This is a genomic window from Streptomyces sp. SCPE 10, from assembly GCF_051980735.1.
Lineage (GTDB): Bacteria > Actinomycetota > Actinomycetes > Streptomycetales > Streptomycetaceae > Streptomyces > Streptomyces misionensis.
Genome location: NZ_CP197069.1, coordinates 4,662,975 through 4,775,096, shown reverse-complemented (window position 1 = coordinate 4,775,096; position 112,122 = coordinate 4,662,975). Strand labels below are relative to the sequence as shown.

Here is a 112,122-nt window from a genome sequence, read left to right as displayed (position 1 = left end):
GGGCAGTCCGAAGGCCTCTCCGGCGTGGATGGTGAAGTGGTTGTTCTCGCGCTTGAGGTACTCGAAGGCGTCCAGGTGCCGGGTGGGCGGGTGGCCGGCCTCGGCGCCGGCGATGTCGAAGCCGACGACGCCGGAGTCCCGGTAGTGGTTGGCGAGTTCGGCGATCTCCAGCGAGCGGGCCGCGTGCCGCATGGCGGTCAGCAGGGCGCCGACCCGGATCCGGTGCCCGTTCTCGCGGGCCAGCCGCTCCCCCTCGCGGAAGCCCTCGTTGACGGCCTCCACGACCTCTTCCAGGGTCAGCCCCCGCTCCAGGTGCTGCTCGGGCGCGTACCGTACCTCGGCGTAGACGACGCCGTCCTCGGCGAGGTCCTCGGCGCACTCCCGGGCGACCCGGACCAGGGCGTCGCGGGTCTGCATCACGCCGACGGTGTGCCGGAAGGTCTCCAGGTACCGCTCCAGCGAACCGGAGTCGGCCGCCTCGCGGAACCAGCTGCCCAGCTTGTCGGGGTCGGTCTCGGGCAGCTCGGCGTACCCGGACTCGTGGGCGAGTGCGACGACGGTGCCCGGCCGGAGCCCGCCGTCGAGATGATCGTGCAGCAGAACCTTGGGCGCCCGGCGGATCTGGTCCGGCGTCGGAACCGGCGCCGGGAGGTTGGCCGGGACGGTCCCCTTCGGTGCAGTCTGGCTCGTCATTTGCGCACTGTAACGCCTACGCGCGTAGAAGGCGCCCGGTCCACACCCGGACGAGGCCGGACGTTTTCCGTCGCCTTTACGCCGATACGCAAAGGTGACCGCACGTACGGGTTTTGTACACCGCGCCTTCTGACACTGTTCTGTCATGGGACAGCAAGCGACTCGGGTCCGAACGGCCGGGCTGGGCAGGGTGGTCGGGGCGGAGCCGGCCTCGGTGTGCGGGGCGGTGCTGCTGCTGCCCGGTGGGGAAGAGGTCTCCACGCGCCGGCGGTCCCCGGTGTGGGCGGCGGCGTTCGTCCGGTCGTTGGGGCGCCGGTTCGCCCGGGAGGGGCGGGCGGAGGGGGTGGCCGTGCACGCCGTCCGCTACCGCTGCCGGGGCTGGAACGGCAGCGAGGCCCAGCCCGCCGCCGACGCGGAGTGGGCCGCGGACGAGGTCGTGCGGCGGTACGGGGACGTCCCCGTGTGCCTGGTCGGCGTCGACATGGGCGGCCGGGCGGCGCTGCGGGCGGGGGGCCACGAGGCGGTCAACTCGGTGGTGGCGCTGGCGCCCTGGCTTCCCGCGGAGGACGTGGCCGCGCCCCCCGAACCGGTGAAGCAGCTGGTGGGGCGGCGGGTGCTGATCGTGCACGGCACCAACGACCGGCGTACCGACCCGGAGTTGTCGCTCCGGCTGGCGGCGCGGGCGAAGAAGGTGAACCGGGAGGTGTGCCGGTTCGAGGTGCACTCCGACGGGCACCGGTTGCTCGGTCACCGGGACGAAGTCGTGTCGCTGGCGGCCGACTTCGTGCGCGGCGCGCTGTTCGGGCATCCGGTCTCCCGGCCGGTCGAGGACGCGCTGGCCGCGCCGCCGCCGATCGGGCTGCGGATGCCGCTGGCCGCCGGGTTCGGCAGGTCGCTCAGGCGCTGAGGCGGGCCGGTTCAGGGCAGCAGGTTGCCCCGCCTCGACAGCAGGAACGTCTTGAAGGCGGCCACCGGCGGGGTGTCCGGGCGGCCGGCCGGCCAGGCGACGCCGATCTCGCGGACGGCCCGGGGCGCGGTGACCGTCAGTTCCACCACCCCCGGTCTCGGCACCGTGGGCGGCGGCAGCAGGGCGACCCCGAGGCCGGCCGCGACCAGGCCCCGGATGGTCTCCGCCTCCTCCCCCTCGAAGGCGATCCGGGGCGCGAACCCGGCCTCGCGGCACAGGTCGTCGGTGATGCGGCGCAGGCCGTAACCGGGTTCCAGGGTGACGAAGTTCTCCTCGGCCGCCTCGGCCAGCCGGATCCGGCGGCGGCCCGCCAGCGGGTGGTCGGCGGGCACGACCAGGCGGAGCTTCTGCTCGTCCAGGCGGCGGGCGACCAGGTCGGGGGCGTCCGGGACGGGGGAGGTCAGGCACAGGTCGAGGCGGCCGGCGCGCAGGCCCTCCAGCATGGCCTCGCCGTGGTTCTGGACCAGGCCGAAGCGGATGCGGGGGTGCTCGGCACGGAAGGCGTGCAGCAGTCCGGGCACGGTCTCGGCGCCCATGGTGTGCAGGAAGCCGAAGGCGACCTTGCCGGTGGCCGGGTCGGCGTCCGCGCGGACCTCCTCGGCGGCGCGTTCCACCTCGGCGAGGGCGCGTTCGACGGAGGCGAGGAAGGCGCGGCCCGCGGTGGTGAGGACGAGGGTGCGGCCGCGGCGGGCGAACAGGTCGACGCCCAGGTCCTCCTCCAGCCGGGCGATGGCGCGCGAGAGGGTGGACTGGGGGACGTTCATCTCCTGGGCGGCGCGGGTGACGTGCTCGGTGCGGGCCACGCCGGCGAAGTAGGCGAGGCGGGGCGCGAGCAACAGCGCCATGTCTTCTGTGTCACCGGACGGTGACAGGCGGGGCTGTGACCTCTGCTGATGCTCCATGGGATCGATTATGGCGATTCCATGCATTGGACGGATGTAAGGAGTGTCCCTACGGTCGAGGTATGTCTCCCGCCAGTACCGGGGCGTCCACCACCGTGGACGCCGACGCGCCCGTCACCGCCACCGAGCCCCCCGCCGCCGCAGAGACCCCCGACACCCGGATGACACCGGGCGGCCCCGGCTACCGCCGGATGAGCCTCGCCCTCTTCCTCGCCGGGGTCGCGACCTTCGCCCTGCTGTACTCCACCCAGGCCCTGCTGCCGCTGATCTCCGACGACCTCGGGGTCGCGGCGGGCGAGGCGAGCTGGACCGTGGCGGCCGCGACCGGCGGTCTCGCCCTGTTCGTGCTGCCGATGAGCGCGCTGTCGGAACGTTTCGGCCGCCGTACGCTCATGACGGCGTCGCTGTCGGTCGCGGTGGCCGTCGGCCTGCTGGTGCCCTTCGCGCCGTCGATCGGCGCGCTGGTGGCGCTGCGCGCGGTGCAGGGCGCGGCGCTGGCCGGGCTGCCCGCGTCGGCGCAGGCGTACCTGGCCGAGGAGGTGCGGCCGCGGGCGCTGGTCACGGCGATCGGGCTGTTCGTGGCCGGCAACAGCGTCGGTGGCATGAGCGGCCGGCTGATCACCGGCTGGGTGGCGCAGATGTGGGGCTGGCGGGTCTCGGTCGGCGTGATCGGGGTGGTCGCGGTCGGGTGCGCGGTGGCGTTCCGGCTGCTGCTGCCCGCGCCGCGGCACTTCACGGCGGGCTCGCTGCGCCCCCGCGTCCTGCTCGGCACGGTCCGCGACCACCTGCGCGACCCGCTGCTGCGCCGCCTGTACGCGATCGGCGCGCTGTTCATGACGGTGTTCGGCGGCGTGTACACGGTGATCGGCTACCGGCTGACGGGCGCGCCGTTCGGGCTGCCGCAGGGCATCATCGGCTCGATCTTCCTGGTCTACCTGGTGGGCACGGTCTCGGCGTCCACCGCGGGCCGGCTGGTGCGCCGGGTCGGCCGCCGGGGCGCGCTCTACCTGGCGGGCGGCACGACCGCGGCGGGTCTGCTCCTCTCCCTGGCCGGGTCGCTGCCTCTGGTGCTGCTCGGTCTGGTGCTGATCACGGCGGGTTTCTTCGCCGGGCACGCGGTCGCCTCCTCGGCGGTGAGCAGGACCGCCACCCACGGCCGTGCCCAGGCCTCGGCGCTCTACCAGTCGGCCTACTACATCGGCTCCAGCGTCGGCAGCACGGTCGGGGCCGTGGCCTTCCACTCCGACGGCTGGTCCGGCACGGTGGGCGTCGGCCTCCTCGCGATCCTCGGGGTCGTCGCCATCACGGTCCTCGGCTCGCGGGCGGCACGGCGGGAGCCGGCCCCGGCGTAACCCGCGAGGTCTCGCGTTCCCCCTGGTCGGGGCCGGTTGTCAGGGGGCGCGGATAGCGTCCGCGGGGCAACTGGGCCGTCGACGCAGGGGGTTTGCCGTATGGAGTTCCGGATCGCGCGCGGGGAGCTGGCGGAGGCGGTGGCCGGGGCGGCGCGGGCGCTGCCGGGGCGTACGCCGGTGCCCGTGCTGGGCGGGCTGCTGCTGACGGCTCAGGCGGGGCGGCTGACGGTGTCCGGGTCCGACTTCGAGACCTCGGCCCGGGTGGAGACCGGGGCGGAGGTGGGCGCGGCGGGCCGGGTGCTGGTGCTCGGGCGCCGGCTGCTGGACGTCTGCCGGGTGGTGCCGGAGGGGCCGGTGAGCTGCGCGCTGGAGGGGACGCGGTTCACCGTGGAGGCGGGCGGCACCCGGTTCGGGCTGTCGACGCTGCCGTACGAGGAGTATCCGGCGCTCCCGGCGGCGCCGGCGGAGTACGGGGTGGTGGACGCGGAGGCGTTCGCGACGGCCGTCGGTCAGGTGGCGGTGGCCGCGGGGCGGGACGACACGCTGCCGGTGCTCACCGGGGTCCAGCTCCGGCTGGCGGGCGCGGAGCTGACGCTGTCGGCGTCCGACCGGTACCGCTATGCGGTGCGGCGGCTGGAGTGGCGGCCGGGGGATGCGGCCGGGGAGCCGGTGGAGGTGCTGCTGCCCGCGCGGCGGCTGCTGGAGACGGCGCGGGGGCTGGCGCGGTGCGGGTCCGTGCGGGTGCTGCTGGCGCCGGGGGACGGGACGGCCGGGGTCGTGGGGTTCGTGGGCGGGGGCGCGCGGACGTTGCTGCGGCGTCTCGACGGCCGGCTGCCGGGGTACGGCACGCTGTTCGAGCTGACCGGTGCCGCGGTCGCCGAGGTGGACACCGAGGCGCTGGCGGAGGCGGTGCGGCGGGTGGCGGTGGTGGCCGAGGCGAGCAGCCCGGTGCGGCTGGATTTCGCCGCGGACGGGGGCACGCTGCTGGTGCGGGCGGGTTACGGGGACGACGTGGCGGCGCAGCGGCTGCCGGCCGTGCTGCGCGGCGCGAAAGAGGCGACGGTGGCGTTCAACCCGGCGTATCTGCTGGACGCGCTGAACTCCTTCACGTGCCCGGGGCTGCGGATCGAGCTGCTCGGGGCGGGTCAGCGGGGGCTGCTCGGTGGCACTGGGGAGGCGGACGGCCATCGGCATCTGCTCATGTCCGTAAAGCAATTGGTCTGATCCGGTCGCTTTACGACTCCGGCGGTCATTGTCAGTGGGCTGCGGTAGCTTCGCGAGTGGTGGGGCGCGAAGACGCGTACGAACGGTCACAGGACGGGTGGGCGATGGGTGACGGTACGGCGACGGCGGGGATCGACGCCGCCCTGGAGAGGCACCGGACCGAGCTGACCGGGTACTGCTACCGGATGCTCGGGTCCTCCTTCGAGGCGGAGGACGCGGTGCAGGACACACTGGTGCGCGCCTGGCGCGGGCAGGACGGGTTCGAGGGCCGGTCGTCGCTGCGCTCGTGGCTGTACCGGATCGCGACGAACGTGTGCCTGGACATGCTGTCGGCGGGCAACAGACGGGCCCGGCCGATGGATCTGACCGACGCGACGCCGCTGGCGCAGGCGGCGCTGTCCCCGCGCCCCGACCACACCTGGCTGGAGCCGGTGCCGGACGCGCGGGTGCTGCCGGCGGTGGGCGACCCGGCGGAGGCCGCGGTCGCCAAGGAGTCGGTCCGGCTGGCGTTCATGGCGGCGTTGCAGCAACTGCCGCCCAAGCAGCGGGCGGTGCTGATCCTGCGCGAGGTGCTGGCGTGGAAGGCGAGCGAGGTCGCCGAGCTGCTGGACACCTCGGTCGCCTCGGTCAACAGCGCGTTGCAGCGGGCGCGCGCCACGCTCGCCGAGCGCTCGGCGGCCGGTGCCGAGGGCGAGGTGTCCGACCCGCTGGACGAGGAGCAGCAGAAGCTGCTGGAGCGCTATGTCAAGGCGTTCGAGGGGTACGACATGGCGGCGCTGACAGCGCTGCTGCACGAGGACGCGGTCATGACGATGCCGCCGTTCGACCTGTGGCTGCGCGGTCCGGCGGACATCACCGGTTTCATGTCCACCATCGGCGCCTCCTGTGCCGGCTCGCGGCTGGTGCCGGTGCGGGCCAACGGGCTGCCGGGGTTCGCGCACTACAAGCCGGACCCGGACAACGGCGGCTTCAGCCCGTGGGCGGTGCAGGTGCTGGAGCTGTCAGGGGGCCGGATCACCGGTTTCCACTGCTTCCTCGACACCGCGCGCTGGTTCCCGCTCTTCGGTCTGCCCCTCCATCTGGAAGCGGAGGCCGGCGAGGGCGAGGAGGGCGCGTAGCGCGGGAGCGGGGGCGCGCAGCCGGATCCGCCCGCCGGCCCGGCGGGCGGTCAGCTCCAGCCGGGCCAGCAGGTCCACCTGGGTGATGCCCGGCGGCCCGAGCGCGCCCACGTCGCACACGACGGTCCGGGCGCCGGTGCGCTCCAGTGCGGCCCGTACGGCGGCACAGAGCGCCGGCACCTCGTCCCGCCCCGCGGTCGCGGGCAGCACGAGCACGGGGGGTTCCTCGGTGTCCACGGGGAGGTAGACGGCCGGGCGGGGCGTAACTCATCGCGGCGCCGGGGCCGACCGGAATCACATTGACCGACCGCGCGTGCCCGCTGGAGGGTTGGGGCCGTGACGGGGGTACTCAGCGGTTTCGCGGTGATCGCGATCGTGATCGGGGCGGGCTATGTGCTCGGGCGGCGCGGGACGCTCGGGACGCAGGGCGTGGAGGTGCTGACGCGGCTGGCGTTCACGGTGGCCGGTCCCGCGCTGCTGTTCACCACCCTGGCCAAGGCGGATCTGTCCGTGCTCTTCTCCGCCCGCCTGCTGGTGACCACGCTGAGCACGGCGGCGGTCTGCGCGGTGTTCGTCGCGGTCGGGGCGGCGCGGCGGTGGGGGACGGGCCGTACGACGATCGGCGCGCTGTGCTCGGGGTACGTCAACTCGGGCAACCTCGGCATCCCCATCGCCGCGTACGTCCTCGGCGACGCGTCACTGGTGGCGCCGGTGCTGCTCTTCCAGGTCGTCCTCGTCACGCCGGTCGCGCTCACCGTGCTGGACCTGTCGGGCACGGGCGACAAGGGCACGCTCGCGCAGCGCCTGCTGACGCCGCTGCGCAACCCGATCGCGGTGGGGTCGCTGTCCGGGGTCGTGGTGTCGGCCGCGGGCTGGAGGCTCCCCGGCCCGGTGATGGAGCCGCTCACCCTGATCGGCAACATGTCCGTCCCCGCGGCCCTGCTGGCCTTCGGCATGTCCCTGCACGGCAGCGCGGCGCCCTGGCGCGGCCCGGACCGCCGACTGGTCTTCCTCTCCGTGGCGTTGAAGTCCCTGGGCCAGCCACTGGCCGCCTGGGCCCTGGCCACGTCCCTCTTCCACCTCCACGGCGCCCCCCTGCTCGACGTGGTCGTCACCTCCGCCCTCCCGGCGGCCCAGAACCTCTTCACCTACGCCACCCGCTACCACGTCGCCCCGTCCCTGGCCCGCGACTCGATCCTCCTGTCGACGGTGGTCTCGGTACCGGTACTGGTGGGGGTGGCGACGGTTTTGGGGTGAGCGTCAGCCGACGGGGAACTCGCCGGTGTCGATGGTCACGCCGAACGGCTCCGGCAGCGTGATCGGGTCCCCGAACCTCACGGCGCGCAGCACCCGGTACACGTCACCCTGCGGCTCGCCGTACAACGTGATGGTGGGTCCTCCGGGAGCCCAGTTGTCGATGAGTAGATAGAGAGCCACCCCGGCCTGCGCGTAGCCGGCCGCCTTCTTGATCCGGTCGTGCCCAGCGTTCGCTCTGGAAGTGATCTCCACAACGAGTTCGGCAGCAGCTGCGGGAATGTAGTTCCCTTTTCTGACGCGCAAGGCCTCCCTCGGGGCTACGGCAAGGTCCGGAATGTACAGCCCTGCCCGGAAGGGCACAGCCGTGCCCAGCGTCTGGTAGATGCCCCAGTCCTTGGGGATCACCTCATAAAGACTGCGCTGCACGAGGTCGGCAATGTCGTTGTGATCGTTGGACGGCGGTGGTGACACGGTGACGATCCCCTCGATGATCTCCACCTTGCAGCCCTCGGGCGCGTCCGTCTCCTGCCAGATCCGGACGAGGTCTTCCCATTCACGGCCGTCGGCCGCCGAGTGGTCGACGGTGAGTGCGCTCATGGCGATCTCCTATCGGGGCGTCACCGATCCCAGCATGCCGAACGGGACCCGTGGGGGTCCACCGGTCCCGTTCATCCGTATGAGGAAGCCGCAGGTCAGCCGATGCGTTCCAGCACCACCGGGTCGGGCGTGAAGTCCGTGCCGGGGTCGGCGATGTCGTAGGAACCCCGCACCGCCTGGAGGGCGTAGTCGAAGCGGTCCGGGGTGTCGGTGTGCAGGGTCAGCAGGGGCTGGCCCTCGGTCACCGTGTCGCCGGGCTTGGCGTGCAGCTCGACGCCGGCGGCGGCCTGCACCGGGTCCTCCTTGCGGGCGCGGCCGGCGCCCAGCCGCCAGGCGGCGATGCCGATGTCGTACGCATCCAGACGGGTGAGAACGCCGGAGGACGGGGCGGTCACCACGTGCTGCTCGCGGGAGGTGGGCAGCGGGGCGTCCGGGTCGCCGCCCTGGGCCGCGATCATGCGGCGCCAGACGTCCATCGCCGAGCCGTCGGCCAGCGCCTTGGCCGGGTCGGCGTCCTTCAGGCCGGCCGCGTCCAGCATCTCGCGGGCCAGGGCGAGGGTCAGCTCGACCACGTCCGCCGGGCCGCCGCCCGCCAGGACCTCCACCGACTCGCGGACCTCCAGCGCGTTGCCCGCCGTCAGACCGAGCGGGGTGGACATGTCCGTCAGCAGCGCGACCGTGCGCACGCCGTGGTCCGTGCCCAGGCCCACCATGGTGGAGGCCAGCTCACGGGCGTCGGCCAGGGTCTTCATGAAGGCGCCGGAGCCGACCTTCACGTCCAGCACCAGGGAGCCCGTGCCCTCGGCGATCTTCTTGGACATGATGGAGGAGGCGATCAGCGGGATCGCCTCGACCGTGCCGGTGACGTCGCGCAGCGCGTACAGCTTCTTGTCCGCGGGGGCCAGGCCGTCGCCCGCCGCGCAGATCACCGCGCCGACCGAGTCCAGCACGTCCAGCATCTCCTCGTTGGAGAGCAGGGCGCGCCAGCCGGGGATGGACTCCAGCTTGTCGAGGGTGCCGCCGGTGTGGCCGAGGCCCCGGCCGGACAGCTGCGGGACGGCCGCGCCGCAGGCCGCGACCAGCGGGGCCAGCGGCAGGGTGATCTTGTCGCCGACGCCGCCGGTGGAGTGCTTGTCGGCGGTCGGGCGGGACAGCATGGAGAAGTCCATGCGCTCGCCGGAGGCGATCATGGCCGCCGTCCAGCGGGCGATCTCGCCCCGGTTCATGCCGTTGAGCAGGATCGCCATGGCGAGCGCGGACATCTGCTCGTCGGCGACCTCGCCCCGGGTGTACGCGTCGATGACCCAGTCGATCTGCTCGTCGGTCAGCTCGCCGCGGTCCCGCTTGGTGCGGATGACGGAGATGGCGTCCATGGCCATGGCTGATGGGTTCCTTCCGGGAGGTGCGAAGGTGTACGGCCCCCCTGAGGTGGTCAGGGGGGCCGTACGGGAGTTACTTGGTGAGATGGTCCGGGCCGAAGGCCTGCGGGAGCATCCGGGACAGCGGCAGGACGCCCTCGGGGGTGTCCAGGAGCAGCTCCGGGCCGCCGAACTCGTACAGCAGCTGGCGGCAGCGGCCGCACGGGACGAGCAGCTCGCCCTCACCGTTCACGCAGGTGAAGTGGGTGAGGCGGCCGCCGCCCGTGCGCTGCAGCTCGGAGACCAGGCCGCACTCGGCGCACAGGCCGAGGCCGTAGGAGGCGTTCTCGACGTTGCAGCCGGTGACGGTGCGGCCGTCGTCGACCAGGGCCGCCACCCCGACGGGGTAGCCCGAGTAGGGGGCGTAGGCGTGCACCATCGCCTCCCGGGCCGCGGCGCGCAGCGCCTCCCAGTCGAATCCGCCGTCTTCCTGACTCACTTGCCCTGACCCTTCCGGTACCGCATGCCGTCCGCCTTCGGCATCCGCAGGCGCTGCGCGGACAGCGACAGCACCAGCAGCGTGACGACGTACGGCGTGGCACCCACGAAGTCGCTCGGCACCTCGTCGGTGAACAGGTACCAGACCAGCACGGCCGCGGCCACGACCAGGCTGACCACGCCCTGCCACATCGCCTTGCGGTACAGCTTCCACCCGGCGAGGGCGACGAGCAGCACGACCAGCAGGAGCAGCAGCGCGTGCACGGTCGTACCGCCGTTGCGCAGCTGGAGGGCGTCGGAGTAGCCGAACAGGCCCGCGCCCATGGCCAGGCCGCCCGGCCGCCAGTTGCCGAAGATCATCGCGGCGAGACCGATGTAGCCGCGGCCGCCGGTCTGGCCCTCCAGGTAGGTGTGCGAGGTGACCAGCGCGAGGAAGGCGCCGCCGAGGCCGGCGAGACCGCCGGAGACGGCGACGGCCGCGTACTTGTAGCTGTACACGTTGACGCCCAGGGACTCCGCGGCGACCGGGTTCTCGCCGCAGGAGCGCAGCCGCAGTCCGAACGGGGTGCGCCACAGCAGCCACCAGCTGCCCACGAAGAGCACCACGGCGAGGATGGTCACCACGGAAAGGTGGGTGACCACGCCGCCGAGGATGCCGGCGAGGTCGGAGACCAGGAACCAGTGGTGGCCCTCGATCGACTGGAGGCCGTCGGACAGGCCGGGGACGGTGACGTCCGGCAGGGCGTCGACGGGCGGGGACTGCTTGGGGTTGCCGCCCGCGTTGGCCGCCGCGCCGTCGGTGAAGCAGAGCTTGGCGAGGTACTGGGTCGCGCCGAGCGCGAGCAGGTTGAGCGCGACACCGGAGACGATGTGGTCGACGCCGAAGGTGATGGTGGCGACCGCGTGCACCAGGCCGCCCAGGACGCCGAAGCCGATGCCGCACAGCAGGCCGAGCCAGGGGCTGGACTGCCAGCCGGCCCAGCCGGCGCCGAAGGTGCCGAGGATCATCATGCCTTCGAGGCCGATGTTGACCACACCGGCCCGCTCCGACCACAGGCCGGCGAGACCGGCGAGGCCGATCGGCACGGCGAGCCCGAGGGCGGCGCCGACCTGGCCCGCGGAGTCGAGGTCCTGCGAGCCGGTGATCACCCGGACCGCGGCCAGGAGCAGCAGCGCGCCCGCGACGAGCACCAGGATCTGGCCGAGCGAGCGGCCCGAACTGCGCGGCGCGGCGTCCGCGGCCTTGGGCGCCGCGGGCGGCGGCGCGTCGGTCATCGTGGCAGTCATCACGCCACCTCCTGCTTCTTCATCGGGGCGGCGGCGACCTGGGCGGCGAGTTCCGCGCCGACCCGCTGCTGCTGGCGCTTGAGGCCGTACCGGCGTACGACCTCGTAGGCGATCACGACGCACAGGACGATGACGCCCTGGATCACGCCGAGGATCTCCTTGTCGTAGCCCTGGAACTCCAGGTGGTTGGTGGTGCGCTCCAGGAAGCCCCACAGCAGGGCGCCGAGCGCGATGCCGATCGGGTTGTTGCGGCCGAGCAGCGCGATGGCGATGCCGGTGAAGCCGATGCCGGTCGGGAAGTCGCTGCTGAACTGGTAGCTGTCGTTGAGCAGGGTCGGCATGCCGATCAGACCGGCCACCGCACCCGAGATGATCATGCTGGTGGCGACCATCTTCTTCACCGACACACCGCTCGCGGCGGCCGCGCTCTCGGACTGGCCGACGGTGCGCAGGTCGTAGCCGAACCGGGTGCGGCCGAGGACGAACCAGTACGCGATGCCGACCAGGGCGGCGATCACGATGAAGCCCCACAGCTCGCCGGCCGGGCCGGTGTCGATGTTGAAGAAGTGCGACGACGACGGCAGCGGCTTGGTGGCGACGACGGTGCCACCCTGCTGGAGCTGGGCGAGCTTGCCGGGCTGGAGCAGATAGGCGATGACCGCGGTGGCGATCGAGTTCAGCATGATGGTCGAGATGACCTCGCTGACGCCGCGGGTCACCTTGAGGACACCGGCGATGGCCGCCCACACCGCGCCGGTTCCCATGGCGCAGATCAGGATGAGCAGCACGGAGAGCCAGCCGGGCAGGGTCAGCGCCCCGCCGAGCACGGCGGCGAAGAACGCGGCGAGCCGGTACTGGCCGTCGACACCGATGTTGAACAGGTTCATCCGGAAGCCGATGGCCACCGAGACGCCCGCGAGGTAGTACGTGGTCGCCTTGTTGAGGATGTAGACCTGGCTGTCGCTGGCGAAGCCGTAGGTCAGCATGTCGCTGAAGGCGGGGCCGGGGTTCTTGCCGGTCGCGAGGATCACCAGGGCGGTGATGACGAGCGCGGCGACGATCGCGAGCAGCGGTGCCGCGATCCCGAGGAGCAGCCGCTCCTTGTCGATCCGTGAGGTCAGCTTGTTCATCGCGCGTCGTCCTCCGCGTGCTCCAGGTGGCCGGTGGCCGCACCCGTCATGGCGGAGCCCAGCTCCTCGGGGGTGATGGTGGCGGGGTCGGCGTCGGCGACCAGGCGGCCGCGGTACATCACCCGCAGGGTGTCGGACAGTCCGATCAGCTCGTCCAGGTCGGCGGAGATCAGCAGCACGGCCAGGCCCTCGCGGCGGGCCTCGCGGATGTGGTCCCAGATGGCCGCCTGCGCGCCGACGTCCACACCGCGGGTGGGGTGGGCGGCGATGAGCAGCTTGGGGGCGTGGCTCATCTCGCGGCCGACGATCAGCTTCTGCTGGTTGCCGCCGGACAGCGAGGCGGCGGTGACGTCGATACCGGGGGTGCGGACGTCGTACGACCGCACGATCCGCTCGGTGTCGGCGCGGGCGCCCTTGGTGTCGAGCAGCGCGCCGCGGGAGTTGGGCTTCTCGGTGACGTGGCCGAGGATGCGGTTCTCCCACAGCGGGGCTTCGAGGAGCAGGCCGTGGCGGTGGCGGTCCTCGGGGATGTAGCCGATGCCGGCCTCGCGGCGGTCGCGGGTGGCGCGCTGCGAGATGTCGGTGCCGTCGAGGGTGATGGTCCCGGCGTCCGGGTGGCGCATGCCCATGATCGCCTCGACCAGTTCGGACTGGCCGTTGCCCTCCACCCCGGCGATGCCGAGGACCTCGCCCTTGTGGATGGTGAAGGAGATCTGGTCGAGGATGACGCGCTCGATGCCGTCCAGGTCGGTCTGGCCGAGGTGCAGGCCCTCGACCGTGAGCATCGGGACGTCGGTGACCGTGGACTCCTCGGTCTCCGGGGTGGGCAGTTCGCTGCCGACCATCATCTCGGCGAGCTGCCGGGGGGTGGTGGAGGCCGGCTCGGCGGTGCCGACGGTCGTGCCGCGCCGGATGACGGTGATCTCGTCGGCGACGGAGAGGACCTCGCCCAGCTTGTGCGAGATGAAGATGACGGTGAGGCCCTCGGCCTTGAGCTCGCGCAGGTTGTCGAAGAGTGCGTCGACCTCCTGCGGCACGAGGACGGCGGTGGGCTCGTCCAGGATGAGCGTCCTGGCGCCGCGGTAGAGGACCTTGAGGATCTCCACGCGCTGGCGGTCGGCGACGCCCAGCTCCTCGACGAGGACGTCGGGGCGCACGTTCAGGCCGTACGCGTCCGAGATCTCCTTGATCCGCGTGCGGGCCTTGCCGCCGATGCCGTGCAGCTTCTCCGCGCCGAGGACGACGTTCTCCAGCACGGTGAGGTTGTCGGCGAGCATGAAGTGCTGGTGCACCATGCCGATGCCGCGGGCGATGGCGTCGGCGGGGTTGTTCAGGACCGCCTGTTCGCCGTCGATGGTGATGGTGCCCTCGTCCGGCTGCTGCATGCCGTAGAGGATCTTCATCAGGGTGGACTTGCCGGCGCCGTTCTCACCGCACAGGGCATGGACGGTGCCCTTGGACACGGTGATGTCGATGTCGCGGTTGGCGACGACGCCGGGGAAACGCTTGGTGATGCCGCGCAGTTCGACGGCAGCGGGAGGGCTGGACGCGTTGATGGCGCACTCTCCTCGGGGAAAGGGGCTGCGTAGGGGAGGGAGGGCAGGCGTCGGCGACGCTAGCGCGGCAACTCCTAGCTACACGCGTAGAGTTGACACATTGTTATGGCTCGGCGAGGGGGCCGCGAACGACTCACCCGCGCCGAGCCGGGGTCCGGTGGACGGACCGGACCCTTGTGGGCCGACGGGTCCGGTGGACGGCCGGACCCCTACAGGTCGGTCGGGTCAGCTCAAGGGGTGGTCTTGACCTTGATCTTGCCGTCGACGATCTGCTGCTTGGCGGCGTCCAGCTTGGGCTGGATGTCCTTGATGAAGCCACCGCTGGTGGACAGGGAGACACCGCCCTTGGCCAGCGAGTAGACGTTGTTGCCGGCGAGCGGCTTGCCGTCCTTGACGGACTGGATGAAGTCGAAGACGCCGACGTCGACGTTCTTGACCACCGAGGTCAGGATGGAGTTCTTGTACTTCTCCATGCCCGGGATGCTGTACTGGTCGGAGTCCACGCCGATCGCCCAGGCGCCCTTGACGCCGTTGACGGCCTCGATGGCGCCGGTGCCGGAGGAGCCGGCCGCCGTGTAGATGACGTCCGCGCCGTTGTCGAGCATGCCCTGCGCGGCCTGCTGGCCCTTGTCCGGGCTGGAGAAGCCGGAGGTGTCCTGGCCGTGGGACAGGTACTGGACGTCGACCTTCACCTTGGGGTTGGTGTCGTGCACACCCTGCACGTAACCGGCCTCGAACTTCTTGATCAGCGGGTTGTCGACACCGCCGATGAAGCCGATGTGGTTCTTCTTGGTCTTCAGCGCGGCGGCGACACCGGCCAGGTAGGAGCCCTGCTCCTCGGTGAAGGTGATGCTGTTGACGTTCTTGCCGTCCACGACCGAGTCGACGATGCCGAAGCTGGTCTTGGGGTACTTGGCGGCGATCTTCTGCACCGACGGGGCGTAGGCGTAACCCACGGCGACGATCGGGTTGTAGCCGGCGTCCGCCAGGTCCTGGAGGCGCTGCTCGCGGTCGGCCTCGGTGTCCGAGGTCTTGGCGGTCAGCTCCTTGATGGAACCGCCGAACTGCTTCTCGGCCTTGTCGGCGCCGCGCGCGGCGGAGTCGTTGAAGGACCGGTCGCCGCGACCGCCGACGTCGTAGGCGAGACCGATCTTGACGCCGCCCTTGCCACCGCCCGAAGGGGAGGAACTGGAGTCGTCGGAGGACGTCTTGCCACAGGCAGTGGCGGCAAGGGCGAGGGCTGCGGTGGTGAGACACGCAGCGGAAAGCTTGGCTACCCGGCGCACGGGAAGGCTCCTTCACCTGACCTGAGCGCCATGTCGGCGCTTGAGCCGAACACCCCGGCGGCGACGGCTTCGCGGCATCGTAACGCGCGTAGATGTCGCAAAAAACCCTCTCTCGAAGCCGTTATCGATTCGAGGCAAACAGCATCTGAACTCGAAGTCCGAGCTGTATCGCGGGGGTGTTGCGCACAGCACACGATTGGCTTGCGGATGTGTTGCGCCGGAGCGCGGGGCCCCTTCGGCGGCCGGGGTGCGGCCCCCGAAGGGGCCGCCCGCCTCAGGCCTGCCGGCCGTCGCTGTCGTCCAGGAAAGCGGCCGCGGTGAACATCTCCACGCCGACCGTGATGGCGTGCTCGTCGGCGTCGAAGTCGCCCTGGTGCAGATCGCGCACGGTGCGCTCGCCGGGGCGGCGCACCCCGAGCCGGGCCATGGCGCCGGGCACGTGCTCCAGGTACCAGGAGAAGTCCTCGCCGCCCAGGCTCTGCTCGGTGCTCTCGACGGAGTCCCGGCCCCGGCGCGCGGCCATCGCCCGGCGCAGCAGATCGGCGGCGTCGCGGTCGTTGACGACGGGCGGCACCCCGCGCACGTAGTTGATCTCGGACTTGGCCCGGTGCATGGTGGCGACCTCGTCGATGGCCGCGTGCACGATGTCGGGGGCCTGCCGCCACGCCTCCAGGTCCAGGCAGCGGACGGTGCCGGACAGCTCGGCGTGCTGCGGTACGACGTTCGGCGCGTGCCCCGACTCGATCCGGCCCCAGGTGAGGGCGAGTCCGACGCGGGTGTCCACACGGCGGGCGATCAGCGCGGGCACGTCCACCGCGACCCGGGCGGCGGCGGTGACCAGGTCGGTGGTCAGGTGGGGGCGCGCGGTGTGTCCGCCGGGGCCGTCCAGGGCGATCTCCAGCCGGTCACAGGCGCTGGTGATCGGACCGTGCCGCAGCCCGATCCGGCCGGCGTCGACGCGCGGGTCGCAGTGCACGGCGAGGATCCGCCCGACCCCGTTGAGCGCGCCGTCCTCGATGGCCGCCAGGGCGCCGCCGGGCAGCACCTCCTCGGCGGGCTGGAAGATCAGCCGTACGGGCCGGCCGAGCAGGCCCTTGGCGTGCAGGTCGGCGAGGACGAGACCGGTGCCCAGCACCACGGTCGTGTGCACGTCGTGCCCGCACGCGTGCGCCCGGTCGGGGACGGTGGAGCGGTACGGGCAGTCACTCTTCGTGTCCGGGATCGGCAGCGCGTCGATGTCGGCGCGCAGCGCGAGCAGCGGTACGGCGGGGCGCTCGCCCTCCTTCAACCCGATGTCGCACACGAGTCCGGTTCCGGTGGCGAGGACGCGGGGGCGCAGCCCGGCCTTCTCCAAGCGCTCTTTGATCGCGGCGGTGGTGCGGAACTCCTGGTTGCCGAGTTCCGGGTGCATGTGCAAGTCGCGGCGGAAGGCGACGAGTTCGGCGTGCAGGGACTCGCTCAGCGCGCCGGGGAGCACATCCCCCGAAAGGCCGGCCTCGGACTCTAGGGACATCAATTGCTTCACCCTCTGAAGGGTAGGACGCCCCGCCGGTCAACTACCCCTGGATCAACAAAAGTTCAGCCCGATAGGGGAAGAAAATCTGACCGCCGGACGCATGGGTGCGGACTCTGCTGGGTAAAACCCTCTGTTTTCCTCCTTCCACGGATACCACGGCTCGCCGGGATCACGCTCGCCATGTCCACGAACCGGACCTCCGGTCGGCCCGCGCCCACTAGAGTCCGCAGCCGTGACCGAGGCGACCGAGGACTTCCTGCAGACGACCCGTACCTCCTACGACACGATCGCCGGGGACTACGCGGCCCGCTACCCCTCCGGCCTGGTGCATCCCCTGGACCGGAGCGTCGTCATGGCGTTCGCCGAGCTGGCGCGGGGCACGGCCCCGGTGGCCGACCTGGGCAGCGGGCCGGGCCATGTCACCGCGCTGCTCCACGGGCAGGGGGTCCCGGCGTTCGGCGTCGACCTCTCGCCCGCGATGGTGACGCTGGCCCGCCAGGCCCATCCGGGGCTCCGCTTCCGCACCGGTTCGATGACCTCGCTGGACGTCCCGGACGGGTCCCTGGGCGGCCTCCTCGCCCTCTACTCCACGATCCATGTGCCGGACAGCCACCTGCCGGGGGTCTTCGCCGGGTTCCACCGCGTGCTCGCCCCGGGCGCCCCGGCGCTCCTCGCCTTCCAGACCCCGAAACCCGGCGAACCGCTCCCCCGTCTCCGCCTCGCGGAACGCTTCACCCACAAAATCACCCTGGACTGCTACTGGCGTACCCCCGAACAGATCACGTCCCTGCTGGCCGAGGCGGGTCTCGCCCTGGTGGCGACGGTGCGCCGGGAGCCGTCCGAGGAGGAGACCCGGCCCCGGGCGTTCGTGCTGGCCAGAAAGGCGTAGGGGCGGGAGCCCGGCGCCCTCAGCCGGTGGGCACCCCCACCTGCCCCCGCTCCAGCGCGGCCCGCAGCTCCCCCATCGCCCGGGCCGCGACGGCCAGCCGCTCGCCCTCGAACGTGCCGCCCATCAGCTCGGCCAGGCACTCGCCGAAGGTCCGGGCCGCCGCCTCGGCCAGTTCCGCCCCCGCCTCCGTCAGCTCCAGCAGCGACGACCGGCGGTCGGCGGGGTTGGGGCGCCGCACGACCCACCCCCGCTTCTCCAGCCGGTCGATGCCCTTGCTCGTCGCGCCGATGCCGATCGCGAACTCGGTGGCGAGGTCGGCGACCCGGGCGCCGGGGTGGTCGCGGAGCCGGCGCAGGAACTCGTACTGGGACGTGACGATGCCGTGCCGCTCGCGGAGGCGGTCGTTGAGGGCGTTGTACAGGCGCGTCTCGCAGCGCACGAGGTCGTCGAAGAACCCCACGAGGGCCGGGGAGCCGTCACCACTTGATTTATATTCCACGGCATATAGTGTAGCGGCAGCTATCGGAGATCGGAGATGCAGGCATGAGCAAGGAACAACGAGCGGCACTGCGCGCGGAACTGCGCCGCGCGCCGCAGCCCGAGGGCCCCCGGTCGATCGAGGCACTCCGGGCCGGTTTCCGGGCGCTGATGGCGCAGATGCGCATCCCGGACGGAATCCGCACGAAGACCACCGAGCTGGGCCCCCGCCCGGCCCTCCTGGTCGAGCCCGCCGGCCCGGACCCCGCGCCGCGTCCCGGGACGATCCTGTACTTCCACGGCGGCTCCTTCCTTCTCGGCTCGCCCGAGACCGCCCTCTGCCTGACCGCGAACCTCGTGGTCAGGACCAAGATCAGGGCGCTGTCCCTCGACTACCGCCTCGCCCCCGAGCACCCCTTCCCGGCCGCGGTCGAGGACTGCCTGGCCGCCTACCGGGCGCTGCTGGACGCCGGCGAGGATCCGGGCCGGATCGTGTTCGCCGGGGACTCGGCCGGGGGCGGCCTGACCGTGACCACGTGCCTCGCCGCGCGGGACGCGGGGCTGCCGCTGCCCGCGGCGATCGTGGCGTTCTCGCCGGGCCTCGACGCCACGCGGACCGGTGAGAGCGTGGACTCCAAGGCCGGGGACGACCCCTTCTTCACCCGCGATGGCCTGGAGCGCAGCGGAGCGCTCTACCTCGCGGGGCAGGATCCGCGCCATCCCCTGCTCAGCCCGGCCGTGCACGCCGACCCGGCGGGCCTTCCGCCGATGCTGCTCCAGGTGGGCACGGACGAACTCCTGCTGGACGACTCCACCCGGATGGCCGAGCGCGCGCGGGCGGCGGGCGTGGACGTCGTACTCGACGTCACCGCGGACGTGCCGCACGTCTTCCAGGCCTACTCCGGCTCGCTGGACGAGGCCGACCAGGCGCTGGACCGGGCCGCGCTCTTCCTCACGCAGCACGTCCGCTGATCCCTAGAAGTGCTCCACCTTCTGCCCCTCGGGAACCCGGTAGCAGCCGGAGACGACCATGAGGCTCAGCTTGGGCGGGTTCCTCTTCTTCATCTGGGTGATGTGGACGCCGGCCTTCTGCTCGTCGTTGTCCGCCACCAGGGTGAGGTTCTTGTTCCGGCTGGTGTCGGGCCCGTACTCGACGATCTTCCAGCCGTGCTCCGGCATCCCGTCCTTGAGGTGCCGCATCGCGGCGTCCAGATCGCTCGCCGACGCCGGGTAGAAGCTCCACTTGTGGAAGATCCGGAAGTACGTGTCCCGGTCCTTGCCGGAGCACTCCTGAACACCGGGGCCGCTGTCGGAGGCCTTTCCCTTGACGCCGATCAGACCGCCGATGCCGCCGGACAGCGCCTCGGTCGCGTCGGCGGCGTGCCGCGACGTGCTCCTCGGCTCGTTCGTGACCGTCGTACCGCACCCGGTGAGGGTGGCGAGTACGACGAACGCGGCGAGTGCGAGGGGCGTCAGGCCCGTCTTCACGACCGGCTTCGGAAGCAGTCGGAGACGACCGTGACCTCGATCATGGAGGAGCGCTTGGCGTCCGCGGGCTCCAGCCAGAGGCGGAGGTCGGCGGAGAGGTGACCGTCGGCCGAGTTGGCCACGATCTGCGGGAGCTTGGCGCGGCTTTTGTCCGGGCCGTCCTTGACGATTTTCCAGCCCTTGGCCGGCAGTTGCGCACGCACCCGGTCCATGGCCTGTTCGAGGTCGGCACCCGGCACGTCGTAGACGCTCCACGGGTGCCGCATACGGTGCACCGCGTCCTCCTCGGGGTACGCCGTGCAGGGCGTGGGCACGGCCCCCGACTGGGTGACTTTGCCTTTCACCGCCAAAATGTCGAGGATCTCGCTGGACGCCCGCTCGACACTCTGTTTGACGGCTCGCTCGTCGCGGACGTCGGCCTTCTTCTCGTCGTTCTCGTTGCTCACCTGAGAGCAGCCTCCCAAGAGGACGGCGGCCAGTGCCGCGCTCGCAGCGGTCGCACATGTCTTATTCAAGGGTCACCTTGTCGTACTGGCCCGCGATAACGAGCGCTTGATTGCGCAGGCTCGTCGAGCCCTCGTCCCAGAAGGCGCCGTGGTCCTCGGCATCCGATTCCATGATGTTGGCACCGAACTCCGGGTCCGTCGGAATCGTCCAGTCGTCACCGAGGCCGGCGAGGTACTTCCCGCCGATCCTTACCGCCGCGTCGTTGCCGCCACCTTTCTCGGCCCACATGTGCCCCTGCGGAATGCCGAGGTCCGCGGCGTGCTTCGCCTGCATGCCGGGGCTGCCCACCGCGATGACATCGTCGACCGGCAGCGCCCCCTCGGGCCATACACGTGACTTTGCCGCGTCACCGATCAGGGTGGTGCCGTAGCTGTGTCCCGTCAAAGTGATGTGGCCCAAGTCGGTGTTCCCGGACACGCTCCGCCGGGCTTCGAGGTTGCCGTCGAGGTAGTGGGACAGGCCCGGCCCGCCCTTCTCCGCGTACTTGTCGAACATCGCCTCCGGGAAGAGACCACCGCCCTTCTCGAAGGGCTGCGCCTGCAACGGTGCGTCGTAGTCGAACCAGGTGATGGTGGAGACCGTCTGGCCCTGTGCGAACCGGTTGCTCTCGTGCCACAGGGTTTCACCGCGGCCGATGTCCTTGCCGATGTCCTGCAGGAGAGTGCCCGTGCCGGGAACGTAAATGCCGGTGTGGTCGGCGGTGTCCGGGTTCCCGTTGGCGATGATGACCTTGCCGTCGTGGCCCTTGCCCTCGGGAGAAAAGCCGATCAAGTATGCCTCGGGCAGTCCGTCGGTTCCCGTCCTGTCGAAACGGTCCTGGATCACGTCCATGCCGTTGATACGCCCTTCCAGGTCCTTTCTCTTCTTGTTCCACTCCTTCCATTCCTCGGTCTCGACCACGGCGCCCTTCACTTCAAGACCGGTGATCGGGCTGATGTAGGGGCGGTAGTGCTCGGGTTCCTTCTTCATCCAGGCATCCAGCTTGTCCTGGTACTCAGCCCTGCTCTCGGCGAGCACGACACGGTTGGCCTCGTCTCGCACGGCCGCCGGAAGCCCGTCCATGGCCCCGATGGAGTCGGGATGCAGGGAGATGTACGCCGCCTTCTGCTCGTCCAGGAGGTTGGACCACCATTCGGCGACCTCCGCGGGGTCGCCGTCCTTCGGTGGCTTCGGAAGGGAGCGGGCATAGGCGTCGGCGCCCTTCGCGACCTCGCCGGCATCGCTCTTGACGTCCGACCAGTCCCGGTTGGACACCACCAGGTCGTCGTCCGCCTTCAGCGCCCGTAGTTTCGGGGCCCACTTGGCGTCCGCGTCCGTGGCTTCCTTCAGGGCGTCGCCGATGCGGTCGGCGAACGCCACGGCCTTGCCGAAGTTCGGGTTCGGGTGCATGTTCACGGCCTGGCGCTCCAGCGCGGAGGCCGTCGGGTCCTTCGGGCCCGTTCCCGGCCGCACGGTGCCGCCCTCGGGCACCTTGCCGTCGACCTCCTTGCCGCCCGCGGGGAAGGTGACCGAGCCGTCCGCGCCGACCTTGCAGCCCGCCGCCTCGGCGTCCGCCAGGGCCGCCTCCAGCTTCCGCTTGGCCGCGGCCATGTCGAAGGCGAACGCGTTCAACGCGGTGCCGGCCAGCGCGCACTCGGTCTGCACGTAGTGGAGGTTCTTGCCCAGTTCCTTCAGCTCGCGCAGGGCCGCCTGCGCCGCCTTGCCTTCGAGCTTGTTGCGTATCGCCGCGCTGATCCCGTTCTCGACGGTGTCCTTGGCCGCGCTCGCCGTGTCGCTGGTGGCCTGGTAGCCGTCCGCGGCCTCCTGGTACTCGGACGGCTTCAGGGCCTTCAGCGTCGCCAGGTCCACCGCCCCGTCACCGGCCCTTCGCCTGGCCGCCGACGGCCTCGGTGTCCTGGTACCTGGTCTTCAGCTCGTCCAGGGCGGCCCGCACGTCGCCGTCGGTCATCGACAGGTCGTGTCCCGCGCGCTCCAGCAGTCCGCCGAGTTCGCCGCAGCGGCCGTGCACGTCGTCGACGTACTTCTTCCAGGAGTCGTGCAACTCCTTCTGCGCGGCGGCGGACTGGCAACCGGCCGTGTCCCCCAGCCCCGACTGGCCGTCCGCCAGCTTCCCGAGCGCCTTGCCGAGGTCGTCCTGGAGGGCCTTGGTGTCCTCGCCGGCCTTCGTCCAGACCTTCTTGTCCGACTTCAGACGGCCGGCGTCGGCGCCGCCGCCCGCGCCGCCGGGATCCAGCTGGTTCAGCCGCATTCCGGTGCCGCCGCGGGTCGCGGCGTCCGCTTTCAGTTGCTCCCACTCGTCCCAGGACACGCCTGCAGCCTCCCCGTTGTCCCCGTTGCCGGCAGGCCGCGCCGGCGACGCCATGCTCCCTGTGGGGCAGGTAAGAAATCAAGTCGAACTCTTACCTGGGGCGAGCGGGGGCGAGAGGGTTACGCGGGGCTCACCCTCGTCAGTCGGTGCACGTCGCGGGCCGTTCCCGTGACCCCCGACAGGAAGCCCTGGGCCCGGGGGGAGGCGTGGTCGGTGAGCCAGGCCGGGTCGATGTCGCAGACGGCGACGCGGACTCCGGTGCCGGCGAGGGCCAGGGGGAGGGTGTGCACCACGGTGGAGGGGAAGCTGAGGATCGTACGGCCGATCGGGCCGCGGCGGGCGATGAGTTCGAGGGGCAGGTCGGGGCGGACGATCTCCAGGCCGGTCTCGGTGGCCAGCCGGTGCAGTTTCTCCGTGCTTTCGCGGCGGTGGGCGAAGTAGCGGGTGGCGCCGTGGGCCTTGGCCAGGGTGCGGACGGCGTCGAGGTAGCGCTCGCCGTCCACCACGCCGGTCTCCACCAGGGAGGTGCCCACCATGTCCGCGCCCTTGGTGATGCGCGGCGGCCCGAATCGGGCGCGGGTCCAGGCGAAGTCGTTCGCGGTGACCGTGACGCCGTCCGGGACCTCGGTCACCGGCATCGAGGAGAACACCTCGACCCGGCGGCGGTCGCCGGGGGTCAGCCTGCGGCGGGCCGAGGAGGACACCGGGGCGAACAGCAGGTCGCGGGGGCCCGGGCGGCCGCCCTTGCGGTGCCAGCGGACCAGGCGTTCGCCGCGGGCGAGTTGGGCGACGAACTCCATCGTCGCGGTGCCGTCGTCCACCACGACCAGGTCGCGGGCGCGGGTGATGGTCAGCAGCAGCTGGACGTAGCGGGAGAAGGGATCGCCCATGACGACACGGTCGGCCCGGCGGAGCAGTCCCGCGAGGCCCCCGATGGTGGCGAAGGGCGCGGTGGCTCCGCCGCGCGCCTCCTCCCAGCGCACCCGGTGCCCCTCGTCGCGGGCCAGGTCCGCCATGCGGCGCAGCTGGCCGCGGGTCATGGGGTCGGTCGGGGACAGCACGACGACCGTGAGGCCGGCGTCGGCCGGCGTCGGGCCGCCGGCCGCGGTCCGCCGCACCTGCGCGGGCACGGAGGGCAGCGGTTCCGCGACGGGCGGGCGGTCCGGGGCCGACGGCCGGTGCGGGTCCGGCACCGCGGCGGCGTCCGCCGCCGAAGCCGGTCCGGGCCCGGCGCCGGTCCCCGCCCCGGCCCGCTCGTCCGGTTCCCCGCCGCGCAAGCCGTGCGGACGCGCCCACTCCAGCACGTTCAGCAGCTGGACCGGGCTCTCCACGAAGGCGAGCGTGCGGGAAGGGGGGCCGGGGTGGCCGGCGCGGGGGCTCATCGGGGGGTGACCGTCCCGTCGTAAGGGGGGATTCACACCGTGACCGGCTCGCCGGCGGCCGCCGCGATCTCGGCCTCGGCGACGACACCGGTGACGCGGCGCAGCTTCTTCATCGGGCCCAGCTCGGAGTCGTAGACCTTCTTGACGCCGTCGCCCAGGGAGGCCTCGATGGTGCGGATGTCGCGGACGAGCCGGGTCAGGCCCTGCGGCTCGACGGAGGCGGCCTGGTCGGAGCCCCACATGGCGCGGTCCAGGGTGATGTGGCGCTCGACGAAGGTGGCGCCCAGGGCGACGGCGGCCAGGGTGGTCTGCAGGCCGGTCTCGTGGCCGGAGTAGCCGATCGGGACGTTCGGGAACTCCTTCTCCAGCGTGTTGATCACGCGGAGGTTCAGCTCCTCGGCCTTCGCCGGGTAGGTCGAGGTGGCGTGGCACATCAGGATGTTGTCCGAGCCGAGGACCTCCACCGCGTGGCGGATCTGCTTCGGGGTGGACATGCCGGTGGAGAGGATGACCGTGCGGCCCGTGGCGCGCAGGGCGCGCAGCAGCTCGTCGTCGGTGAGGGACGCGCTCGCCACCTTGTGGGCCGGCAGGTCGAACTTCTCCAGGAAGGCGACGGCCTCGGTGTCCCACGGGGAGGCGAACCAGTCGATGCCCTTCTCCTTGCAGTACGCGTCGATCCGGCGGTACTCGTCCTCGCCGAACTCCACGCGGTGGCGGTAGTCGATGTAGGTCATCCGGCCCCAGGGGGTGTCGCGCTCGATGTCCCACTGGTCGCGCGGGGTGCAGATCTCCGGGGTGCGCTTCTGGAACTTGACGGCGTCGCAGCCGGCCTCGGCGGCCACGTCGATCAGCTTGAACGCGTTCTCCAGCTCACCGTTGTGGTTGATGCCGATCTCGCCGCAGATGTAGACGGGACGGCCGGGGCCGACCTCGCGCGAACCGAACGTACGCAGACGGGAGTTGGTGCTCATCAGGGGATGTCCTTACTTGGGGAGGGAATCGAGAGAGGGGCCGAGGATCCAGCTGGCGATCTCTCGGATCGCGCCGTCACCGCCGGGGACGGTGGTGACCGCGCGTGCGGCGCCGCGTACGACGTCGTGGGCGCTCGCGACCGCCACGGGCCAGCCGACGAGGGCGAAGCACGGGAGGTCGTTGACGTCGTTGCCGACGTAGAGCACGCGCTCCGGCGCGATGCCCTGCTCCTCGCACCACTGCTTGAGGGCGAGGTCCTTGCGGTCGATGCCGTGCAGCACGGGAAGCCGCAGCTTCCGGGCGCGGGCGGCGACCACGGGGTTCTCTTCCGTGGACAGGATCAGCATCCGCAGCCCGCTTCTGCGCAGGGCCGCGATGCCGAGTCCGTCGCCGCGGTGTACGGAGACGAACTCCCGTCCCTCGGAGTCGATCAGCACCCGGTCGTCGGTCTGGGTGCCGTCGAAGTCCAGTACGACCGCGTCGATGTCGTCGGCGGTCGGCAGCGCACCGTCCGGGGTCCCGCTCGGGCGGTGCCGCGAGTGGGGGAGGTCCGCGTCGAAGAGGGGTGCCAGCGCGCGGGCCCGGGCCAGATCGTGCGGGTCGTCGATCTCCAGTACCCGCGCCGGGTCGGTGCGCACGAGTTCGGTACGGCCGAAAAAGCGGTGCAGGTGCTTGCGGAAACCGGCCGCGTCCATGGCGTAGGCCGCGCCGGTCTCCAGGAAGTCCTGGGGACGGTCCTGGCGGCGGGGCCGGTACGACTTGTCGTGGTTGACCCCGGCCCCGCCGCCGGTGCCGGTCTCGTCGTCCCGCCAGACGAAGCCGTGGAAGGGGGCCACGGTCACCGCGGTGTCCGCGCCGTCCTCGACCACCGCGCCGGCCACCCCGTCGATGTCCTCGCGGACGAGGAAGGGGCTGGTGCACTGCACGAGCAGGACCGTGTCGACGACCGCGCCGTGCAGGGCCTCGTGGGCGTCCATGGCGTGCAGGACGGCGGCCTCGGAGGTGGCGGTGTCCCCGGCGATGGCGGCCGGGCGGAGCACCACCTCGGCGCCGGCCGCGCGGGCGGCGGCGGCGATGGCCTGGTCGTCGGTGGAGACCACGACGTCGGTGACCAGCCGGGTGGCGCGGCACTCGCGCACCGCGCGGGCCACCAGCGGGACGCCGCCGACCGGGGCGAGGTTCTTCGCGGGCACGCCCTTGGAGCCGCCGCGGGCGGGGATCACCGCGAGCACCCGGCGCACCGAGGCGCCCTGGCCCGCTTGCGGGTCGGACATGGGGTCTACTCCTTGGGTAGAGGTCACAGCTCCCCCATCCGCCGGATCACCGGGGCGACGCGCTGGACGCCGTGCCGGTAGGCGCCGCGCGCGGCCCGGCGCACGATCTGGCGGACGGGGCCGGGCGCCTTGTCGGCGGTGGGGGCGCCGGGCAGCGGGGCGCCGTCGGGGCCGAGGTGGTGGCGGGCGAGGATGCCGGGCAGATAGCCGGGCGCGGTCTCGGAGGTGTAGTAGGGGGTGAGGGGCGGCAGTCCGCCGGGGCGGTCGAGCAGCCCGGCGATGCGCTCGCGGGCCGCGGAGAAGCAGGCTTCGTACGAGCTTTCGCCGGCGGCGACCCCCTGCCGGGCCACCCACTCCTGGTCGGGGACGGGGCGGTGCCCGGCGTCGAGCTGGTCCCAGGAGGCGAGGCAGCCCGAGCCGGTGAAGTGGTGGTTGCCGAGCGCCTCGCGCACCCCGAGGTCGGTCAGGACGACGGTGGGCACGCGCCGGTGCAGGGCCTCCAGGGCGGCGGTGGAGCTGACCGTGACCAGCAGGTCGGTGCGGTCCAGCACCTCGCCCATGTGCCCGTACACCAGCCGGAAGTTGGCGGGTACGTCCTTGCCCTGGACCAGCTTCTGGTAGGGCAGCTCCTCGATGTGGGTGGTGTGTTCGCCGGGCTTGGAGCGCAGCTTGAGCAGCACCTCCCGCTCGGGGTGCCGGCGGGCGTGCCCGATGAGCCGGTCCAGCAGGTAGGTGCGGTCGCGGCGGTTGTCCGGGACGGACGGCTGGGCCGCGAACACCACGGTGTAGGGCTCGTGTCCGCCGGTGTACGGCTTCCCGCCGAGGAAGGGCAGCGCAACCTCGGTGACCGAGGAGGCGTCCGCGCCGACCCCTTCGTACACGGCCCGGAACCGGTCCGCGTCGTGGCGGGAGTTGGCGAGGACCAGGTCCGCGCCGTGCCGCAGCAGCAGGCCGTCGGTGAGCTTCTCGTAGACGACGCCGACGTAGCCGGTGACGACGACGGGCCGCCGGCCGGTGCCCCAGACGTGGCGCAGGCCGTGCAGCATCGCCTGGACGCCGCCGCCGACCAGCGCCAGCACCAGCACGTCGTAGGGCTCGTGGCCCATGGCGTGCAGGAACTCGACGCCGGTGACCTCGCGGAGGGAGTCGGCGCGTACCCCCACCTCGCTCAGCTGACGGGCGGTCGGGGTGGCGCGGCCGCGCAGGAGGTAGCCGTCGAGCCGGACCTCGGCATCCGCCGGAGTGAGCCGCCGCGCGGTGAGCGCGCCCCACTTCCAGCGGGTGTCGGAGTCCGCGAGGACGGCGACCCGCAGGGACTTCGTTGCACTTGCTGGCACGCCGAAGACGCTAGGAAGGCATTCCGCCGTTCCGCCCAACCCGAAAGCAACAAACGGTTAACAGCACATCGCCGGACGGCGAATCGGCTCGCGGGAAGGCCGCAATAAAGCCCGGTTCACGGCTTCGCCACATGCCATTCACCCAGTATCAAGCAAGGCGTCAAGACGAATGACGGGCGTCCGCCTAACGTCCCTGACGTGGTCAAGCTCTCCGTCATCGTGCCGTTCTACAACGTGCAGCAATACGCGCCCGACACGCTCAGGAGCCTGAAGGCGAATGCGCGTGAGGACTTCGAATTCATTCTCGTCGACGACTGTTCCCGCGACGGGACACCCGGGATTCTCGCGCGTGCGGAGCGCGAGCTGCCCGGGGCGGTCCTCGTCCGGCACGAACAGAACGGGGGTCTGGCGACCGCGCGCAACACCGGCATCGACCGGGCGCGCGGCGAGTATCTGACGTTCCTGGACGGCGACGACTGGCTCGCCCCGGGCTACTTCGGCCAACTGGTCGCCGCCATGGAGGAGTTGGGCGTCGATTTCCTGCGCACCGACCATGTGCAGTGCACCGCGCGGGCCCGCCAGGTGCACCGGGTGCCGGTCGGGCGGCGCAACCAGGTGCTGAACCCGCGGGAGGCGATACTGCCCGCGGACCGCTCCACCTCGGTGGACTACGCGTTCGCCTGGGCGGGCGTCTACCACCGCCGGCTGGTCGACAAGGGCCTGCTGCACTTCACCGACGGGCTGCGCACGGCCGAGGACCGGCCGTGGATCTGGAAGCTGCACCGGGAGGCGGAATCCTTCGCCGCGGTGAGCCTGCTCGGGGTGTTCTACCGGCGCGGGGTGGCATCCTCGCTCACCCAGATCGGCGATGTCCGCCAGCTCGATTTCATCCGGGCATTCGATCAGGTGATCGCGGAGACCGCCGCGGACCGGGATGCGGACGCGCTGCTGCCGAAGGCGGTCCGTACGTATTGCGCCATCATTTCCCATCATCTGGGATCCATCGAAAGGTTCGAGCCCGCGGTGGCGAAGAAACTGAAATCCCTGAGCGCCGCCGCACTGCGCCGCATGCCGCAGGACGTGCTGGACGAGGCGCTGGACTCCATGGACGTGCAGCGCGCCACCAAGCTGCGCCGGCTGCGCCGCCGTCCCGCCGCCGCGGGAGCCGCCGCGTGAGCACCCAGATCTTCCAGGCGTCCACGCTCTACGGCATCGCCACCCTCGCCGCCGCCCTGGACTCCGGCTGCTTCGACTCCGCCGACCGGCGGATCCTGCTGGTCTGCAACAACGCGGCGACGCCCGAGACCACGCCGGGTCCCGACGAGATGCCGGGGTTCGAGCGGCTGCGCGACCGGTTCGACGACGTGATCTCGTACAACGAGACGATCTTCCCGTTCCATCCGGGCGGCTGGGCCCCCCGCGTGGACGACATGCCGCTGTGGGAACGGTTCCTGCGGCACGAGTGGCGGCTGGGCGACGAGAACGTCGAGTTGGCCGTGGAGTCGATCCAGGTCAATCCGGCGCTCGCGCTCGCGCAGATCTTCAACGGCGCCCCGGTCACGGTCTACGCGGACGGCCTGATGTCCTACGGGCCGACCCGCAACAAGATCGACCCGCTGGTCGGCACGCGCGTCGACCGGGTGCTCCACCTGGATCTGGTGCCGGGCCTGGCGCCGCTGCTGCTGACCGAGTTCCAGGTGCCCGGCGAGCTGGTCCCCACCCAGGCCTTCACGAAGGTGCTCGCGGAACTCGCGCAGACCGCCACCGGCTCCCCGGACGTCGAGGAGCCCGCGCTGCTGCTCGGGCAGTACCTGTCGGCGCTGGACATCCTCACCGCCGAGCAGGAGGAGAACCTGCACGTGCGGATGCTGAAGGGCGCGGCCGCCCTGGGCCACACCGCGATCGTGTTCAAGCCGCACCCGACCGCCCCGGCGCGCTACACCCGCTCGCTGGAGCGGGAGGCGGAGCGGCTCGGCGTCGAGCTGACCGTCGTGGACACACCGGTCCTGGCCGAGGTGCTGTACCAGCGGATGCGTCCCGCGCTGGTCGTCGGCTGCTTCTCCACGGCCCTGCTCACCGCCTCCGCGCTCTACGGCCTGCCGGTCGCCCGGGTGGGCACCGAGCTGCTGCTGGAGCGGCTGACGCCGTACGAGAACAGCAACCGGATCCCGGTCACCATCGTGGACGCCCTGCTGCCGGAGCTGACCGATGCGGCCGCGGTCACCGAGCGGCGCCAGGGCATGGACGTGGAGCGGCTGGGCGCGCTGGTGCGCGCGGTGGGCTTCGCGATGCAGTCGAAGATCCTGCCGGGGCTGCGCGCGGAGACGGAGACCTGGCTCGCGGCCAACTTCGGTCCCGAGACGTCCCGTTACTTCAAGCGCCGCCGGCTCACCTCGCTCGCCCTGCCCGGTGGGATCCCGTCCCAGCTGGCGTTCATCCCGCGCAACGGGACCGTGCGCCGGGTCGCGAAGAAGGCACGCAGCCTGCGCAGGACGGTACGGAGCTGAGCCCGGGCGGACCCGTCCCGCACCCGGGCCCGCCCGGCCCCGCGGCGCTACGACGCCAGCGACAGCTTCACCGCGAAGCCGAGGAAGAGGACGCCGGCCGCCGACGTCGCCGTCGCCGACAGGCGCTTGCGGCGGCGGAAGGCGGCGGCGAGGCGGGTGCCGCCGAATATGAGGGCGCTCAGGTAGAGCACGCTGGCCACCTGGGCGAAGGCGCCCAGCACGACGAAGGAGAGGGCCGGGTAGGCATAGCCCGGGTCCACGAACTGCACGAAGAAGGCGACGAAGAACAAAATGGCCTTCGGGTTGAAGAGGCTCACCACGAGGGCGCGGCGATAGGGGCGTTCCTCGGCGGCGGCCGGCTCCGCCGCCGTCTCCTCCCTCTGCCGCTCGCGCCGGGTGCGCCACATCTGCCGGGCCGCCCGCATCATGCCGATCGCCAGCCAGGTCAGGTATCCGGCGCCCGCGTACTTCACGATCCCGAAGAGCACGGCGTTGGCCTGGAGCAGCGAGGCGACTCCGGCGGCGGACAGGGTCATGAGCACCGTGTCCCCGCAGAACACCCCGGCGGCCGCGGTGTATCCGGCGCGCACTCCGCGGCGGGCGGCGACGGACAGCACATAGAGGGAGTTGGGCCCGGGCAGCAGCACGATCAGGGCCACGCCCGCGAGGTACGTGGGGAGATGGACGACACCGAACATGGCAAGGAGTGTCGCACGGGGGTACGACAACGGGACCCGGGCGGTGGCCCCTCACCGGCCGTGGCTCAGAACGCGTCGCTCGGCACGTGACTGCCCCACACCTCGCGCAGTGCCCCGCACACCTCGCCCAGCGTGGCCCGCGCCCGCAGCGCCTCCCTCATCGGGTACAGGACGTTGTCCTCGCCCTCGGCCGCCTTCGCGAGCCGGGTGAGGGCCGAGCCGACCGCGCCCCGGTCGCGTCCGGCGCGCAGCCGGGCGAGGCGTTCGCACTGGCGGGCCTCGATGGCGGGGTCCACGCGCAGCGGCTCGTAGGGCTCCTCCTCGTCCAGCCGGAAGCGGTTGACGCCGACCACCACCCGCTCACCGGAGTCGGTCTCCCGCGCGATGCGGTAGGCGTTGCGCTCGATCTCGGCCTTCTGGAAGCCCCGTTCGATCGCGGCCTCCGCGCCGCCCAGCTCCTCGACCGTGCGCATCAACTCGACGGCCGCCTCCTCCACGTCGTCGGTCATCCGCTCCACCGCGTAGGACCCGGCGAACGGGTCGACCGTCGCCGTCACGTCCGTCTCGTGGGCCAGCACCTGCTGCGTGCGCAGGGCGAGCCGCGCGGAGGTGGCGGTGGGCAGCGCGATCGCCTCGTCGAAGGCGTTGGTGTGCAGGGACTGGGTGCCGCCGAGGACCGCGCCAAGGGCCTGGACCGCGACCCGCACCAGGTTCACCTCCGGCTGCTGCGCGGTCAGCTGCACCCCGGCGGTCTGGGTGTGGAAGCGCAGCATCTGCGACTTGGGGTCGCGCGCCCCGAACTCCTCCCGCATCACCCGTGCCCAGATCCGGCGCGCGGCACGGAACTTGGCGACCTCCTCCAGGAACGTGGTGCGGGCGACGAAGAAGAAGGACAGGCGCGGGGCGAAGTCGTCCACGTCCATCCCGGCCGCGACCGCGGTGCGCACGTACTCGATGCCGTCGGCCAGGGTGAAGGCGATCTCCTGCACGGGGGACGCGCCCGCCTCGGCCATGTGGTAGCCGGAGATGGAGATGGTGTTCCACCTCGGGATCTCGGCCGCGCAGTACCGGAAGATGTCCGCCGTCAGCCGCAGCGAGGGCCTGGGCGGGAAGATGTAGGTGCCGCGGGCGATGTACTCCTTGAGCACGTCGTTCTGGACCGTGCCGGTCAGCCGGCCGGCCGGCACCCCCTGCTCCTCCGCCACCAGCTGGTACAGCAGGAGCAGCAGCGCGGCCGGGGCGTTGATCGTCATCGAGGTGGACACCCGGTCCAGCGGGATGCCGTCGAACAGGACCCGCATGTCCTCGATCGAGTCGATGGCCACGCCGACCCTGCCGACCTCGCCGTGGGCGAGGGGCGCGTCGGAGTCGTGGCCCATCTGGGTGGGCAGGTCGAAGGCGACGGACAGCCCGGTGGTGCCGTGGGCGATCAGCTCCCGGTAGCGGGCGTTGGACTCCGCGGCCGTGCCGAAACCGGCGTACTGGCGCATCGTCCAGGGGCGGCCGGTGTACATGGTCGGGTAGACCCCGCGGGTGAAGGGGTACGACCCCGGCGCCCCGAGCCGGTCCGCGGGGTCCCACCCGGTCAGGGCGTCCGGCCCGTACACCGGCTCGATCGGCAGGCCGGACTCCGACTCACGCGCCATGACCGCCTCCGCTGACGTTCCGTACCTCCCCACCATGCCCCGTGGTCCGTCGGTGGTCACGCGGAGAGGCACCCGGAGCGTGAGGCCCCTGGGTGATCCCGCCGCGGTGCTCGCCGGTGGGGGCGCGGGGCGGGGTGCGTCGGCGTCCGGGAGGAGGGATGGTCGTACGGCTGTCCGCCGGGGGCGGGGCGGGCGACGAGCCGACGCGCGGCGGGGAGCGAGGAGTATGGGGCGCGGGCGGAACCGGGGGAACATGTCCCGCCCGCGCCGGGTGCACGAGCCGTGGGTACGGGGGGAACCCCGGCTCGGTGCAACGGCCGATGACCAGTCGGCTCACTTGGTACTGCGTCCAGGGGCCGAAAAGTGTCACACCCTGGGCGGAAAATTTTTCCCGGCCGGGTGAAGCAGCAGGTCAGGAGGGTGACGGGGACGGTGAGTCGCTGGGTGCGCCGGCGGCGGCGCGAGGGCGCCGGGGGCCGTGGGCGGAGGGTGCCGGGGCGGGCGTGGCGCCACCGCTCTGCCGGACGCGGACCTGGCCCGGACCGGAGCCCTGGCCGCCGCCCTTGCCGAGTCCGTTCCCCTTGCCGGTGCCGGGGTGGCTGTCGTCGTCACCGCCCTGGCCGTTGCCGTTCTGGTCGCCGCCCCCGCCCTGCTCGGAGCCATGACCCCGGCCACGGCCCTCGCCCTGGCCGCGGCCGTCGTTGTCGCCGCCCCGGCCCGGGGTGGGGCTGACGGCGGTGTGCTCGCCGGCGGCCAGGACCAGCTTGCAGTACTGGGCCACCCGGGCGGAGCCGCCCGCCAGGTCCTCCAGCGCGCGTCTGCGGTCCGCGCCGAGGCCGGTGCCGGCGCGCAGGTCCCGGCAGGCCGTGACGGCGCCGCCCCACCGGCCGCCGGGGGCGCCGGAGCCGGGGTGCGTGCCCGTGCCGGTGCGGCCGTCCGGGCCGGTGGCACGGTCGGAGCCGTCGGCACGGGCGGTGCCCGGGGTGCCGCCGGGAGCGGCGGTGCCGGTGGGTGCCTGCGGGGTGGCCGGGGCGAGCGGCCGTCCGGAGGAGGTGGCGCTGGCCGCGGGGGCCGGGCGCTCCTCGTCGAACGGTGTGGGCAGCACCCCGCTGCCGGCGGCCACGGCGACCCCGCCGAGGGTGCCGGCCGCCACCACCGCGGCCAGCGCGAGGCGCACCGGGCGGCGCCAGGCCGGGCGGCGGGCGGGGGTGCGGGCGCCGATGCGGACCAGGCCCGCGTCGTGTCCGCGGGCGCTCGCGCCCAGGCGGACGCCGGGCGCGGCGGCGCGCTCGTCCGCGGCGGCGTCGCGGGCCTTGCGGAACGCGGCCAGGGCGGCCTGCTCGCCGGGGAGTTCGGAGGTGGCCGGGGCCGCCTGCGCGGACAGCGCGCCGAGCAGCTCGAAGAGGCGTTCCGCGCGGTCGGCGGCCAACGCGTCGACGGCCTCCGCCGACTCCCCGCGCAACAGGCGCTCCGCCGTCTCCCGGTTCAGCCACTTGTCCTGCTCGTCGGCCATCACATGTCCTTCTGCGTCCGCGCTCGCGTATGCGTCACAGTGCCGGACGTCACCGCGCGGCGGCGCGGTTCTCGCTGGATGGCCCGCTCGGCCGCCCGGGGAGGCGGCAGCGCGTCGAGCACGCCCGCGGCCTCCGGGTCGTCGCCCAGCAGTTCCGCGAGCCGTTTGAGGCCGCGGTGCGCCGCGGTGCGGACGGCCCCGGCGCGTTTGCCGAGGGTCTCGGCCGCGGTCTTGGCGTCCAGGCCGACCACCACGCGCAGGACGACCGCCTCGGCCTGGTCCTGCGGGAGCCGCGCGATGAGGGAGAGGGTGTTGCCGGTGGTGAGCGCCTCGATGGCCTCGCCCGCGGTGTCGGACTCGGCCGCCCGGCCGGTCAGTTCGGTCTCGTCGCCGCCGATCGCCGGGCGGCGGCCGCGCATCCGGATGTGGTCCAGGGCGCGGTTGCGGGCGATCCGGGCGGCCCAGCCGCGGAAGCGGTCGGCGTCGCCGCTGAACCGGCCGAGGTCCCGGGCGATCTGCAACCAGGCTTCGGAGGCCACGTCCTCGGCGTCCGGATCGCCGACCAGTGTGCGCACGTAGCCGAGCAGGCGCGGGTGCACCGCGCGGTAGACCGTGCGGAAGGCGTTCTCGTCACCGTCCTGTGCCGCACGCACCGCGGTGGTCAGCTCCGCGTCGTCCCCCAGCACCGCACTCCCTTTACGCCTGTCTCCGGTCGGCGCGAATGGCACGTTACGGCGTGAAACCTTTCTTCGTCCATGTCCGTAGAAGATGCAACTAACTCGTGACCGGGTGCGGGTGTGCGCAGGGTGAGCATCCGGTGCGGACCGGATGCGGCCGGGGTGTGACAGAAAACGCACGCGCGGCGCTGTAGGGAGTACGGGTCGCCGCGCGGCCCTCAGCGCGACGGCCGGGGCCTCTCCTGTGGGGGGTGGCGGCCCCGGCCGTCGCCCTGTCCGGCGTCGTGCCGCTCGCCTCTTACCCTTCGGTACTCACTTCTTACCGTCGTTCACTTTCGAACTGCCGTCGCTTTTGCCTGGTTTGCCTGATTTTCGGGTCGTGCCGTACCGCAGGACCGCCCGCACGGCCTCCAGCGCGCGGCGCCGTCGCGCCGTGGGCCGCCAGTCGTCGCGGGGCCGGGTCCGGGAGGGGCGCGGCCCGGCGGCGCGGGCGTCACGGAAGGCGGCGACGGCCCGGCGCTCGGCCTCGGGGTCCGCGTCGTACACCCGCAGCGCCGCGCCGAACCGCTCCTCGAACCCGCCGACGCCGAGGCCCGCGGCACCGCGCCCGGACAAGAGGAGGCCCGCGCCCACGCGTCGCCGTCCGGACACCCGGCCGCCGTCCTTCCGCTCGTCCATGCCCGTTCCCGTCCTCGTCCCCCGCTCCCCGCGGGCCGCACGCACCGCGCGCGGCACCGCTCCCGTCGGTGCCGCGGAGCCCGTACGGCCCGGCAGCACCCGGCCCGCGCCCCTCATACCGGCTCCCCCGGCGTTCCGGGGGCCTCGTCCGCCGCGCCCCGGCCGGGCAGTTGACGGGCGAGGCGTTTGAGGCCGCGGTAGGTGGCGGTGCGCACGGCTCCGGGGCGCTTGCCGAGCACGCGGGCGGCGGCGGGGCCGTCGAGGCCGACGACCACCCGGAGCAGCACGGCCTCGGCCTGGTCCCGGGGCAGGGCGCGCACCAGCTCCAGGGCCCGCGCGGTGGACAGGGACTCCAGGGCCTGGTCGTGGGTGCTGTGCGGTCCGGGCAGTTCCAGCGCGTCCTGTTCGAGCGCGGTGGTACGGGGCCGGGTCCGGCGACGGCGCAGATGGTCCAGGGCACGGTGGCGGGCTATCGTCGCGGTCCAGCCCCGGAAACCGGCGCCGTCCCCGCTGAACCGGCCCAGGTCCCGGGCGATCTCCAGCCAGGCGTCGGCGGCCACGTCCTCCGCGTCCTCGCCGACCAGGCCGCGCAGATAGCCGAGCAGGCCGGGCTGCACGATCCGGTAGGCCACGGCGAACGCCGTCTCGTCGCCGTCCTTCGCCCGTGCGACGGCCGCGCCCAGTTCCGCGTCCCGCGGCCACCGGCGGCGGGGGTCCCCTCCCTGGCCCAAGACCGTCCTCGTCGTGCCGAGTTCAGGCCACCGCGGGGCGTCCCGCACGGTGTGACACGCTCCGGCCGTGTCTGTCGCCCTCCATGGTCATCAGCGTCCGCCCGCACGGAAGTGTCACAGCGAGCCGACGGCCCGTCAGGCGCCGGCGGTCGCGTCTCGGCACAGCAGGCGCAGCGAGCCGTGGCCGGTGTAGCAGCGGCGGGCCTCCTCGATGGGGTCCCAGAGCCGGCCGTCGGGCGTGCGCACCCAGTGCTCGCCACCGGTCGCCCACCACTCGGCGCCGGTGTGCCGGACGACCACCTCCCCGGCGTAGGCGCCGAAGCCGCGCAGCACGCCGTCCACGGCCTGCATCGGCGCCCCCTCGCGTCGTATCTCCTCGATCACCCGGTCCACCCGCCACAGGCTCTGCGCCGAGTAGTCCAGGCGCAGCCGGGCGCCCTCGCGCAGGGCCGCGACCGCGTCCGCCGCCCAGCGCACGGGCTTCACGGCGGCCTGGGGCCTGGTCCGCTGCGGCGCGGTCCCGTCCGGGGCGGTCACACCGGCCGACGCGTCGGCCGGCGCACCGGCGGTCGCGTCGGCCGGCACACGGGCTGTCACATGGGCTGTCACATGGGCGTTCACATAGAGAAGAGCGAGCGCGGCCCGGCTTCCGTCACGCCTGGCGGCCGCCTCCCGACAACCGGCGCAGGACCGCCCCACCTCCACCGCACGACCGGCACAGGACGCGCGCACCCGGGGGCCGTCCCGCGCGGGGGGGTCAGCCGACGGTCCCGGCGGTGTTCCGGGCCCGCCGGGAGACCACCGCGCGCAGCACCCGCCGCCCCTCCCCCGACAGCTCCAGGGCGTGGCGCAGACCGTGCCCGCCGTGCCCGGCGAGGAGTTCGAGGACGGCGATCTGCCGGCGCAGCTCGGCGGCGACCAGCGGGGACGGCTCCTCGGCCCCGCCGGCCCGTGCGGCCTGCGGGTCGGCATCGTCCGGGGCGTCCTCGGCGGCCGGGTCGAGCAGGCGGTGGATGCGCAGGGAGGCGAGGGAGCAGGCGTCCGCCCAGGGGCGCAGGGCCTCGGCGGTGCGCTCCGCGGGGGCCGTGTCCAGCATGTGCCGGGCGAGCCGGACGGTCTCCGCGCCGAACGCGCCGGACGCGCCGGTCGCGTGGGACACGCCGGACGCGCCGGAGGCACCGGACCCGCCGGCCTCCCCGCCCGTCCCGCACACGGCCCGCGCCCGCTCCAGGTGGCCGCTCCAGTCGGAGCCGTCGGCGAGGCTCCCCCACAGCGGGCGCAGCAGCTCGTCGTCCTCGCCGAGCAGCGGCAGGCACCGATCCAAACAAGCCAGTCCGCCCGCGGCCAGTCCCCGCTCGTCGGCCCGTGCGATCAGTTCCACCAGGCTCATGAAGTCTCCCCGTTCTGGGTTCCGACCGGTACGGGACCCGTGACTCCCCTTACTGCGTGCGCGGGGGCGGGAGTGTCACAGCCGTTCGGTTTCAGCCAAACGCGGGGGCGGCGAGCAGCCGGTGCCGCTGCATCCGGCTCAGATGGAGGACGACCACGACGGCGAGGATCCCGGCCGCGGCGTCGAGCCCGTCGGAGACGAGCATCAGCCGGGCGGCGGAGGCCAGTTGCGCCGGGGTGTCGGCATCGCCGAACCGCGTGGCCGCGGGCCGGCCGAGCAGGAGGCCGAGGATCCACAGCGTCCACCATGCGTTGACCGGGGCGCGCCGGACCCGGGCGCCCGGCGGGAAGCTGGCCGTCCAGCTGTCCAGCACGACCCGGCGCGGGAACCACAGGTTCACGATCGGGCAGAACCAGCCGCCGATCACCCAGCCCCGCTTCAGCTGGTGCCCGTACGGCTGGAACGCCTCGGCGTTCACCCGCACCCGCCACAGCCAGCACAGGTAGACGACCATCGTGGCCACCAGGGTGACGCCCTGGGCGATGCCGGCGGAGCCGTAGAGGGTGTCGGCGCGGTCGGCACGGTGGACGACGTCCGCGCCGGCGGCGCCGCCCATCAGGTCCTGGGCGACGTTCATCTCTCCCAGGTCCGCGACGCAGGCGAACAGGTCGGCGGCGACGGCCACCCCCAGCAGCACCGCGGTGGCCAGGCCGAGCCCGGCGGGCGAGCGCAGCCGGGTGAGGGGCGGGGCGCCGAGGGGACCGGCGGGCATGGGTGGGACGGGCATGGGCGTGGCCATGGGCTGAGCTTCCCCCGAGGTGATGACGGTGACCGGCGGGCGGCGTGCGGCCGGCCGGCAAGGCGAACACCGGAAGATACGGCCGAAGATCATTCCGTGTCCACGGGTTTCGCCGGTTCCGCCCGGTTCCCGGCCGGGAGCGGCAGACAGCGGCCGGGGCGCTCCACCCGCCCCGCGCCCCGGCCGCTCGCCGTCCTCGTTCCTCAGCCCAGCCGGTTCGCCAGTGCCTTGAACTGCGTCCAGGACAAAGCGGGCGTGCGCGGGTCCCACAGTTTCTGCACGGTGGCCCGCAGCGGCATCCGGATCCCGGCCGCGACCTGGTCCGGCGTCTGCGCGTTGGGGAAGTCGCCCCAGACCGCGAAGGTGCCGCCGAGGATCTGCCCGTCGTACCGCGCCGGGACGGCGGCGGTGCCGCGCACCACCCGCGGGGTCCACTGCTCGTAGATCCGCTGGCCGGTCGGGTACACGAAGGTCTGCGGCTGGCCGAGGACGTAGTAGAGGAACTCGTCGTTGTAGTTGATCAGCTTGCGGCCGGCGCTCAGGTATTCCTCCGGCTGCCGGGCGCCGATCTCCTTGCCGGTCCAGTAGGCGACCTGGAGATCGCCCGCGGGCTGTACGGCGGTGGCGCTGCGGTAGAAGCCGTCGTTCCAGGCGCGCAGCGTCTTGCCGTGGGCGCGGACGGTGGCGGCGCGGTCGTTCAGCCAGCCGGTGGTGAGGTCGGCGACGTTGCCGTTCGCGCCGAACTTCGCCCGCGCGGCCGCGGCCAGCTGCGGATAGGCGGTCTGCGGGTCGCTCGCCATGAGCGCGGTGTACTCGTCGCCGCCCATGTGCCACTGGTCGCCGGTGAACAGGCCCGCGTACTCGTTCAGCAGGTCGTCGACCAGCTTGGCCGAGCCGGGCTTGGAGATGTCGATCGCGCCCTTGGTCACCACCCCGTTGCGGTTGCGCAGCTGGAGGTCGGGGTGGGCGGCGAGGACGGCGCCGAGGTGCCCCGGCGAGTCGAGCTCGGGCACGACGGTGATGTGCCGGCTGTCGGCCAGGTCCACGATTCGTCTGACCTGCGCCTTGGTGAGGTGGTCCGCGGAGACGATCTCCGGGTGGCTGCTGGACTCGATCCGGAAGGCCTGGTCGTCGGAGAAGTGCAGCCCCAGTTCGTTGAACTTCAGGTCCCCCAGCTCCCGTATCCGGTCCTCTATCCAGGACTCGGAGTACGGCTTGCGCGCGATGTCCAGCATGAACCCGCGCACCGGCTTGGCCGGCTCGTCGCGCACGACGCCCTCCGGCGCCGTGCCACCGCCGTGGACCTCCTGCTTCAGGGTCCGGGTGCCGTAGAAGACGCCCGCCTGGCCGGGGCCGGTGATGTCGACCCGCCCGCCGTGGACGTTCATCGTGTACGACTCCTGGTTGCCGCCGCCGGCCAGGGCCAGGCGCACGTCCCCCGCCTTGGTGTCGTTCTTCTGGCCCGCGTAGGTCATGCCGAGCTCACCGGCTATCAGCCGGCCCTCGTCGGCCAGCGACGCGTCGCCGATCACCACGCGGTCGCTCTTGCGCGGCTGCCACCCGGGCCCGCGGGCCGGGGTGTGGGAGCGCACCGCCGGGATGGTCTGCGGTGCCCTGGACATCGGATACGAGCGGGTGGGCGAGGGATTCGCCGGGGAGCCGGTGTCCGCGACGGTCGCCCGCCCGGAGCCCTGTCCCGCGCCGCCACCGGACGAGGCCCACACCCCGACACCCGTGCCGAGCGCGACGGTCCCGACCACCGCGGCGGCCACCGCCATCCGCTTCCGCTTCACCTGTTGCGCCGTCGCCCGGCGCCTGTGCTGGGTCACTCTGCCAACGTACGGCCCTTCGCCACTCGAACAGCCACTTGAACGTTCGCAAACTCTCCCGTCCGGGTGAATTTCAGGCATCGCGAGGACACAGAGTGACCACTCTCGATAACCTGACGACACATCTTTCACAGCATTCCCCTGCCACACCCCCTGTGACGCGAGGACTCACGCTGCCCGGACACCGCCTTCCGCATCTGCCCCGCCCCCTCGACGCGTTCAACGCGGCCCCCGCCGGCGAGGCCCGCGCCCTCCTGCTGCGCTGTCTGCACAGCCCCCGCTGGTCGCACCGCGTCGCGGCCCACCGTCCCTACCCGGACCTGGACGCCCTCCTGGCCGCGGCGGACGAGGCGGCGTACGACCTGGCCCCGGCGGACATCGCAAAGGCCCTGGCGCACGAGCCCCTGCCCACCCTCCCGGCGGACACCTATGCGGCCGCCCACATGGCACTGGACGCGCAGCACGCCGCCTACGAGGCCAGATTCGGACACGTGTTCGTCATCTACCTGGGCGACATCCCGCCGGCCGAGACCGCCGACCGCATCCTGGAGGCCATCCGGTCACGATCGGCGAACGATCCGGACGAGGAGCGCGCGATAGCCGCGGACGAGCTCCGCCGCCTCGCGAGGGGCCGGCTGGGCACCTTCCTCAAGGGCTCGGGACCGCACTCACCAGCGGCTCCGGCACTGGGCGCGACCAGCCCCAACGCGCCCGCACCGGGCAGATGACCGGCCCCCGGCTCCCCCATCCGGTGCCAGTTTGATCACACCGGTAGGCCCCCCGTAAGCGTCACCCCGCGGCATGGATACCATGTCGGGGGCCGGTGGACCGTACCCGGCCGGGCCCGACCGACAGTGAAGCCGGCGCGGCCCTAGTCCCCGCTCCCGGAGGGTTCTTCCGTGCCGGCTGGAACGCTGTACCGCGGCCGGGAAGGAATGTGGTCCTGGGTGGCTCACCGAGTCACCGGCGTCCTCATCTTCTTCTTCCTGTTCGTTCACGTGCTGGACACCGCTCTCGTGCGTGTCTCCCCCGAGGCCTACGACAAGGTCGTGGCCACGTACAAGACGCCGATCGTCGCGCTGCTGGAGTACGGCCTCGTCGCCGCCATCCTCTTCCACGCGCTCAACGGTCTGCGCGTCATCGCCGTCGACTTCTGGTCGAAGGGCCCGCGCTACCAGAAGCAGATGTTCTGGACCGTGATGGGTGTCTGGGTCGTCCTCATGCTCGGCGCGATCTACCCCGTGCTCGGCCACGCCGCTCGTGTTCTGTTCGGGAGCTGACGCCGATGTCCACCACTGAAACCACCGCTTCCGGGGTCGGCCCCGTCGAGGGTGCCGCCGTCTACAACGTCGACAACCCGGCCCCGCTGATCGAGGCGCCGCGCCAGCGGACCAAGAAGACCCCGAAGTCCACCCGCGGCAACTTCGAGCTGGCGGCGTGGCTGTTCATGCGCCTGTCCGGCATCGTGCTGGTCGTCCTCGTCATCGGCCACCTGGTCATCCAGCTGGTCCTGGACGGCGGCGTCTCCAAGGTCGGCTTCGCCTTCGTCGCCGGCCGCTGGGCGTCCCCGTGGTGGCAGGTCTGGGACCTGGCCATGCTGTGGCTCGCGATGCTGCACGGCGCCAACGGCCTGCGCACGGTCATCAACGACTACGCCGAGCGGCCTGCGTCCCGCATGTGGCTCAAGGCCCTGCTGTACACCGCCACGGTGTGGACCATCCTGCTGGGCACGCTGGTGATCTTCACCTTCGACCCGAACATCCGCTAGGCACGGGGCTGCGAGAATCATGAAGATCCACAAGTACGACACCGTCATCGTCGGCGCCGGCGGCGCGGGCATGCGCGCCGCCATCGAGGCGACGAAGCGCAGCCGCACCGCGGTGCTGACCAAGCTCTACCCCACCCGCTCCCACACGGGCGCCGCGCAGGGCGGCATGGCCGCCGCGCTGGCCAACGTGGAGGAGGACAACTGGGAGTGGCACACCTTCGACACGATCAAGGGCGGTGACTACCTGGTCGACCAGGACGCCGCCGAGATCCTGGCGAAGGAGGCCATCGACGCCGTCCTCGACCTGGAGAAGATGGGCCTGCCGTTCAACCGGACGCCCAACGGCACCATCGACCAGCGGCGCTTCGGCGGCCACTCCCGCAACCACGGCGAGGCCCCGGTCCGCCGTGCCTGCTACGCGGCCGACCGCACCGGCCACATGATCCTCCAGACGCTGTACCAGAACTGCGTCAAGGAGGGCGTGGAGTTCTTCAACGAGTTCTACGTCCTGGACCAGCTGATCCGCGAGGTCGACGGCGTCAAGACGTCGGCCGGTGTCGTCGCCTACGAGCTGGCGACCGGCGAGATCCACATCTTCCAGGCGAAGTCGGTCATCTACGCCTCCGGCGGCACCGGCAAGTTCTTCAAGGTGACCTCCAACGCGCACACCCTGACCGGTGACGGCCAGGCCGCGTGCTACCGCCGGGGCCTGCCGCTGGAGGACATGGAGTTCTTCCAGTTCCACCCGACCGGCATCTGGCGCATGGGCATCCTGCTCACTGAGGGCGCCCGCGGTGAGGGCGGCATCCTGCGCAACAAGGACGGCGAGCGCTTCATGGAGAAGTACGCTCCCGTCATGAAGGACCTGGCGTCCCGTGACGTCGTGTCCCGCTCCATCTACACGGAGATCCGCGAAGGCCGCGGCTGCGGTCCCGAGGGCGACCACGTGTACCTGGACCTCACCCACCTGCCGCCGGAGCAGCTGGACGCGAAGCTCCCGGACATCACCGAGTTCGCGCGCACCTACCTCGGCATCGAGCCCTACACGGACCCGATCCCGATCCAGCCCACCGCGCACTACGCGATGGGCGGCATCCCGACCAACGTCGAGGGTGAGGTCCTGGCGGACAACACCACCGTCGTGCCGGGTCTGTACGCCGCCGGCGAGGTCGCCTGCGTGTCGGTGCACGGCGCCAACCGCCTGGGCACCAACTCGCTGCTGGACATCAACGTCTTCGGCCGCCGCGCGGGCATCGCCGCCGCGGAGTACGCCCACAAGGCGGACTTCGTCGAGCTGCCGGAGAACCCGGAGTCGTTCGTCGTCGAGCAGATCGAGCGGCTGCGCAACTCCACCGGCAACGAGCGGGTGGCCACGCTGCGCCGCGAGCTGCAGGAGACCATGGACGCCAACGTCATGGTGTTCCGCACCGAGCAGACGATCAAGACGGCGGTCGAGAAGATCGCCGAGCTGCGCGAGCGCTACAAGAACGTGTCCATCCAGGACAAGGGCAAGCGGTTCAACACGGATCTGCTGGAGGCCATCGAGCTGGGCAACCTGCTCGACCTGGCCGAGGTCATGGCCACCTCGGCCCTGGCCCGCAAGGAGTCCCGCGGCGGTCACTACCGCGAGGACTACCCGAACCGCGACGACGTCAACTTCATGCGCCACACCATGGCGTACCGCGAGGTCGGCGACGACGGCACCGAGTCCATCCGTCTCGACTACAAGCCGGTCGTCCAGACCCGCTACCAGCCGATGGAGCGTAAGTACTGATGGCTACCCCTGTTCTGGACAAGGCGGACGCGGCCGGCCGGCCCGAGCCCGGATTCGCCGACTCCCCCTACATCACGGTCACCTTCCGGGTCCGCCGGTTCAACCCGGAGGTCTCGGCGGAGGCCACCTGGGAAGACTTCCAGCTGGAGATCGACCCCAAGGAGCGTGTCCTCGACGGTCTCCACAAGATCAAGTGGGACATCGACGGCACCCTCACCTTCCGCCGCTCGTGCGCGCACGGCATCTGCGGCTCGGACGCGATGCGGATCAACGGCAAGAACCGTCTTGCCTGCAAGACGCTGATCAAGGACATCAACCCCGAGAAGCCGATCACGATCGAGCCCATCAAGGGCCTGACGGTCCTCAAGGACCTGGTCGTGGACATGGAGCCGTTCTTCCAGGCGTACCGGGACGTGATGCCGTTCCTGATCACCAAGGAGACGAACGAGCCCACGCGTGAGCGCCTCCAGTCCGCGGAGGACCGGGCCCGCTTCGACGACACCACCAAGTGCATCCTGTGCGCCGCGTGCACGTCGTCCTGCCCGGTGTTCTGGAACGACGGCCAGTACTTCGGTCCGGCCGCGATCGTCAACGCCCACCGCTTCATCTTCGACTCGCGTGACGAGGCCGGGGAGCAGCGCCTGGAGGTGCTGAACGACCGCGACGGCGTGTGGCGCTGCCGTACGACCTTCAACTGCACGGACGCCTGCCCCCGTGGTATCGAGGTCACCAAGGCGATCCAGGAAGTCAAGCGTGCGCTGATCACGCGCCGCTACTGACCCGGCCGCCTGGCGCCATGCGAGGGGCCGTTCACCGCGATGGCGGAGAACGGCCCCTCGCCGCAACCCGCTCCAAGCCCGGCGCCCCGGCGCCCGGTCCGAAGACGTTCCCGGCGATCACGGGCCAGGTCGACTACGCCCGTTCGCCGAGCAGGTGAGCCGCCGGCCCGGAAATCACGGAATCCGACCGGGCGGCGCTCTAATGTGACGACATGTCAGACGATGAGTCGTACGAGCTGCTCGGGTTCGACAACGTGCTGCTCCCCGTCGGCGACCTCGCGGAGGCCGTCGGGTTCTACGAGCGGGCCGGCTTCGGCCTGGGCTTCCGGTTCGACGAGGCCGGGATCGCGCTGCTGACGGCGGGCGCCGAGACACCCGGGGTGCTGCTGCGGGTGGAGGAGGCGCTGGGCCACCGCAGCCCGCCCTGGCCCTCGCCGCGGCTGTGGCTGGAGGTGCCGGACGCGCGGGTGGCGGCCCGGCGGCTGTCCGACGCGGGGATCCGGCCGCTGGACGAGGTGTTCCAGACGGCCACCGGGTGGACGGTGGAGATCGCCGACCCGTGGGGCAACGTGCTCGGCCTGACGGACTACACCAGGCGTCCCGAGCTGGGCCGCAGAGGCTGAACCGGGGGGCGCTCGGACACTCGTTAGGCTCTGGGGCGTGCCCGTGAAGAACGACGGTCCCGAGGCGGCCGGTACCCCCAGCAAGTCCGAGCAGACCCGTGCGCTGATCCTGGAGACGGCCCTGCGGCTGTTCCGGGAGCGGGGGTACGACAAGACCACCATGCGGGCCATCGCCCAGGAGGCCGGGGTCTCCGTCGGCAACGCGTACTACTACTTCGAGGGCAAGGAACACCTGATCCAGGGGTTCTACGACCGGATCGCGGCGGAGCACCAGCAGGCGGTGCGGGGGATCCTGGCCCGGGAGACGGACCTGGAGGCGCGGCTCGCGGGGGTGCTCACCGCGTGGCTGGACATCGCGCGGCCGTACCACGAGTTCGCGGTGCAGTTCTTCAAGAACGCCGCCGATCCGGACAGCCCGCTGAGCCCCTTCTCCCAGGAGAGCGAGCACGCCCGGGAGCAGGCGATCCGGGTGCACCGGGAGGTCCTGGCCGGCTCCCGGGCCAAGGTGCCCGACGAACTGCGGGACGTGCTGCCCGAGTTGCTGTGGCTGTCCCAGATGGGCCTGGTCCTCTACTGGATCTTCGACCGCACCGAGGGCCGCGAACGCAGCTACCGCCTGGCCCGGCGCGGCGCCCGGCTGACCGCCCGCGGCGTCACCCTGGCCCGCTTCCGCGTCCTGCGCCCCCTGGTCCTGGAGGTCCACGAGCTGTTCACGGACTTCCTGCCGGGCATGACGAGGGTCCTGCCGGATCCGGGGCGCAAACCGGCCGAGTGATCACTTTCGGGTGAAGGCCCGAGGAAGAGGCGTCCGGCCCCGCCCTGCCTACGACGATGCTCTCGACACCGGCCCTTGGGAGGCACCTGATGTCCGGTGACGGCCCGCACGGCGTGACCCTGACCGACTTGATGGTGCCTTTCCTTGCAGCCGGTCTCGATGACGGCGACTCGAACCGGGAGCGAGTACGCGAGTCATCGTGTCCACGCACCCGGCGAGACCGTCGCCCTCCCCGACTCGCTCGGCGCCAAGGTCACCCTGGACGTCGAGCAGATCATCAGGGCCGGGCAGAAGCAGGACGGCTGATCAGATCCAGTCCAGCCGCCACAGGCGGTACACGCCCGTGCCGTCGGCGAGGTACTGGCCGCCGCCCACGTCCTCCGTGCTGACCGTGTACTCCTTGCGCTGCCACAGCGGGATCAGGGGGACGTCGGCGGCGACGTCGGACTGGATGCGCTGGAAGTCGGCGGCGGCGCGGCTGCGGTCGGCGAAGCGCTGGCTGTCGCGGATGTACTGGTCGACGTCCTTGTTGCTGTAGCCGGTGCTCATGGTGGAGCCGGTGCCCACGAGGGGCTGGCCGAAGGTGTCCGCGTCCGGGTAGTCGGCGACCCAGCCGACCGACCACGCGTCCAGCTTCCCGGCGGCCATGCGCTCCTGGAAGTCCGTCCACTCGTAGCCCTTGACGTCCACCTTGAACAGGCCGCCCGCCTCCAGCTGCTTCTTCAGCGCCGCGGCCTCCTCCGCGCCCGGCCCCTGTCCCACGCCGTAGGCGAAGGTGAAGCGCAGCGGCAGGCTCACCCCGGCCTGGGTGAGCAGCGCCCGCGCCTTGCTGGTGCTCTGGGTCGGGTACGCGTCGAAGAAGGACGTGGTGTGGCCGGTGATGCCGGTGGGGATCAGCGAGTACAGCGGGTCGACGGTGCCCTGGTAGACCGTGGCGGCCAGCTGCTCCCGGTTGACCAGCCACGCGATCGCCTGTCGCACCCGTACGTCGTGCAGCGGGGAGGCCGCGCGGGTGTTGAGGTACAGGTTGCGGGTCTCGGAGGTGTCGGACTCGTTGACGCGTTCGTCGGGGTCGCTCGGCGTCATCCGGGACAGCACATCCGGCGACAGCGTCCGGGACGCCACGTCGACCTTCTTGTCCTTCCACGCCTGGTCGAGCTTGGCCGAGTCGCTGTAGTAGCGCAGGTCGATCGGGCGCCCGGTGCCGCTCAGGTACCCCTTGTAGTGCGGGTTCGGCGTGAGCTCGGCCAGCTTGCCCTTGGTGTAGGAGACCAGCCGGTACGGGCCGGTGCCGTCGACCGCGGCGTCCTTGCGCAGCGCGTCGGCGGGGTAGCTGTCCTTGTCCACGATCGCTCCGGCGCCGGTGGCGACCTTCAGCGGGAAGGTGGCGTCCGGGGCCTTCAGGTGGAAGGTGACCGTGCGGGCGTTGTCCGCGGTGACCGAGTCGAGCAGGTCGAACAGGGACGACGGGCCGACGTCGGAGTGGATCTTCTTGACCCGGTCGAAGGAGAACTTGACGTCCGCGGCGGTCATCGCGCGGCCGCTGGGGAAGGTGATGCCGTCGCGCAGGGTGCAGCGGTAGGTCTTCAGGTCGCCGGGCGCGAAGCCGCAGCTCTTGGCCGCGTCCGGAACCGGCTGCACACCGTCCGGCTCGAAGGTCAGCAGGCTCTGGAAGACGTTGCTGAACAGGGCCCAGGATCCCGCGTCGTAGGCGCCGGCCGGGTCGAGCCCGGTGACCGCGTCCGTCGTGCCGACCGTGATGGTCCTGTCCTTGTTCTCCTGCGACGGCAGCAGTTGCCAGCCGCCGATTCCCACGACCGCCAGCACGAGCAGTGTCACGAGAATCCGCATGCGAACCGATCGCACGGTGGTGCCCTCCCAGACCTGTGCAGGCCCTACCCCTGGCTCAGCACAAAATGCGCCACTCCCCTGAAGTGACGCGGCTCACCTAATCACACGTGTTTCAGCGGGGGAAGGGCTTTCTGACCGGTTGTGGAAGAACTCACCAAACCATTGTCTCCGCCGGGCCTTCACAGGGTCTTCACGGGCGGGGGAGCGATTCCGGTCACATACCGCTAGGTCGTGTCCGTAAAGTCAGGGCAGCCAGAGCAGTAGGCAGGCGATGGTGACCATGGCCTGGTAGTGGCGGGCGCGTTTGTCGTAGCGGGTGGCCAGGGCCTTGTGGTGTTTGAGCTTGTTGAAGCAGCGCTCGACGACGTTGCGGCGCCGGTAGGCGGCCCGGTCGAGTCGGCAGAGGCTCTCGCCGCGGCGGAGGCGGCCGTTGATCTGGTCGATCCGTTCGGGGATCACGGCCTTGATGCCTCGGCGGCGGAGGTAGGAGCGGATCTTCGCGGACGAGTAGCCCTTGTCGGCGGCGACCCGCTCGGGTCGGGTCCTGGGCCGGCCGGGACCGCACCGCTGGACGCGGATGCGGGCCATGACCTGCTCGAACTGGGTGCAGTCGTTGACGTTCCCGGCCGTGATCGTGAAGGCGAGGGGCCGGCCCTGGCCGTCGCAGGCGAGGTGGATCTTCGTGGTCAGCCCGCCGCGGGACCGGCCGATCGCCTCGCCCGGCCAGGGCCCCCTTTTCGGGCCCCGGCCGCGTGCTGGTGGGCCCGCACGGTGGTGGAGTCGACGCACGCGATGGTCCAGTCGACCGTGCCGACGGCATCCGAGTGCTGCTGGACGTGGGCCAGGAGCCGGTCCCAGGTTCCGTCGGCCGACCAGCGGCGGAAGCGCTCGTAGACCGTCTTCCACGGCCCGTACCGCTCGGGCAGGTCCCGCCAGGCCGCACCCGTGGACAGCTTCCACAGAATCCCGTTCACCACCTGACGGCGGTCCCGCACCGGCCTGCCCATCCGCGACGGAGCCAGCAACGGCTCGATCACCGCCCACGACTCATCAGTCAACTCATGACGACGCACCACGAACCAACCAACGAGCAACCGACTTTGCGGACACGGCCTAGGACGTGCGGCGCAGGGCGCGCACACCGCGCAACCCGATGACCCCGATGACCGTCCCCAATACGAACGAGACGATCGCCAGCAGCAGGTGCACCCAGAAGTAGGCGGTCGGGTGACCGTCGTCGAAGGCGAGCCCGCTGCCGTCCTTGACCAGGTTCTTTACGAAAGTGATCCAGATGAACCAGCTCCACACCCCGAAGGCGAGCAGGAACCAGGAGACCGGGCGGCTGAGTTTCATACCTCCAGTATCCGGGGTGCGGTTTCGTGGCCGGGGCTGGGTCGGGACTTACCCGGCGGGTGCGAGTACGTTCTCGGTCGTGCCCGCACCCAAGAAGACCGTACGGCGATCACTGCTGGTCGGTGCCGCGACCCTGCTCTCCCTCGCCGCCACCGCGCCCGCCGCGCTCGCCGCCCCCGGTGCCCCGAAGACCCCCGCGCCCCCGGCCCGCATGTCGACCCTCGGCGGCGCCCGGCTCGGCCTGCCGGGCACCCAGGTGAATCTGGCACCGGGTGTCCCCGTGCTCCCCGAGGGGCTGACCGCCCGCTCCTGGATCGTCTCCGACGCCCAGTCCGGCGAGGTGCTCGCCGCGCACAACGCGCACTGGCCGCTGCCCCCGGCGTCCACCCTGAAGATGCTGTTCGCGGACACCCTGCTGCCCCGCTTCCCGAAGACGATGGAGCACCGGGTGGCGGCCCGGGACCTCGACGGCATGGGCGAGGGCTCCAGCGTGGTCGGGATAAAGACGGGCCACACCTACAGCGTCCACGACCTGTGGCTCGGGGTGTTCCTTCGCTCGGGCAACGACGCCGTGCACGTGCTGTCCGCGATGAACGGGTCCGTCGCCGACACCGTGCGGGACATGCGGCAGCACGCCGACGAACTCCAGGCCCGGGACACCCGGGTGATCTCGCCCGACGGCTACGACGAGCCGGGCCAGGTCTCCTCGGCGTACGACCTGTCGCTGATCGCCCGCTCCGGGCTCCAGAAGAAGGACTTCCGGGACTACTGCTCCACCGTGAGCGCCGACTTCGCGGGCTCGGAGATCCGCAACACCAACCGGCTGCTCAGCGGCGACACCGACGTCCCGGTCTACCAGGGCATCGCGGGCGTCAAGAACGGCAACACCACCCACGCGGGCGCCACCTTCACCGGGGTCGCCGAGCGGGGCGGCCGGGTGCTGCTGGTCACCGTGATGAACCCGCAGAAGCCGGAGCACAACGAGGTCTACAAGGAGACGGCGAAGCTGTTCGACTGGGGCTTCCAGGCGGCCGGCAAGGTGACGCCGGTGGGCGAGCTGGTGCCGCCGAAGACGGCCGCGCGGGCCTCCGCGGCGCCGAGCGGTTCGGCCACGGCGCCGGCGACGGCCGGGCAGGCGGGCTCCGCGCCGGTGGCGGGCTCCGCGCCGGTGGCGGCCGCCGCCGGCGGCTCCCGGGGCATGGGCACCGCGCTGGGTGTCGCGGGCGGACTGCTGGTGTTGTTGGCGGGCGGGGTCTTCCTGGTCAACCGCCGGTGGCCACTGCCGGATCTGATGCGCCGTCGGCCTCGCTCCTGACCTCCGCCGCCTCGCTCGGGGTGGCCGTCCAGGCGGCGCAGTACAGGACGAGTTTCGCGGTGAAGTTGATCCACAGCAGCAGCGCCACGGGGACGCCGAACGCGCCGTACATGCTCTTCGCGGCGACCCCCTGGATATAGCCGCTGAGCAGCAGCTTCAGCAGTTCGAAGCCGACCGCGCCGAGCAGTGCGGCGACCACCAGACGGCGGCGCGGCGGCTCCACCCCGGGCAGCAGGGTCAGCACGTAGAGCAGCACCAGGAAGTCGGCGAGCACCGCGACGGCGAAGGCGGCGGCCTGGAGCAGCACGGTGCCCCAGCCGTGCCGGGCGAGGCCCAGCTGATCGGAGACCTTGCCGACGGCGGCCGAGGCGAGGGTGGAGGCGGCGAGGGTGACCAGCAGGGCGCCGCCGAAACCCACCAGGATGCCGGCGTCCTTGGCCTTGGCGACCAGTGGGTTCTGCTCCTGGTCCGGCAGCTCCCAGACCGCGCGCAGGCAGTCGCGCACCTGGCCGACCCAGCCGATGCCGGTGAACAGCAGCGCGGCACCGGCGATCACACCGACGGTGCCGGCGTTCTGGACCAGCGAGGTGATGTCCAGCTGGCTGGAGACGACGCCCGGGAACTGCTCGGCGATCTTGTGCTCGACGGTCTGCTGCTGGGCGGTGCCGAGGGTGGCGGCGGCGACGGCGGCGGCCACGGTGAGCAGGGGGAACAGCGCCACGAAGCTGACGAAGGTCATCGCCGCCGCCAGCCGGGACCACTTCACCCGGTCCAGCCGCTCGAACGCCCGCCATGCGTGGGTCGCCGTCAGCCAGGTCACCAGCGGCCCGATGACGGGCAGTCTCTTGAGCCAGTCCATGATCCTGTCCCTGCCCTCCGCGCGGCGTCCCATGTGCGGGTACCCCGCGACCGCGCGCCCCGACGGAGCCCCGGCGTCCCACCATCGGGTGATCTTGGCCCCGGCAAGGTGACGAGGGACGAACAGCCCACTTATGGACGATACGGTCACGGACATGTCTGTGAAGGACGCCCACGCCCTGCCCAAGTCCCTGCTGGTCCTCGGCGGCACCTCCGAGATCGGCCTCGCCACCGCCCGCCGGCTGGTCGCCCGCGGCGCCCGCACCGTGTGGCTGGCCGGCCGCCCCTCCCCCGCCCTGGACCGGGCCGCCGAGGACCTGCGCGCCCTCGGCACCGACGTCCGCACGATCGGCTTCGACGCCCTCGATCCCGCGGCTCACGAGGCCGCCCTCGGCAAGGTGTTCGCCGAGGGCCCCGTCGACCTGGTGCTGCTCGCCTTCGGCGTCCTCGGCGACCAGGCGCACGACGAGCGCGAACCGCTGCGCGCCGTGCGGGTCGCCCAGACCAACTACACCGGGGCGGTCTCCGCGGGCCTGATCGCCGCGAGCGCCCTCCAGTCCCAGGGCCACGGCACCCTCGTCGTCCTCTCCGCCACCGCCGGCGAGCGCGCCCGCCGCGCCGACTTCATCTACGGCTCCAGCAAGGCGGGCCTGGACACCTTCGCCCAGGGGCTCGGCGACGCCCTGTACGGAACGGGGGTGCGGGTGATGGTCGTACGCCCCGGGTTCGTGCGCACGCGGATGACGGCGGGCCGGCCGCGGGAGCCGTTCGCCACCACCCCGCAGGCGGTCGCCACCGCGATCGAACTGGGGCTGCGCCGGGGCTCGGAGACGGTGTGGGTGCCGGGTGCGCTGCGGCTGGTGATGGCCGCGCTGCGGCACGCGCCGCGCGCGCTGCTGCGCAGGCTCCCGCTGTGAGCGGCGGTCAGCGGCTGGCGATGGTGCCGCGGCCGATGCCGGCCGGACCGGCCTGGGGCGGCACCACGGAGCCGCCGAAGGTGAACTCGCGCAGCTTGCGCCACACTCCGTCCGCGCCCTGCTCGTACAGCGCGAACCCGGTGCACGGCCACTCGGCCTCGAAGCCGGCCAGTTCCGCGAAGGCGCGGTCCATCGCCGCCTCCGCGATGCCGTGCGCCACGGTGACATGGGGGTGGTACGGGAACTGGAGTTCACGGGCGCAGGGACCGGAGCCCTCGCGGATCCGCTGCTGGAGCAGGGCGCACTCCTCGGCGCCCTGGACCACCCGGACGTAGACCACCGGGGACAACGGGCGGAAGGTGCCCGTGCCGTGCAGCCGCATCGGGAACGGACGGCCGCCCGCGGCGACCCGCAGCAGGTGGGCCTCGACGGCGGGCAGCGCGTCCTCGGGGACCTCGGTGGGCGGCAGCAGGGTGACGTGCGTGGGAATGCCGTAGGCCGCGGCGTCGCCGAAGCCCGCGCGCCGCTCCTGGAGCAGGCTGCCGTGAGGCTCCGGGACCGCGATCGACACGCCGATCGTTACGGTCCCCACGTCGTCTCCTGTCGTCGCGTCCGTCGTACCGTCCGGCCGGGTCGCCCGGGCCCTCGGCTTCGACTGTACGGCTATGGATGTCCTGTGGGCAGGCGCAACGGAAGTGATGTGCAGCGCTCTGCCCCCACGGGCGTGCGAACGGCCGTGCTCCTCAGCGCCGGTCCGTGCCTCGCGGCGCGGTCCGTGCTCCTCGGCGCGGCCGTGCGCGCTCAGTGCTTGGCCGGCAGGAAGCCGACGCGGTCGTACGCCTGCGCCAGCGTCTCCGCGGCGACGGCGCGCGCCTTCTCCGCGCCCTTGGCCAGGATCGAGTCCAGCGTCTCGGCGTCGTCCAGGTACTGCTGGGTGCGCTCCTTGAACGGCGTCACGAACTCCACCATCACCTCGGCGAGGTCGGTCTTGAGGGCGCCGTACATCTTGCCCTCGTACTCCCGCTCCAGCTCGGCGATGGACTTGCCGGTGAGGGTGGAGTAGATGGTGAGCAGGTTGGACACGCCCGGCTTCGCCTCCGCGTCGTAGCGGATCACCGTGTCGGTGTCGGTGACGGCGCTCTTGACCTTCTTGGCGGTGGTCTTCGGGTCGTCCAGCAGGTTGATGAGGCCCTTCGGCGTGGACGCCGACTTGCTCATCTTGATCGACGGGTCCTGGAGGTCGTAGATCTTCGCCGTCTCCTTGAGGATGTACGGCGACGGGATCGTGAACGTCTGCCCGAAGCGGCCGTTGAACCGCTCGGCCAGGTCCCGGGTCAGCTCGATGTGCTGGCGCTGGTCCTCGCCGACCGGCACCTCGTTGGCCTGGTACAGCAGGATGTCCGCGACCTGGAGGATCGGATAGGTGAACAGGCCCACGGAGGCCCGCTCGGCGCCCTGCTTGGCGGACTTGTCCTTGAACTGGGTCATCCGGCTCGCCTCGCCGAAGCCGGTGAGGCAGTTCATCACCCAGGCCAGCTCGGCGTGCTCCGGGACGTGGCTCTGCACGAACAGGGTGCAGCGGTCCGGGTCCAGGCCGGCGGCGAGCAGCTGGGCGGCGGCCAGGCGGGTGTTGGCCCGCAGTTCCTTCGGGTCCTGCGGGACCGTGATCGCGTGCAGGTCGACGACCATGTAGAAGGCGTCGTGACTCTCCTGGAGCGACACCCACTGGCGGACGGCGCCGAGGTAGTTGCCGAGGTGGAACGAGCCGGCGGTGGGCTGGATACCGGAGAGCACGCGAGGCTTTTCAGCAGAGGCCATGTCCCCCATTGTCTCATCGGCCGAGGGTGGCACCGGCCCCTGAGGTGGGGCGCGGTCTCCCCCGCCCCACCGGCGCGGCTCAGCCCAGGTCGACTTCCGGGTAGAGCGGGAAGCCCGACACCAGGTCCGTCGCCCGCTGGGCGATCTCCTGCGCGACCTTCTCGTCCAGCACGTGGGCGGCCTTGCTCGGGGCGCCCGACTTGGTGGTGCCCGGCTCGGTGGTGGTCAGCACGCGGTCGATCAGGCCCGCCACCTCGTCCATCTCCGCCGTGCCGAGGCCGCGGGTGGTCAGGGCGGGGGTGCCGATGCGGATGCCGGAGGTGTACCAGGCGCCGTTGGGGTCGGCCGGGATGGCGTTGCGGTTGGTGACGATGCCGGAGTCGAGGAGCGCGGCCTCGGCCTGACGGCCGGTGAGGCCGTAGGAGCCGGCGACGTCGATCAGGTTGAGGTGGTTGTCGGTGCCGCCGGTGACGAGGGTGGCGCCCCGCCGCATCAGGCCCTCGGCGAGCGCGCGGGAGTTGTCCACGATCCGCCGGGCGTAGTCCTGGAAGGAGGGCTGCCGGGCCTCGGCCAGGGCGACCGCCTTGGCGGCCATGACGTGCGGCAGCGGGCCGCCGAGGACCATCGGGCAGCCGCGGTCGACCTGGTCCTTGAGGGAGTCGTCGCACAGCACCATGCCGCCGCGCGGGCCGCGCAGCGACTTGTGGGTGGTGGTGGTGACGATCTGGGCGTGCGGGACCGGGTCGAAGTCGCCGGTGAGGACCTTGCCGGCGACGAGGCCGGCGAAGTGGGCCATGTCGACCATGAGGGTCGCGCCGACCTCGTCGGCGATCTCGCGCATGATCCGGAAGTTCACCAGGCGGGGGTAGGCCGAGTAGCCCGCGACGATGATCAGCGGCTTGAACTCGCGGGCCTGGGCGCGCAGGGCCTCGTAGTCGATGAGGCCGGTGGCCGGGTCGGTGCCGTAGGAGCGCTGGTCGAACATCTTGCCGGAGATGTTGGGGCGGAAGCCGTGGGTGAGGTGGCCGCCGGCGTCCAGGGACATGCCGAGCATCCGCTGGTTGCCGAAGGCCTGGCGCAGCTCGGCCCAGTCGGCGTCGGTGAGGTCGTTGACCTGGCGGGCGCCGGCCTTCTCCAGGAAGGGGACCTCGACGCGGTCGGCGAGCACGGCCCAGAAGGCGACGAGGTTGGCGTCGATGCCGGAGTGCGGCTGGACGTAGGCGTGCCGGGCGCCGAAGAGTTCCCGGGCGTGCTCGGCGGCCACGGACTCGACGGTGTCGACGTTGCGGCAGCCGGCGTAGAAGCGGCGGCCGACGGTGCCCTCGGCGTACTTGTCGCTGAACCAGTTGCCCATCGCGAGGAGGGTGGCCGGCGAGGCGTAGTTCTCCGAGGCGATCAGCTTGAGCATCGCGCGCTGGTCGGTGACCTCCTGGCCGATGGCGTCGGCGACCCGCGGCTCCACGGCGCGGACCACGTCGAGGGCGGCGCGGAAGGCGGTGGACTCGGTGGACAGGGGCTCTGGCATGGGGACCTCCGGACGGTGTGCGTTCAGCGTTCACGTTCGGCCCAGGCGCACGGCACTGTTTTCCCGCGAGGCCGCTCCCCGATGGTCCGTCCCATCCCAGCGCGCCAGTCACGGCCCGTGCTCAGCGTACCGGGCGGGCGCGGGGCGCAAGATCCGACGTCCACCATGCGGGCGAGGGCGGCCGGAAAACCGCTTGCCGGTCCGGCGTCCCGCCTCCAAGATCATCCGGTTCGGAAATCAAACTCACTTCTGAAGCTTGGATGAAGATGCGAAGACTCTGTCTGCTGCTCGTGGCGGTCCTGGCCGCGGTCACCGGGGTGGTGGCCCTGCCGGTGTCGTCCGCGTTCGCGGCGTCGGCACCGCCGTCCTCCACCGGCCAGCGCTGGGCCCTCAAGGTGAACGGTCTCTACATCGCCGCCGAGGTGAACGACTCCGGCGACCAGAACGGCAAGCTGCGGGCCCGCTCGACCTCCGTCGGCAGCTGGGAGACCTTCAGCCTGCACACCGACAACATCTCCGGCGTGGGCTACGGCACGACCATCACGCTGCGCAACGAGGAGAACGGCCTCTACGTCACCTCGGAGATCGGCACCACCGGCAGCCAGGCGGGCATGCTGCGCGCCCGGGGCACCAACACCGGCTCCTGGGAGCGCTTCTACGTCGTCCCGCAGAGCGACGGCACGTACGCGCTGAAGTCCGCCGCCAACGGCCTCTACGTCACGGCCGAGTTCAACTACACCGGCGGCGACCAGGGTCTGCTGCGCGCCCGTTCCAGCACGGTCGGCAGCTGGGAGCGGTTCACCTTCGAGAAGGTCGGCGGCACCGGCGACACGACGGCGCCGCCCGCATCGGCCGTGAAGGCCTCGGGACGGCACGACATCGCCTCGTGGAACCTGTGCGCGAACAACAACACGAGCGCGGCGTGCAAGCTCCAGTACGCCGACGCGGACACGGTCGCCTCCGGTGTCGCCGGTGACCTGGCCGGTTCGCTCGGCCACCGGCCGGAGGCGGTCTTCTTCCAGGAGATCTGCGAGAAGGCGGTCAAGCCGCTGGAACTCCAGCTGGAGAGCCGGCTCGGCGGCGGCTGGGACGTGCGGTTCGCGCCCACGTACTACAAGGTCGTCGACGCGGACGGGTCGACCGATCCGACGCTCATGGCCCAGAAGACCTGCATGGACAGCACCAGCGGCACCGACCGCGGCTCCTTCGGCATCGCCCTCGCGGTCAAGGACACCAACACCTGGTACCGCGGGTACACGCTGCCCTCCCCCGCCGGCAAGGAACAGCGGCCCGCGCTGTGCGCCACCGTCCCCGAGGACGGCACGGTCTACTGCGACGCGCACCTCAGCAGCGGCCACTACCTCGACGCCAACGGCAAGGAGGCCGGCGACGACCCCGACGGCAGCAAGCGCAAGGAGCAGGCCGCCGCGCTGCGGTCCATCGTGGACGGCCTGCAGGGCGCCGGGTACACGGCCTTCTACGGCGGCGACCTGAACACGACCACGGCGGACGTGTCCTACCTCGACACCCTGTACTCCGGTCACCAGGAGTGCGGTCAGGCGACCCCGGACGCGGCGCACACCGGTGCGCCCACCGACGGCAACAACAAGATCGACTACATCTTCGGTCCGGTCGGCCCGTCGTACGGCTGCGAGGTCGTGGACCCGGGGCTCTCCGACCACCGAGTGATCCACGCGACCGTCACCTTCTGAGCCGGCTCCGCCCGCCGGCCCCTCCGTCCACCGGAGGGGCCGGTTCCTCAGAGGATCACGTGCGGCAGGAAGCGGGCGTACTCGTCGGTGACGGGACCCGCCGACTCGCGGATGCCGAGGCCCGCCGGTTCGCCGTCGACGACCCAGGCGCCGAGGACGACGTGGTTGCCGTCGAAGACGGGCAGCGGGGCGAGTTGCTGGTAGCAGCAGGCATCGGGGCGCGTCGCGGACGCGCTGCCCGGCGGGTGCAGGGTGATGCCCTCGCCCTCGCGGCCCAGCAGGGGTTTGGCCACGTAGCCGGTGGCGGCGAGGTCGCGCGGGCCGTCGAGGTGGGCGGGGAGCAGGTTGGGGTGGCCGGGGTACAGCTCCCAGAGGACGGCCAGCAGGGCCTTGTTGCTCAGGAGCATTTTCCAGGCCGGCTCGATCCACAGGGTGCTGCCGCTGCCGCCGCCGTTGTCGAGGGTGTCCAGCACATGCCCGCCGAAGGCGTCGGTGGTGAGCCACTCCCACGGGTAGAGCTTGAAGATGCTGCGGATGAACCGGAGCCGGTTGTCCACGAAACGGCCGGAGAGGGTGTCCCAGCCGATCTCCTCCATGGCGAGCCAGTCGGTCTCCAGGCCCGCCTGCTGCGCGGTCTCCTTCAGATAGGCGACCGTCATCAGGTCCTCGCCCAGCTCGTCGGCCGCGGAGTGCGCGAAGTGCAGCGGGCTGCCGGGCGGGAGCAGCGCGGCCTGCCGGCGCCAGGACTCCACCAGGCGTTCGTGCAGGGAGTTCCACTGGTCGGCGCCGGGGAAGCGGTCCTCCATCCAGAACCACTGCGGGGAGGCGGCCTCCACCAGGGAGGTGGGGGTGTCGGCGTTGTACTCCAGCAGCTTGGCGGGGCCCGTGCCGTCGTAGCGCAGGTCGAAACGGCCGTAGAAGGAGGGGAGTTCGGCCCGCCGGTGCCAGGACTCCGTGACCGCGGCGGCCAACCGCGGGTCGGTGATGCCGAGGTCGGCGAGGCGGCCGTGCGCCACCATGTGGCCGGCCGCGGCCAGGCACATGGTGTGCAGTTCGGCGACCGTCTCCTCCAGCGCCTCGATCTCGGCGAGGGAGAAGACGTAGTACGCGCTCTCGTCCCAGTAGGGGCGCAGGCTCCCGTCGGGGTGGCGGGTGAGCGGGTAGATCAGCCCCTGCTCCTCGACGGTTCGCTGCCAGCCGGGGCGCGGGGTGGTGGTGCGGCGTTCCATCCGATGTCCCGGTCAGCCGCCGGAGCTGTGGGAACCGCCGCCGAAGCCGCCGCGGTGCACTCCGTGGCCGCTGCCGTAGTGGTCCGAGGAGCTTCCGTGTCCGCCGGACGAGCCGGACCCGCGGCTGGGCTTGGTGAAGGAACCGCCGTCCACCCAGGAGCCCTTCTTCTTGCCGCCGTAGTACCAGGCGCCGTCCGCGCCCGCCTTGACGGACTTGCAGTTCTTGTCCGAGACGACCTTGTAGCCCCTGGCGTAGTCGTAGCTGCCGCGGTCCACGCAGCGCTTGTCCGGCTCGGAGGAGCAGGCGGTGAGCGCGGCGGCCAGCAGCCCCACCCCGCCGAGCACCACCGCACCGGAACGCAACCGACGCGTCGTTTCCGCCATCTTCCCTACCCCCGTGTGTGCCGTGAACGCTCCGGGCCAGCCTAGAGACGGGTGTGAAGACCGGCCAAGGGGGGGTGAGCATGTCAGGTCTCCCATAGAGTCCGTTTGTGCTCTTTGGAATGGTGTGTGCCCTCGGGGCGGCGGTCTGCTTCGGCGCCGCGACGGTGTTGCAGGCGGTCGCGGCGCGGCAGGCGGGTCCCGGCGGGGGCGGTGAGGCGGCGCTGCTGCTGCGGGCGTTGCGGCAGTGGCGGTACCTCGTGGGGCTGGGCCTGGACGGGCTGGGCTTCCTGTTCCAGATCGCCGCGCTGCGTACGCTGCCGATCTACGCGGTCGGCGCCGCCCTCGCGGCCAGTCTCGCGGTGACGGCGGTGGTCGCGGCCCGGCTGCTGGCGGTGCGGCTCAGCGGCACGGAGTGGGGCGCGGTGGGCGTGGTCTGCGCGGGGCTCGCGATGCTGGGGCTGGCGTCCGGCCCCGAGGGCGGCGGGGGCGGCTCGGACACCCTGCGCTGGGTGATGCTCGGGGTGGCGGTGGCGCTGCTGGCGCTCGGGTTCGCGGGCGGCCTGCTGTCCGGGCCCGCGCGGGGTCCGGTGCTGGGGCTCGGGGCCGGTCTCGGGTTCGGCGTGGTGGAGGTGTCGGTCCGGCTGATCGACAGCCTCGCGCCGGGTGCCCTGCTGACCAATCCGGCGGCCTACGCGCTGCTGATCGGCGGGGGCGCCGCCTTCATGCTGCTGACCTCGGCCCTGCAACGCGGTTCGGTGACCGCGGCGACGGCCGGAATGGTGATCGGCGAGACGATCGGCCCCGCGGCGATCGGTGTCGTCTGGCTCGGCGACCGCACCCGGGAGGGCCTGGCCTGGCTCGCGGTGCTGGGCTTCGCGGTGGCGGTGGCGGGCGCGCTGGCCCTGGCCCGGTTCGGCGAGGCGCCCGCGGCACCGGCCGCGCAGGAGTGAGGGACCGGCTGCGCCCCCCGCAGCGCAACCGGTCCGCGCACCATCCTGTGCCGTCCGCCCGCCCGTGACCAGGAGCTTCTTTTTCCGGAACCGGTTCTTCAGGAACGTAGACTTCCGGTATTTGCCGGGCGGGGCGGCGAGGTCGCGCGCTCACCGGGAGGGAACGAGGGATGGACAGGCAGGCCCTGCGGTCGCTGCTGCGGCACAAGCGTTCGCTGATCGACCCCACCGAGCTGGGCTGGCCCCGCCGCACCGGGCGCGGCCGGCGCTCCGCCGGGCTTTCGCAGGCCCAGGTGGCGCACGCGCTGTACGTCTCCGAGCGCACCTACGCCCAGCTGGAGCGGGGTGACATGCCCTCCCCCGCGCCGGAGTTCCTCGACGCCGTCGCCGGGGTGCTGCGCATGGCGGAGCCGGAGCGGGCCGCGCTGTACGTCTACGCGCTGGGCCACGAGCCGCCCGTCCCGATGAACCCGGAGGCCGGCACCCGGGTGGACCCGGCCTGGCCGACGGCGGTCCGGAGTGTGTCGGGCCTGCCCTGCTACGTCAACGACGTGGCCTGGAACGTCCTCGGCTGGAACGACGACTTCCTGCGCATGTTCCCCCGGCGCCAGGGCGCCGAACCGGCGTTGCCGGAGCGGAACCTGATGCGCTGGATGCTGCTGTGCGAGGAGGCGCGCGAACACCATCTGGTGGACTGGGAGGAGCGGTGGGCGGCGCCCGTCGCGGCCCAGTTGCGGGCGGCGGTGGCGGCCCATCCGGACAACGCGGATCTGCGGCGGCTGGACGCGGAGGTGAACGACGACCCCGTGGTGGGACCCGTCTACCGCCGGCACGACATCACCTATGTGCAGCAGGACGGGGACACCCGGCCGCTGCGCCACGCGGGGCTCGACTCCGCGGACGCCGACCGGTGTTGCGCCGAGCACGTCCCGTCGGTGCGGGGCGCGGTGACCCTGTGCGCGGCGCAGCCGCTGGGTTCGCCGGGCGCCCGGTTCTTCTTCCTGGTGTTCCGGCCGGCCACCGGCTGAGCCCCCGCCCCTACGGGAGCACCCGGCACAGCGCCTCCAGCGCCGCCGGCCACGCGCTGTCGGAGGGGGTCCCGTACCCCACGACCAGCGCGTCCAGGTGGTCGGCCGTGCTCTTGGGGTGCCGGTAGTAGGACAGGCCGTGCAGCGCGAGGCCCTGCCAGGCGGCGGCCTGGACCACGGCGGGCTCGGTGCCGGGCGGCAGCCGCAGCACCGCGTGCAGCCCGGCGGCGATCCCGGTGACCCGCACCGCGGGCGCCCGGTCGGCGACGGCGGCGGCGAGCGCGTCGCGGCGGCGCCGGTAGCGCAGCCGGGCGGAGCGGACCTGCCGGTCGTAGGCGCCCGAGGTGAGGAACTCGGCGAGGGTGAGCTGCTCCAGCACGCCCACCGTGTCGGAGTGCCCCTTGGCCGCGGTGACCTCCTCCGCCAGGTCCGGCGGCAGCACCATCCAGCCCAGCCGGATGCCGGGTGCCAGCGACTTGCTGGCGGTGCCGAGGTAGGCGACGCGGTCGGGGTCGAGGCCCTGGAGCGCGCCGACGGGCTGCCGGTCGTAGCGGAACTCGCCGTCGTAGTCGTCCTCCAGGACCAGCGCGCCAGTGCGCCGGGCCCAGTCCACGACGGCCGCCCGCCGGTCCGGGTGCAGGGGCAGTCCCATGGGGAACTGGTGGGCGGGGGTGAGGAGTACGGCGCCTTCGGTGCCCAACGGGCTCGGCTCGGTGCCGAGTTCGTCGTACGCCAGCGCGCTGGTCGCCAGGCCGGCGTTCTCCAGCAGCCCCCGGTACAGGTCGAGGCCGTACGGCTCGCTGGCCACCGTGCGCACCCCGCGGGCGCGCAGCACCGGTCCGAGCAGACGCAGGGCGCCCGAGAACCCGGCGGTGATCACCGTGTTCTCCGGGTCGGCGCGCACGCCCCGGGCGCGGGCGAGGTAGCCGGCGAGGGCGGTGCGCAGTTCGGGGCGGCCGCGGGGATCGCCGTAGCCGAGCGCGTCGTTGGGGGCCGCGGCCAGGGCGCGGCGGGCGGCCCTGGTCCATTCGGCGCGCGGGAACGCGGCGAGGTCGGGGGTGCCGGGGACCAGGTTGTGCAGGGGACGGGCGGGGGCGCGGTGGTGGCGTGCGGGGCCGCTGGGCGGCACGACGGCGCGTTCGGCGACCCGGGTGCCGGAGCCCTGCCGGGCGGTGAGCCAGCCCTCGGCCACCAGGTCGGCGTAGGCCTCGGCGACGGTGTTGCGGGCGATGCCGAGGTCGGCGGCGAGGGCCCGGGAGGAGGGCAGCCGGGTGCCGGGGGCGAGCCGGCCGGTGCGCACCGCGTCGCGCAGGGCGTCGGTCAGACCCCGGCGCAGCCCGCCCGGGCCGGCCGGTTCCAGATGGAGGTCGACGCCCAAAGTGGCCCAGGATTCCGCCATGGAAATGGACCATACTCCTGGGCTGCCCGGCTCCTACCGTGGAGGCATGAACACGGACGAGAACACCGAGTACGCGGCGGAGCACGCCCCGCGGCTGAACTGGACCGAGCACGCGCCGGACGTGTACAAGGCGATGGTCCGGCTGGACACCGCCGCCCGGCAGGGGCTGGACCCGAAGCTGCTGGAGCTGGTCAAGATCCGCGCCTCCCAGCTCAACCACTGCGCCTTCTGCCTGGACATGCACACCAAGGACGCGCTGGCGGCCGGGGAGAGCGTGGAGCGGATCGTCCAGCTCGGCGCGTGGGAGGAGTCGCGGCACTTCTACACGGAGAAGGAGCTGGCGGCGATCGAGCTGACCGAGGCGATCACCGTCCTCACCGACGGCTTCGTGCCGGACGAGGTGTACGAGCGGGCCGCCAAGCAGTTCGAGGAGGCCGAGCTGACCCGGCTGATCGCCGCGATCACGGTGATCAACGCCTGGAACCGGTTCGGTGTCACCGCCCGGATGACCCCGGGCCACTACCAGCCGGGCCAGCACCGGTGAGCACGTCCCCGGACAAGGCGCGGGCGTTTCGCGCGCTGCACCTGGGGCGCCCGCAGGACGATCCGCTCGTGCTGCCCGGCCCCTGGGACGCGGCCGCCGCGCGGGCCTTCGCCGAGGCCGGGTTCGCGGCGCTGGCCACGCCGAGCGCGGGGATCGCCGCGGCGCTCGGGTACGAGGACGGGCACACCCCGGCGGACGAGATGTTCGCGGCCGTCGCCCGGATCGCGCGGGCGGTGGACGTGCCGGTCTCGGCGGACATCGAGGGCGGGTACGGGATCGCGCCGAAGGAGCTGGTGGAGCGGCTGCTGGAGGCGGGGGTCGTGGGCTGCAACATCGAGGACTCCGCCGAGGGAGTGCTCAAGGACCCGCGGGAGCACGCCGACTACCTCGCCGAGTTCTGCGCGGCGGCCGCCGGGCGCATCTTCCTCAACGCCCGGGTCGACACCTTCGTGCACGGCGACGGCGACCTCGGACGGACCGTGGAGCGGGCCGCCCTGTACATCGCGGCGGGCGCCGGATGCGTGTACCCGATCATGGCGCCGGTGGCGGCCCTGCCCGTGCTGCGGGCCGGGATCGAGGGCCCGCTGAACGTGCTGGCCCGGCTGGACACGGACGGCCCCGGGCCCGCCGCGCTCGGCGGACTCGGGGCCACCCGGATCACGTTCGGGCCGCAGCTCCAGCGCCGGGCCACGGCGGCGGCCCGGGACCTGGCCGCCAGTCTGCGCTAGTCGGCGCTCAGGGCAGCCACTTCTTCCACACGGCAGGGTGGCTGTCCACCCACTTCTTCGCCGCCTCGTCCGGGGACAGCTTGTCCTGGGCGATCATCAGCGAGACCTCGTTCTGGTCGTCCGTGGTCCACCGGAACCTCTTCAGGAACTCGGCCGCCTTGCCGCCCGACCGGGCGAAGTCGGCGTTGAGGTACTTCTGGAGCGGGGTGCGCGGATAGGCGCAGGCGATCTTCGCCGCGTCCGCGTCGCAGCCCTTCTTGTACGGCGGCAGCTTCACCTCCGTCATCGGGACCTTCTTGAACAGCCACTGCGGCGAGTACCAGTACGTCAGGAAGGGCTTCTTCTCCTTGGCGAACTGCTTCATCTGGGTGATCTGCGCCGCCTCGGAACCGGCGAAGACCACCTGGTAATTCAGCTTCAGGTTCTTCACCAGCGCCTTGTCGTTGGTGACATAGGACGGGGAGCCGTCCATCAGCTGGCCCTTGCCGCCGCTCTCCGCGGTGCGGAAGAGCGAGGCGTACTTGTTCAGGTTCCGCCAGTCGGTGATGTCGGGATGCTGCTTGACCAGGTACGTCGGCACGAACCAGCCGATGTGGCCGGTCACCCCGAGATCGCCGGCGCGTGTGATGGTCTTCTTGTCGTCGACGTAGCGCTTCTCCTGGTCCGGGTGGCCCCAGTCCTCCAGGAGGGCGTCGACCCGGCCCTGGCTGAGCGCGTCCCACGCGGGCACCTCGTCCACCTGCACGGTGTCGACGCGGTAGCCCAGCTCGTGCTCCAGCAGATACTGGGCGACGGCCACGTTGGACTCGGCGCCCACCCAGGACTGCACGGACAGCGTGACGCTCTTGCCGCCGCCGGCGTGGGCGAACGGGCTGGCCTGCTTGGTCATGTCGGCCGCACCGCAGCCGGTGGTCAGCGCCAGCACGGCGAGCCCGACCGGAAGCGTGGTGAGCAGTCGGCGTCGCATCTCAGGCTCCCTTCCCCGCGCGGCGTTCGGTGGGCTGGGTCACCCGGTCCAGCATCAGCCCCAGGCAGACGATGGCGGCGCCGGCCACCAGACCGGTCGCCAGGTCGCCCTGGGCGAGGCCGTAGGCGACGTCGTAGCCGAGGGCGCCGCCGCCGACCAGACCGCCGATGATGACGACGGCCAGGACCAGCACCACGCCCTGGTTGACGGCGAGCAGCAGCGCACGGCGGGCGAGCGGCAGCTGCACCTGCCACAGCTGCTGCCGTCCGGTCGCGCCGAGCGAGCGCGCCGACTCCAGCGCGGCCGGGTCGACCTGGCGCAGCCCCTGCGAGGTGATCCGCACGACGGCGGGCAGCGCGTAGACGACGGCCGCGGCGACGGCGGGGGCGCGGCCGACGCCGAACAGGGCGACGACCGGGATCAGGTACACGAACTGCGGCATCGTCTGGAAGACGTCGAGCACCGGGCGCAGCGCGCGCTCGACGCGGTCGCTGCGGGCGGCGGCGATGCCGGTGGCGATGCCGAGCACGAGGGTGACGGCGACGGCGGCCAGCACCTGGGAGAGGGTGTCGAGGGACGGCTCCCACACGCCGAGCACACCGATCGCGGCCATGGCGAGCACGGCGGTCAGCGCGGTGCGCCAGGTGCCGATCAGCCAGGCCAGCGCGGCGACGATCAGCAGCACCGACCACCAGGGCAGCCATTGCAGGCCGTCGCGGATCGGGTCGAGCACCCAGGTGGTGAAGTGACCCGCCCAGTCCGCGGTGCCGCCGACGACCGGGACGCCGGAGTAGAGGTGGGAGGTCATCCAGTCGACGGCGTGGTTGACCGGCTGGGCGATGTCCAGGCTCCAGCCGTTCGGCCAGTCGAGGGCGCCGAGCAGCCGGGCGGCGAGCGCGGCGACCACGGTGACGGCGAGGGCGTACGCCCAGCCGATGGTCCGGGGGCCCTTGTCGCCCGCGGCGCCGGCCGCGCCGGTCACCCGGTCGAGGACGACCGCGAGCAGCACGATCGGGATGCCCGCGGCCAGGGCCTGGCCGACGTCGACCGTGGACAGCGCCTGGTAGACGCGGTCGCCGAGGCCGCCGGCGCCGATGACGGAGGCGATCACGGCCATGGACAGCGCCATCATGATCGTCTGGTTGAGGCCCAGCAGGAGTTCCTTGCGGGCCAGCGGGACGCGGGCGGTCAGCAGCCGCTGGCGGCGGGTCGCGCCGAGCGACTCCACGGCCTCCAGGACTTCGGGGTCGGCGCCGCGCAGGCCCAGCGCGGTGAGGCGGGCCATGGGCGGGGCGGCGTAGACGACGGTGGCGAGGACGGCCGCGGGGACGCCGATGCCGAAGACCAGGACGACGGGGAGGAGGTAGGCGAAGGCCGGGAGGACCTGCATCGTGTCCAGGACCGGGCGCAGGGCGCGGTCGAGGCGTTCGGAGAGGCCGCCGGCGAGGCCGAGCACCACGCCCACGAGCACGGAGGCGAGGACCGCGACGACCATCAGCGCGAGGGTCTGCATGGTCGGCTCCCACATGCCGAGCACGCCGCAGGCCAGGAAGGCGACGGCGGTGCCGGTGGCGAGGCGGGGACCGGCGACGCGCCAGGCGACGAGGGCGCCGAGCACCGTGACGCCCGGCCAGCCGATGGCCAGCAGGGTGACGTAGACGGCGCGGACGGAGAGGACGACCGCCTCGCTGACGTAGCCGAAGAAGTAGAGGAAGAGCGGGTGGGTGTCGCGGTTGTCGATGATCCAGCCGCTGGCGTCGGTCAGCGGCTTGGTCAGGCTGACCGTGAGGTGGTGCGGCCAGGCGCGGCCGTGCAGCACCGGCAGGAGCACGGCGGTGACGAGGGCGAGCAGCAGGAGCTTGCCGACGGCTCTGTTGCGCAGCACCGCGGGGGCCTTGGTGCGCAGGGCGGGGGCGGTGAGGACAGCCATCAGACCGCCTCCGGGGTGGCCGGCTTCCTGGCGTGCCCGTGTCCGCGGGATGCGCCCGCGCCCGGCCGCGCGGAGGGGGTGGCGCGGCCGGCGGGGGCGGCCGGCTCCGCGGCCACGCCGGCCACCACGTCCAGGAGCTGTTCGCGGTCGACGACGCCCAGGCAGCGGCCCTGGTCCATGACGCGGGCGGGGCTGCCGGTGCGCGCGACGGCCTCGATGGCCTCGGAGACCGTGGCCTCCGGGGCGAGCGCCGGGCCCTCGGTGGTCTCCTCGGAGGTCGCCGGGCGCATGGCCGTACGGCAGGTCACGACCTGCTCGCGCGGCACGTCCCGGACGAACTCGCGGACGTAGTCGTCGGCCGGGGAGCCGACGATCTCCTCGGGGGTGCCGAGCTGGACGATCCGGCCGTCGCGCATCAGGGCGATGCGGTCGCCGAGCTTGAGGGCCTCGCTGAGGTCGTGCGTGATGAAGACCATGGTGCGGCCCTCCTCGCGGTGCAGGCGGGTCACCTCGTCCTGCATGTCGCGCCGGATGAGCGGGTCGAGGGCGCTGAACGGCTCGTCGAACAGGAGGACTTCGGGGTCCACGGCGAGGGCGCGGGCGAGGCCCACGCGCTGGCGCTGGCCGCCGGAGAGCTGGCCGGGGCGGCGGTGCTCCATGCCCGCGAGGCCGACCTTGGCGACGATCTCGGTGGCGCGCTCGCGGCGCTCGGCCTTGCCGACGCCCTGGATCTCCAGGCCGTAGGCCACGTTGTCGAGGACGGTGCGGTGCGGGAGCAGGCCGAAGTGCTGGAAGACCATCGCGGCGCGGTGGCGGCGCAGTTCCCGCAGTCGGGCCTTGTCCATGGCGGTCACGTCCTCGCCGTCGATGGCGATGGTGCCCGAGGTCGGCTCGATCAGCCGGGTCAGGCAGCGCACGAGGGTGGACTTGCCGGAGCCGGACAGGCCCATGACCACGAAGACCTCGCCCTTGCGGACGTCGAAGGAGACGTCGCGGACGGCCGCCGTGCAGCCGGTGCGGGCGCGCAGGTCGGCCGGTTCGAGGGCGGCGAGCTCGGGGTCGGCCGGGACGCGCTCGGGCTTGGCGCCGAAGACCTTCCACAGGTGGGACACCGAGAAGACCGGGGCGTCGGTGGTGGGCGGCTTGCGGGTGGGGACGGTGATGCTCATCGGCGATCGCCTCCGATCAGGTCGACGGCCTTCTCCCCGACCATCAACACCCCGATCATCGGGTTGACGGCGAACAGGGTCGGGAAGACGGACGCGTCGGCGATGCGGATGCCGTCGAGTCCGCGGATCTTCAACTCGGGGTCGACGACGGCGAGTTCGTCGTCGGCGGCGCCCATCCGGCAGGTGCCGGCGGGGTGGTAGACGGTGTGGTGCGCCTTGCGCAGCAGCTCGCTGAGCTGCTCGTCGTCGGTGACGTCGGGGCCGGGGAAGACCTCGCGCTTCAGCCAGCCGGCGAACGGCTCGGTCCGGGCGATCTCACGGGCGATCTTCACGCCGTCGACCAGGGTCCGGGCGTCGTAGCCGTCCTCGTCGGTGAAGTAGCGGAAGTCGAGTGCGGGCTTGACCTCCGGATCCGCGCTCGTGAGGTAAAGGCGGCCGCGAGCGCGGGACTTGGGGATGTTCGGGGTCATCGACACGCCGTGCTCGGGGCGTTCGTAGCCCAGCCGCTCCGGGTTGTCGGTGAAGGGGATCTGGTAGAAGTGGAACATCAGGTCGGGGGCGTCCAGCGACTCGTCCCGGCGCACGAACAGCGCGGCGTCGGAGTCCATCGCGGAGTTCTCCGGCAGCGGCCGGTTCGTCTCCCACACGATCACCGACTCGGGGTGGTCCTGGAGGTTCTCGCCGACCCCCGGCAGGTCGTGCACCACGGGGATGCCGAGTGCTTCGAGGTCCCGCTTCGGGCCGATGCCGGACAGCAGCAGCAGCCGGGGCGTGTCGACGGCGCCGGCGCAGACCACGACCTCCTGGCGGGCGCTGATCAGCCGCTCCGCGCCGTCCTTGGTGCGCACATGGACGCCGGTGGCGCGCTTGCCGTCCAGCTCCAGCCGGTACGCCCAGGTCTCGAGGAGCAGTGTGAGGTTGGGGCGGTCGCCGGCCTCCAGGTGCGGGTGCAGGTAGGCGACGGAGGCGGAGGAGCGCTTGTTGTTCTCCGGGTGGTAGGCGAGGTCGAGGAAGCCGACCCCCTCGTGGAACGGCTTGTCGTTGAAGCCGATCACCTCGGGGACGCCGATCGCGGTCTTCGTCGCGTCGATCCAGTCCTTGGCGACGGGGTTCTGGTCCTTCTCGGCGACGCGCACGATGTTGTTGCGCAGCCGGGCGAAGTACGCCTCCATCGGCACCGCGCCCCAGCCCTTGGCGCCGGCCTCCTCCCACTCGTCCCAGTCGGAGGGCAACGGCTTGAAGGAGATCAGGGTGTTGTGCGAGGAGCAGCCGCCGAGCACCTTGGCGCGGCTGTGCAGGATGTGGGAATTGCCGTTTGGCTGCTCGACGGTGGTGTACTCGTAGTCCAGGTCGCCGCCGAGCAGGCCCAGCCAGCGGCGCAGGGTCAGCACGTCCTCGCGGTCGATGTCGCTGGGGCCGCCCTCGATGACGGCGACGGTGACGTCGGGGTCCTCGACGAGGCGGGAGGCGATGACGGAGCCTGCCGTGCCGCCGCCGATGACGACGTAGTCGTAGACGTGGGGGGTCTCGGGCATGGGGGTGCTACTCCAGGGGGTGTGAGAGGAAGGTCGGGTCGGGCTCAGCCGGCGAACCAGCGCACCGGCGCGGGTGCGAGGTTCTGGTAGACGTGCTTGGTCTCCCGGTACTCGGCGAGTCCGGCGGGGCCCAGCTCGCGGCCGGTGCCGCTCTTGCCGAAGCCGCCCCACTCCGCCTGCGGCAGGTAGGGGTGGAAGTCGTTGATCCAGACGGTGCCGTGGCGCAGCCGGGCCGCGACGCGCCGGGCCTTGCCGGGGTCGGTGGTCCACACGGCACCGGCCAGGCCGTACTCGGTGTCGTTGGCTAGGCGGACGGCCTCGTCCTCGGTGGTGAAGGTCTCGACGGTGAGCACGGGTCCGAAGACCTCCTCCCGGACGACCTTCATCCCACGGTGGCAGGCGTCCAGGACGGTCGGCTCGTAGAAGTAGCCCGACTCGGGCCGCTCCGGGGCGGGTTCGGGCCGCTTGCCGCCGCAGCGCAGCACCGCGCCCTCGGCGAGCGCGGAGGCCACGTACGCCTCGGTCCTGGCGCGCTGCTGCTCGGAGACGAGGGGGCCGACCTCGACGCCGTCCTCGGTGCCGCGGCCGATCCTGATCCGCTGAGCGCGGCGGGCGAGTTCGGCGACGAAGCGTTCGCGCACCGACTCCTCGACGATGAGCCGGCCGCCGGCCGAGCAGACCTGGCCGCTGTGGATGAAGGCCGCGTTGAGGGCCTGGTCCACGGCGGTGTCGAAGCCCTCCTCGGTGGCGCAGGCGTCGGCGAAGACCACGTTGGGGTTCTTGCCGCCCAGTTCGAGGGCGACCTTCTTCACGGTGGGGGCGGCCGCCTGGGCGACCTTGGTGCCGCTGACCAGTCCGCCGGTGAAGGAGACCAGGTCGACGCCGGGGTGCTCGGCGAGCCGGGCGCCGACGGAGTGGCCGGGTCCGGTGACGATGTTGGCGACGCCCGCGGGGAGCCCGGCCTCGGCCAGCAGCTCGATCAGCGCGACGGTGGTCATCGGGGTAATCTCGCTGGGCTTGATCACGAAGGTGTTGCCGGCCGCGAGTGCCGGGGCGATCTTCCAACTGGCCTGGAGCAGCGGGTAGTTCCAGGGGGTGATCAGGGCGCAGACACCGACCGGCTCGTGCACGACCACGCTGTGGACGTCGGGCGACCCGGCGTCCACGACCCGGCCGGGGGCCTCGGCGGCCACCAGGTCGGCGAAGTAGCGGAAGGCGTCGGCGACACAGTCGATGTCGACCCGGCCCTCCTCCACCGTCTTGCCCGCGTCCCGGGCCTCCAGCCGGCCGAGTACTTCGCGGTCGCGTACGAGGAGATCGGCGACGCGGCGCAGCAGGGCGGCGCGTTCGGCGACCGGGGTGCGGGGCCAGGGCCCCTGGTCGAACGCCTGCCGGGCCGCGGCCACGGCGCGCTCGGCGTCCTTCTCGTCGCCCTCCGCGACCACCGCGAACGGCCGGGCGTCCGCCGGGTCGAGGATCTCCCGGGTCGCGCCGGAGATCGCCGCCAGCCATTCGCCGCCCGCGTGGATGGTCTCGTGGGCCTGTCGTGCCGTTCTGTCCGCCATGATCGGTGTTGCCTTCCGTTACCGTTTCACGTCCCTGCGTCACCCGGTGACCGGGGTCAAAGACCGTGGCCGCCTGCCCATGGCTTTCGGTTTGCATGCGGAATCGGCGAGCGAAAGTGCGCGGCGTCACTAAAAAGGCGGTGGAAAACAGACAGAAACGGGTATCGGGGGCGCTGCGTTCGGTCCACGGCCCCGGTACGGCCGGTGAAGACGACGGCGGCCCCGGGCGCGCCTTCGCCGGGACGCGCGTGGGCCCCGCTCCGGAGGAACCGGAGCGGGGCCCACGCGGGAAGAACCCGGGACGGACTACCGTCAGATGAGGCCGAGGGCGCGGACCGCCTCGCGCTCCTCCGACAGCTCCTTCACCGACGCGTCGATGCGCGCACGGGAGAACTCGTTGATGTCCAGGCCCTGGACGATCTCGTACGTGCCGCCCTTGGTGGTGACCGGGAAGGAGGAGATCAGGCCCTCCGGGACGCCGTAGGAGCCGTCCGACGGGATACCCATGGAGGTCCAGTCGCCCTCGGCGGTGCCGTTGACCCAGGTGTACACGTGGTCGATCGCGGCGTTGGCGGCGGAGGCAGCCGACGACGCGCCACGGGCCTCGATGATCGCGGCGCCGCGCTTGGCGACGGTCGGGATGAAGTCCTCGGCCAGCCACTTCTCGTCGTTCACGACCTCGGCGGCGTTCTTGCCGGCGACCGTCGCGTGGAAGATGTCCGGGTACTGGGTGGCGGAGTGGTTGCCCCAGATGGTGAGCCGCTTGATGTCGGCGACCGAGGTGCCCGTCTTCTTCGCCAGCTGCGTCAGCGCCCGGTTGTGGTCCAGACGGGTCATCGCGGTGAACCGCTCGGCCGGTACGTCCGGCGCCGCCGCCTGCGCGATCAGCGCGTTGGTGTTGGCCGGGTTGCCGACGACCAGGACCTTGATGTCGTCCGCGGCGTGGTCGTTGATGGCCTTGCCCTGCGGCTTGAAGATGCCGCCGTTGGCCTCCAGCAGGTCACCGCGCTCCATGCCCTTGGTGCGCGGGCGAGCGCCCACCAGCAGGGCGACGTTGGCGCCGTCGAAGGCGACGTTCGGGTCGTCGGTGATGTCGATGCCCTGGAGCAGCGGGAAGGCGCAGTCGTCCAGCTCCATGGCCGTGCCCTCGGCGGCCTTGAGCGCCGGGGTGATCTCCAGGAGGCGCAGGCGGACCGGAACGTCCGCGCCCAGCAGCTGGCCGGAGGCGATGCGGAAGAGCAGGGCGTAACCGATCTGGCCGGCCGCGCCGGTGACGGTGACGTTCACGGGAGTGCGGGTCATGGCGTTCTCCGTATGACAGCTGGCGGTGGGGCGTCCCTGCCCCGGGCGGATGATCGATCTCTTGGTATCAAGAGAGATCCACCGGTCAGGCTATCGCGCATCCGGCATGCGAGACGTGCCGGGCCGTGTGGCTCACCCCACAGAGGGTCACGAGAGGTACGAAAGGGCGGCCGCCCGTCCGGAGAGGGGGGACGGAGACGGCCGCCGGTGGGGGTACCGGCGCACCGGTCTCCCGTGGGGGGTATCCGAGCGCGTGCCCAGGATCGGGCCGGGCATGCCCCCTGAGCGGAATTCATCCGTTCGGCCCCCGCGGGCGTGCCGGACCGTCACTTCGTGCAGGCCGTACGGCCGAAGGCGCCCGTCACTTCGTGCAGGCCGTACGGCCGGAGGCGAGGGCGGCGCACGCCGTGGCCTCGGCCGGATCACGTACGGCGATCATCGGGGTGTACGCGATGGTCTCGCCGACGGCGGTGATCTCCCCGGTCTGCCGGGCCGTGCCCTTGGCCCCGGTGACCTGGACCTTGTCGCCGGGCACGGCGTTCGTGATGCGGCCCCACGCCGTGCCGCAGACCTTGCTGTAGCGGACCTCCAGGGTGGTGGCGCCGAGCGAGACGCTCTGGGCGGTGGCCACCTGGTCGCCGCTGCACCCCATGGTCTCGGCGTCCTTGCCGACGCAGTCCGAGTCGGCGCACCGGACCCCGGGCGGCAGGCTCTCCTTGGCGCTGATGGTCGGCGCCGGACGCGCGGCGGCCTTCGCGTGCCCGCCGCCGTGCCGCCCGGTGAAGTGGAAGACCCCGAGGATCACCAGCAGCACGGTGACGAACCCGGCGAGGAACATCAGCGCCGGCTGCCGGTACCCGGCGGCACGCGACGTCCCGGCGGGCGATCCGGCGTCGGGGCCCTGGGGGTTCGGCCGGACGGGCGCGGTGTTCGGGCCGAGGCCGCCGGGAGGGGTGGAGGGGCCGACGGCGTTCAGGGGAGCTGTCGTGCCCACGGGAGCGGCCGGGCTCGTGGGGCTCGCGGTGATCGGGCCGCGCGGGGCCTGCACGGGAATCTTCGGCCATCCGCCGCTCGCCGTTCCGGGGCCTTCCGGCCGTCCGCCGTCCCGTCCCGTCCCGAGCCCCGGCCCTTCCGGCCGCGCGACGTCCATCGTTCCGGTCACCTTCGGCCACCCGCCGGACCGCGCCGCGGGACCGGCGCCCGCCCGCGAGGGGCCCCGGCTCCCGGCCGAGGAGTCGCGGGCGCCGGCCTGCGCGGCCGTCGGCTGGGCCGGGATTCCCGGGGAGGTGTCCCGCGGGCCGGCGAGGGCGGCGACTCCCTTGGCGGCACGGGCGGACGGCGCGCCGGAATCGCCGGCGGCCGCGGAGACGCGCAGCGCCTGTGCCGTGTGGTCGAGCCCGGCCTCCGTCCGCCGCCAGGCGCGTTCGGCCAGCTCCCACATGGTGACGAGCGGGACCGGACTGGCCCCGGCGGCCTCGGCGAGCGCGACGGCCGCCCCCTTGGGCGCGAGGAGTTCGCCGGCGAGGTAACTCTCCCAGGACGTCCTGCCGTAGCCGGTGCGGTCGGCCAGGTCCGCGACATGCAGACCGCCGAGGTCCACCAGCCAGCGCAGCTGGTTGACGAACTCCTTGATCTCCGGGTCGAGTTCCTTCGGCAGGGTGTTCCAACGAGGCATCGACTTCCCCCCTCATCCCCACTTTGTCACGTATCCCGAACTGTCCACACATCGGCACCGCGAGGGCACGGAGAGGCAGCGCGCGGTCACCGTAGCGGAACGGTCACTTCCGTGCCACAGCGCGAAGACGGCCGTCGATCAGGCCGTTCGGCGCGGGCGAGGGTGTCTCGGGCGGCGGTTCGTCCCGGCTCGGGGGAGGGGGCGAACCGCCGTTCCGGTGGCCTTACCTGGTCACCGTGGAGTGCAGCGTGTCCTTCAGGAACGGGATCTCCAGCCAGGGTTGCGGCTGGGCCATCAGCGCCAGCAGGACGATCACCAGGCCGAGGACGCCGTAGGTGCTGATGTCGGTGAACCGGGAGCGGACGGCGAGCATGCCCACCCCGGGCAGCATCCAGCGCAGCACCGCGCCGGCCAGCAGCCCGACGCCGATCAGCAGGATGCCGATGCGGAACGCGTCGAGCGCGGTCACCAGCAGGCCGAGCGCGACCGTGCCCAGCACCACCAGCAGCGGCCACTGCCGCGCGGGCGCCGGGGCGGCGCCGGACGCGGCCCGGCCACCGCCCTCGGGCCGTGCGGTGTCCCTGGTGAACAGCGGGAAGCGGCGGGTGACCCGGCGCGGGCGCCCCTGCGCGTCCGGGGCGCTGATCGCGTCGCGGACCGTCTCCTCCACCACACCGTCGTCGTCCGCGCTCACGCGGTCCACGCTCTCGTCGTTCACGCTCGCCTCGCTCGCGGTCGCGGTCGCGTCACCGCCGCGGGTGTCGTCAGCCGGCACTGCGCTCCGCCGCCTCGACCACGTTGACCAGCAGCTGGGCCCGGGTCATCGGACCGACACCACCGGGGTTCGGGGAGATCCAGCCCGCCACCTCGGCCACGTCCGGGTGGACGTCGCCGACGATCTTGCCCTCGGCGTTGCGGGAGACGCCGACGTCGAGGACGGCCGCGCCCGGCTTGACGTCCTCGGCGCGGATCAGGTGCGGGGAGCCGGCCGCCGCGATGACGATGTCGGCCCGCTTGAGGTGGGCGGACAGGTCGCGGGTGCCGGTGTGGCACTGGGTCACGGTGGCGTTCTCGCTGCGGCGGGTGAGCAGCAGCGGCATCGGACGCCCGATGGTGACGCCCCGGCCGACGACGACGACCTCGGCGCCCTTGATCTCCACGCCGTGGCGGCGCAGCAGGGTGAGGATGCCGTTGGGGGTGCAGGGCAGCGGGGCGGGCTCGTTGAGCACCAGGCGGCCCAGGTTCATCGGGTGCAGGCCGTCCGCGTCCTTGGCCGGGTCCATCAGCTCCAGGATGCGGTTCTCGTCGATGCCCTTGGGCAGCGGCAGCTGCACGATGTAGCCGGTGCAGGCCGGGTCCTCGTTCAGCTCGCGGACGACCGCCTCGATCTCCTCCTGGGTGGCCGTGGCCGGCAGCTCCCGCTGGATGGAGGCGAGGCCCACCTGGGCGCAGTCGCGGTGCTTGCCCGCGACGTACTTGCGGCTGCCGGGGTCGTCGCCGACCAGGACGGTGCCGAGTCCGGGCGTGACTCCCTTCTCCCTCAGCGCCGCCACGCGGACGGTCAGATCGGACTTGATCGCGGCTGCGGTGGCCTTGCCATCGAGAATCTGGGCGGTCATACCCCCATCCTCCCGGATGACCGCCCCGGGGTTCCAATCCGGGTCCGTGTCCAGGCCGTTGTGATCACGGATGTTGCACTTGCACAACACCCGGAGATTACGGCTGGACAAGTCACTATCCGGTCAAGAACGATGAACACCACAGTGCAGCGGGCAGCTCATCGGGGGGACGGACCGCATCTGTAGAAACTCTCCTCCGTGCAGTGCCGCGCCTCGTCCCCGCACTCGGAAAGCAACGGAGGAACACCAGCCATGAGCTACGGCGACCCGAACAATCCCTACGGCGCTCCGCAGGGCCAGCCCCAGCAGCCCGGCTACGGCTACCCCGCCGCGCCGCCGGTCCAGCAGCCGTACGGCGCCGCCGCCCCGATGACCGCCATGCCGGGCAAGGTCAGCGCGGCCCGCGCGATGCTGTGGGTCATCGTCGCCCTCCAGGTCATCGGCGTGGCGCTGTTCGCCTTCTCCGCCGTGGCGATCAACAAGGCCAAGAACGACAACTCCCTGCCGGGACTCTCCGACTACCCGGTGGGCGTGATCTGGGCCTTCGCGGTGCTCGCGCTCGCCTGGCTGGTGTGGGCGGCCGTCATGGCCGCGAAGTTCTCCACCGGCGGCAACGGCCTGCGGGTCACGGTCCTGGTCTTCGGCATCCTCAGCGCGGTGCTGGGCGTCTACCCGTTCCTCGTCATCCTGGGCATCGTGCACATCGTGCTCGGCATCCTGATCGCCTGCTTCGTCGGCGGCGCCGACGGCAAGGCCTGGTTCAACCGCGCCCGCTACTGAACCACCCCGGCGCGGAGCACACTTCGCGCCGTTCGACGTCCGGGGCCGTGTCCCACCCTTCCGGGGTGGGACACGGCCCCGGCCGCGTGGACGGTCTGCGGCCCCCTCGTGGCGGGGGCCGCAGACCGTCACGGCTCAGTGGAAGAAGTGGCGCGTGCCCGTGAAGTACATGGTCACGCCCGCCTTCTTGGCGGCCTCCACGACCTGCTCGTCGCGGATGGAACCGCCGGGCTGGACGATCGCGCGGACGCCGGCCCCGATCAGGATCTCCGGGCCGTCGGGGAAGGGGAAGAAGGCGTCGGAGGCGGCGAAGGAGCCGCGGGCGCGCTCTTCACCGGCCCGCTCGACCGCCAGCTTGCAGGAGTCGACGCGGTTGACCTGGCCCATGCCGACGCCGACCGAGGCGCCGTCCTTGGCGAGCAGGATCGCGTTGGACTTCACGGCGCGGCACGCCTTCCAGGCGAACGCCAGCTCCTTCAGCTCCTCGGCGGACAGCGCCTCGCCGCTGGCCAGCGTCCAGTTGGCGGGGTCGTCGCCGGCGGCCTGGAGCCGGTCGGTGACCTGGACCAGCAGACCGCCGTCGATCTGCTTGGCCTCGACCTCGCCCGCGGGCGCGCCGGGGGCCTTCAGCACCCGGATGTTCTTCTTCTTGGTGAGGGCCTCCAGGGCCCCCTCCTCGTAGTCCGGTGCCACGATGACCTCGGTGAAGATGTCCGCGACCTGCTCGGCCATCTCCCGGCTCACCGGACGGTTGACCGCGATCACACCGCCGTACGCGGAGACCGGGTCGCAGGCGTGCGCCTTGCGGTGCGCCTCGGCGACGTCCGCGCCGATCGCGATGCCGCAGGGGTTGGCGTGCTTGATGATCGCGACGCAGGGCTCGTCGTGGTCGTACGCGGCACGGCGGGCGGCGTCCGTGTCCGTGTAGTTGTTGTACGACATCTCCTTGCCGTGCAGCTGCTCCGCCTCGGCCAGCCCGCCCGTGCCGTCCACGTACAGCGCGGCGTCCTGGTGCGGGTTCTCGCCGTAGCGCAGGGTGTTCTGGCGGTCGTAGGCGGCGCCGAGGAAGTCCGGGAAGCGGGACTCGTCGGCCGGGGCGTAGTCGGCGGCGAACCAGGAGGCGACGGCCACGTCGTAGGCGGCGGTGTGGCGGAAGGCCTCGGCGGCCAGCCGCTTGCGGGCCGCCAGGTCGAAGCCGCCGTCCTTGGCGGCCTCCAGCACGTCGGCGTACCGCTCGGGGCTGGTGACCACGGCGACCGAGGGGTGGTTCTTGGCGGCGGCGCGGACCATCGAGGGGCCGCCGATGTCGATCTGCTCCACGCACTCGTCGGCCGAGGCCCCGGAGGCGACGGTCTCGCGGAACGGGTAGAGGTTCACGACGACCAGGTCGAACGGCGCCACGCCCAGCTCGTCGAGCTGCGCGCGGTGGCTGTCCAGCCGCAGGTCGGCGAGGATGCCCGCGTGCACCTTGGGGTGCAGGGTCTTCACCCGGCCGTCCAGGCACTCGGGGAAGCCGGTCAGCTCCTCGACCTTGGTGACGGGGACACCGGCGGCGGCGATGCGGGAGGCGGTGGACCCGGTCGACACCAGCTCGACGCCGGCCTCGTGCAGCCCGCGTGCCAGCTCTTCCAGGCCGGTCTTGTCGTAGACGCTGACGAGCGCCCGGCGAAGGGGCCGCTTGTTGCTCTCGGCGGTCACTGGATAACTACCTTTCGTCCCTCAATGCGATAGCCGTTGCGGGCGAGCCGCCCCACGACCTCGACGAGCAGCCTTCGCTCGACTTCCTTGATGCGCTCGTGCAGCGCGCTCTCGTCGTCCTCGTCCCGGATCTCCACCACGCCCTGCGCGATGATCGGCCCGGTGTCGACGCCGTCGTCGACGAAGTGGACGGTGCAGCCGGTGACCCTGGCGCCGTACGCGAGCGCGTCACGGACGCCGTGGGCGCCGGGAAAACTGGGCAGCAGGGCCGGGTGGGTGTTGACGAACCGCCCGCCGAAGCGCGCGAGGAACTCCTTGCCCACGATCTTCATGAACCCGGCCGAGATCACGAGGTCGGGCTCGTACGCCGCCACGGCCGCGGCGAGGGCGGCGTCCCACTCCTCGCGGCTCGCGTGGTCCCTGACCCGGCACACGAAGGTCGGCAGCCCGGCCCGCTCGGCGCGGGCGAGCCCCTCGATGCCGTCGCGGTCCGCCCCTACGGCGACGATCCGCGCGCCGTACGCCTCCGCGCCGGTGCGCTCGATCTCGTCCAGGAGCGCCTGCAGATTGGTGCCGGATCCGGAGACCAGCACGACGAGGCGCTTGGCCACGGGGTTGGCGGCCACGGTGGGGCCCTTTCTCAAGAAACGATCTGTGCCGTCGGCGGTTTGTACAGTCGTACGAATGCTTCGCGCCCCGGGATACGGGGAAGTCTACGAACCGGCCGACCGCCAGCAACGATACCGGCACCGCGGACGGCCCCCACGGGACGGGTGCGTGGCCGGGAGGTAGCGTTCGCAGGGAATCGCGAGGGGCAGCCTCGGGAACGCGGTCGACATGCGGCGCGTTGACGAGGTGGAAGCTCACGACGACCAGCCGTGTTGATCTAGGGGAAGACGCTCTTTTGATGCCCGTCCGCAGCCTGCGACTCCTCACGTTCCCGCCAGATTCGGTCCCGGGGGGAGCGCGCGCCGGCATGCTGCTGCGCGAGCGGCCGTCGACCCCGCCCGACGCCCCGCGGGGCGGGGCGGGCAACACCGGGGACGGCTCCGGCGAGGGACGGGACCAGGGCCGCGGCCAGGGTCGGCAGGGCGGTGACGGACAGCAGGACGACAACCCGTTCGCGCCGCCGCCGGAGGGCGCCCCGGACCGGCCGTGGCAGCCCCGGCACCCCGGCGGACAGGGCGGACCCGGCGCGGGTCAGGGCGGTCCCGGCGGGCATCAGGGCGGCTCCCCGTGGGGCAGCCAGTGGAGCGACCGCCAGCCGGGGCGTGCGCCCGGCGGCTTCGGCGAGCGTCCCGGCGCCGGCCCGCAGGGCCCCGGCGGCCCCGGTGGTCCGGGCGGGCAGGGCGGTCCGGGCCGCGGCCCCGGCGCGGGCATGCGCTGGGACCCCACGGACCCGGTCCAGCGCCGGGCGCGCTACGCGCTGCTGTCCGGCATGTGGGCCGTCTTCTTCGTGCTGTTCGGCTGGCCGTACGTGGCGCTGCTGCTGGGCGCACTGGCCCTGTACTGGGGGGTCAGCGCGCTGCGCGGCAAGCCGCGCACCCCGGCCCCGGACCAGCACACGCCCGCCCCCGCGCCCGCCGGGCGGCCGCAGACGACGGCGGCCGTCGGCGGCCTGGTCACGGCGGCCCTCGCCCTGGTCCTGGTCGCCTCGACGTTCGCGGTCCAGTTCGTCTACCGCGACTACTTCACCTGTGTCGACGACGCCCTCACCCACGAGGCCAAACAGTCCTGCCAGACCCTGCTGCCGCAGCAGCTGCGGGGCATGCTGAGCGCGGGGAACGAGTAGTCCGGCGCCAGGGGCCCGGTCCGCGTCCCGTCGGGGGACCGCCACGTCAAGGGGCCTTGTCCTGCTGGGCGGTTCCGGCGTCCTCGCCGGTCCCGAGCCGGGGGGTCTCTTCCTCCCGGGGGGTCTCGTCCTTCAGGGGGGTCTCGTCCTTCAGGGGGGCGTCGTCCTTTCGGGGAGCCTCGTCCTTTCGAGGAACGTCGTCCGCCGGGTTCTCGGCCGGTTCGGGTGCGGCCGCCTGGTGGAGGGCGCGGTCCAGATCGTCGCGCAGACCCGGGACGAAGGGTTCGGCGGGCAGGATGTCGTACCCCTCCTCCGCGGCGAGGGTCGGGTCCTGGGCCGGCTTCGGCGGGGTGACCTGCGTGTCCTCGCGCCGGGCCCCCGGGCCGGTCCCGGTCCGGCTCTTCGGCCTCGTCTCCGGGGCACCGGCCGGGAGCCTCGGGGACGCCGTCCCGGCCGGGGCGGTCCCCGCCCGCCCCCGCCACAGCCGCCACGCCCGGACGACCAGGGCCGCCGGCAGCCCGAACAGCGCGGTCCACGCGCCGGCCGCCGGTCCGGTCAGCCACCACGGCGGGCCGAACCGGGACAGTGCGGCGACCCCCATCGGGCCGCCCGCCAGCGCGGCGAGCAGGGTCAGCAGCAGGGCGCAGCCCACCGCCGTCCACAGCGCCACCGCGGCGGTGCGTCCCGTCCGCCAGCGGCGCGGCCCGCGTACCGCCGCCCGGGCCACGAACCACCCCGCCACCATCCCGGCCACCACCGGCAGCAGCCCGGCCGCCCAGTTCAGCCGCGTCCCGGGGCCGGCGTCCGGCACCGCCGCGAGCAGCGGGAACGGCGGCAGCAGCGGCGCCGGGTCGGAGGCAAGCGGGTGCACCGGGTGCCCGGCGCCGAGGACGAAACCGGGACCGAGGGCGTAGGACGCGGCCCACACGGAGGCGTTGGGGACCAGCGCCATGCCGAGCAGCAGCACCGCGAACCGTCCCGTCCAGCCGTCCGTCAGCTCCAGGAACGAGGCCCGCGCCGCGGCTCCGTGCCACACCATCGAGGCGGCCACGAGCAGCGCCCCGCCCCCGGTCAGCACGGCCGTCGCCGCTCCGGCGGCCCGCGCGGCGGTGCCCAGCCGCACCCGCGCGTCCGTGCCGAGCACCGCCCGCCGCACGGGCCCCGGCAGCACCCTGAGCGCCCGCAGCAACGGCTGGGGCGGGCACCCGTGCGCCGACCAGACCCCGGCTCCGGCCCCGGCCACCACGACCAACGGCAGCCACACCGTCACCCCGCCCCAGGACGGGCGCAGTTCGCCGCCGGAGCAGTAGACGGCGAGGGCGGTGCCGACGCCGAGGTAGCCGGTGACCACGCCCAGCCATGCCGTGCGCACCGGCACGGGCGGTGGCCCGTCGGGGTCGGCGGAGGCGTCCGTGGCGTAGCGCCCGGCCCGGTACAGCAGCCACACCGGCAGTGCCATGAGCAGCAACGGCGTGACGCCGACGGGCAGTTGGGCGCCCGAGACGGTGTCGGTGCGGACCAGTTCGACGCCGTGCGCGAGGAGCCAGAGCGCGGCGGCGATGTGCAGCGCGCCGCCCGGACCGCTGTCGGGGTAGGGCGAGCTGATCCACAGGGCCAGCACGAGCACGGTGAGCGCGCCGAGGCCGAGCCCGGCCGCGACCACGCCGTTCAGCAGGCTGGCGGACAGGCCGGGCGGACGGTCGCGCAGTCGGGTGGACAGCGGGGTGAGCGACGGTCGGCGATCGGTCATCTGGGTCACCTCGCCATGCTCCCAACGACACGCGCTTTCCCGGCGTAACAGGTGAACCACCGAAGTGTCGCTCAATATATGTTTATGTCACTTATCGTACGAAAGGGTGCACGGTGACCCCGCAGATCTCCGCCAGCCCGCTGCCACCGCCCAAGGAACGCCGACGCCTGCGCCGGTCCCGCACCATGACGCACGCTCAGCTCGCCGCACGCCTCGGCGTGGCCCGTGCCACGGTGCGCGCGTGGGAGTCCGGCCGCCGGGACCCGACCGGCGACGAGGGGCGGGCGTACGCCGAACTCCTCGCCTCGTTCGCCCGGCCGGCGGACCCTCGGAACGACCCCGGAAAGACGAGTCCCGGCGCACCGGACCAGGATCCGGCGCCCGGCCCCGAACCCTTGACGCCCGCTCAGGCCTTCGACGCGCTCTACGCCTTCTGCGCCCCGGCCCTCGTACGCCAGACCTATCTGCTCTGCGGGCGCCGCGAGCTGGCCCGCGAGGCGGTGGAGCACGCCTTCCAGCAGGCCTGGCAGCGCTGGCCGGAGGTGGCACAGGACCGGGACCCGGCCGGCTGGGTGCGGGCGGTGGCGTACGACTGCGCGCTCTCGCCCTGGCACCGGTTCCGGCCGCGCCACCGGCACCCCGAGCCGCCGCCCGCCGACCCGGCCGACCGGGACCTGCTGCACGCGCTGCTGAGACTGCCGCCGTCCTACCGGCGCACGCTGGTGCTGTACGACGGTGTGGGCCTCGACCTGCCGGAGACGGCGGCGGAGACGGAGGCCAGCACCCCGGCGGCGGCGAACCGGCTGACCCATGCGCGCGAGGCGGTGGCCGCGCACGTCCCCGAACTGGCCGACACGGCCGTGCTGCACCGCCGGCTCACCGAACTCGCCTCCCGGGAACGGCTGAGCGCCTCCCGTCCGCCGACGGTGCGCACGGTCGGCGAACGCCGCAACGTCTTCTGGACCCGCGCGGCCATCGCCTTCACGGTGACGATCATCGGCGCGACGACGCTCACGCTGCGGACCGCCCCGACCCACTACGAGCCCCCCGTCGCCCCCGCCCGGGCCGTCCAGGGCGTGCCCCGGCCGGCCCCGATGGGCCCGTTGTCCCGCACCGAGCAGCTGCTGCGCGACAAGCTCCGCCAGGACTCGGCCGCGGGACCGGACCGGGTCGAGCCGACGCCCCGGTGAGCCCCGCTCGGCGCGCGCCCCGCCGAGAACGCCCGCAGGCCCGCCCCCGGGAAAGGGGCGGGCCTGCGGGTGTTCGGTCGAGCCGCTCAGGCGGAGAGGATCTCCCGGGCCAGCTTGGCGGTCTCGGTCGGGGTCTTGCCGACCTTGACGCCCGCCGCCTCCAGGGCCTCCTTCTTGGCCTGTGCGGTGCCGGAGGAGCCGGAGACGATGGCGCCGGCGTGACCCATGGTCTTGCCCTCCGGCGCGGTGAAGCCCGCGACGTAGCCGACGACCGGCTTGGTCACGTTCTCCTTGATGAACGCGGCGGCACGCTCCTCGGCGTCACCACCGATCTCACCGATCATCACGATCAGCTCGGTCTCGGGGTCCTCCTGGAAGGCCGCGAGCGCGTCGATGTGGGTGGTGCCGATGATCGGGTCGCCACCGATGCCGACGGCCGTCGAGAAGCCGATGTCCCGCAGCTCGTACATCATCTGATACGTCAGCGTGCCGGACTTCGACACCAGACCGATGCGGCCCGGCTTGGTGATGTCGCCCGGGATGATGCCGACGTTCGACTGACCCGGGGTGATGATGCCGGGGCAGTTCGGGCCGATGATCCGGGTCTTGTTGCCCTTCTTGCCGGCGTACGCCCAGAAGGACGCCGTGTCGTGCACGGCGATGCCCTCGGTGATCACGACGGCCAGCGGGATCTCGGCGTCGATGGCCTCGACGACCGCGTCCTTCGTGAACTTCTCCGGCACGAAGATGACGGAGACGTCGGCGCCGGTCTTCTCGATGGCCTCCTTGACGGTGCCGAAGACGGGTACCTCGGTGCCGTCGAAGTCCACGGTCTGACCCGCCTTGCGCGGGTTCACGCCGCCCACGACGTTCGTGCCGTCACCGAGCATGAGCTTGGTGTGCTTCATGCCGGTGGCGCCGGTCATGCCCTGGACGATGACCTTGCTGTCCTTGTTGAGCCAGATAGCCATGGTGTGTCGGTGTCCTCGTCCTCGTGCTTACTTGGCGGCGGCCAGCTCGGCGGCCTTCGCGGCCGCGCCGTCCATGGTGTCGACGCGCTGCACCAGCGGGTGGTTGGCGTCCGTGAGGATCTTCCGGCCCAGCTCGGCGTTGTTGCCGTCGAGGCGGACGACGAGCGGCTTCTCGACCTTCTCGCCGCGGTCCTCCAGGAGCTTCAGGGCCTGCACGATGCCGTTGGCGACCTCGTCGCAGGCGGTGATGCCACCGAAGACGTTCACGAAGACGGACTTGACGTCCGGGTCGCCCAGGATGATCTCCAGGCCGTTCGCCATCACCTGGGCGGAGGCGCCGCCGCCGATGTCCAGGAAGTTGGCGGGCTTGACGCCACCGTGGTTCTCACCGGCGTACGCGACGACGTCCAGGGTGCTCATGACGAGACCGGCGCCGTTGCCGATGATGCCGACCTCGCCGTCGAGCTTGACGTAGTTGAGGTTCTTCGCCTTGGCGGCGGCCTCCAGCGGGTTGGCCGCGGCCTTGTCGTGCAGCTCCTCGAACTCCGGGTGGCGGAACTCGGCGTTGTCGTCCAGGGAGACCTTGCCGTCGAGGGCGATGACGTCACCGGAGGCGACCTTGGCCAGCGGGTTGACCTCGACCAGGAGGGCGTCCTCCTTGATGAAGGTGTCCCACAGCTTGACCAGCACGTCGGCGACCTTGTCGGCGACCTCGGCCGGGAACTTGGCGGCCTCGACGATCTCGCGGGCCTTCTCCGGGGTCACACCGTCGATCGCGTCGATCGGCGTCTTGGCGACGGCCTCCGGACGGGTGGCCGCCACCTCCTCGATCTCCATGCCGCCCTCGACGGACGCGATGGAGAGGAAGGTGCGGTTGGCACGGTCGAGGAGGAAGGAGACGTAGTACTCCTCGACGATTTCCGGGGCGGTCTCGGCGATCATCACCTTGTGGACCGTGTGGCCCTTGATGTCCATGCCGAGGATGTCCGTCGCGCGGGCGACGGCCTCGTCCGCGGAGGCGGCCAGCTTGACGCCACCGGCCTTGCCGCGACCACCGACCTTCACCTGCGCCTTGACGACGGACTTGCCGCCCAGACGCTCGGTGATCTCGCGCGCCGCCTCAGGCGTGTCGATGACTTCACCGGCCAGCACCGGTACATCGTGCTTGGCGAAGAGGTCCCTCGCCTGGTACTCGAACAGGTCCACGCGCTTCCGTCCCTATCAGTGATCTCGCGGTTCGTTGGATGCGTGGGCGTGCCGCGAAGGGCAACGTGACGTCCGCTTGTCACTAGGGGGGCGCACACGGTGTCCGAGCGCGCGGCATGTCCGTCTCGCAGGTTATCGCCGCTTGCGGGGGCTCCCTAAATCGAGGGTCACACCTGAGCGGTGATACCTGTCACATGATGCCGGGTTCCCTGGCACGCCGTGCCGCGCCGCTCCCGCCTACCGGCGGGTACGAGACCTCACCGGGCTGGGGTTGGCCCGGTGAGGTCTCCGGACGGCTCCGGCAGGACCGGGGCCGGGACGGTTGATCCCCACCCCAATGGGGACCACCCGCCCCACCCGCGGGACTCCGCCCGGTCGGACCGACGGCATTCGGCCGACCGGGGGCGGCCGCCCCGGGGAGCGAGGTGACCGGGCGTGAGCGGATGCGCCGGCTACCCGATGCCCCCTCCGACGCCCCGCACGCCGTCCGGGTTCCCGGTTCTCCCCGGCTTCTTCAGGCGGTGTCCGGTATCGGCAGCGGGCGCTTCTCCAGCGCCGCCGCCATCACCTCCGGGAACAGGTCGGGCGTGCAGGCGAAGGCCGGCGCGCCGAGCGCGGCCAGCGCCGCCGCGTGCTCCCGGTCGTAGGCCGGCGCCCCCTCGTCGGACAGCGCCAGCAGGGTCACGAACTGCACCCCGGACGCCTTCATGGCCGCCACCCGCTTGAGCATCTCGTCGCGGATGCCGCCCTCGTAGAGGTCGCTGATCAGCACCACCACGGTCTCGGCGGGCCGGCTGATGCGCGACTGGCAGTAGGCGAGCGCCCGGTTGATGTCCGTACCGCCGCCCAGTTGGGTGCCGAAGAGCACGTCCACCGGGTCGTCGAGCTGGTCGGTGAGGTCGGCCACCGCCGTGTCGAAGACGACCAGCCGGGTGCCGATCGACCGCATGGAGGCGAGGACCGCGCCGAAGACCGACGCGTAGACCACGGACGCCGCCATCGAGCCCGACTGGTCGATGCAGAGGATGACCTCCTTCTGCACCGAGCGCGCGGCGCGGCCGTAGCCGATCAGCCGTTCCGGGACCACCGTGCGGTATTCGGGCAGGTAGTGCTTGAGGTTGGCCGCGACGGTGCGGTTCCAGTCGATGTCGTGGTGGCGCGGCCGGCTGACGCGCGCGCTGCGGTCCAGGGCGCCGGTCAGGGTCGCCCGGGTGCGGGTGGCGAGCCGCTTCTCCAGGTCGTCCACCACCTTGCGCACCACCGCCCGCGCCGTCTCCTTCGTCGTCTCCGGCATCGCCTTGTTGAGCGAGAGCAGCGTGCCGACCAGGTGTACGTCGGCCTCCACGGCCTCCAGCATCTCCGGCTCCAGCAGCAGCGCGGCGAGCCCCAGCCGGTCGATGGCGTCGCGCTGCATGACCTGGACGACGGAGGAGGGGAAGTAGGTGCGGATGTCCCCGAGCCAGCGCGCCACGGACGGCGCCGAGGCGCCGAGCCCCGCCGTGCGCTCCCGCCCCGACTGCGCCTTGTCGCCCTTGCCGTAGAGCGCGGCCAGGGTGGCGTCCATCGCCGCGTCCCGCCCGGACAGCGCGCATCCGGTGCCGTCGGCCTGCTCCCCGCCGAGCACCAGCCGCCAGCGCCGCAGCCGCTCCCGCACCGGGTCGTCCGGGTCCGTCGCCGCCGTCGGCGCCGTTGCGTTCGTCATCCGGCCACTCCCGCGAGTCCGTTGTCGTATGTGGTCGTGGTCATCCCGGATCGGCCGCCGGGGTCCGGATCCGCGTCGGGAGCCGGGTCCGCAGCCGGTTCCGGGTCGGGGCCGAGCAGCAGGCGCAGCACCGGCAGTACGGCGTCGGCGCGCCCGGTGTCCGGCTCGGCGGCGAAGCCGGGTGCGGTGAGCCCCCGGGCCGCCGCCCCGGCCCGCTCCCCCGGCCCGCGCCGCACCAGCTCGCCGAGGGTTCTGCGCACCCCCGGCTCATACGCCGCGAAGGTGCGCCGCAGCAGCGGCAGCACGTCGGTGAAGGCCTCCGCCGACACCCCGGTCAGCCAGCCGTCGATCAGGCCGAGCAGCCGCTCGTCGTGCACCAGCAGCAGACCGCCCCCGCCGCCCGCGAAACCCTCGATCCAGCTGGCCGCGTCGGCGGGCGGCGTCCCCGGCGACAGCGCGAGCCCCATCAGCCGCGCCGCCTCGCCGGCCGCCAGCGCCCCCTCGTCCAGCAGCAGCCGCACGGCCCGCCCCCGGATCACCCCGGGCACGGTGTCCCGCAGCGCGAGGGTGCGCAGCACGGCCCGCCAGCGCGTCCGCAGCCCGCCGAGGGCGCGGGAGCCGGTGGCGCGGCCGTCGGCGGGTGCCGCCGGAGTGCCTTCCACCGCGGGAGCGCCCACGGTGGGCGCCGGTCCCTGACCGGCCCCCTCGGCGCCGGGCGTGCCGGTCAGGCTCTCCCCGAGCAGCGCCACCGCCGTGTGCACCGCGTCCACGTGTCCGCGCATCCGCTCGGCCGCGTCGGCGTCCAGGGCGGCGCAGGCGGGGGGCAGGCCGACGAAGACCCGTTCGGCGAGGCCGGCCGCGACGCCGGTCAGCGCGCGGGTGTCGGTGCCGCGTACGTCGCCGTAGCGCAGGGAGCGGACCAGCGCGGGCAGGGCCTGGGCGAGGTGGCCGACGTCCGTGTCCAGGGCCGCCCGGTCGGCGAGCGCCCGCATGACCACCGGCAGGGCGTCCGACAGCCCGGCGAGCAGGCACCGCTCGGCGAGCGCGGTGATCTCGGCGAGGGCCCCCGCGGCGGCCGCGTCCGCCTCGGCCCTGGCCCGCGCCGCCCCGGCCACGGTGGTCCCCCATACCCCCGCCTCCGCGACCCGCACCGACAGTTCCGGCTCCCAGCGCAGCCGCCAGGTCTCCCGGAACGTGCCCGTGCTCCCCCGCGCGTGCCCCGGCTCCCCCCAGCCGATGCCGAGCAGCCGCAGCCGGTGCAGCAGCCTGCTGCGGGCCGCGTCGGTGTCCTTGCGCAGGTCCAGTTCCAGCTCGCGTTCCAGCGCCTCCGGTTTGAGCCGCAGCGCGCGCTGCTGCCGGGCCAGGTCGCGTTGCAGCGGCACGGCGGGAGCCGTCTGCGGCACCTCGCCCAGGACGTCCCCGACCACCAGCCGGTCGTGCACCAGCGCCAGCGGCACGTCCGAGCCGTCGCACATCACCGCGCGCACCGCCTCGGTGGTCTCCCCCAGCCCGGGCAGCGGACGGCCGCGCAGCACCGCGAGGGTCTCCGCGAGCCGTACCGCCTCGATGACGTGCGCGGAGGACACGATCCGGTCCTCCTCGCGCAACAGGCCCGCCACCTTGGTCAGCCAGCGCTCCACCGGCCGGTCGGGGACGTGGAAGAGATGGCCGTACCAGCCCGGCGACTCGATGCCCGCGCCGTATCCGCTCGACCGGGCCAGTCTGCGGTGGGTCCAGGGCACCCAGGTCACGTCGACCTTGACCTTGGGCAGCCCCTTCAGCAGCGCCCGGTCGGCGGTGACGGTGGTCTTCGCGCCGAGCGCGGGCACGTGCCAGGCCCCGCACACCACGGCCACCGCGTCCCCGAACTCCCGGCGTGCCGCCCGCAGTTGCAGTCGCATCTGCGCCTCGCGCACCAGGTCCCGGGGGCGTCCGCCCGCGCCGTACCGCTCGCGCAGCGCGCCCATGGCCTCCGCGAGCACCGCGAACGGGGCGAACGGGTCCCGGCCGCCCGGCCCCCGGTGCTCCACGACGTCCTCCCACCAGCGCTCGGGATCGTCGTACCCGGCGGCCTCGGCGAGCACGGCGAGCGGGTCGACGCGCACCTGGTCGTCGCCACCGGCCCCGCCGCCCTCGTCGCAGGGGTCGGCTCCCTCCTCCTGGACGGCCCCCTCGTCCCGGTCGGTCTCCTTGTCCCACGCGAGGGTGTGGGCGGCCGGCAGGTCGATGAAGCGGGCCGGGACGCCGTGTTCCAGGGCCCAGCGGACGGCCACCCACTCCGGGCTGAACGCGGCGAACGGCCAGAACGCCGAGCGGCCGGGCTCGTCCACGGCATGGGCGAGCAGGGCGACCGGCGGCCGCAGTCCGGGGTCGGCGGCCAGCGGGATCAGCGCGTCCGCCTCGGGCGGCCCCTCGATCAGGACGGTCGCGGGCCGGGCGGCGTCCAGGGCGGCGCGCACGGCGCGCGCGGAGCCGGGCCCGTGGTGCCGTACCCCGAGCAGCAGCGGACCGCCCCGGCCGGTCACGCGCTCACCTCCCGGCACGCCCGGTAGAAGTCCGTCCAGCCCTCGCGCTCGCGCACGACCGTCTCCAGGTACTCCTGCCAGACGACCCGGTCGGCCGCCGGATCGCGGACGACGGCGCCGAGGATGCCCGCCGCGACGTCGGCCGGGCGCAGCACGCCGTCGCCGAAGTGGGCGGCGAGCGCGAGGCCGTTGGTGACGACGGAGATCGCCTCGGCCGTGGACAGCGTGCCGCTGGGCGACTTCAGTTTCGTACGGCCGTCGTCGGTCATGCCGTCGCGCAGCTCACGGAAGACGGTGACGACGCGCCGGATCTCCGCCATCCCGTCGGGCACGGCCGGCAGATCGAGCGAGCGGCCGAGCTGCTCGACGCGGCGCGTGACGATGTCGACCTCGGCCTCGGCGCTCTCCGGCAGCGGCAGCACCACGGTGTTGAAGCGGCGGCGCAGCGCGCTGGAGAGGTCGTTGACGCCGCGGTCGCGGTCGTTGGCGGTGGCGATGAGGTTGAAGCCGCGGACCGCCTGCACCTCCTCGCCCAGCTCCGGTATGGGCAGGGTCTTCTCGGACAGGATCGTGATCAGCGTGTCCTGCACGTCCGCCGGGATGCGGGTCAGCTCCTCGACCCGGGCGGTCATGCCCTCGGCCATGGCGCGCATGACGGGGCTGGGCACGAGGGCGTCGCGGCTCGGGCCGTGGGCGAGCAGCCGCGCGTAGTTCCAGCCGTAGCGGATGGCCTCCTCGGGGGTGCCCGCGGTGCCCTGGACCAGCAGCGTCGAGTCACCGCTGACGGCGGCGGCCAGATGCTCCGAGACCCAGGTCTTGGCGGTGCCGGGCACGCCGAGCAGGAGCAGGGCGCGGTCGGTGGCGAGGGTGGTGACGGCGACCTCGACGATCCGGCGCGGGCCCACGTACTTCGGCGTGATCACGGTACCGTCCGGCAGCGTGCCGCCGAGCAGGTACGTGGCCACCGCCCACGGCGACAGTCTCCAGCGGGCCGGGCGCGGCCGGTCGTCCTGCGCGGCCAGCGCGGCGAGTTCAGCGGCGAAGGCTTGCTCCGCGTGCGGTCGCAGGGCGGTCGCGCCCTCGGCGGTCGCGCCCTCGCTGGGCTGCGGTGCGGCGGTCTTCGGTTGCGCGGACGCAGGCATGGCTGACATGGCTGAGGCCCCCTCCAGCTCGGCCGGTTCGGATCTGCCACCAACCGTGCACCACACCACTGACAATCGCTCTGAACAGCACAAACGCGCTCGCCGGACCGATTGTCAGTGGGGGGACCTACCGTCGTTCGCATGACTGAGCAGGGGGTGCGCTGGAGCGCGGACCAGGTGCTGGCACTGGCGCCTGACGCCGCGTCACGCAAAGCGGGCGGCAAGCTCGGCACGGCGGGTCCGTGGTCCGAGGCGGGGAGCGGGACGGAGGCGGTGTGGGGGCTGTGCAAGGGCAGCGGCAGCAAGCCGTACCAGACGGTGGTCGACCTCACCGGACCGGCGTACAAGTGCAGTTGCCCGAGCCGTAAGTTCCCGTGCAAGCACGCGCTCGGGCTGCTCCTGCTGTGGTCGGGCGACGACGGCTCGGTGCCGGCCGGCGCCACCCCGCCGGACTGGGCCGGGCAGTGGCTCGCGGACCGGCGCGGGCGCGCGGAGAAGAAGCGGACGGAGGCCGGCGAGGGCGCCCCGGCCGCCGATCCGGAGGCGGCGCGGCGCCGGGCCGAGCGCCGGGCCGACCGGGTCACGGCGGGTGCGACGGAACTGGAGCGGCGCCTGGCCGACCTGCTGCGCGGCGGCCTGGCCCCGGCCGAACAGGCGGGGTACGGGCTGTGGGAGGAGACGGCGGCCCGCATGGTCGACGCCCAGGCTCCGGGACTGGCCGCCCGGATACGGGAGTTGGGGGCGATACCCGGTTCCGGCGCGGGCTGGCCGGCCCGGCTGCTGGAGGAGTGCGCGCTGCTGCACCTGCTCGACCAGGGCTGGCTGCGCCGGGACCGGCTGCCGGAGCCCCTGGCGGCCACGGTCCGCTCCCGGATCGGCCTGCCCGCCCCGGCGGACGGCCCGGCCGAGCGCGACCAGTGGCTGGTCCTCGCCCAGTACGACTCGGCGGACGCGAAACTGACGACCCGCCGGATCTGGCTGTACGGCGCCGAGTCGGGCCGCACCCGCCTGGTGCTGTCCTACGGCGCGGGCGGCCGGGCGCCGGAACTGTCCCTGCCGGTCGGCCTCGTCCTGGACGCCGAGCTGACCGGGTACCCGGGCGCCGGCCAGTCCCGGGCCGCGCTGGGCGAGCGGTTCGCCGCGCCCGCGCCGGCCGGGTTCCGTCCGCCGGGCGTGACCACCGCCGATGCGGTGGCGCGGTACGGCACGGCGCTGCGCGAGGATCCCTGGCTGGAGTCGGTCCCGGTGACGCTGGAGCGGGTCGTCCCGGTCCCGGACGGCGAGCGATGGCAACTGGCCGACGCCGACCGGGACTCGGCCCTCCCGCTGACCCGGACCGCCCGCTCCCGCCCCGGTCCGTGGCGCCTGCTCGCCCTGTCCGGCGGCGCCCCCGTCACGGTCTTCGGCGAATGCGGCCACCGCGGCTTCACCCCGCTCACGGCCTGGCCGGAGGGCGCATGCGAGGCGGTGGCCCTGTGCTGACCGCCCCGGCACATCCGCACGCACGCGAAGGGAAGGCACCCCGATGAAGGGCACCACGACCGACGGGAACGGCGCGTCCCCCGCCGACGCCTGGGAGGACCTGGTCACCGCCGCCCTCCTCGGCACCGACCGGCGTCCTCCCGCGCGGCTCGCACCGGGCCGCCCGGCCCCCGTCGCGCTGCTGGACGCCGCCGCCGAGATCACCGTGCGGCGCCGGGCCGGGCTGCGGCCCGCGCGGGCGGGGCGGCGGCCGGAGCGGGCACCCGGCGATCCGCGCCCCGCGCTGCCCGCGGCGGCGGCCCGCAGACTGGCCATGCTGCTGGCCGACCGGGCCGGCGGCGCGTCCGGCGGCGGCCGCCGGGGCAGCTCCCCGGACCTGACGGAGCTGCTGCCGCAGTGGCTCGCGGCGGCCAACGCGCACGGGTACGCGGCCCCCGCGCAGGCGCTGCCCGCACTGCTGGACGCGGCCCGGGGCCGTACCGATCTGCGCCCGGCCGCGCTGGCGTTCGCGGGGCCCCGGGCGCTGTGGCTGGCCCGGTTCAACCCCGACTGGCGGTTCGCCCTGCGCTCGGCCTCCGGCGGCGCGGCGCTCCCGGAGCCCGGGGATCGGGGGGCGATACACAAGCTGTGGCAGGAGGGGCTGTTCGCCGAGCGGGTGGCCCTGCTGGGCGCGCTGCGCTCCCGCGACCCCGCGCTCGCCCGCGAACTGCTGGCCGGGACCTGGCCGACGGAGCGGGCCGAGGACCGGCTGATGTTCCTGGACTCGCTGCGCGCCGGCCTGTCCGCCGCGGACGAGCCCTTCCTGGAGAAGGCGCTGGGCGACCGCAGCCGCAACGTCCGGGCCACGGCGGCCGAGCTGCTGTCGGCGCTGCCGGACTCGGCGCTGGCCGCGCGCATGGCCGTACGGGCGTCGGCCTGCGTGGCCCTGGACCGTACGGGCGGCTCGCCGGTGATCATGGTGGAGGCGCCGCACGAGTGCGACTCCGGCATGGAGCGCGACGGCGTGGTGGCCACCCCGCCCGCGGGCCGGGGGGAACGGTCCTGGTGGCTGGGGCAGTTGGTGGAGGCCGCGCCGCTGGGCACCTGGCCGGACCGGCTCGGCGGGCGGACGGCGTCGCAGATCGTGGCGCTGCCCGTGGCGGACGACTGGCAGGGCGAGCTGCACGCGGCCTGGTGCCGGGCGGCGGTGCGGCAGCGGGACGCCGGATGGGCGCGGGCGCTGCTCGGTTCGCCGTCGGCCCCGGAGGCGGGCGGTCCGGGCGCGGTGTCCCTGGCGGAGCGCGCCAAGCTGCTGGCCACGCTGGATCCCGCCGAACGGGCTGAGTGGGTCGCCGGGTTCATCGCGACGCACGGACTGTCGGAGGCGTTCCAGCTGCTCGGCGTGTGCGGGGTGCCATGGGCCGCCCCGCTGGGCCGGGCCGTGGTCGACGCCCTCAACATCGCTCGCGACGCCGGGAGTTATCCGTGGAGCTTCAGCGGGGTGATGGGGCTCGCGGAGCGCTGTCTGGACCCGGCGGAGGCCATCCGGCTGCAGGCGCTGCTCGCGACGCCCGACGAACGGGAGGACGCGGCGCCGGGCGCCGGGGGTTACTGGGCGGAGGCGTTCCAGCGGCTCGTCACCACGCTGCGGCTGCGGGCGGCGATGGCCGACGAGCTGACACCGAAGGACACCACCGGTGCGCCGGAGCACCGGCCGCGGCCCACCGCCGGCTCCGATGCGGGGGAACACCGGCCGGCGCCCACCGACTCCGAGACCGGGGAACGCCGGTCGCCATGACGGCCGTGCCGCCGCGCGCCCTCGGTTCAGCCCCCGGAGGCCGCCGGCTGGGCGACGTGCTCGCGCACCCACTCCACGATCGACGCGGTCGTCGCCCCCGGGGTGAAGATCTCCGCGACGCCCTTCTCCTTCAGCGGCGCGATGTCCTCCTCCGGGATGATGCCGCCGCCGAAGACGAGGATGTCCTCGGCGTCGCGCTCCTTGAGCAGGTCGATGACCGCGGCGAACAGGGTGTTGTGCGCGCCGGACAGAATGGACAGTCCGATGGCGTCGGCGTCCTCCTGGAGGGCGGTGTCGACGATCTGCTCGGGCGTCTGGTGGAGGCCGGTGTAGATGACCTCCATCCCGGCGTCGCGCAGGGCGCGCGCGATGACCTTGGCGCCGCGGTCGTGGCCGTCGAGGCCCGGCTTGGCGACCACCACGCGGATCGGACCGGTTGCCACACCCATCACTGCCTCCATCACCCGAGCACGGAGGCGAGCGCCTCCGCCGTATCGACAAGTACCGCACCCCCGGTGCGGCCCGCCACCCGTCGCGAAGTGAACGAGCGTTACCTCCAGCATCCCGCAACCGGCGGTTTTACGGCGCGCGACGACGGGGAACTCACACAGTGGGACATGTAGGCACCCGGGGTACAGAGCCGTCTCCCGTGTGCCGACGGGAGGTCGACCATGAAGGTCACCGGAGTAGTGCCGCTCTTCTTCCCGTACTGCCGCAGGTTGTGGCCCGGCAGGCTGGCCGGGGTGTCCATGACGCTGCTGAAGGCGACCGCCTTGGACGCCGCGGTTCTCGCCGGACACCTGCTGCTCTACCCGACCGGTCTGCTGCAGGAGCGCCCCGCCCCGATACCGCCGGTCGACGGCGGGACCGCGCGGCTGCCCGTCCGGCCTGGCCCCCCGGTCGTGCTGCTGCACGGTTTCATCGACAACCGCTCGGTGTTCGTGCTGCTGCGCCGCAGCCTGGCCCAGCACGGCGGACAGCGGGTGGAATCGCTCAACTACTCCCCGCTCACCTGCGACATCCGCGCCGCCGCCGAACTGCTCGGCCGGCATGTGGAGGAGATATGCGAGCGCCTGGGCAGCGCCCGGGTGGACATCGTCGGGCACAGCCTCGGCGGCCTCATCGCGCGGTACTACGTGCAGTGTCTGGGCGGTGACCTGCGGGTGCGCACGCTGGTCACCCTCGGCACCCCGCACGCGGGCACCCGGGTGGCGCCCCTGCTGGCCGACGCGCACCCGATCGTGCGCCAGATGCGGCCGGGTTCGGCGGTCATCGAGGAACTGGGACGGCCCGCGCCCGGCTGCCGCACCCGCTTCGTCAGCTTCTGGAGCGACCTGGACCCGCTGATGAACCCGCTGGAGACGGCCTGTCTGGAACACCCCGACCTCGACGCGCGGAACATCCGGGTGACCGGCATCGGCCATCTCGCCCTGCCGGTGCATCCCACCGTGGCGGCCGGGATACGCGAGGCGCTGGACTCCACCCACCCCGGGGGCAGCTTCACGAACGGTCTGACCGTGGCCTGAGGCCCGCGCGGCGCTCTCACACAGCCGTCTGACATCGAACGCACATCGAACAGAAAGCCAACTTCAGGCCTGGCGTCCCCCGAAACGGCGCCGATTGCCCGTTTCCGGCCGCCGCGAAACCGGCGGAAGATTGTCGCGCCCACGGACCGCCGGGTACAGTCGCCGCACTGCTCTGGCAGCCCTTGTTGTCGAGGCGAAAGAGAAGTTGGTGAACGACCGTCACCCGTCGGGGACCATGCCTGCCCCGGCCCCGGCTTCCGACGCCTCCGCTGCACCCCCCGCGCCGTACGGCACGGAAGCCCCCTACGGCGACTTCACCACGTACGGCGGCTATGACGCCACCGGTTTCACCAGCGGTTCCGTCGCCGCCCCCGATTTCTACGGCGATCCGCTCTTCGGCGGTCTGCCGGGCGACCATCAGACCACGGGTGAATATGCCACTGGCCAATGGCAGTCCGGCATCGACACGGGCCAGACCCACGCCTACGGCGCCTACCCGGCCCAGCACCAGAACGGCTACGACACCGGCGGCTACGACACCACCGCCTGGACCTTCCCCGCGCAGGCCACCGGCAACGACACAAGCGGCCAGTGGGACGCGAACGCCTGGCTGCACCCCGGCCAAGGCGGCGCCGACGCCACCCAGCAGTGGGAATGGGACACCCAGGCCTTCGACACGGGCGCCTACGACGCCACACAGTGGAACGGCGCCGCCCCGGCCGCACCGACGGTCGCCGAGCCGGACGCCGTACCGTTCGACCAGCAGGAGACCGCGACCTTCGAGGGGCTCGGCGACCTGGCCGACGCCGGGGAACCGGCCGCCGAACCGGACCCGTTGGAGCAGCGCGAGGAGACCGCTCCGGCTCCGGTGGGCCGCGCCGGCTCACGGGCCGGGGCGCGTTCCCGGCGTCGTACGCCCGCCAAGCGCTCCGCGCTGCTGACCGTCGCCGTGCCCTCGGTCTGTGTGGTGGGTGTCGCCGGGATCGCCGCGGCCTCCGTCAACGCCCTGCACGACGAGGGCGGCACGGAGACCACCGCCAGCGCCTCGGACGCGCACGCGGTCCAGCCGTCGGTGGCCAACAGCAAGCTGGACAGCCAGCTCAGGACGCTGTCGGCCGGTGCCGACGACTTCGCCGACCGGGCGAGCCGCACCCAGGAGCGGATCGACCTCAAGGCGCAGCAGGACCTGGAGAAGAAGAAGGCCGCCGCGGAGGCCGCGCTGAAGGAGCGGCTGCGCCCCAAGTTCGCGCTGCCGGTCACCCAGCGGGGGCTGAGCGCCTACTTCGGGCAGGCGGGCGTCAACTGGATGTCCGTGCACACCGGCATCGACTTCCCGGTCTCCTACGGCACCACGGTGATGGCGGCGACCGACGGCACCGTCTCCACCAAGTGGAACAGCGCCTACGGCAACATGATGATCCTGACCGCGAAGGACGGCACGCAGACCTGGTACTGCCACCTGTCCAGCTACCGCGTCTCCCCCGGTACGACCGTGAAGGCCGGCGAGCCGATCGCCTACTCCGGCAACTCCGGCAACTCCACCGGCCCGCATCTGCACTTCGAGGTACGGCCCGCGGGCGGCGCGGCGATCGACCCGCTGCCCTGGCTGCGCAGCCACGGTCTCGACCCCACCTGAGCGGTGAGGCCCTCGCCGTCCGGCGAGGGCCTTCTCGGAGCTACAGCTTCTCCACCGGCGCGTACCGCAGCAGCAGCCGCTTCGGCTTGGTGTCGCCGAAGTCGATCGTGGCCTCCGCGTTGGCGCCCGTGCCCTTGACTCCGACGACGGTGCCGAGCCCGAACTGGTCGTGCGTCACCCGGTCCCCGACGGACAGCGCGACCACCGGCTTCTCCGCGGTCCGCCGCGTGGCGAAACCGGAGGCGCCCGATGCGGAGGAGCGCGAACGCGACGAGGACAGCGAGGCCGCGACCCCGGACACCGGCCCGGAGGACATCGGCGCCGTCGCGCCCGTGCGCTTCCAGTCCACGTGGGTGGCCGGGATCTCCTCCAGGAAGCGGGAGGGCGGGTTGTACGACGGCTGTCCCCAGGCGCTGCGCATCGCGGACCGCGTCAGGTACAGCCGCTCCCGCGCCCGGGTGATGCCCACGTAGGCCAGCCGCCGTTCCTCCTCCAGTTCCTTGACCTGGCCGAGGGCGCGCATGTGCGGGAAGACGCCGTCCTCCATGCCGGTCAGGAACACGACCGGGAACTCGAGGCCCTTGGCGGTGTGCAGGGTCATCAGGGTGATGACGCCGTCGCCGTCCTCCTCGTCGGGGATCTGGTCGGAGTCGGCGACCAGGGCGACCTGCTCCAGGAAGTCGGCCAGCGTGCCGCCCGCTGCCGCTTCGCCCTCGCCGCGCTCCTGCTCGAACTCCAGGGCGACGGCGGCGAGTTCCTGGAGGTTCTCGATGCGGGTCTCGTCCTGCGGGTCGGTCGAGTTCTGCAACTCGGCGAGGTAGCCGGTGCGTTCGAGTATGGCCTCCAGGACGGTGGCCGGTCCGGCGCCGGACTCCACGATGGTCCGCAGGTCCTCCATCAGCGTGTTGAAACGCTTGACCGCGTTGGTGGAGCGGGCGGCCATGCCGTACGCCTCGTCCACCCGCTTGAGCGCCTGCGGAAAGCTGATCTTCTCGCGCTGGGCGAGGGCGTCGATCATCGCCTCCGCGCGTTCGCCGATGCCCCGCTTGGGCACGTTGAGGATGCGGCGCAGCGGCACCGAGTCCTCGGGGTTGGCGAGAACGCGCAGGTAGGCGAGGACGTCCCGGACCTCCTTGCGCTCGTAGAAGCGGACGCCGCCGACGACCTTGTAGGGCAGGCCGACGCGGATGAAGACCTCTTCGAAGACACGGGACTGCGCGTTGGTGCGGTAGAAGACGGCGACGTCCCCGGCGCGCGCCTCGCCCGCGTCCGTGAGCCGGTCTATCTCGTCGGCGACGAACTGCGCCTCGTCGTGCTCGGTGTCGGCGACATAGCCGGTGATCCGCGCGCCCTGGCCCGCGTTGGTCCACAGGTTCTTCGGGCGCCGGGACTCGTTGCGCTCGATGACCGCGTTGGCGGCGGACAGGATGGTCTGGGTGGAGCGGTAGTTCTGCTCCAGCAGGATCGTCGTCGCGTCCGGGTAGTCCTCCTCGAACTGGAGGATGTTGCGGATCGTCGCGCCGCGGAAGGCGTAGATGGACTGGTCCGCGTCACCCACCACGCAGAGTTCGGCGGGCGGGGTCTCGTGCTCGCCGGGCGGTACGTCCTCGTCGTGGGCGCCGGTGCCGACCAGCTCGCGGACCAGGGCGTACTGGGCGTGGTTGGTGTCCTGGTACTCGTCCACCAGGACGTGCCGGAAGCGGCGGCGGTAGTGCTCGGCGACGTCCGGGAAGGCGCGCAGCAGGTTGACCGTCGTCATGATCAGGTCGTCGAAGTCGAGCGCGTTGGCCTCGCGCAGCCGCGACTGGTACAGCGCGTAGGCCTGCGCCAGGGTCTTCTCGAAGCCGTCGGCGGCCTGGGCGGCGAAGTCCTCTTCGTCGATCAGCTCGTTCTTCAGGTTGCTGATCTTGGCGCTGAAGGACTTGGGCGGGAAGCGCTTGGGGTCGAGGTCCAGGTCGCGGCAGACCAGGGCCATCAGGCGCTTGCTGTCGGCGGCGTCGTAGATCGAGAACGACGACGTGAAGCCGAGTTTCTTGCTCTCCCGGCGCAGGATGCGCACGCACGCGCTGTGGAAGGTCATCACCCACATGGCGTTCGCGCGCGGGCCGACGAGCTGCTCGACGCGCTCCTTCATCTCGCCCGCGGCCTTGTTGGTGAAGGTGATCGCGAGGATCTGGCCGGAGTGCACACCGCGCTCGGCGAGCAGGTGGGCGATGCGGTGGGTGAGCACGCGGGTCTTGCCGGAGCCGGCACCGGCGACGATGAGCAGCGGGGAACCTGCGTGCACGACCGCGGCGCGCTGGTTGTCGTTCAGCCCCTCCAGCAGGGCCGCCGGGTCGAGCGGGGGGCGCGGGGCGCCGTCGCGGTAGTGGGTGTCCCGGTCCGGCGGCATGTCGAACTTCCCGCCGAACAGATCGTCCGGAAGGGGTTCCGGAGCGTGATCGTCCTCGGGTGGCGGCGGGGGTTCCTCGTCGTGCCCGCGCGGGGGCTGGAGGTCCGCCAGGAAGCTGTCGTCAAAGAGGCTGCTCATCGCTCTCCGAGTCTAGGGCGCCCCACCGACAACCGGTCCCGGTCTCCGGAACCCGACGGTAAAGCGGATGATCGGGCGAACGGCCCACGCATCGCGGTGAGGCGTGGGTCACAGCGCCGTGGGGACCGGAACGGCTGGGCGTTCCCGTGTTCCCGGGCCCGGCCTTCCAGGTCTGCGTGCGTGCTGGGCAGGCCGGTCGCCGGCCGCCGGGGCCGCCGTGATGGCGACCGGCATCCTGCCGGCGGACCCGCATCTGACCGGCGATGAGACCCTCTCCCTGACGGCGCTGGCGGGCCTCGTCTGGATCGCGCCGGCCGTCGGTTTCGTCCGGCGGCTGGTCATGGACCCGCACCGCTGGGCCGCCGAGGCGGTCCGGCCCCGGCTCTGCTACGACGAGGACCGCTGGGCGACGGCCTTTCCGCTGGGATGACAGCGGCGGCGACCCTGGCCGCCGCGAGCCGCCGTGGGCGTCCCGTGGCTCAGGGGCCCGGGGCGGGTGCCGGAGTGGGTGGCGGTGGCGGTGTGGCTGCTGGCGGCCGCCGGTGCGGTCGCCGACGTGGTGCGCACGGCCCGCGCCGAGGCGGCGCGGGGGCGCTGACCGCCAGGCCGGAGCACGCCGTCAGGTCCAGAGCACGGCGATGAAGATGTTGGTCGCGGTCAGCGCGCCGACCAGCCCGAACTGCGCCTTGTCGATCCGCTCCTCGTCGCGCTTGACGTAGACCAGGCCGAGGATCACGATCAGCAGCGCCAGCTTCACACCGATCTTGATGGTGTTGATGTGCGCGCCCTGGGCCTGGTTGAGGCCGACCAGTGCCACGCCGGTGACCAGCATGGTCAGCGCGCCGTGCAGCATCCCGGGCACGAACCGGGCCGTGCCCTGGCCCATCGCCTTCATCTGGGTGAGGAAACCGCCGAGCAGCGCGGCGATGCCGATGATGTGCAGGCCGACGAAGAGATGGATGAGTACGTCCATGGGGCCGGAGCCTAACCAGCGCCCCACGACGTCCCACCACCGCCCCCACCCCCGAGGGAGCCCGCACGCATGCGCCCCATAGCACCCCACCGCTCCCCCCTTCCTCCCTTTCCGCACTTCGATCACCACGCTCCGTGAAGGCGGCGCCCGGGACGCTCCCATGCGGTCACATGCGGTCATGAACCGCTCCCTCGGAACCAGTTCCGCACAGTGCGTTACCGACTTGTCACCGTCCGCTCTAACGTCCTCCTCTCAGGCACCCCGGCTCCCAACTGCCGGGGGACACGAGTCGTACGGAAGGACGTGACGGCAGAGGTGGCAGCGCACCGCAGGCCACGGCAGCACCCGCTCGGTGGACACACGGCCAGGGCGGCCGCCGTCCTCGCGCTGGCGGGGGCGGCCACCACGACGGGCTTCGACGGCACCGGGCAGGCCGAGCCCCGGCCGACTCCGGCCCAGGTGAAGGCCAGGGTGGACAGGCTGTACCGGGAGGCCGAGACCGCCACGCAGAAGTACGACGACGCGAAGGACGCGGTGGACGCGGGCGAGCGCCGGCTCGACGCGCTGCGGGACCAGGCCGCCCGCAAGGAGCAGCGCCTCAACACCGCCCGGGACGCGCTCGGTTCGTTCGCCGCCGCGCAGTACCGCTCCGGCGACATCGCCCCCACCTGGCAGCTCGCCCTGTCCGGCGATCCCGACCGGTATCTGGACGCCGCCGCGCTCGCCGAACGCGCGGGGGACCGGCAGGCCGCCACCGTGTCCCAGGTACGGCAACAGCTGGAGCAGATCGAGCGGTTGCGCGGCGCCGCCCGCGTGGAGCTGAAGTCACTGCGGTCGCACCAGGCCGAGCTGCGACGGCAGAAGAAGACCGTCACCGGCAAACTGGCCGAGGCCCGAAGGCTGTTGGCCGAGCTCACTCCGAGCGAACGCGGCCAGGTCACCGACGGCACCGGTGCCCCGGACCGTGCGTCACGGTCGGCCGACGGCGCCCGGCAGGCGCTGGAGCGGGCCGGTGCGGTCACCGCTCCCGACTCCCGCGCGGCGGCGGCCGTGGCCTATGCCTTCGCCAAGCTCGGCAGCCCCTATGTATGGGGCGCGACCGGCCCGGACGCCTTCGACTGCTCGGGCCTGGTCCAGGCCGCCTACCGCTCCGCCGGGGTGTCGCTCCCCCGCACCACGTACGCCCAGATCGGCGCGGGTCGGCGTGTCTCCCGCTCCGAACTACGCCCCGGTGACCTGGTGTTCTTCTACTCCGGTGTCAGCCATGTCGGTCTCTACATCGGCGACGGCCGGATGATCCACGCCCCGAACCCCTCGGCCCCGGTACGCGTGGCCCCGATCGACGAGATGCCGTTCGCCGGAGCGACCCGGGTGGTGTGAGCGGCGGCCGCCGCGCCTGGAGGCCGCCCCGGAGGGTCAGACCAGGCGGCGTGCGGTGGCCCAGCGGGTCAGCTCGTGACGGTTGGACAGCTGGAGCTTGCGCAGGACCGCCGAGACATGGGACTCGACCGTCTTCACCGAGATGAACAGCTGCTTGGCGATCTCCTTGTACGCGTACCCGCGGGCGATCAGGCGCAGCACTTCTCGCTCGCGCTGGGTGAGACGGTCCAGGTCCTCGTCCACGGGCGGGGCGTCGGTGGAGGCGAAGGCGTCCAGGACGAACCCGGCCAGCCGCGGCGAGAAGACCGCGTCCCCCTCCTGGACCCGGAAGATCGAGTCGACCAGGTCGGTGCCGGTGATGGTCTTGGTGACGTAGCCGCGGGCGCCGCCGCGGATCACCCCGATCACGTCCTCCGCCGCGTCCGACACGGACAGTGCCAGGAAGCGCACCGGTCGCTCGGGGTCCGCGGTCAGCGCGGCGCACCGGCGCAGCACCTCGACACCGCCGCCGCCCGGCAGGTGGACGTCGAGGAGGACCACCTCGGGCCGGGTCGCGGTGATGACCGTGACCGCCTGGTCGACGTCCGCGGCCTCGCCCACCACCTCGACACCGGTCTCGGTGGTCCGGCCGATCTCCGCCTGGACGCCGGTGCGGAACATCCGGTGGTCGTCCACCAGCACCACCCGGACATGCCGCCCGTTCGCGCCGCCGTCGGCGAGCCCGCCGGCCCCGGCCGCCTCCGCCGCCCCCGCCGTGCCGTTCGCCTCGGTCGCGTCGCTCATGCCGTCTTCTCCGCCCTCTCCATCTCCAGCTCGACCTCCGTGCCGCCGCCGGGCACCGCCCGCAGCCGGGCCGTGCCGCCGTTGCGCTCCATGCGGCCGATGATCGATTCTCTGACGCCCATCCGGTCGGCGGGTATCGAGTCGAGGTCGAAGCCCGGACCGCGGTCGCGCACGGACACGAACACCGAGCTGCTCTCGACCTCGGCGTAGACCTGCACGGCGCCGCCGTCGCCACCGTACTTGGCGGCGTTCACCATCGCTTCGCGCGCGGCCTGCATCTGTGCCCCGATCCTCTCGTCCAGCGGACAGTCGCCGACGACCACGACCTCGATCGGCACCCCGTGCTTGTCCTCGACCTCGGCGGCGTTGCGCCGCACCGCCTCGGCGACCGTGTCCGGCTCGTCCGCCTCGTCCTTGCCGGTGCCCTCCGGCTTGTACAGCCAGGTGCGCAGGTCCCGCTCCTGGGCGCGGGCGAGGCGGCGGACCTCGCCCGGGTGGTCGGCGTTGCGCTGGATCAGGGTCAGGGTGTGCAGCACGGAGTCGTGCACATGCGCGGCGACCTCGGCGCGCTCCTGGGCGCGGATGCGCATCAACCGCTCCTCGGACAGGTCCTGCGTCACCCGGATCAGATAGGGGCCGGCGAGCAGGGTGATGCCGACGAGGACGGCGAGCGCGGCCTGGAGCACGGCGCCGAGGTGGGCGGCCGACCCCTGGAGGACGAAGATCGCCGAGACGCCGGCCGTGACGAGCAGGACACCGGCGGCCGCGCGCACCAGGGTCAGGGTGCGGCGGCGCCGGCCGACCTCGACCCAGCGGGCCCGGCGGGCGTTGTCCGCCTGGCGCCAGACGAGGGCGACTCCGGCCGCGACGAGCACGGCGGGCACCAGGTAGGCCTTGGCCGTGCTGGTCAGGTCGACGCTGCTGACGAAGACCATGGACACGGTGACCATGAGGAGCAGTGCGACGATCTGTCCGCGGTCCGGCTTGCGGGCGACGAGTCTTCGGCGGCCGCCGGGCGTGGTCTCGGTGCCGACCGGGGACGGCCGGTGCCCGCCGACACCGCCGACACCGAGCGGGACGAAGAACCAGAACGCCGCGTACAGCAGCGCGCCCAGCCCGTTGGCCATGAACAGGCCGACGAACGCGAGCCGGACCCAGACGACGGGCAGCCCGAGATGCCCGGCGAGGCCCCGCGCCACTCCGCCGAGCCAGCGTCCGTCGCCGCTGCGGTAGAGCTTGCGCGGCGGCCGCGGGTCGTCGAGGGGCGTGCTTGCGGCTTCCGGCATGGCATCGATGGTCACACGGGCGGCCGGGCCGGGGCATCAGGGTCGGCCCCCGAGACGCCCCTGATCTTCGCGGTGCCAGGTCGGGGGCCTGGTCGCGCGCCGGTTCCGGGCCGGTCCGCGCCGCTCGAACGCTTCCCCGGCCGGTCTCAGGGCCGATTTCAGGGTTGGCCCAGGGTCGTCCCGACTGCCGTGGCGGCGGTGCGGCCGTCACCATGGACGCATGACGGATCACGAGCATGCCGCGACGGGTCCGGGACCCGGCCCCGGCCCGCGCCCGGTCCCGGGCACCGGGCCGACGGATGCCGCGCCCGCCGCGACGCAGAACACGGGCGTGGCCGGGAGCGGCACCGCCCCTCGCGTGGAAAGCAAGGACAGCGAGGACAGCAACAGCACGAACGGCACGGGCGAGCCGAGGAACCCGGAGAAGGCGAAGAACGCGAGGACCGCGAGGAACCCGGAGAACGCGGAGAACTCGCAGAACGCGGAGTCCGCGGGGAACTCCGCCGTCTCCGGTGTCTTCGAGGAGTCGGGGAGCGCCGGGAACGGGGGTCGACACGAGCCGTCGGCTTCTCAGGCCGGATCCGTCGGCGGCCCGGCACCGTTCCGGCGCGAGCGCCGGCACAAGCTGATCGCGGGTGTGTGCGCGGGGCTCGCTCGGCAGACCGACATGGACCCGGTGATATTCCGGATCACCCTGGCCGTCCTGTCCGCGACCGGTGGCTTCGGCCTCATCTTCTACGGCTTCGTCTGGCTGCTGGTGCCGTACGAGGACGAGGAGGAGAACGAGGTACGCAAGCTGCTGACCGGCCGGGTCGACGGCCAGGCGCTGGCCGCCGTGCTGTTCGCCCTGGTCGGCTGCGGGGTCTTCCTGACCATGATCGGAAACACCGGGACACTGGCCTTCGCGGCGGTGCTCTCGCTGCTGCTCGCGGGCGCCGGGTACTGGTCGCGGCACCGCGGTGCCCCCGACCCCGACCCGCTGGCCGCGCAGGCCGCCGCCGACGCCCCACCGGAGGCGCAGGCACCGCCGGTGGTCACCACCTACCCCTCCTGGTGGCGGGACCCGATCGTCAAGGACGGCAGCCATGTCGGCGGCACCGGCTATCTGTGGGGCCCGGGTGACACCCGCGTCCGGGACGGGGACCTCCTGTCCTCCGTCGATGTCGGCATCGCCACACCCTGGACGCACCCCGGCGCCGTGCGACCCCCACGCCCCGCGCCGCCGAAGCCGCGCGGACCGCGCTGGATCGGCGGCCCGGTGTTCCTGCTGGCGCTGCTGGCGGGCGGCTTGGGCGCCGGGCTGACCTGGGACACCCACACGCTGGGCGACAGTCTGCAGACCGGGCTCGCCTGTGCGCTGGCCGTCTTCGGTCTGGGCATCGCGGTCAGCGCCTTACTGGGCCGCACGGGCGCCGGGACGGTGTTCCTGGCGGTCATCACGGCGGTGCTGCTCGCGGGGGCGGCGGCGATGCCCGGGGACATCACCACACACTGGCGGGTGACCTCCTGGATACCCACCTCGGCGGCGCAGGTCCGGCCGGGGTACGACCTGGGCACCGGCCGGGGCACCTTGGACCTGACCCGGATACGCCTGGCCAAGGGACAAACCGTCGCCACGGACGCGCACATCGGCGCGGGCCGGCTGAGGGTGATCGTGCCGGCCGACGCGACGGTGCGGATGAGCATCGAGGTGGGAGTGGGCGACATCAAGTTGCCCGGGCAGAGCGGAAGGGACCTGGACGTGCAGCCGGAGCGGCACAGGGAGGTGACGCTGCCACCCGTCAAGGGCGGCGAGGACGGCGGCACCCTGGACCTCTCGCTCCGGGTCGGGGCGGGGGAAGTGGAGGTGGACCGTGCTGCGTCATGAGTTCCGGCCCGGGAAACTGGTCGTCGGTCTGTTCCTCGTGGCCGCCGGGGTGGTGTTCGCAGGGGACGCGAACGGACTGTGGCGGGCACCCTGGTTCGCGATCGTCCCGCTGGTGCTGGGAGGTCTGTGCCTGGGCGGGGCCACGACCGTCGTCGTCCGGGCGATACGCGGACGCGGCGAGGCCGAGGCGGACTAGAGCCCAGGCCTAGGGTCTTTCGTTTGGATCAGGCCGGATCAGGGAGCGGGGTCTGGTGCCGTGCGTCGCAAGGCGGAGGAGGGCGACATGGCGGAGCCATGGCAACCGACGACAACGCCGCGAGGCGCGGTGCCAGGGCCCGCGAGCCCGGCAAGATCCAAACGAGAGGCCCTAGAGGTAGCCGAGGGACCGTCGTCGATGGCGGGCGCGCCAGGCGGCGTCCAGGGAGAGATAGGGGGCACCGGCAAGGACGAGCGGCAGCCAGGCCATCAGATAGGCGAGGTCGTTGCCGTAGTAGTAGGGGGTGGTCGCCCAGCTCATGGTCAGCCACAGGCTCAGCGAGATCAGTGCGCCGCCCAGCGCGGCCACCCGGCCGAACAGGCCGAGCAGGGTGGCGATGCCGATGACCAGTTCACCGAGGGCGATGGCGTAGCCGAAGCCGACCGGGCTCTTGAGGGCCAGGTCGACCAGGGCGGGGACGGCGGTGGTCTCGCGTGCCCCGCGCATGATGTCGCCGATCGAGCCGGCACCGGCGGCCTTCATGAAGGCGCTGTCGGTGATCTTGTCGAGACCGGCGTAGAGGAAGGTGATTCCGAGGAAGACGCGCAGGGGCAGCAGGGCGTAGTGGGCGGCGGTGTCCCGCCAGCCGTTCCGGCTGTTCAGCCGGGTGGTGCGTGTGTCCATCCGAATACCGGTCATGCTGCCGAGCCGCCTCTCGTCCGCCGTCCCTGACTGTCTCCGCATGCTCTCCCGACCATACGTATGACTGAGAGGAGCGATTCAATCACCCCCTGGGCATTTTTCGGGATTTCAGGCTTTCGTATGAGAGGAGGATCGCGAGCGGAGGACGCTCACTCGGTGATCTGGACCGTGTAGCGGTTGGTCGGCACTCCGGCCGCGGTCACCACCTGGACCTCCAGCGAGCCGGGCTCGACGTCGGCCGGCACGGGGACGGTCAGGACGGTGTCCGTGGGGTTGCGGAAGCCGCCGGTGACCGGGACGAGCGGTACGTGGACGTCGACGGCGCCGATGCGGACAACCATGCGGGAGAGACGTTCGGCGGTCTGCGCTCCGGGTGGGACGAAGCCGGTGCCGCGGATCTCGATGTCGTCACCGGTGCGGATCGGGCCGTCCAGGTCGCCGGGTTCGCGGGCACGGACCACGGAGAGGATGGCCGGTCGGCCGCCCTCCGCGTACTTGCCGGCGAGATAGGTGGCGGCCGAGATCAGTACGACGACCGCGAGGCCCCAGGGCAGGTCGGGCAGTTGGTCGGGGCGCCGGGCGAGGCGGACGGCGGCGAAGGCCAGGGCGACGGCGCTGATGGCGACGTACTGGATGTCGGTGAAGGCGCCCCGGCCGGAGTCGTCGGTGAGCAGGTCGGCGGCGCGCGGGCGGTGGGCCGGCACCTTCTGCAGCCGCTGGGCGAGGATGCGCAGGCTCACCACCCGGCGGACCAGGACGGCGATGCCGCACACCACGGCGAGGACGGTCGCCACACCGGCGCCGCGGGCGAGATCGAGGCCCGAGATCAGCGCGTCGCGCTCGCTGTGGTCGGAGGCGGCGGCCAGGCGGGCCGCCAGCAGCAGGACGGCATAGCCGAGGAACAGCACCCAGCAGGCGGCGACGGAACGGGAGGTGGACATGCGATGGTCCTCGCCGATCACCGGGGCGAGCGCACCGCCGCGCGACCGGTGGAACCAGCAGGCGGCACTCAGCGCCCCGGCCACCAGGAGGGCGGCGAGCAGGGCCGCGGTACGGGCGCTGGTCCAGCCGGCCCCTACAGCGGTCAGTGCCTCGCCGAGCAGCAGGGCGACGAACGCGCCCCACACCACGCACAACGTCCGCAGCCACAGCCGGGCGAGCCACATCTCGCCCTCGGCGCGGCCGCGTTCGGCGACGGCTTCCGCCCGCTGGGTCAGTTCCTCGGACACCCACTGCCGCGAGGCCGAGGCCGAGTGTGCGACGGCCGCGGGCAGGCCCTGCCCGGCCGCGAACTCGTCGCGCCGTCGCAGGAACGCGGCGACGGCCCGCCGGTGTCCCTCGCGGGCGCCGTGCGGACAGTCACCGCAACCGCAGCCGCCCTCGTGGACGCCCTCGGCATCCGCCCCTCTGGCCTCCTGCACCGCCACGTCCGACGCCCGCCTTCCCCACGACCTCGCGGCACGACCGCCGGCCCCTCGGTGGACCGTCCCGCCGCCGTGCAACTCCCGTACGTCGACAGCGAATTGTGCCCTACCGGGACCGGCCGGGGGCCGCCGGGCGGGTCATACGGGTGAACCACGGTCCATGGTGTTGACACGACCGGTGTCGACACGGCCGAGACCGGTACGGCCACCACCGGTACAACGGTGCCAATGCGCCCGGCTCCCGGCTCGTGGCCTCTGGTCCCCCTCGCCCCCGGTCCCTGTCCCCCGGCCCGTCGCCCCCTGGCTCAGCCGAGCAGGTCCGGTTCGGTGCGGGTGATCTGCTGCCAGAGGGGCTGGTAGTTGATCCACGCGACCAGGTCGCCGCCGAGCTGTTCGCGGGTGGCGGCGGCCGGCTTGTGGTCGATGAGCACCGGTCGGCCGGCGGCCCGGGCCAGCAGCTGCACCTGGCAGGAGCGGTCCATGGACAGGAACCACCAGGCCGCCGCGTCCACGGAGCCGCCCACCGTGAGCAGCCCGTGGTTGCGCAGCACGAGCGCCTTGCGGGAGCCGAGCGCGGACGCGATCCGGCGGCCCTCCTCGGCGTCGACGGTGACCCCGGTGTAGGCGTCGTAGAGGGCGACGTCCTCGTAGAAGGCGCAGCTCTCCTGGGTGATGGGGTCGATGAGTTCGCCGAGCGCGGCGAGGGCGCGGCCGTGCACGGAGTGGCAGTGGGCGACGGCGACGACGTCCGGGCGGGCGGCGTGGACCTGGGCGTGCACGGTGAAGGCGGCCTGGTTGACGTGATAGCGGCCCTCGACGACCTGTCCGTCCTGATTGGCGAGGACGAGGTCGCTGACGGTCACGTGCCCGAATGGCATCCCGAAGGGATTGACCCAGAAGCAGTCGCTGAACTCCGGGTCGCGGGCGGTTATGTGGCCGGAGACACCGTCCTCGAACCCCTGGCGCCCGAAGATCCGCAGGGCACCGGCGAGCCGTTCCTTGCGGTGCCGGCGCTCGTCCTCGACCGAGTCGTACATCGGCGGCATGGCGAACTGCAGCTGGTCGGTGGGCAGCGGCAGCGGCGGGGTGGGCCCGGTCATAGGTCCTCCAGCGCTGGTAGTGCGGTACGGCCGGAAGTTACCGCCGGTCGGCGCAGAAGGGCAGGGCTGTTCCGTAAAGATGACGCGCAGATGAGAAGGGCGACAGAAGATGTCGGGATTGGGCGGCACACTCGGCCGGTATGAACTGGGCAGACTTCACCGCGGCCGAACCGGCCCTCGCACGAACCGCGCAGGAGCGCTTCGGCGCCTTCCGGCACCACGTCCTCGCCACCGTCCGCCGGGACGGCTCCCCGCGCCTTTCCGGCCTGGAGGTGCGGTTCCACGACGGCGGACTCTGGCTCGGCATGATGCCGGACTCGCAAAAGGCCCGCGACCTGCTGCGCGATCCGCGCTTCGCGCTGCACGTCAACCCGGGCGACGGCACCGGGATGGCCGGCGGGGACGTGCGGATCAGCGGGCGGGCGTACGAGGTCGGGGCGGGGCCGGTCAAGGACGGATATGTGAAAGAGGTGGAACCGCCGGAGCCGTTCCACCTCTTCCGCACCGAGTTGACGGAGGTCGTGCGGACCCATGTCGAGGACGACCGGTATCTGGTCGTCCAGGTCTGGAATCCCGGAGAGCCGGTGCGGACCCTCCGGCGGACCTAGGGCCTCTCGTTTGGATCATGCCGGGCTCCGGCCTGATCCAAACGAAAGACCCTGGGAACTACCGGGGATCACTCCCACTCGATGGTGCCCGGCGGCTTGGAGGTGACGTCGAGGACGACGCGGTTGACGTCCCGGACCTCGTTGGTGATGCGGGTCGAGATGCGGGAGAGGACGTCGTAGGGCAGCCGGGACCAGTCGGCGGTCATGGCGTCCTCGGAGGAGACCGGGCGCAGCACGATCGGGTGACCGTAGGTGCGGCCGTCGCCCTGCACGCCCACGCTGCGCACATCGGCGAGCAGGACCACCGGGCACTGCCAGATGTCGCGGTCGAGGCCGGCCGCGGTCAGCTCCTCGCGGGCGATGGCGTCGGCCTCGCGGAGCAGGTCCAGACGCTCCTTCGTCACCTCGCCGACGATGCGGATGCCGAGGCCCGGGCCCGGGAACGGCTGGCGCTGGACGATCTCCTCCGGCAGGCCGAGCTCCTGGCCGACCATCCGGACCTCGTCCTTGAACAGCTTGCGCAGCGGCTCGATCAGCTTGAACTCGAGGTCCTCGGGCAGACCGCCGACGTTGTGGTGCGACTTGATGTTGGCGGTGCCGGTGCCGCCGCCGGACTCGACCACGTCCGGGTACAGGGTGCCCTGGACCAGGAACTCCACGGCCGGGCCCTCGTCGGCGATGATCTCGGCCTGTGCCTGCTCGAAGACGCGGATGAACTCACGGCCGATGATCTTGCGCTTCTCCTCGGGGTCGCTGACCCCGGCGAGGGCGTTCAGGAAGCGCTCCTCGGCGTCGACGACCTTCAGCTGGACGCCGGTGGCCGCGACGAAGTCCTTCTCGACCTGCTCGGTCTCGCCCTTGCGCATCAGGCCGTGGTCGACGTAGACGCAGGTCAGCTGGGAGCCGATGGCCTTCTGCACCAGGGCGGCGGCCACCGCGGAGTCCACACCGCCGGACAGGCCGCAGATCGCGCGCTTGTCGCCGACCAGCTCGCGGATGGCCTCGACCTGCTCCTCGATCACATTGCCCGTGGTCCAGGTCGGCTCCAGGCCCGCGCCGCGGTACAGGAAGTGCTCCAGCACCTGCTGGCCGTACGTGGAGTGCATGACCTCGGGGTGGTGCTGGACGCCGTAGAGCTTCTTCTCGTCGTTCTCGAACGCGGCGACCGGGACCAGGTCGGTGGACGCGGTGACCGTGAAGCCCTCGGGGGCGGCGGAGCAGGCGTCGCCGTGCGACATCCAGACCTGCTGCTCGGCCGGGGTGCCCTCGAAGAGGGTGGAGGACGTCTTGGAGACGTGCAGGTCGGTGCGGCCGTACTCACGGGCGCCGGTGTTGTCGACGGTGCCGCCGAGGGCGCGCGCCATCAGCTGGAAGCCGTAGCACATGCCGAAGACGGGGATGCCGGCCTCGAAGATCGCGCGGTCGAGGCTGGGCGCGCCCTCCTCGTAGACCGACGAGGGGCCACCGGAGAGGATGATCGCCGCGGGCTTCTTGGCGAGCATCTCCTGGACCGGCATGGTGCTCGGCACGATCTCGCTGTAGACCCGCGCCTCGCGGACGCGACGGGCGATGAGCTGGGCGTACTGCGCACCGAAGTCGACGACCAGGACGGTGTCGGGGGCAGTGGGAGTCGCTGATGACACGGGGTGCCTTCTGGTGGTCCGGGCGGGGGTCTGTACTACGAGTCTAACGGTGCGGCCCGAGAGCCTTCCGCCGAGCGCCACCGGCCGCGGCCGGGGTCACCGCGCCGGTCGTGGCATACTGGCCGCATGCTTCAGCACGCGACCTTCGTCTTTACCTATGGCATCCGGCCCGCCGGTTGCCATGGTCGTGCTGCTTAGCGAAACGCCGAGCGACTTCCCAGGCGCCCCGGGCCGACAAGGCCCGGGGCGCCTGTCGTTTTTCGGGTCACGTCGTTCCGGGGCACCCCCTTCACGATCAGGAGCCCCCGACATGAGCACCACCACACCGGAAGAGACGACCGAGACCCCCGAGGCGACCATCGCCGCCGCCCGGGAGCGCATCGACGCGCTGGACGACCGGATCATCGGTCTCGTCCAGGAACGGATGGCGGTCTCCGCCGTGGTCCAGCAGACCCGTATCGCCAGCGGCGGCCGGCGGGTCAGCCTCAACCGCGAGATGGAGATCCTCGCCCGCTACCGGGACGCGCTGGGCAGGCCCGGCACCGCGCTCGCCATGACCCTGCTGGAGCTGTGCCGGGGGCGCATCTGACCCACGCGTCGACCGGGACGTCCCCGACCGGCCCCTCCGCCGGCCCGCACTCCGGTACGCCGGCCGACCGGCACATCCGCCGAGCTGCCGACCCACCGACCAGTACATCCGACACGTCCGACACATCCGACCATCGGATTCGAGTTCGACGGCCGTCTCACCCGTACGGCGCGTGACCGGTCCGTGTGCCGTTTCGTTAGCGGGGTGTCCGTGCCAGCCAGGGGCGGGCCCGACAGAACCACGCGTGGCTCGCTGGAGCGATGAGGCGTACGGGTCGTGCCGTGCGCCGTGGGACCTCGCTCCAGGGAAGTGACCGGACGGCAGGGGACAGCAGCCCGGTCACCAAGAGAACGGTCGGCTCCGGGGACGCCCGGGGCCGGCCGGCGGTACGCACGTCCCGCGCGCCGCACAGCACCACGGCATCACCGCACTCTTTCACCGGACCCCACCCGCGATCACGGGACCACACGGGATCTTCCGGACTCCACCGGACACGAAGAGGGACCTGCATCCCCCTCCGAAGGCAGGTCCCTCATCACCGTCTTCTTGATCCGGCAGCTGGTTTGATCTGCGACGGCGCCGGAGGGTTGCGCCACCACCTTGGAAACCTCCGTGATCCAGGTCACATTCCGGTGGTTTACTCCGGCTTCGGCGGCACCGTCGGCACCCCGAGGAACGGCAGTTTCAGCGCGCCGAAGGCCTCCGCCGGGACCGCCGGCGACCGCGGCTCCACCGGTGCCAGCCGCTCGTACGCCGCCCCCGGCGCCGGTCGCGGGTCCTCCTCGCCCTTGTTCGGCCAGAAGGACATGGCCCGCTCGGCCTGCGCGGTGATCGTCAGCGAGGGGTTGACGCCCAGGTTCGCCGAGACCGCGGCGCCGTCCACGACCGAGATGCCGGGATGCCCGTACAACCGGTGGTAGGGATCGATC

General features: G+C 72.5%; 102 protein-coding genes, 2 pseudogenes and 1 riboswitch (2 of these 105 running past the window's edge). Of the genes and pseudogenes, 37 read left to right on the top strand and 67 right to left on the bottom strand.

Annotated elements, in window-relative coordinates; all coding sequences use genetic code 11:
• Positions 1-693 carry the 5' portion of an adenosine deaminase gene (locus tag ACSP97_RS22235; protein WP_355145709.1) on the bottom strand. Its footprint begins 495 nt before the window's first position, so 693 of the gene's 1,188 nt are visible here — the first part of the coding sequence; the start codon lies at positions 691-693; its stop codon lies beyond the left edge, outside the window.
• Between the two features lie 145 nt (positions 694-838).
• On the opposite strand from ACSP97_RS22235, the gene ACSP97_RS22230 reads away from it, so the two are divergent.
• Positions 839-1,600 carry an alpha/beta fold hydrolase gene (locus ACSP97_RS22230; protein ID WP_355145707.1) on the top strand — a complete coding sequence of 254 codons (762 nt, stop codon included), beginning with the start codon at positions 839-841 and terminating at the stop codon, positions 1,598-1,600.
• 11 nt (positions 1,601-1,611) lie between these two features.
• Here the strand turns inward: ACSP97_RS22230 and ACSP97_RS22225 are convergent, their stop codons facing one another.
• On the bottom strand, positions 1,612-2,562 hold the full coding sequence (locus ACSP97_RS22225) for a LysR family transcriptional regulator (protein ID WP_355145705.1): 951 nt from the start codon (positions 2,560-2,562) through the stop codon (positions 1,612-1,614).
• Positions 2,563-2,624: 62 nt separating this feature from the next.
• Between ACSP97_RS22225 and ACSP97_RS22220 the strand changes: the two genes are divergently transcribed.
• The 3 genes from ACSP97_RS22220 to ACSP97_RS22210 all read left to right on the top strand — a co-directional run bounded on the left by ACSP97_RS22220 (position 2,625) and on the right by ACSP97_RS22210 (position 6,256).
• A complete protein-coding gene (locus ACSP97_RS22220; protein WP_355145703.1) occupies positions 2,625-3,914 on the top strand; it encodes an MFS transporter in 1,290 nt (429 codons plus the stop codon).
• A 99-nt stretch (positions 3,915-4,013) separates the two neighbouring features.
• Positions 4,014-5,138 carry a DNA polymerase III subunit beta gene (gene dnaN, locus ACSP97_RS22215; protein ID WP_440553918.1) on the top strand — a complete coding sequence of 375 codons (1,125 nt, stop codon included), beginning with the start codon at positions 4,014-4,016 and terminating at the stop codon, positions 5,136-5,138.
• A 104-nt stretch (positions 5,139-5,242) separates the two neighbouring features.
• Positions 5,243-6,256, top strand: coding sequence for a sigma-70 family RNA polymerase sigma factor (locus tag ACSP97_RS22210; protein ID WP_358675915.1), 1,014 nt, complete (start codon positions 5,243-5,245; stop codon positions 6,254-6,256).
• Here the strand turns inward: ACSP97_RS22210 and ACSP97_RS22205 are convergent.
• The gene (locus tag ACSP97_RS22205; protein WP_440553916.1) at positions 6,140-6,472 is read right to left on the bottom strand and encodes an STAS domain-containing protein; all 333 of its coding nucleotides are present in this window, start codon (positions 6,470-6,472) and stop codon (positions 6,140-6,142) included. The two genes, ACSP97_RS22210 and ACSP97_RS22205, sit on opposite strands and share 117 nt — an antisense overlap.
• 120 nt (positions 6,473-6,592) lie before the next feature.
• Between ACSP97_RS22205 and ACSP97_RS22200 the strand changes: the two genes are divergently transcribed.
• Positions 6,593-7,513: an AEC family transporter gene (locus ACSP97_RS22200; protein WP_440553914.1), complete on the top strand. Its 921-nt coding sequence runs from the start codon at positions 6,593-6,595 to the stop codon at positions 7,511-7,513.
• 3 nt (positions 7,514-7,516) lie between these two features.
• On the opposite strand, the gene ACSP97_RS22195 is transcribed toward ACSP97_RS22200, so the two are convergent.
• From ACSP97_RS22195 to ACSP97_RS22160, 8 genes are all read right to left on the bottom strand, one after another.
• Positions 7,517-8,110 carry a Uma2 family endonuclease gene (locus tag ACSP97_RS22195; RefSeq protein ID WP_355145693.1) on the bottom strand — a complete coding sequence of 198 codons (594 nt, stop codon included), beginning with the start codon at positions 8,108-8,110 and terminating at the stop codon, positions 7,517-7,519.
• Positions 8,111-8,205: 95 nt separating this feature from the next.
• Complete coding sequence (locus ACSP97_RS22190) at positions 8,206-9,483, bottom strand: thymidine phosphorylase (RefSeq protein ID WP_440558466.1); 1,278 nt, start codon at positions 9,481-9,483, stop codon at positions 8,206-8,208.
• 79 nt (positions 9,484-9,562) lie between these two features.
• Entirely contained in the window at positions 9,563-9,907 is a 345-nt protein-coding gene (locus ACSP97_RS22185; protein WP_440558465.1) for a cytidine deaminase, read from the bottom strand.
• Between the two features lie 56 nt (positions 9,908-9,963).
• Positions 9,964-11,253, bottom strand: coding sequence for an ABC transporter permease (locus ACSP97_RS22180; protein ID WP_355145688.1), 1,290 nt, complete (start codon positions 11,251-11,253; stop codon positions 9,964-9,966).
• Positions 11,253-12,383: an ABC transporter permease gene (locus ACSP97_RS22175; RefSeq protein WP_180329722.1), complete on the bottom strand. Its 1,131-nt coding sequence runs from the start codon at positions 12,381-12,383 to the stop codon at positions 11,253-11,255. Before ACSP97_RS22175 ends, ACSP97_RS22180 begins: the two co-directional genes overlap by 1 nt.
• Positions 12,380-13,939, bottom strand: coding sequence for an ABC transporter ATP-binding protein (locus ACSP97_RS22170; protein WP_355146043.1), 1,560 nt, complete (start codon positions 13,937-13,939; stop codon positions 12,380-12,382). Before ACSP97_RS22170 ends, ACSP97_RS22175 begins: the two co-directional genes overlap by 4 nt.
• Positions 13,940-14,169: 230 nt before the next feature.
• The gene (locus ACSP97_RS22165; protein ID WP_355145686.1) at positions 14,170-15,225 is read right to left on the bottom strand and encodes a BMP family lipoprotein; all 1,056 of its coding nucleotides are present in this window, start codon (positions 15,223-15,225) and stop codon (positions 14,170-14,172) included.
• 274 nt (positions 15,226-15,499) lie between these two features.
• Positions 15,500-16,738 carry an amidohydrolase gene (locus ACSP97_RS22160; protein WP_355145684.1) on the bottom strand — a complete coding sequence of 413 codons (1,239 nt, stop codon included), beginning with the start codon at positions 16,736-16,738 and terminating at the stop codon, positions 15,500-15,502.
• A 235-nt stretch (positions 16,739-16,973) separates the two neighbouring features.
• Here ACSP97_RS22160 and ACSP97_RS22155 point away from each other — a divergent pair, with 235 nt between their 5' ends.
• Entirely contained in the window at positions 16,974-17,630 is a 657-nt protein-coding gene (locus ACSP97_RS22155) for a class I SAM-dependent methyltransferase (RefSeq protein WP_440553911.1), read from the top strand.
• A 19-nt stretch (positions 17,631-17,649) separates the two neighbouring features.
• Here ACSP97_RS22155 and ACSP97_RS22150 read toward each other — a convergent pair whose 3' ends face one another.
• The gene (locus ACSP97_RS22150; RefSeq protein ID WP_355532088.1) at positions 17,650-18,129 is read right to left on the bottom strand and encodes a MarR family winged helix-turn-helix transcriptional regulator; all 480 of its coding nucleotides are present in this window, start codon (positions 18,127-18,129) and stop codon (positions 17,650-17,652) included.
• Positions 18,130-18,173: 44 nt separating this feature from the next.
• Here ACSP97_RS22150 and ACSP97_RS22145 point away from each other — a divergent pair, with 44 nt between their 5' ends.
• Positions 18,174-19,079: an alpha/beta hydrolase gene (locus ACSP97_RS22145; RefSeq protein ID WP_440553909.1), complete on the top strand. Its 906-nt coding sequence runs from the start codon at positions 18,174-18,176 to the stop codon at positions 19,077-19,079.
• Between the two features lie 3 nt (positions 19,080-19,082).
• Here the strand turns inward: ACSP97_RS22145 and ACSP97_RS22140 are convergent, their stop codons facing one another.
• The 8 genes from ACSP97_RS22140 to ACSP97_RS22105 form a co-directional block, all read right to left on the bottom strand.
• Positions 19,083-19,595 carry a hypothetical protein gene (locus tag ACSP97_RS22140; protein WP_355532084.1) on the bottom strand — a complete coding sequence of 171 codons (513 nt, stop codon included), beginning with the start codon at positions 19,593-19,595 and terminating at the stop codon, positions 19,083-19,085.
• Positions 19,592-20,041, bottom strand: a complete 450-nt coding sequence (locus tag ACSP97_RS22135; protein WP_355532082.1) for a hypothetical protein — start codon at positions 20,039-20,041, stop codon at positions 19,592-19,594. The genes ACSP97_RS22140 and ACSP97_RS22135 overlap by 4 nt, the downstream gene beginning before the upstream one ends.
• Before the next feature lie 61 nt (positions 20,042-20,102).
• Positions 20,103-21,950: an alpha/beta hydrolase gene (locus ACSP97_RS22130; RefSeq protein ID WP_440553906.1), complete on the bottom strand. Its 1,848-nt coding sequence runs from the start codon at positions 21,948-21,950 to the stop codon at positions 20,103-20,105.
• A 7-nt stretch (positions 21,951-21,957) separates the two neighbouring features.
• Positions 21,958-22,410, bottom strand: a complete 453-nt coding sequence (locus ACSP97_RS22125) for a hypothetical protein (protein WP_355145672.1) — start codon at positions 22,408-22,410, stop codon at positions 21,958-21,960.
• A 119-nt stretch (positions 22,411-22,529) separates the two neighbouring features.
• Positions 22,530-23,792, bottom strand: a complete 1,263-nt coding sequence (locus ACSP97_RS22120; RefSeq protein ID WP_440553904.1) for a hypothetical protein — start codon at positions 23,790-23,792, stop codon at positions 22,530-22,532.
• 32 nt (positions 23,793-23,824) lie between these two features.
• Positions 23,825-24,763: an N-acetylneuraminate synthase family protein gene (locus ACSP97_RS22115; protein ID WP_355145669.1), complete on the bottom strand. Its 939-nt coding sequence runs from the start codon at positions 24,761-24,763 to the stop codon at positions 23,825-23,827.
• Between the two features lie 12 nt (positions 24,764-24,775).
• The gene (locus ACSP97_RS22110; protein WP_355324184.1) at positions 24,776-26,038 is read right to left on the bottom strand and encodes an N-acylneuraminate cytidylyltransferase; all 1,263 of its coding nucleotides are present in this window, start codon (positions 26,036-26,038) and stop codon (positions 24,776-24,778) included.
• 23 nt (positions 26,039-26,061) lie between these two features.
• Positions 26,062-27,375 carry a DUF6716 putative glycosyltransferase gene (locus tag ACSP97_RS22105; protein ID WP_355324187.1) on the bottom strand — a complete coding sequence of 438 codons (1,314 nt, stop codon included), beginning with the start codon at positions 27,373-27,375 and terminating at the stop codon, positions 26,062-26,064.
• Positions 27,376-27,573: 198 nt separating this feature from the next.
• Here ACSP97_RS22105 and ACSP97_RS22100 point away from each other — a divergent pair, with 198 nt between their 5' ends.
• The gene (locus ACSP97_RS22100) at positions 27,574-28,551 is read left to right on the top strand and encodes a glycosyltransferase family 2 protein (RefSeq protein ID WP_358270825.1); all 978 of its coding nucleotides are present in this window, start codon (positions 27,574-27,576) and stop codon (positions 28,549-28,551) included.
• Positions 28,548-29,882: a polysialyltransferase family glycosyltransferase gene (locus tag ACSP97_RS22095; protein WP_355145662.1), complete on the top strand. Its 1,335-nt coding sequence runs from the start codon at positions 28,548-28,550 to the stop codon at positions 29,880-29,882. The genes ACSP97_RS22100 and ACSP97_RS22095 overlap by 4 nt, the downstream gene beginning before the upstream one ends.
• A 47-nt stretch (positions 29,883-29,929) precedes the next feature.
• On the opposite strand, the gene leuE is transcribed toward ACSP97_RS22095, so the two are convergent.
• The 10 genes from leuE to ACSP97_RS22045 form a co-directional block, all read right to left on the bottom strand.
• Positions 29,930-30,580: a leucine efflux protein LeuE gene (leuE, locus tag ACSP97_RS22090; RefSeq protein ID WP_355145660.1), complete on the bottom strand. Its 651-nt coding sequence runs from the start codon at positions 30,578-30,580 to the stop codon at positions 29,930-29,932.
• A 65-nt stretch (positions 30,581-30,645) separates the two neighbouring features.
• Positions 30,646-32,226, bottom strand: a complete 1,581-nt coding sequence (locus tag ACSP97_RS22085) for an acyl-CoA mutase large subunit family protein (RefSeq protein ID WP_440553900.1) — start codon at positions 32,224-32,226, stop codon at positions 30,646-30,648.
• A gap of 412 nt (positions 32,227-32,638) precedes the next feature.
• Complete coding sequence (locus ACSP97_RS22080) at positions 32,639-33,739, bottom strand: hypothetical protein (RefSeq protein WP_440553898.1); 1,101 nt, start codon at positions 33,737-33,739, stop codon at positions 32,639-32,641.
• Positions 33,739-34,425, bottom strand: coding sequence for an RNA polymerase sigma factor (locus ACSP97_RS22075; protein ID WP_355145654.1), 687 nt, complete (start codon positions 34,423-34,425; stop codon positions 33,739-33,741). The genes ACSP97_RS22080 and ACSP97_RS22075 overlap by 1 nt, the downstream gene beginning before the upstream one ends.
• A 303-nt stretch (positions 34,426-34,728) precedes the next feature.
• Positions 34,729-35,094, bottom strand: a complete 366-nt coding sequence (locus tag ACSP97_RS22070; RefSeq protein WP_440553896.1) for a hypothetical protein — start codon at positions 35,092-35,094, stop codon at positions 34,729-34,731.
• Between the two features lie 113 nt (positions 35,095-35,207).
• The gene (locus ACSP97_RS22065; RefSeq protein ID WP_355145650.1) at positions 35,208-35,825 is read right to left on the bottom strand and encodes an RNA polymerase sigma factor; all 618 of its coding nucleotides are present in this window, start codon (positions 35,823-35,825) and stop codon (positions 35,208-35,210) included.
• Positions 35,826-35,960: 135 nt separating this feature from the next.
• Entirely contained in the window at positions 35,961-36,362 is a 402-nt protein-coding gene (locus tag ACSP97_RS22060) for a hypothetical protein (protein WP_355146041.1), read from the bottom strand.
• A gap of 220 nt (positions 36,363-36,582) precedes the next feature.
• Positions 36,583-37,215: a hypothetical protein gene (locus ACSP97_RS22055; protein WP_355532066.1), complete on the bottom strand. Its 633-nt coding sequence runs from the start codon at positions 37,213-37,215 to the stop codon at positions 36,583-36,585.
• Positions 37,216-37,306: 91 nt separating this feature from the next.
• On the bottom strand, positions 37,307-37,987 hold the full coding sequence (locus ACSP97_RS22050) for a DUF4328 domain-containing protein (protein WP_355145646.1): 681 nt from the start codon (positions 37,985-37,987) through the stop codon (positions 37,307-37,309).
• Between the two features lie 230 nt (positions 37,988-38,217).
• On the bottom strand, positions 38,218-39,792 hold the full coding sequence (locus ACSP97_RS22045) for a beta-N-acetylhexosaminidase (RefSeq protein WP_355324597.1): 1,575 nt from the start codon (positions 39,790-39,792) through the stop codon (positions 38,218-38,220).
• A gap of 206 nt (positions 39,793-39,998) precedes the next feature.
• On the opposite strand from ACSP97_RS22045, the gene ACSP97_RS22040 reads away from it, so the two are divergent.
• From ACSP97_RS22040 to ACSP97_RS22005, 8 genes and pseudogenes are all read left to right on the top strand, one after another.
• Entirely contained in the window at positions 39,999-40,571 is a 573-nt protein-coding gene (locus ACSP97_RS22040) for a 2-oxo-4-hydroxy-4-carboxy-5-ureidoimidazoline decarboxylase (protein WP_355145644.1), read from the top strand.
• Between the two features lie 207 nt (positions 40,572-40,778).
• Positions 40,779-41,123, top strand: a complete 345-nt coding sequence (sdhC, locus tag ACSP97_RS22035) for a succinate dehydrogenase, cytochrome b556 subunit (RefSeq protein ID WP_037656036.1) — start codon at positions 40,779-40,781, stop codon at positions 41,121-41,123.
• 5 nt (positions 41,124-41,128) lie between these two features.
• Positions 41,129-41,611: a succinate dehydrogenase hydrophobic membrane anchor subunit gene (locus ACSP97_RS22030; RefSeq protein ID WP_146469726.1), complete on the top strand. Its 483-nt coding sequence runs from the start codon at positions 41,129-41,131 to the stop codon at positions 41,609-41,611.
• Positions 41,612-41,630: 19 nt separating this feature from the next.
• Positions 41,631-43,385 (top strand): succinate dehydrogenase flavoprotein subunit, encoded by a 1,755-nt coding sequence (gene sdhA, locus ACSP97_RS22025; protein ID WP_355145640.1) that lies wholly within the window; start codon positions 41,631-41,633, stop codon positions 43,383-43,385.
• Positions 43,385-44,164 (top strand): succinate dehydrogenase iron-sulfur subunit, encoded by a 780-nt coding sequence (locus ACSP97_RS22020; protein ID WP_070026211.1) that lies wholly within the window; start codon positions 43,385-43,387, stop codon positions 44,162-44,164. Before sdhA ends, ACSP97_RS22020 begins: the two co-directional genes overlap by 1 nt.
• A gap of 212 nt (positions 44,165-44,376) precedes the next feature.
• Positions 44,377-44,787 carry a VOC family protein gene (locus ACSP97_RS22015; RefSeq protein WP_391869773.1) on the top strand — a complete coding sequence of 137 codons (411 nt, stop codon included), beginning with the start codon at positions 44,377-44,379 and terminating at the stop codon, positions 44,785-44,787.
• 37 nt (positions 44,788-44,824) lie between these two features.
• On the top strand, positions 44,825-45,562 hold the full coding sequence (locus ACSP97_RS22010) for a TetR/AcrR family transcriptional regulator (RefSeq protein ID WP_355145635.1): 738 nt from the start codon (positions 44,825-44,827) through the stop codon (positions 45,560-45,562).
• Between the two features lie 177 nt (positions 45,563-45,739).
• Positions 45,740-45,868 (top strand): annotated as a pseudogene (locus tag ACSP97_RS22005) (Uma2 family endonuclease); the annotation flags it as partial.
• Here the strand turns inward: ACSP97_RS22005 and ACSP97_RS22000 are convergent.
• The 3 genes and pseudogenes from ACSP97_RS22000 to ACSP97_RS21990 form a co-directional block, all read right to left on the bottom strand.
• Positions 45,869-47,413, bottom strand: a complete 1,545-nt coding sequence (locus ACSP97_RS22000) for an ABC transporter substrate-binding protein (protein WP_440553891.1) — start codon at positions 47,411-47,413, stop codon at positions 45,869-45,871.
• Positions 47,414-47,656: 243 nt separating this feature from the next.
• Positions 47,657-48,420, bottom strand: a pseudogene (locus tag ACSP97_RS21995) (IS5 family transposase).
• Between the two features lie 106 nt (positions 48,421-48,526).
• Positions 48,527-48,766, bottom strand: a complete 240-nt coding sequence (locus tag ACSP97_RS21990; RefSeq protein ID WP_070026217.1) for an SCO4848 family membrane protein — start codon at positions 48,764-48,766, stop codon at positions 48,527-48,529.
• Positions 48,767-48,845: 79 nt separating this feature from the next.
• Here ACSP97_RS21990 and ACSP97_RS21985 point away from each other — a divergent pair, with 79 nt between their 5' ends.
• Positions 48,846-50,081, top strand: a complete 1,236-nt coding sequence (locus tag ACSP97_RS21985; protein WP_440553889.1) for a D-alanyl-D-alanine carboxypeptidase family protein — start codon at positions 48,846-48,848, stop codon at positions 50,079-50,081.
• Here ACSP97_RS21985 and ACSP97_RS21980 read toward each other — a convergent pair.
• Positions 50,029-50,940, bottom strand: coding sequence for a YihY/virulence factor BrkB family protein (locus ACSP97_RS21980; RefSeq protein ID WP_435643134.1), 912 nt, complete (start codon positions 50,938-50,940; stop codon positions 50,029-50,031). The genes ACSP97_RS21985 and ACSP97_RS21980 overlap by 53 nt on opposite strands.
• A gap of 160 nt (positions 50,941-51,100) precedes the next feature.
• Between ACSP97_RS21980 and ACSP97_RS21975 the strand changes: the two genes are divergently transcribed.
• Entirely contained in the window at positions 51,101-51,856 is a 756-nt protein-coding gene (locus tag ACSP97_RS21975; protein WP_355146037.1) for a decaprenylphospho-beta-D-erythro-pentofuranosid-2-ulose 2-reductase, read from the top strand.
• 7 nt (positions 51,857-51,863) lie between these two features.
• Here the strand turns inward: ACSP97_RS21975 and ACSP97_RS21970 are convergent, their stop codons facing one another.
• The 3 genes from ACSP97_RS21970 to ACSP97_RS21960 form a co-directional block, all read right to left on the bottom strand.
• A complete protein-coding gene (locus tag ACSP97_RS21970) occupies positions 51,864-52,448 on the bottom strand; it encodes a 2'-5' RNA ligase family protein (RefSeq protein ID WP_355324218.1) in 585 nt (194 codons plus the stop codon).
• A 209-nt stretch (positions 52,449-52,657) separates the two neighbouring features.
• Complete coding sequence (trpS, locus tag ACSP97_RS21965; RefSeq protein WP_382011994.1) at positions 52,658-53,683, bottom strand: tryptophan--tRNA ligase; 1,026 nt, start codon at positions 53,681-53,683, stop codon at positions 52,658-52,660.
• A gap of 70 nt (positions 53,684-53,753) precedes the next feature.
• A complete protein-coding gene (locus ACSP97_RS21960; RefSeq protein WP_355532058.1) occupies positions 53,754-55,199 on the bottom strand; it encodes a glycine hydroxymethyltransferase in 1,446 nt (481 codons plus the stop codon).
• 32 nt (positions 55,200-55,231) lie between these two features.
• Positions 55,232-55,321: riboswitch (ZMP/ZTP riboswitch) on the bottom strand.
• Positions 55,322-55,459: 138 nt separating this feature from the next.
• On the opposite strand from ACSP97_RS21960, the gene ACSP97_RS21955 reads away from it, so the two are divergent.
• Positions 55,460-56,911, top strand: a complete 1,452-nt coding sequence (locus ACSP97_RS21955) for a fascin domain-containing protein (RefSeq protein ID WP_440553886.1) — start codon at positions 55,460-55,462, stop codon at positions 56,909-56,911.
• Positions 56,912-56,958: 47 nt separating this feature from the next.
• On the opposite strand, the gene ACSP97_RS21950 is transcribed toward ACSP97_RS21955, so the two are convergent.
• Together ACSP97_RS21950 and ACSP97_RS21945 are read right to left on the bottom strand one after the other, a co-directional pair.
• Entirely contained in the window at positions 56,959-58,140 is a 1,182-nt protein-coding gene (locus tag ACSP97_RS21950) for a glutathionylspermidine synthase family protein (protein WP_355532054.1), read from the bottom strand.
• 12 nt (positions 58,141-58,152) lie between these two features.
• Positions 58,153-58,524, bottom strand: a complete 372-nt coding sequence (locus tag ACSP97_RS21945) for a hypothetical protein (protein WP_355145615.1) — start codon at positions 58,522-58,524, stop codon at positions 58,153-58,155.
• A 119-nt stretch (positions 58,525-58,643) separates the two neighbouring features.
• Here ACSP97_RS21945 and ACSP97_RS21940 point away from each other — a divergent pair, with 119 nt between their 5' ends.
• Both ACSP97_RS21940 and ACSP97_RS21935 read left to right on the top strand, forming a co-directional pair.
• Positions 58,644-59,474 carry a DMT family transporter gene (locus ACSP97_RS21940; protein WP_440558464.1) on the top strand — a complete coding sequence of 277 codons (831 nt, stop codon included), beginning with the start codon at positions 58,644-58,646 and terminating at the stop codon, positions 59,472-59,474.
• 170 nt (positions 59,475-59,644) lie between these two features.
• Positions 59,645-60,502 (top strand): helix-turn-helix domain-containing protein, encoded by an 858-nt coding sequence (locus ACSP97_RS21935; RefSeq protein ID WP_358270846.1) that lies wholly within the window; start codon positions 59,645-59,647, stop codon positions 60,500-60,502.
• 10 nt (positions 60,503-60,512) lie between these two features.
• Here the strand turns inward: ACSP97_RS21935 and pdxR are convergent, their stop codons facing one another.
• On the bottom strand, positions 60,513-61,901 hold the full coding sequence (pdxR, locus tag ACSP97_RS21930) for a MocR-like pyridoxine biosynthesis transcription factor PdxR (protein ID WP_440553884.1): 1,389 nt from the start codon (positions 61,899-61,901) through the stop codon (positions 60,513-60,515).
• Positions 61,902-61,947: 46 nt separating this feature from the next.
• Between pdxR and ACSP97_RS21925 the strand changes: the two genes are divergently transcribed.
• The gene (locus ACSP97_RS21925) at positions 61,948-62,445 is read left to right on the top strand and encodes a carboxymuconolactone decarboxylase family protein (protein ID WP_355145609.1); all 498 of its coding nucleotides are present in this window, start codon (positions 61,948-61,950) and stop codon (positions 62,443-62,445) included.
• Positions 62,442-63,173 (top strand): isocitrate lyase/phosphoenolpyruvate mutase family protein, encoded by a 732-nt coding sequence (locus tag ACSP97_RS21920; RefSeq protein ID WP_440553881.1) that lies wholly within the window; start codon positions 62,442-62,444, stop codon positions 63,171-63,173. The genes ACSP97_RS21925 and ACSP97_RS21920 overlap by 4 nt, the downstream gene beginning before the upstream one ends.
• 7 nt (positions 63,174-63,180) lie before the next feature.
• Here ACSP97_RS21920 and ACSP97_RS21915 read toward each other — a convergent pair whose 3' ends face one another.
• The 9 genes from ACSP97_RS21915 to ACSP97_RS21875 form a co-directional block, all read right to left on the bottom strand.
• Positions 63,181-64,140, bottom strand: coding sequence for an ABC transporter substrate-binding protein (locus ACSP97_RS21915; protein WP_355145605.1), 960 nt, complete (start codon positions 64,138-64,140; stop codon positions 63,181-63,183).
• Between the two features lies 1 nt (position 64,141).
• On the bottom strand, positions 64,142-66,070 hold the full coding sequence (locus ACSP97_RS21910; RefSeq protein ID WP_440553880.1) for an ABC transporter permease: 1,929 nt from the start codon (positions 66,068-66,070) through the stop codon (positions 64,142-64,144).
• A complete protein-coding gene (locus ACSP97_RS21905) occupies positions 66,070-67,239 on the bottom strand; it encodes a quaternary amine ABC transporter ATP-binding protein (RefSeq protein WP_355145601.1) in 1,170 nt (389 codons plus the stop codon). Before ACSP97_RS21905 ends, ACSP97_RS21910 begins: the two co-directional genes overlap by 1 nt.
• The gene (locus tag ACSP97_RS21900; RefSeq protein WP_440553878.1) at positions 67,236-68,774 is read right to left on the bottom strand and encodes a GMC family oxidoreductase; all 1,539 of its coding nucleotides are present in this window, start codon (positions 68,772-68,774) and stop codon (positions 67,236-67,238) included. Before ACSP97_RS21900 ends, ACSP97_RS21905 begins: the two co-directional genes overlap by 4 nt.
• A gap of 44 nt (positions 68,775-68,818) precedes the next feature.
• A complete protein-coding gene (locus ACSP97_RS21895; RefSeq protein WP_355324241.1) occupies positions 68,819-70,339 on the bottom strand; it encodes an aldehyde dehydrogenase family protein in 1,521 nt (506 codons plus the stop codon).
• Between the two features lie 312 nt (positions 70,340-70,651).
• Entirely contained in the window at positions 70,652-71,641 is a 990-nt protein-coding gene (locus ACSP97_RS21890; protein ID WP_355145595.1) for a malate dehydrogenase, read from the bottom strand.
• A gap of 361 nt (positions 71,642-72,002) precedes the next feature.
• Entirely contained in the window at positions 72,003-73,316 is a 1,314-nt protein-coding gene (locus ACSP97_RS21885) for a DUF2690 domain-containing protein (RefSeq protein WP_440553877.1), read from the bottom strand.
• A gap of 223 nt (positions 73,317-73,539) precedes the next feature.
• A complete protein-coding gene (locus ACSP97_RS21880) occupies positions 73,540-74,034 on the bottom strand; it encodes a DUF3017 domain-containing protein (protein ID WP_382077595.1) in 495 nt (164 codons plus the stop codon).
• 46 nt (positions 74,035-74,080) lie between these two features.
• On the bottom strand, positions 74,081-74,935 hold the full coding sequence (locus ACSP97_RS21875; RefSeq protein WP_355145591.1) for a bifunctional methylenetetrahydrofolate dehydrogenase/methenyltetrahydrofolate cyclohydrolase: 855 nt from the start codon (positions 74,933-74,935) through the stop codon (positions 74,081-74,083).
• Between the two features lie 252 nt (positions 74,936-75,187).
• Between ACSP97_RS21875 and ACSP97_RS21870 the strand changes: the two genes are divergently transcribed.
• The gene (locus ACSP97_RS21870) at positions 75,188-75,715 is read left to right on the top strand and encodes a hypothetical protein (RefSeq protein ID WP_355324247.1); all 528 of its coding nucleotides are present in this window, start codon (positions 75,188-75,190) and stop codon (positions 75,713-75,715) included.
• A 135-nt stretch (positions 75,716-75,850) separates the two neighbouring features.
• On the opposite strand, the gene purH is transcribed toward ACSP97_RS21870, so the two are convergent.
• Positions 75,851-77,413: a bifunctional phosphoribosylaminoimidazolecarboxamide formyltransferase/IMP cyclohydrolase gene (gene purH / locus ACSP97_RS21865; RefSeq protein WP_355145587.1), complete on the bottom strand. Its 1,563-nt coding sequence runs from the start codon at positions 77,411-77,413 to the stop codon at positions 75,851-75,853.
• Positions 77,410-78,039 carry a phosphoribosylglycinamide formyltransferase gene (gene purN / locus ACSP97_RS21860; protein WP_355145585.1) on the bottom strand — a complete coding sequence of 210 codons (630 nt, stop codon included), beginning with the start codon at positions 78,037-78,039 and terminating at the stop codon, positions 77,410-77,412. Before purN ends, purH begins: the two co-directional genes overlap by 4 nt.
• Positions 78,040-78,320: 281 nt before the next feature.
• Here purN and ACSP97_RS21855 point away from each other — a divergent pair, with 281 nt between their 5' ends.
• Positions 78,321-79,205: a hypothetical protein gene (locus ACSP97_RS21855; protein ID WP_440553876.1), complete on the top strand. Its 885-nt coding sequence runs from the start codon at positions 78,321-78,323 to the stop codon at positions 79,203-79,205.
• A gap of 46 nt (positions 79,206-79,251) precedes the next feature.
• On the opposite strand, the gene ACSP97_RS21850 is transcribed toward ACSP97_RS21855, so the two are convergent.
• Complete coding sequence (locus tag ACSP97_RS21850; RefSeq protein ID WP_440553874.1) at positions 79,252-80,955, bottom strand: cell division protein PerM; 1,704 nt, start codon at positions 80,953-80,955, stop codon at positions 79,252-79,254.
• 113 nt (positions 80,956-81,068) lie between these two features.
• Between ACSP97_RS21850 and ACSP97_RS21845 the strand changes: the two genes are divergently transcribed.
• Complete coding sequence (locus ACSP97_RS21845) at positions 81,069-82,145, top strand: sigma factor-like helix-turn-helix DNA-binding protein (protein ID WP_355527845.1); 1,077 nt, start codon at positions 81,069-81,071, stop codon at positions 82,143-82,145.
• A gap of 86 nt (positions 82,146-82,231) precedes the next feature.
• Here ACSP97_RS21845 and sucD read toward each other — a convergent pair whose 3' ends face one another.
• The 5 genes from sucD to ACSP97_RS21820 form a co-directional block, all read right to left on the bottom strand.
• Complete coding sequence (gene sucD, locus ACSP97_RS21840; RefSeq protein ID WP_355145579.1) at positions 82,232-83,116, bottom strand: succinate--CoA ligase subunit alpha; 885 nt, start codon at positions 83,114-83,116, stop codon at positions 82,232-82,234.
• 27 nt (positions 83,117-83,143) lie between these two features.
• Positions 83,144-84,322: an ADP-forming succinate--CoA ligase subunit beta gene (sucC, locus tag ACSP97_RS21835; RefSeq protein WP_070026243.1), complete on the bottom strand. Its 1,179-nt coding sequence runs from the start codon at positions 84,320-84,322 to the stop codon at positions 83,144-83,146.
• Positions 84,323-84,836: 514 nt separating this feature from the next.
• Positions 84,837-86,024, bottom strand: a complete 1,188-nt coding sequence (locus tag ACSP97_RS21830; protein ID WP_440553872.1) for a VWA domain-containing protein — start codon at positions 86,022-86,024, stop codon at positions 84,837-84,839.
• A complete protein-coding gene (locus ACSP97_RS21825) occupies positions 86,021-88,588 on the bottom strand; it encodes a DUF5682 family protein (protein WP_440558463.1) in 2,568 nt (855 codons plus the stop codon). Before ACSP97_RS21825 ends, ACSP97_RS21830 begins: the two co-directional genes overlap by 4 nt.
• Positions 88,546-89,691, bottom strand: coding sequence for an ATP-binding protein (locus ACSP97_RS21820; RefSeq protein WP_355146029.1), 1,146 nt, complete (start codon positions 89,689-89,691; stop codon positions 88,546-88,548). Before ACSP97_RS21820 ends, ACSP97_RS21825 begins: the two co-directional genes overlap by 43 nt.
• A 141-nt stretch (positions 89,692-89,832) precedes the next feature.
• Here ACSP97_RS21820 and ACSP97_RS21815 point away from each other — a divergent pair, with 141 nt between their 5' ends.
• On the top strand, positions 89,833-91,173 hold the full coding sequence (locus ACSP97_RS21815; RefSeq protein ID WP_440553870.1) for an SWIM zinc finger family protein: 1,341 nt from the start codon (positions 89,833-89,835) through the stop codon (positions 91,171-91,173).
• 43 nt (positions 91,174-91,216) lie between these two features.
• Positions 91,217-92,950 (top strand): DUF5691 domain-containing protein, encoded by a 1,734-nt coding sequence (locus ACSP97_RS21810; protein ID WP_440553869.1) that lies wholly within the window; start codon positions 91,217-91,219, stop codon positions 92,948-92,950.
• Between the two features lie 26 nt (positions 92,951-92,976).
• Here ACSP97_RS21810 and ACSP97_RS21805 read toward each other — a convergent pair whose 3' ends face one another.
• Positions 92,977-93,399, bottom strand: coding sequence for a cobalamin B12-binding domain-containing protein (locus ACSP97_RS21805; RefSeq protein ID WP_070026248.1), 423 nt, complete (start codon positions 93,397-93,399; stop codon positions 92,977-92,979).
• A gap of 222 nt (positions 93,400-93,621) precedes the next feature.
• On the opposite strand from ACSP97_RS21805, the gene ACSP97_RS21800 reads away from it, so the two are divergent.
• The gene (locus tag ACSP97_RS21800) at positions 93,622-94,476 is read left to right on the top strand and encodes an esterase/lipase family protein (protein WP_355145568.1); all 855 of its coding nucleotides are present in this window, start codon (positions 93,622-93,624) and stop codon (positions 94,474-94,476) included.
• Positions 94,477-94,684: 208 nt separating this feature from the next.
• Positions 94,685-96,112, top strand: coding sequence for a M23 family metallopeptidase (locus tag ACSP97_RS21795; protein WP_440553868.1), 1,428 nt, complete (start codon positions 94,685-94,687; stop codon positions 96,110-96,112).
• 40 nt (positions 96,113-96,152) lie between these two features.
• On the opposite strand, the gene pcrA is transcribed toward ACSP97_RS21795, so the two are convergent.
• On the bottom strand, positions 96,153-98,642 hold the full coding sequence (gene pcrA, locus ACSP97_RS21790) for a DNA helicase PcrA (RefSeq protein WP_440553867.1): 2,490 nt from the start codon (positions 98,640-98,642) through the stop codon (positions 96,153-96,155).
• 220 nt (positions 98,643-98,862) lie between these two features.
• On the opposite strand from pcrA, the gene ACSP97_RS21785 reads away from it, so the two are divergent.
• Entirely contained in the window at positions 98,863-99,072 is a 210-nt protein-coding gene (locus ACSP97_RS21785) for a hypothetical protein (protein WP_440553866.1), read from the top strand.
• A 189-nt stretch (positions 99,073-99,261) separates the two neighbouring features.
• Here ACSP97_RS21785 and ACSP97_RS21780 read toward each other — a convergent pair whose 3' ends face one another.
• On the bottom strand, positions 99,262-99,615 hold the full coding sequence (locus ACSP97_RS21780; RefSeq protein WP_355145563.1) for a hypothetical protein: 354 nt from the start codon (positions 99,613-99,615) through the stop codon (positions 99,262-99,264).
• A gap of 315 nt (positions 99,616-99,930) precedes the next feature.
• Between ACSP97_RS21780 and ACSP97_RS21775 the strand changes: the two genes are divergently transcribed.
• A complete protein-coding gene (locus ACSP97_RS21775; protein ID WP_440558462.1) occupies positions 99,931-100,995 on the top strand; it encodes an NlpC/P60 family protein in 1,065 nt (354 codons plus the stop codon).
• Between the two features lie 36 nt (positions 100,996-101,031).
• On the opposite strand, the gene ACSP97_RS21770 is transcribed toward ACSP97_RS21775, so the two are convergent.
• Together ACSP97_RS21770 and ACSP97_RS21765 are read right to left on the bottom strand one after the other, a co-directional pair.
• Positions 101,032-101,778: a response regulator transcription factor gene (locus tag ACSP97_RS21770; RefSeq protein ID WP_355527859.1), complete on the bottom strand. Its 747-nt coding sequence runs from the start codon at positions 101,776-101,778 to the stop codon at positions 101,032-101,034.
• Positions 101,775-103,064, bottom strand: a complete 1,290-nt coding sequence (locus tag ACSP97_RS21765) for an ATP-binding protein (RefSeq protein ID WP_440553864.1) — start codon at positions 103,062-103,064, stop codon at positions 101,775-101,777. The genes ACSP97_RS21770 and ACSP97_RS21765 overlap by 4 nt, the downstream gene beginning before the upstream one ends.
• A 220-nt stretch (positions 103,065-103,284) precedes the next feature.
• On the opposite strand from ACSP97_RS21765, the gene ACSP97_RS21760 reads away from it, so the two are divergent.
• The gene (locus ACSP97_RS21760) at positions 103,285-104,931 is read left to right on the top strand and encodes a PspC domain-containing protein (protein ID WP_440553862.1); all 1,647 of its coding nucleotides are present in this window, start codon (positions 103,285-103,287) and stop codon (positions 104,929-104,931) included.
• Positions 104,918-105,127: a hypothetical protein gene (locus ACSP97_RS21755; RefSeq protein ID WP_355145555.1), complete on the top strand. Its 210-nt coding sequence runs from the start codon at positions 104,918-104,920 to the stop codon at positions 105,125-105,127. Before ACSP97_RS21760 ends, ACSP97_RS21755 begins: the two co-directional genes overlap by 14 nt.
• Before the next feature lie 171 nt (positions 105,128-105,298).
• Here ACSP97_RS21755 and ACSP97_RS21750 read toward each other — a convergent pair whose 3' ends face one another.
• The 3 genes from ACSP97_RS21750 to ACSP97_RS21740 all read right to left on the bottom strand — a co-directional run bounded on the left by ACSP97_RS21750 (position 105,299) and on the right by ACSP97_RS21740 (position 108,353).
• Complete coding sequence (locus tag ACSP97_RS21750; protein WP_355145553.1) at positions 105,299-105,811, bottom strand: DoxX family protein; 513 nt, start codon at positions 105,809-105,811, stop codon at positions 105,299-105,301.
• Between the two features lie 167 nt (positions 105,812-105,978).
• Positions 105,979-107,256: a hypothetical protein gene (locus tag ACSP97_RS21745; protein ID WP_358680215.1), complete on the bottom strand. Its 1,278-nt coding sequence runs from the start codon at positions 107,254-107,256 to the stop codon at positions 105,979-105,981.
• Between the two features lie 302 nt (positions 107,257-107,558).
• Positions 107,559-108,353, bottom strand: coding sequence for a class II aldolase/adducin family protein (locus ACSP97_RS21740; RefSeq protein ID WP_355324284.1), 795 nt, complete (start codon positions 108,351-108,353; stop codon positions 107,559-107,561).
• A 140-nt stretch (positions 108,354-108,493) separates the two neighbouring features.
• Between ACSP97_RS21740 and ACSP97_RS21735 the strand changes: the two genes are divergently transcribed.
• Positions 108,494-108,961 carry a pyridoxamine 5'-phosphate oxidase family protein gene (locus ACSP97_RS21735; RefSeq protein WP_358270882.1) on the top strand — a complete coding sequence of 156 codons (468 nt, stop codon included), beginning with the start codon at positions 108,494-108,496 and terminating at the stop codon, positions 108,959-108,961.
• Positions 108,962-109,029: 68 nt separating this feature from the next.
• On the opposite strand, the gene guaA is transcribed toward ACSP97_RS21735, so the two are convergent.
• Complete coding sequence (gene guaA / locus ACSP97_RS21730) at positions 109,030-110,604, bottom strand: glutamine-hydrolyzing GMP synthase (protein WP_355145545.1); 1,575 nt, start codon at positions 110,602-110,604, stop codon at positions 109,030-109,032.
• 310 nt (positions 110,605-110,914) lie between these two features.
• Between guaA and ACSP97_RS21725 the strand changes: the two genes are divergently transcribed.
• A complete protein-coding gene (locus ACSP97_RS21725) occupies positions 110,915-111,193 on the top strand; it encodes a chorismate mutase (protein WP_355145543.1) in 279 nt (92 codons plus the stop codon).
• 637 nt (positions 111,194-111,830) lie between these two features.
• Here the strand turns inward: ACSP97_RS21725 and ACSP97_RS21720 are convergent.
• On the bottom strand, positions 111,831-112,122 hold the 3' portion of the coding sequence (locus ACSP97_RS21720; RefSeq protein WP_364727674.1) for a GMC family oxidoreductase. 1,505 nt of this gene lie beyond the right edge of the window; 292 of the gene's 1,797 nt are visible here — the last part of the coding sequence; the start codon falls outside the window, past its right edge — the gene reads right to left on this strand; it ends in the stop codon at positions 111,831-111,833.

Bases quoted from the DNA above. Each gene is read 5' to 3' on its own strand.
- ACSP97_RS22230 (WP_355145707.1), top strand. From the start codon at position 839: ATGGGACAGCAAGCGACTCGGGTCCGAACGGCCGGGCTGGGCAGGGTG.
- ACSP97_RS22225 (WP_355145705.1), bottom strand. From the start codon at position 2,562: ATGGAGCATCAGCAGAGGTCACAGCCCCGCCTGTCACCGTCCGGTGAC.
- ACSP97_RS22220 (WP_355145703.1), top strand. From the start codon at position 2,625: ATGTCTCCCGCCAGTACCGGGGCGTCCACCACCGTGGACGCCGACGCG.
- dnaN (WP_440553918.1), top strand. From the start codon at position 4,014: ATGGAGTTCCGGATCGCGCGCGGGGAGCTGGCGGAGGCGGTGGCCGGG.
- ACSP97_RS22210 (WP_358675915.1), top strand. From the start codon at position 5,243: ATGGGTGACGGTACGGCGACGGCGGGGATCGACGCCGCCCTGGAGAGG.
- ACSP97_RS22195 (WP_355145693.1), bottom strand. From the start codon at position 8,110: ATGAGCGCACTCACCGTCGACCACTCGGCGGCCGACGGCCGTGAATGG.
- ACSP97_RS22190 (WP_440558466.1), bottom strand. From the start codon at position 9,483: ATGGACGCCATCTCCGTCATCCGCACCAAGCGGGACCGCGGCGAGCTG.
- ACSP97_RS22185 (WP_440558465.1), bottom strand. From the start codon at position 9,907: ATGGTGCACGCCTACGCCCCCTACTCGGGCTACCCCGTCGGGGTGGCG.
- ACSP97_RS22180 (WP_355145688.1), bottom strand. From the start codon at position 11,253: ATGACTGCCACGATGACCGACGCGCCGCCGCCCGCGGCGCCCAAGGCC.
- ACSP97_RS22175 (WP_180329722.1), bottom strand. From the start codon at position 12,383: ATGAACAAGCTGACCTCACGGATCGACAAGGAGCGGCTGCTCCTCGGG.
- ACSP97_RS22160 (WP_355145684.1), bottom strand. From the start codon at position 16,738: ATGTCCCTAGAGTCCGAGGCCGGCCTTTCGGGGGATGTGCTCCCCGGC.
- ACSP97_RS22145 (WP_440553909.1), top strand. From the start codon at position 18,174: ATGAGCAAGGAACAACGAGCGGCACTGCGCGCGGAACTGCGCCGCGCG.
- ACSP97_RS22120 (WP_440553904.1), bottom strand. From the start codon at position 23,792: ATGAGCCCCCGCGCCGGCCACCCCGGCCCCCCTTCCCGCACGCTCGCC.
- ACSP97_RS22115 (WP_355145669.1), bottom strand. From the start codon at position 24,763: ATGAGCACCAACTCCCGTCTGCGTACGTTCGGTTCGCGCGAGGTCGGC.
- ACSP97_RS22110 (WP_355324184.1), bottom strand. From the start codon at position 26,038: ATGTCCGACCCGCAAGCGGGCCAGGGCGCCTCGGTGCGCCGGGTGCTC.
- leuE (WP_355145660.1), bottom strand. From the start codon at position 30,580: ATGTTCGGTGTCGTCCATCTCCCCACGTACCTCGCGGGCGTGGCCCTG.
- ACSP97_RS22085 (WP_440553900.1), bottom strand. From the start codon at position 32,226: ATGGCGCGTGAGTCGGAGTCCGGCCTGCCGATCGAGCCGGTGTACGGG.
- ACSP97_RS22080 (WP_440553898.1), bottom strand. From the start codon at position 33,739: ATGGCCGACGAGCAGGACAAGTGGCTGAACCGGGAGACGGCGGAGCGC.
- ACSP97_RS22070 (WP_440553896.1), bottom strand. From the start codon at position 35,094: ATGGACGAGCGGAAGGACGGCGGCCGGGTGTCCGGACGGCGACGCGTG.
- ACSP97_RS22055 (WP_355532066.1), bottom strand. From the start codon at position 37,215: ATGAGCCTGGTGGAACTGATCGCACGGGCCGACGAGCGGGGACTGGCC.
- ACSP97_RS22050 (WP_355145646.1), bottom strand. From the start codon at position 37,987: ATGCCCGCCGGTCCCCTCGGCGCCCCGCCCCTCACCCGGCTGCGCTCG.
- ACSP97_RS22045 (WP_355324597.1), bottom strand. From the start codon at position 39,792: ATGGCGGTGGCCGCCGCGGTGGTCGGGACCGTCGCGCTCGGCACGGGT.
- sdhC (WP_037656036.1), top strand. From the start codon at position 40,779: ATGTGGTCCTGGGTGGCTCACCGAGTCACCGGCGTCCTCATCTTCTTC.
- ACSP97_RS22030 (WP_146469726.1), top strand. From the start codon at position 41,129: ATGTCCACCACTGAAACCACCGCTTCCGGGGTCGGCCCCGTCGAGGGT.
- sdhA (WP_355145640.1), top strand. From the start codon at position 41,631: ATGAAGATCCACAAGTACGACACCGTCATCGTCGGCGCCGGCGGCGCG.
- ACSP97_RS22020 (WP_070026211.1), top strand. From the start codon at position 43,385: ATGGCTACCCCTGTTCTGGACAAGGCGGACGCGGCCGGCCGGCCCGAG.
- ACSP97_RS22015 (WP_391869773.1), top strand. From the start codon at position 44,377: ATGTCAGACGATGAGTCGTACGAGCTGCTCGGGTTCGACAACGTGCTG.
- ACSP97_RS22000 (WP_440553891.1), bottom strand. From the start codon at position 47,413: ATGCGGATTCTCGTGACACTGCTCGTGCTGGCGGTCGTGGGAATCGGC.
- ACSP97_RS21990 (WP_070026217.1), bottom strand. From the start codon at position 48,766: ATGAAACTCAGCCGCCCGGTCTCCTGGTTCCTGCTCGCCTTCGGGGTG.
- ACSP97_RS21980 (WP_435643134.1), bottom strand. From the start codon at position 50,940: ATGGACTGGCTCAAGAGACTGCCCGTCATCGGGCCGCTGGTGACCTGG.
- trpS (WP_382011994.1), bottom strand. From the start codon at position 53,683: ATGGGGGACATGGCCTCTGCTGAAAAGCCTCGCGTGCTCTCCGGTATC.
- ACSP97_RS21960 (WP_355532058.1), bottom strand. From the start codon at position 55,199: ATGCCAGAGCCCCTGTCCACCGAGTCCACCGCCTTCCGCGCCGCCCTC.
- ACSP97_RS21955 (WP_440553886.1), top strand. From the start codon at position 55,460: ATGAAGATGCGAAGACTCTGTCTGCTGCTCGTGGCGGTCCTGGCCGCG.
- ACSP97_RS21950 (WP_355532054.1), bottom strand. From the start codon at position 58,140: ATGGAACGCCGCACCACCACCCCGCGCCCCGGCTGGCAGCGAACCGTC.
- ACSP97_RS21945 (WP_355145615.1), bottom strand. From the start codon at position 58,524: ATGGCGGAAACGACGCGTCGGTTGCGTTCCGGTGCGGTGGTGCTCGGC.
- ACSP97_RS21940 (WP_440558464.1), top strand. From the start codon at position 58,644: ATGGTGTGTGCCCTCGGGGCGGCGGTCTGCTTCGGCGCCGCGACGGTG.
- ACSP97_RS21935 (WP_358270846.1), top strand. From the start codon at position 59,645: ATGGACAGGCAGGCCCTGCGGTCGCTGCTGCGGCACAAGCGTTCGCTG.
- pdxR (WP_440553884.1), bottom strand. From the start codon at position 61,901: ATGGCGGAATCCTGGGCCACTTTGGGCGTCGACCTCCATCTGGAACCG.
- ACSP97_RS21925 (WP_355145609.1), top strand. From the start codon at position 61,948: ATGAACACGGACGAGAACACCGAGTACGCGGCGGAGCACGCCCCGCGG.
- ACSP97_RS21915 (WP_355145605.1), bottom strand. From the start codon at position 64,140: ATGCGACGCCGACTGCTCACCACGCTTCCGGTCGGGCTCGCCGTGCTG.
- ACSP97_RS21910 (WP_440553880.1), bottom strand. From the start codon at position 66,070: ATGGCTGTCCTCACCGCCCCCGCCCTGCGCACCAAGGCCCCCGCGGTG.
- ACSP97_RS21905 (WP_355145601.1), bottom strand. From the start codon at position 67,239: ATGAGCATCACCGTCCCCACCCGCAAGCCGCCCACCACCGACGCCCCG.
- ACSP97_RS21900 (WP_440553878.1), bottom strand. From the start codon at position 68,774: ATGCCCGAGACCCCCCACGTCTACGACTACGTCGTCATCGGCGGCGGC.
- ACSP97_RS21895 (WP_355324241.1), bottom strand. From the start codon at position 70,339: ATGGCGGACAGAACGGCACGACAGGCCCACGAGACCATCCACGCGGGC.
- ACSP97_RS21890 (WP_355145595.1), bottom strand. From the start codon at position 71,641: ATGACCCGCACTCCCGTGAACGTCACCGTCACCGGCGCGGCCGGCCAG.
- ACSP97_RS21885 (WP_440553877.1), bottom strand. From the start codon at position 73,316: ATGCCTCGTTGGAACACCCTGCCGAAGGAACTCGACCCGGAGATCAAG.
- ACSP97_RS21875 (WP_355145591.1), bottom strand. From the start codon at position 74,935: ATGACCGCCCAGATTCTCGATGGCAAGGCCACCGCAGCCGCGATCAAG.
- ACSP97_RS21870 (WP_355324247.1), top strand. From the start codon at position 75,188: ATGAGCTACGGCGACCCGAACAATCCCTACGGCGCTCCGCAGGGCCAG.
- ACSP97_RS21855 (WP_440553876.1), top strand. From the start codon at position 78,321: ATGCCCGTCCGCAGCCTGCGACTCCTCACGTTCCCGCCAGATTCGGTC.
- ACSP97_RS21850 (WP_440553874.1), bottom strand. From the start codon at position 80,955: ATGACCGATCGCCGACCGTCGCTCACCCCGCTGTCCACCCGACTGCGC.
- sucD (WP_355145579.1), bottom strand. From the start codon at position 83,116: ATGGCTATCTGGCTCAACAAGGACAGCAAGGTCATCGTCCAGGGCATG.
- ACSP97_RS21830 (WP_440553872.1), bottom strand. From the start codon at position 86,024: ATGACGAACGCAACGGCGCCGACGGCGGCGACGGACCCGGACGACCCG.
- ACSP97_RS21820 (WP_355146029.1), bottom strand. From the start codon at position 89,691: ATGCCTGCGTCCGCGCAACCGAAGACCGCCGCACCGCAGCCCAGCGAG.
- ACSP97_RS21815 (WP_440553870.1), top strand. From the start codon at position 89,833: ATGACTGAGCAGGGGGTGCGCTGGAGCGCGGACCAGGTGCTGGCACTG.
- ACSP97_RS21810 (WP_440553869.1), top strand. From the start codon at position 91,217: ATGAAGGGCACCACGACCGACGGGAACGGCGCGTCCCCCGCCGACGCC.
- ACSP97_RS21805 (WP_070026248.1), bottom strand. From the start codon at position 93,399: ATGGGTGTGGCAACCGGTCCGATCCGCGTGGTGGTCGCCAAGCCGGGC.
- ACSP97_RS21800 (WP_355145568.1), top strand. From the start codon at position 93,622: ATGAAGGTCACCGGAGTAGTGCCGCTCTTCTTCCCGTACTGCCGCAGG.
- pcrA (WP_440553867.1), bottom strand. From the start codon at position 98,642: ATGAGCAGCCTCTTTGACGACAGCTTCCTGGCGGACCTCCAGCCCCCG.
- ACSP97_RS21785 (WP_440553866.1), top strand. From the start codon at position 98,863: ATGGCGACCGGCATCCTGCCGGCGGACCCGCATCTGACCGGCGATGAG.
- ACSP97_RS21780 (WP_355145563.1), bottom strand. From the start codon at position 99,615: ATGGACGTACTCATCCATCTCTTCGTCGGCCTGCACATCATCGGCATC.
- ACSP97_RS21770 (WP_355527859.1), bottom strand. From the start codon at position 101,778: ATGAGCGACGCGACCGAGGCGAACGGCACGGCGGGGGCGGCGGAGGCG.
- ACSP97_RS21765 (WP_440553864.1), bottom strand. From the start codon at position 103,064: ATGCCGGAAGCCGCAAGCACGCCCCTCGACGACCCGCGGCCGCCGCGC.
- ACSP97_RS21760 (WP_440553862.1), top strand. From the start codon at position 103,285: ATGACGGATCACGAGCATGCCGCGACGGGTCCGGGACCCGGCCCCGGC.
- ACSP97_RS21750 (WP_355145553.1), bottom strand. From the start codon at position 105,811: ATGGACACACGCACCACCCGGCTGAACAGCCGGAACGGCTGGCGGGAC.
- ACSP97_RS21740 (WP_355324284.1), bottom strand. From the start codon at position 108,353: ATGACCGGGCCCACCCCGCCGCTGCCGCTGCCCACCGACCAGCTGCAG.
- ACSP97_RS21735 (WP_358270882.1), top strand. From the start codon at position 108,494: ATGAACTGGGCAGACTTCACCGCGGCCGAACCGGCCCTCGCACGAACC.
- ACSP97_RS21725 (WP_355145543.1), top strand. From the start codon at position 110,915: ATGAGCACCACCACACCGGAAGAGACGACCGAGACCCCCGAGGCGACC.